At 74.3% G+C, this 114,267-nt stretch carries 94 protein-coding genes and 1 pseudogene (2 of these 95 only partly in view); 50 read left to right on the forward strand and 45 right to left on the reverse strand.

All coding sequences use genetic code 11. The features are described 5' to 3' along the window. Both ACIQUQ_RS16010 and ACIQUQ_RS16015 read left to right on the forward strand, forming a co-directional pair. Positions 1-776 carry the 3' portion of an acyl-CoA thioesterase gene (locus ACIQUQ_RS16010; protein WP_399948093.1) on the forward strand. The gene continues 103 nt to the left of window position 1, outside the view, so the window shows 776 of its 879 coding nt (coding positions 104-879); its start codon lies off the left edge, out of view; its stop codon occupies positions 774-776. A 5-nt stretch (positions 777-781) separates the two neighbouring features. Next, positions 782-1,189, forward strand: coding sequence for a YchJ family protein (locus ACIQUQ_RS16015; protein WP_403975946.1), 408 nt, complete (start codon positions 782-784; stop codon positions 1,187-1,189). Here ACIQUQ_RS16015 and ACIQUQ_RS16020 read toward each other — a convergent pair. The 7 genes from ACIQUQ_RS16020 to ACIQUQ_RS16050 all read right to left on the reverse strand — a co-directional run bounded on the left by ACIQUQ_RS16020 (position 1,106) and on the right by ACIQUQ_RS16050 (position 7,920). Further along, positions 1,106-2,020, reverse strand: a complete 915-nt coding sequence (locus ACIQUQ_RS16020) for a DUF6397 family protein (protein ID WP_403975949.1) — start codon at positions 2,018-2,020, stop codon at positions 1,106-1,108. The genes ACIQUQ_RS16015 and ACIQUQ_RS16020 overlap by 84 nt on opposite strands. A 173-nt stretch (positions 2,021-2,193) precedes the next feature. Continuing rightward, positions 2,194-2,589 (reverse strand): roadblock/LC7 domain-containing protein, encoded by a 396-nt coding sequence (locus ACIQUQ_RS16025; RefSeq protein WP_399948087.1) that lies wholly within the window; start codon positions 2,587-2,589, stop codon positions 2,194-2,196. Positions 2,590-2,863: 274 nt separating this feature from the next. Continuing rightward, positions 2,864-3,481 (reverse strand): GTP-binding protein, encoded by a 618-nt coding sequence (locus tag ACIQUQ_RS16030; RefSeq protein ID WP_403975951.1) that lies wholly within the window; start codon positions 3,479-3,481, stop codon positions 2,864-2,866. Beyond that, positions 3,481-3,864: a DUF742 domain-containing protein gene (locus ACIQUQ_RS16035; RefSeq protein WP_403975953.1), complete on the reverse strand. Its 384-nt coding sequence runs from the start codon at positions 3,862-3,864 to the stop codon at positions 3,481-3,483. Before ACIQUQ_RS16035 ends, ACIQUQ_RS16030 begins: the two co-directional genes overlap by 1 nt. Before the next feature lie 17 nt (positions 3,865-3,881). Continuing rightward, positions 3,882-4,301 (reverse strand): roadblock/LC7 domain-containing protein, encoded by a 420-nt coding sequence (locus ACIQUQ_RS16040; RefSeq protein WP_403976286.1) that lies wholly within the window; start codon positions 4,299-4,301, stop codon positions 3,882-3,884. Between the two features lie 20 nt (positions 4,302-4,321). Continuing rightward, positions 4,322-7,039 (reverse strand): nitrate- and nitrite sensing domain-containing protein, encoded by a 2,718-nt coding sequence (locus tag ACIQUQ_RS16045; RefSeq protein WP_403975956.1) that lies wholly within the window; start codon positions 7,037-7,039, stop codon positions 4,322-4,324. A 104-nt stretch (positions 7,040-7,143) separates the two neighbouring features. Then, entirely contained in the window at positions 7,144-7,920 is a 777-nt protein-coding gene (locus ACIQUQ_RS16050; RefSeq protein ID WP_403975958.1) for an MHYT domain-containing protein, read from the reverse strand. Positions 7,921-8,079: 159 nt separating this feature from the next. Here ACIQUQ_RS16050 and ACIQUQ_RS16055 point away from each other — a divergent pair, with 159 nt between their 5' ends. After that, positions 8,080-8,679 carry a class I SAM-dependent methyltransferase gene (locus tag ACIQUQ_RS16055; RefSeq protein ID WP_403975960.1) on the forward strand — a complete coding sequence of 200 codons (600 nt, stop codon included), beginning with the start codon at positions 8,080-8,082 and terminating at the stop codon, positions 8,677-8,679. On the opposite strand, the gene ACIQUQ_RS16060 is transcribed toward ACIQUQ_RS16055, so the two are convergent. After that, positions 8,670-9,587, reverse strand: a complete 918-nt coding sequence (locus ACIQUQ_RS16060) for an oxygenase MpaB family protein (protein WP_403975962.1) — start codon at positions 9,585-9,587, stop codon at positions 8,670-8,672. The genes ACIQUQ_RS16055 and ACIQUQ_RS16060 overlap by 10 nt on opposite strands. Before the next feature lie 305 nt (positions 9,588-9,892). On the opposite strand from ACIQUQ_RS16060, the gene ACIQUQ_RS16065 reads away from it, so the two are divergent. Then, on the forward strand, positions 9,893-10,825 hold the full coding sequence (locus ACIQUQ_RS16065) for a hypothetical protein (RefSeq protein WP_403975965.1): 933 nt from the start codon (positions 9,893-9,895) through the stop codon (positions 10,823-10,825). Between the two features lie 71 nt (positions 10,826-10,896). Next, positions 10,897-11,385: an SAM-dependent methyltransferase gene (locus ACIQUQ_RS16070; protein WP_403975967.1), complete on the forward strand. Its 489-nt coding sequence runs from the start codon at positions 10,897-10,899 to the stop codon at positions 11,383-11,385. 73 nt (positions 11,386-11,458) lie between these two features. On the opposite strand, the gene ACIQUQ_RS16075 is transcribed toward ACIQUQ_RS16070, so the two are convergent. Both ACIQUQ_RS16075 and ACIQUQ_RS16080 read right to left on the reverse strand, forming a co-directional pair. Then, positions 11,459-12,001 carry an MOSC domain-containing protein gene (locus ACIQUQ_RS16075; protein WP_403975970.1) on the reverse strand — a complete coding sequence of 181 codons (543 nt, stop codon included), beginning with the start codon at positions 11,999-12,001 and terminating at the stop codon, positions 11,459-11,461. A 55-nt stretch (positions 12,002-12,056) separates the two neighbouring features. Then, complete coding sequence (locus ACIQUQ_RS16080; RefSeq protein WP_403975972.1) at positions 12,057-12,239, reverse strand: hypothetical protein; 183 nt, start codon at positions 12,237-12,239, stop codon at positions 12,057-12,059. Between the two features lie 164 nt (positions 12,240-12,403). Between ACIQUQ_RS16080 and ACIQUQ_RS16085 the strand changes: the two genes are divergently transcribed. Further along, positions 12,404-15,529, forward strand: coding sequence for a DEAD/DEAH box helicase (locus ACIQUQ_RS16085; RefSeq protein ID WP_403975974.1), 3,126 nt, complete (start codon positions 12,404-12,406; stop codon positions 15,527-15,529). Between the two features lie 5 nt (positions 15,530-15,534). Continuing rightward, positions 15,535-16,998, forward strand: a complete 1,464-nt coding sequence (locus ACIQUQ_RS16090) for an SWF or SNF family helicase (RefSeq protein ID WP_403976288.1) — start codon at positions 15,535-15,537, stop codon at positions 16,996-16,998. 112 nt (positions 16,999-17,110) lie between these two features. On the opposite strand, the gene ACIQUQ_RS16095 is transcribed toward ACIQUQ_RS16090, so the two are convergent. Together ACIQUQ_RS16095 and ACIQUQ_RS16100 are read right to left on the reverse strand one after the other, a co-directional pair. Next, entirely contained in the window at positions 17,111-17,809 is a 699-nt protein-coding gene (locus ACIQUQ_RS16095) for an alpha/beta fold hydrolase (RefSeq protein ID WP_403975976.1), read from the reverse strand. Between the two features lie 90 nt (positions 17,810-17,899). Further along, positions 17,900-18,406 (reverse strand): MarR family winged helix-turn-helix transcriptional regulator, encoded by a 507-nt coding sequence (locus ACIQUQ_RS16100; RefSeq protein ID WP_403975979.1) that lies wholly within the window; start codon positions 18,404-18,406, stop codon positions 17,900-17,902. Between the two features lie 246 nt (positions 18,407-18,652). Between ACIQUQ_RS16100 and ACIQUQ_RS16105 the strand changes: the two genes are divergently transcribed. Together ACIQUQ_RS16105 and ACIQUQ_RS16110 are read left to right on the forward strand one after the other, a co-directional pair. Then, positions 18,653-19,912: a GAF domain-containing protein gene (locus ACIQUQ_RS16105; protein ID WP_403975981.1), complete on the forward strand. Its 1,260-nt coding sequence runs from the start codon at positions 18,653-18,655 to the stop codon at positions 19,910-19,912. Between the two features lie 210 nt (positions 19,913-20,122). Beyond that, entirely contained in the window at positions 20,123-21,646 is a 1,524-nt protein-coding gene (locus ACIQUQ_RS16110) for an aldehyde dehydrogenase family protein (protein ID WP_403975984.1), read from the forward strand. A 78-nt stretch (positions 21,647-21,724) separates the two neighbouring features. Here ACIQUQ_RS16110 and ACIQUQ_RS16115 read toward each other — a convergent pair whose 3' ends face one another. Next, positions 21,725-23,122 (reverse strand): DUF5685 family protein, encoded by a 1,398-nt coding sequence (locus ACIQUQ_RS16115; protein ID WP_403975987.1) that lies wholly within the window; start codon positions 23,120-23,122, stop codon positions 21,725-21,727. Positions 23,123-23,305: 183 nt separating this feature from the next. Here ACIQUQ_RS16115 and ACIQUQ_RS16120 point away from each other — a divergent pair, with 183 nt between their 5' ends. The 3 genes from ACIQUQ_RS16120 to ACIQUQ_RS16130 are packed head-to-tail and all read left to right on the forward strand — an operon-like array spanning position 23,306 to position 26,780. Further along, complete coding sequence (locus ACIQUQ_RS16120; protein ID WP_403975989.1) at positions 23,306-24,634, forward strand: AAA family ATPase; 1,329 nt, start codon at positions 23,306-23,308, stop codon at positions 24,632-24,634. After that, entirely contained in the window at positions 24,631-25,692 is a 1,062-nt protein-coding gene (locus ACIQUQ_RS16125; protein ID WP_403975992.1) for a tetratricopeptide repeat protein, read from the forward strand. The genes ACIQUQ_RS16120 and ACIQUQ_RS16125 overlap by 4 nt, the downstream gene beginning before the upstream one ends. Further along, entirely contained in the window at positions 25,692-26,780 is a 1,089-nt protein-coding gene (locus ACIQUQ_RS16130) for a tetratricopeptide repeat protein (protein ID WP_403975995.1), read from the forward strand. Before ACIQUQ_RS16125 ends, ACIQUQ_RS16130 begins: the two co-directional genes overlap by 1 nt. A 13-nt stretch (positions 26,781-26,793) precedes the next feature. Here ACIQUQ_RS16130 and ACIQUQ_RS16135 read toward each other — a convergent pair whose 3' ends face one another. Beyond that, positions 26,794-29,775 (reverse strand): SpoIIE family protein phosphatase, encoded by a 2,982-nt coding sequence (locus ACIQUQ_RS16135; RefSeq protein WP_403975997.1) that lies wholly within the window; start codon positions 29,773-29,775, stop codon positions 26,794-26,796. A 367-nt stretch (positions 29,776-30,142) separates the two neighbouring features. Between ACIQUQ_RS16135 and ACIQUQ_RS16140 the strand changes: the two genes are divergently transcribed. The 3 genes from ACIQUQ_RS16140 (at position 30,143) to ACIQUQ_RS16150 (ending at position 32,395) form a co-directional block, all read left to right on the forward strand. Then, positions 30,143-30,829, forward strand: a complete 687-nt coding sequence (locus tag ACIQUQ_RS16140) for a hypothetical protein (protein ID WP_403975999.1) — start codon at positions 30,143-30,145, stop codon at positions 30,827-30,829. Positions 30,830-30,956: 127 nt separating this feature from the next. Then, positions 30,957-31,892: a 5'-nucleotidase gene (locus tag ACIQUQ_RS16145; protein WP_403976001.1), complete on the forward strand. Its 936-nt coding sequence runs from the start codon at positions 30,957-30,959 to the stop codon at positions 31,890-31,892. A gap of 95 nt (positions 31,893-31,987) precedes the next feature. After that, positions 31,988-32,395 carry an FKBP-type peptidyl-prolyl cis-trans isomerase gene (locus ACIQUQ_RS16150; RefSeq protein WP_403976003.1) on the forward strand — a complete coding sequence of 136 codons (408 nt, stop codon included), beginning with the start codon at positions 31,988-31,990 and terminating at the stop codon, positions 32,393-32,395. A gap of 27 nt (positions 32,396-32,422) precedes the next feature. Here the strand turns inward: ACIQUQ_RS16150 and ACIQUQ_RS16155 are convergent, their stop codons facing one another. The 4 genes from ACIQUQ_RS16155 to ACIQUQ_RS16170 all read right to left on the reverse strand — a co-directional run bounded on the left by ACIQUQ_RS16155 (position 32,423) and on the right by ACIQUQ_RS16170 (position 37,661). Further along, complete coding sequence (locus ACIQUQ_RS16155; protein WP_403976006.1) at positions 32,423-33,499, reverse strand: NAD-dependent epimerase/dehydratase family protein; 1,077 nt, start codon at positions 33,497-33,499, stop codon at positions 32,423-32,425. Between the two features lie 139 nt (positions 33,500-33,638). Next, positions 33,639-35,027, reverse strand: coding sequence for an acyltransferase (locus ACIQUQ_RS16160; protein WP_403976008.1), 1,389 nt, complete (start codon positions 35,025-35,027; stop codon positions 33,639-33,641). Between the two features lie 2 nt (positions 35,028-35,029). Then, entirely contained in the window at positions 35,030-37,180 is a 2,151-nt protein-coding gene (locus ACIQUQ_RS16165) for a bifunctional polysaccharide deacetylase/glycosyltransferase family 2 protein (protein ID WP_403976010.1), read from the reverse strand. 112 nt (positions 37,181-37,292) lie between these two features. Beyond that, positions 37,293-37,661, reverse strand: coding sequence for a hypothetical protein (locus ACIQUQ_RS16170; RefSeq protein ID WP_403976012.1), 369 nt, complete (start codon positions 37,659-37,661; stop codon positions 37,293-37,295). A gap of 321 nt (positions 37,662-37,982) precedes the next feature. Here ACIQUQ_RS16170 and ACIQUQ_RS16175 point away from each other — a divergent pair, with 321 nt between their 5' ends. Beyond that, on the forward strand, positions 37,983-38,921 hold the full coding sequence (locus ACIQUQ_RS16175) for a glycoside hydrolase family 16 protein (RefSeq protein ID WP_403976015.1): 939 nt from the start codon (positions 37,983-37,985) through the stop codon (positions 38,919-38,921). A 130-nt stretch (positions 38,922-39,051) separates the two neighbouring features. Here ACIQUQ_RS16175 and ACIQUQ_RS16180 read toward each other — a convergent pair whose 3' ends face one another. The 3 genes from ACIQUQ_RS16180 to ACIQUQ_RS16190 all read right to left on the reverse strand — a co-directional run bounded on the left by ACIQUQ_RS16180 (position 39,052) and on the right by ACIQUQ_RS16190 (position 42,069). Beyond that, a complete protein-coding gene (locus tag ACIQUQ_RS16180; RefSeq protein WP_403976291.1) occupies positions 39,052-40,140 on the reverse strand; it encodes a M20 family metallopeptidase in 1,089 nt (362 codons plus the stop codon). A gap of 148 nt (positions 40,141-40,288) precedes the next feature. After that, positions 40,289-40,804 carry a universal stress protein gene (locus ACIQUQ_RS16185; RefSeq protein WP_403976017.1) on the reverse strand — a complete coding sequence of 172 codons (516 nt, stop codon included), beginning with the start codon at positions 40,802-40,804 and terminating at the stop codon, positions 40,289-40,291. A 5-nt stretch (positions 40,805-40,809) separates the two neighbouring features. Beyond that, positions 40,810-42,069: an SLC13 family permease gene (locus ACIQUQ_RS16190; protein ID WP_403976293.1), complete on the reverse strand. Its 1,260-nt coding sequence runs from the start codon at positions 42,067-42,069 to the stop codon at positions 40,810-40,812. Between the two features lie 195 nt (positions 42,070-42,264). Here ACIQUQ_RS16190 and ACIQUQ_RS16195 point away from each other — a divergent pair, with 195 nt between their 5' ends. After that, on the forward strand, positions 42,265-44,988 hold the full coding sequence (locus ACIQUQ_RS16195) for a cation-translocating P-type ATPase (RefSeq protein WP_403976020.1): 2,724 nt from the start codon (positions 42,265-42,267) through the stop codon (positions 44,986-44,988). Then, on the forward strand, positions 44,985-46,742 hold the full coding sequence (locus ACIQUQ_RS16200) for an alpha/beta hydrolase (RefSeq protein WP_403976023.1): 1,758 nt from the start codon (positions 44,985-44,987) through the stop codon (positions 46,740-46,742). Before ACIQUQ_RS16195 ends, ACIQUQ_RS16200 begins: the two co-directional genes overlap by 4 nt. Positions 46,743-46,771: 29 nt before the next feature. Here ACIQUQ_RS16200 and ACIQUQ_RS16205 read toward each other — a convergent pair whose 3' ends face one another. After that, positions 46,772-47,527 carry a lysostaphin resistance A-like protein gene (locus tag ACIQUQ_RS16205; RefSeq protein WP_403976025.1) on the reverse strand — a complete coding sequence of 252 codons (756 nt, stop codon included), beginning with the start codon at positions 47,525-47,527 and terminating at the stop codon, positions 46,772-46,774. 461 nt (positions 47,528-47,988) lie between these two features. On the opposite strand from ACIQUQ_RS16205, the gene ACIQUQ_RS16210 reads away from it, so the two are divergent. From ACIQUQ_RS16210 to ACIQUQ_RS16230, 5 genes are all read left to right on the forward strand, one after another. Continuing rightward, positions 47,989-49,506, forward strand: a complete 1,518-nt coding sequence (locus ACIQUQ_RS16210; RefSeq protein ID WP_403976027.1) for a xanthine dehydrogenase small subunit — start codon at positions 47,989-47,991, stop codon at positions 49,504-49,506. Next, complete coding sequence (xdhB, locus tag ACIQUQ_RS16215) at positions 49,503-51,914, forward strand: xanthine dehydrogenase molybdopterin binding subunit (protein ID WP_403976029.1); 2,412 nt, start codon at positions 49,503-49,505, stop codon at positions 51,912-51,914. Before ACIQUQ_RS16210 ends, xdhB begins: the two co-directional genes overlap by 4 nt. Continuing rightward, entirely contained in the window at positions 51,907-52,725 is an 819-nt protein-coding gene (gene xdhC / locus ACIQUQ_RS16220; RefSeq protein WP_403976032.1) for a xanthine dehydrogenase accessory protein XdhC, read from the forward strand. The genes xdhB and xdhC overlap by 8 nt, the downstream gene beginning before the upstream one ends. Positions 52,726-52,860: 135 nt before the next feature. After that, positions 52,861-53,310 carry a hypothetical protein gene (locus ACIQUQ_RS16225; RefSeq protein WP_403976035.1) on the forward strand — a complete coding sequence of 150 codons (450 nt, stop codon included), beginning with the start codon at positions 52,861-52,863 and terminating at the stop codon, positions 53,308-53,310. Positions 53,311-53,391: 81 nt separating this feature from the next. Further along, positions 53,392-54,096, forward strand: coding sequence for a DUF6766 family protein (locus ACIQUQ_RS16230; protein WP_403976038.1), 705 nt, complete (start codon positions 53,392-53,394; stop codon positions 54,094-54,096). A 133-nt stretch (positions 54,097-54,229) separates the two neighbouring features. Here the strand turns inward: ACIQUQ_RS16230 and ACIQUQ_RS16235 are convergent, their stop codons facing one another. Next, entirely contained in the window at positions 54,230-54,766 is a 537-nt protein-coding gene (locus ACIQUQ_RS16235; protein ID WP_403976040.1) for a hemerythrin domain-containing protein, read from the reverse strand. Positions 54,767-54,999: 233 nt separating this feature from the next. Between ACIQUQ_RS16235 and ACIQUQ_RS16240 the strand changes: the two genes are divergently transcribed. Then, positions 55,000-56,364: a hypothetical protein gene (locus tag ACIQUQ_RS16240; protein ID WP_403976042.1), complete on the forward strand. Its 1,365-nt coding sequence runs from the start codon at positions 55,000-55,002 to the stop codon at positions 56,362-56,364. A 93-nt stretch (positions 56,365-56,457) separates the two neighbouring features. On the opposite strand, the gene ACIQUQ_RS16245 is transcribed toward ACIQUQ_RS16240, so the two are convergent. Next, positions 56,458-58,089: an MFS transporter gene (locus tag ACIQUQ_RS16245; RefSeq protein ID WP_403976045.1), complete on the reverse strand. Its 1,632-nt coding sequence runs from the start codon at positions 58,087-58,089 to the stop codon at positions 56,458-56,460. Positions 58,090-58,250: 161 nt separating this feature from the next. Between ACIQUQ_RS16245 and ACIQUQ_RS16250 the strand changes: the two genes are divergently transcribed. Continuing rightward, positions 58,251-58,724 carry a DUF6325 family protein gene (locus ACIQUQ_RS16250; RefSeq protein ID WP_403976047.1) on the forward strand — a complete coding sequence of 158 codons (474 nt, stop codon included), beginning with the start codon at positions 58,251-58,253 and terminating at the stop codon, positions 58,722-58,724. Between the two features lie 28 nt (positions 58,725-58,752). Next, positions 58,753-59,073 (forward strand): SHOCT domain-containing protein, encoded by a 321-nt coding sequence (locus ACIQUQ_RS16255; protein WP_403976050.1) that lies wholly within the window; start codon positions 58,753-58,755, stop codon positions 59,071-59,073. Positions 59,074-59,161: 88 nt separating this feature from the next. Here the strand turns inward: ACIQUQ_RS16255 and ACIQUQ_RS16260 are convergent, their stop codons facing one another. Beyond that, positions 59,162-60,001, reverse strand: coding sequence for a class II glutamine amidotransferase (locus tag ACIQUQ_RS16260; protein WP_403976052.1), 840 nt, complete (start codon positions 59,999-60,001; stop codon positions 59,162-59,164). A gap of 169 nt (positions 60,002-60,170) precedes the next feature. On the opposite strand from ACIQUQ_RS16260, the gene ACIQUQ_RS16265 reads away from it, so the two are divergent. Continuing rightward, complete coding sequence (locus ACIQUQ_RS16265) at positions 60,171-61,649, forward strand: glutamate--cysteine ligase (protein ID WP_403976055.1); 1,479 nt, start codon at positions 60,171-60,173, stop codon at positions 61,647-61,649. A 33-nt stretch (positions 61,650-61,682) separates the two neighbouring features. On the opposite strand, the gene ACIQUQ_RS16270 is transcribed toward ACIQUQ_RS16265, so the two are convergent. Next, entirely contained in the window at positions 61,683-63,116 is a 1,434-nt protein-coding gene (locus ACIQUQ_RS16270; RefSeq protein WP_403976058.1) for an amidase, read from the reverse strand. Positions 63,117-63,310: 194 nt separating this feature from the next. Between ACIQUQ_RS16270 and ACIQUQ_RS16275 the strand changes: the two genes are divergently transcribed. Further along, entirely contained in the window at positions 63,311-63,865 is a 555-nt protein-coding gene (locus ACIQUQ_RS16275; protein WP_403976061.1) for a GNAT family N-acetyltransferase, read from the forward strand. Positions 63,866-64,079: 214 nt separating this feature from the next. Beyond that, entirely contained in the window at positions 64,080-64,532 is a 453-nt protein-coding gene (locus tag ACIQUQ_RS16280; protein WP_403976064.1) for a hypothetical protein, read from the forward strand. Between the two features lie 81 nt (positions 64,533-64,613). Here the strand turns inward: ACIQUQ_RS16280 and ACIQUQ_RS16285 are convergent, their stop codons facing one another. Further along, positions 64,614-65,675: a hypothetical protein gene (locus ACIQUQ_RS16285; protein ID WP_403976066.1), complete on the reverse strand. Its 1,062-nt coding sequence runs from the start codon at positions 65,673-65,675 to the stop codon at positions 64,614-64,616. A 235-nt stretch (positions 65,676-65,910) separates the two neighbouring features. On the opposite strand from ACIQUQ_RS16285, the gene ACIQUQ_RS16290 reads away from it, so the two are divergent. Both ACIQUQ_RS16290 and ACIQUQ_RS16295 read left to right on the forward strand, forming a co-directional pair. Further along, on the forward strand, positions 65,911-66,645 hold the full coding sequence (locus ACIQUQ_RS16290) for a MarR family transcriptional regulator (RefSeq protein WP_403976069.1): 735 nt from the start codon (positions 65,911-65,913) through the stop codon (positions 66,643-66,645). 58 nt (positions 66,646-66,703) lie between these two features. Next, complete coding sequence (locus tag ACIQUQ_RS16295) at positions 66,704-67,918, forward strand: alpha/beta hydrolase family protein (protein ID WP_403976071.1); 1,215 nt, start codon at positions 66,704-66,706, stop codon at positions 67,916-67,918. An 86-nt stretch (positions 67,919-68,004) separates the two neighbouring features. Here ACIQUQ_RS16295 and ACIQUQ_RS16300 read toward each other — a convergent pair whose 3' ends face one another. The 4 genes from ACIQUQ_RS16300 to ACIQUQ_RS16315 form a co-directional block, all read right to left on the reverse strand. Then, the gene (locus ACIQUQ_RS16300; protein WP_403976073.1) at positions 68,005-69,435 is read right to left on the reverse strand and encodes an AI-2E family transporter; all 1,431 of its coding nucleotides are present in this window, start codon (positions 69,433-69,435) and stop codon (positions 68,005-68,007) included. A gap of 21 nt (positions 69,436-69,456) precedes the next feature. After that, positions 69,457-69,612 carry a DUF6131 family protein gene (locus ACIQUQ_RS16305; protein WP_403976076.1) on the reverse strand — a complete coding sequence of 52 codons (156 nt, stop codon included), beginning with the start codon at positions 69,610-69,612 and terminating at the stop codon, positions 69,457-69,459. A gap of 174 nt (positions 69,613-69,786) precedes the next feature. Next, a complete protein-coding gene (locus tag ACIQUQ_RS16310) occupies positions 69,787-69,951 on the reverse strand; it encodes a hypothetical protein (protein WP_403976079.1) in 165 nt (54 codons plus the stop codon). Positions 69,952-70,080: 129 nt separating this feature from the next. After that, positions 70,081-70,962, reverse strand: a complete 882-nt coding sequence (locus tag ACIQUQ_RS16315) for an N-formylglutamate amidohydrolase (RefSeq protein ID WP_403976081.1) — start codon at positions 70,960-70,962, stop codon at positions 70,081-70,083. A 129-nt stretch (positions 70,963-71,091) separates the two neighbouring features. On the opposite strand from ACIQUQ_RS16315, the gene ACIQUQ_RS16320 reads away from it, so the two are divergent. From ACIQUQ_RS16320 to argG, 6 genes are all read left to right on the forward strand, one after another. Further along, a complete protein-coding gene (locus ACIQUQ_RS16320; protein ID WP_403976084.1) occupies positions 71,092-71,535 on the forward strand; it encodes a GntR family transcriptional regulator in 444 nt (147 codons plus the stop codon). Beyond that, positions 71,532-72,479 (forward strand): ATP-binding cassette domain-containing protein, encoded by a 948-nt coding sequence (locus tag ACIQUQ_RS16325; RefSeq protein WP_403976087.1) that lies wholly within the window; start codon positions 71,532-71,534, stop codon positions 72,477-72,479. The genes ACIQUQ_RS16320 and ACIQUQ_RS16325 overlap by 4 nt, the downstream gene beginning before the upstream one ends. Then, complete coding sequence (locus tag ACIQUQ_RS16330) at positions 72,476-73,429, forward strand: transporter (RefSeq protein WP_403976090.1); 954 nt, start codon at positions 72,476-72,478, stop codon at positions 73,427-73,429. Before ACIQUQ_RS16325 ends, ACIQUQ_RS16330 begins: the two co-directional genes overlap by 4 nt. Before the next feature lie 84 nt (positions 73,430-73,513). Then, a complete protein-coding gene (locus ACIQUQ_RS16335; protein WP_403976093.1) occupies positions 73,514-74,323 on the forward strand; it encodes a class I SAM-dependent methyltransferase in 810 nt (269 codons plus the stop codon). Positions 74,324-74,343: 20 nt separating this feature from the next. Then, complete coding sequence (locus ACIQUQ_RS16340) at positions 74,344-76,077, forward strand: glycosyltransferase family 39 protein (RefSeq protein ID WP_403976096.1); 1,734 nt, start codon at positions 74,344-74,346, stop codon at positions 76,075-76,077. Positions 76,078-76,134: 57 nt separating this feature from the next. Beyond that, entirely contained in the window at positions 76,135-77,589 is a 1,455-nt protein-coding gene (argG, locus tag ACIQUQ_RS16345; protein ID WP_399948005.1) for an argininosuccinate synthase, read from the forward strand. 98 nt (positions 77,590-77,687) lie between these two features. Here argG and ACIQUQ_RS16350 read toward each other — a convergent pair whose 3' ends face one another. The 6 genes from ACIQUQ_RS16350 to ACIQUQ_RS16375 all read right to left on the reverse strand — a co-directional run bounded on the left by ACIQUQ_RS16350 (position 77,688) and on the right by ACIQUQ_RS16375 (position 87,388). After that, positions 77,688-78,701, reverse strand: a complete 1,014-nt coding sequence (locus ACIQUQ_RS16350; protein WP_403976101.1) for an FAD binding domain-containing protein — start codon at positions 78,699-78,701, stop codon at positions 77,688-77,690. After that, the gene (locus ACIQUQ_RS16355; protein ID WP_403976105.1) at positions 78,698-81,265 is read right to left on the reverse strand and encodes a molybdopterin-dependent oxidoreductase; all 2,568 of its coding nucleotides are present in this window, start codon (positions 81,263-81,265) and stop codon (positions 78,698-78,700) included. The genes ACIQUQ_RS16350 and ACIQUQ_RS16355 overlap by 4 nt, the downstream gene beginning before the upstream one ends. Positions 81,266-81,350: 85 nt before the next feature. Beyond that, a complete protein-coding gene (gene recQ / locus ACIQUQ_RS16360) occupies positions 81,351-83,411 on the reverse strand; it encodes a DNA helicase RecQ (protein WP_403976108.1) in 2,061 nt (686 codons plus the stop codon). 86 nt (positions 83,412-83,497) lie between these two features. Then, the gene (locus ACIQUQ_RS16365; protein WP_403976111.1) at positions 83,498-84,901 is read right to left on the reverse strand and encodes an aminobutyraldehyde dehydrogenase; all 1,404 of its coding nucleotides are present in this window, start codon (positions 84,899-84,901) and stop codon (positions 83,498-83,500) included. Next, on the reverse strand, positions 84,894-86,210 hold the full coding sequence (locus tag ACIQUQ_RS16370; protein ID WP_403976114.1) for a flavin monoamine oxidase family protein: 1,317 nt from the start codon (positions 86,208-86,210) through the stop codon (positions 84,894-84,896). Before ACIQUQ_RS16370 ends, ACIQUQ_RS16365 begins: the two co-directional genes overlap by 8 nt. 77 nt (positions 86,211-86,287) lie before the next feature. Continuing rightward, positions 86,288-87,388: an ABC transporter ATP-binding protein gene (locus tag ACIQUQ_RS16375; RefSeq protein WP_403976117.1), complete on the reverse strand. Its 1,101-nt coding sequence runs from the start codon at positions 87,386-87,388 to the stop codon at positions 86,288-86,290. Between the two features lie 314 nt (positions 87,389-87,702). On the opposite strand from ACIQUQ_RS16375, the pseudogene ACIQUQ_RS16380 reads away from it, so the two are divergent. Next, positions 87,703-88,191: pseudogene (locus ACIQUQ_RS16380) on the forward strand (zinc ribbon domain-containing protein); the annotation flags it as partial. 53 nt (positions 88,192-88,244) lie between these two features. Here ACIQUQ_RS16380 and ACIQUQ_RS16385 read toward each other — a convergent pair. From ACIQUQ_RS16385 to ACIQUQ_RS16400, 4 genes are all read right to left on the reverse strand, one after another. Next, positions 88,245-89,129, reverse strand: coding sequence for an ABC transporter permease (locus tag ACIQUQ_RS16385; RefSeq protein ID WP_403976119.1), 885 nt, complete (start codon positions 89,127-89,129; stop codon positions 88,245-88,247). Beyond that, positions 89,126-90,007, reverse strand: coding sequence for an ABC transporter permease (locus ACIQUQ_RS16390; protein ID WP_403976122.1), 882 nt, complete (start codon positions 90,005-90,007; stop codon positions 89,126-89,128). The genes ACIQUQ_RS16385 and ACIQUQ_RS16390 overlap by 4 nt, the downstream gene beginning before the upstream one ends. Position 90,008: 1 nt before the next feature. Next, positions 90,009-91,148, reverse strand: a complete 1,140-nt coding sequence (locus tag ACIQUQ_RS16395) for a spermidine/putrescine ABC transporter substrate-binding protein (RefSeq protein WP_403976124.1) — start codon at positions 91,146-91,148, stop codon at positions 90,009-90,011. Between the two features lie 82 nt (positions 91,149-91,230). Further along, the gene (locus tag ACIQUQ_RS16400; RefSeq protein ID WP_403976126.1) at positions 91,231-92,619 is read right to left on the reverse strand and encodes an SRPBCC family protein; all 1,389 of its coding nucleotides are present in this window, start codon (positions 92,617-92,619) and stop codon (positions 91,231-91,233) included. A gap of 358 nt (positions 92,620-92,977) precedes the next feature. On the opposite strand from ACIQUQ_RS16400, the gene ACIQUQ_RS16405 reads away from it, so the two are divergent. From ACIQUQ_RS16405 to ACIQUQ_RS16445, 9 genes are all read left to right on the forward strand, one after another. Beyond that, complete coding sequence (locus ACIQUQ_RS16405; protein ID WP_403976129.1) at positions 92,978-93,784, forward strand: hypothetical protein; 807 nt, start codon at positions 92,978-92,980, stop codon at positions 93,782-93,784. Then, on the forward strand, positions 93,781-95,421 hold the full coding sequence (locus ACIQUQ_RS16410) for an NADH-ubiquinone oxidoreductase-F iron-sulfur binding region domain-containing protein (protein WP_403976131.1): 1,641 nt from the start codon (positions 93,781-93,783) through the stop codon (positions 95,419-95,421). Before ACIQUQ_RS16405 ends, ACIQUQ_RS16410 begins: the two co-directional genes overlap by 4 nt. Before the next feature lie 1,015 nt (positions 95,422-96,436). Continuing rightward, on the forward strand, positions 96,437-96,628 hold the full coding sequence (locus ACIQUQ_RS16415) for a ferredoxin (protein ID WP_403976133.1): 192 nt from the start codon (positions 96,437-96,439) through the stop codon (positions 96,626-96,628). Position 96,629: 1 nt separating this feature from the next. Continuing rightward, positions 96,630-98,729: an acetate--CoA ligase family protein gene (locus ACIQUQ_RS16420; protein WP_403976135.1), complete on the forward strand. Its 2,100-nt coding sequence runs from the start codon at positions 96,630-96,632 to the stop codon at positions 98,727-98,729. A gap of 108 nt (positions 98,730-98,837) precedes the next feature. Beyond that, positions 98,838-100,031, forward strand: coding sequence for an acyl-CoA dehydrogenase family protein (locus ACIQUQ_RS16425; RefSeq protein WP_403976137.1), 1,194 nt, complete (start codon positions 98,838-98,840; stop codon positions 100,029-100,031). Positions 100,032-100,098: 67 nt separating this feature from the next. Continuing rightward, a complete protein-coding gene (locus ACIQUQ_RS16430; RefSeq protein ID WP_403976139.1) occupies positions 100,099-101,271 on the forward strand; it encodes an acyl-CoA dehydrogenase family protein in 1,173 nt (390 codons plus the stop codon). A gap of 84 nt (positions 101,272-101,355) precedes the next feature. Beyond that, entirely contained in the window at positions 101,356-102,216 is an 861-nt protein-coding gene (locus ACIQUQ_RS16435) for a 3-hydroxybutyryl-CoA dehydrogenase (protein WP_403976141.1), read from the forward strand. Positions 102,217-102,335: 119 nt separating this feature from the next. Beyond that, a complete protein-coding gene (locus tag ACIQUQ_RS16440; protein WP_403976143.1) occupies positions 102,336-102,950 on the forward strand; it encodes a TetR/AcrR family transcriptional regulator in 615 nt (204 codons plus the stop codon). Positions 102,951-103,005: 55 nt separating this feature from the next. Then, on the forward strand, positions 103,006-103,404 hold the full coding sequence (locus ACIQUQ_RS16445; protein ID WP_403976145.1) for a DUF4440 domain-containing protein: 399 nt from the start codon (positions 103,006-103,008) through the stop codon (positions 103,402-103,404). Positions 103,405-103,452: 48 nt separating this feature from the next. Here the strand turns inward: ACIQUQ_RS16445 and ACIQUQ_RS16450 are convergent, their stop codons facing one another. Further along, positions 103,453-104,646 carry an MFS transporter gene (locus tag ACIQUQ_RS16450; RefSeq protein ID WP_403976147.1) on the reverse strand — a complete coding sequence of 398 codons (1,194 nt, stop codon included), beginning with the start codon at positions 104,644-104,646 and terminating at the stop codon, positions 103,453-103,455. 176 nt (positions 104,647-104,822) lie between these two features. Between ACIQUQ_RS16450 and ACIQUQ_RS16455 the strand changes: the two genes are divergently transcribed. Further along, positions 104,823-106,472 carry an FAD-dependent monooxygenase gene (locus ACIQUQ_RS16455; protein ID WP_403976150.1) on the forward strand — a complete coding sequence of 550 codons (1,650 nt, stop codon included), beginning with the start codon at positions 104,823-104,825 and terminating at the stop codon, positions 106,470-106,472. Between the two features lie 122 nt (positions 106,473-106,594). On the opposite strand, the gene ACIQUQ_RS16460 is transcribed toward ACIQUQ_RS16455, so the two are convergent. Both ACIQUQ_RS16460 and ACIQUQ_RS16465 read right to left on the reverse strand, forming a co-directional pair. Beyond that, positions 106,595-108,040, reverse strand: a complete 1,446-nt coding sequence (locus ACIQUQ_RS16460) for a glyceraldehyde-3-phosphate dehydrogenase (protein ID WP_403976152.1) — start codon at positions 108,038-108,040, stop codon at positions 106,595-106,597. A gap of 208 nt (positions 108,041-108,248) precedes the next feature. Next, on the reverse strand, positions 108,249-110,549 hold the full coding sequence (locus tag ACIQUQ_RS16465) for an MMPL family transporter (protein ID WP_403976155.1): 2,301 nt from the start codon (positions 110,547-110,549) through the stop codon (positions 108,249-108,251). A gap of 180 nt (positions 110,550-110,729) precedes the next feature. Here ACIQUQ_RS16465 and ACIQUQ_RS16470 point away from each other — a divergent pair, with 180 nt between their 5' ends. Further along, complete coding sequence (locus ACIQUQ_RS16470; protein ID WP_403976157.1) at positions 110,730-112,592, forward strand: glycoside hydrolase family 15 protein; 1,863 nt, start codon at positions 110,730-110,732, stop codon at positions 112,590-112,592. Between the two features lie 66 nt (positions 112,593-112,658). Here the strand turns inward: ACIQUQ_RS16470 and ACIQUQ_RS16475 are convergent, their stop codons facing one another. Further along, complete coding sequence (locus tag ACIQUQ_RS16475) at positions 112,659-113,153, reverse strand: hypothetical protein (protein WP_403976159.1); 495 nt, start codon at positions 113,151-113,153, stop codon at positions 112,659-112,661. A gap of 345 nt (positions 113,154-113,498) precedes the next feature. On the opposite strand from ACIQUQ_RS16475, the gene ACIQUQ_RS16480 reads away from it, so the two are divergent. After that, on the forward strand, positions 113,499-114,267 hold the start of the coding sequence (locus ACIQUQ_RS16480; RefSeq protein ID WP_403976161.1) for a carbohydrate binding domain-containing protein. It continues 905 nt past the right edge of the window; 769 of the gene's 1,674 nt are visible here — the first part of the coding sequence; its start codon is at positions 113,499-113,501; its stop codon lies beyond the right edge, outside the window.

The raw sequence follows: 114,267 nt of genomic DNA on the forward strand, positions 1-114,267 counted from the left end.
TCGGCGGGCAGGTCGCGGGCCAGGCCCTGGTGGCGGCCGGCCGCACCACCGAGGGGGACCGCCCGGTCCACTCGCTGCACGCGTACTTCCTGCGCCCGGGCATCCCGGGCGTGCCCATCGTGTACCAGGTGGAGCGGGTGCGCGACGGCCGCTCCTTCACAACCCGCCGGGTCACCGCCGTGCAGCAGGGCCGCACCATCTTCAACCTCACCGCCTCCTTCCACCAGCCGGAGGAGGGCAGCATCGAGCACCAGCTGCCCCCGCGGCACCTCGTCCCGCCGGACACGCTCCCGAACCTCGCGGACGAGATCCGCGAGCACCTCGGCACGCTGCCCGAGGCCCTGGAGCGGATGGCCCGCCGCCAGCCCTTCGACATCCGCTACGTGGACCGGCTCCGCTGGACCTCCGAGGAGGTCAAGGACGCCGACCCGCGCAGCGCCGTCTGGATGCGCGCCGTCGGACCACTGGGCGACGACCCGCTCGTGCACACCTGCGCGCTGACCTACGCCAGCGACATGACCCTCCTCGACGCCGTGCGCATCCCCGTGGAACCCCTCTGGGGCCCCCGCGGCTTCGACATGGCCTCCCTGGACCACGCCATGTGGTTCCACCGTCCCTTCCGGGCCGACGAGTGGTTCCTGTACGACCAGGAGTCCCCCATCGCCCACGGCGGCCGGGGCCTGGCCCGCGGCCGGATCTACGACGTCGAGGGACGCCTCCTGGTCTCCGTGGTCCAAGAGGGACTCTTCCGCCCCTACGCCTCCCTGAAGGGCTGACCCGCGTGCCCACCCCGCCCCCGACCGCCCCCTGCCCCTGCGGGCTGCCCGCCGACTACGCGAACTGCTGCGGCCGGTACCACTCCGGCGCCCAGCAGGCGCCCACCGCCGAGCTGCTGATGCGCTCGCGCTTCAGCGCCTTCGCCGTCGGCGACGTGCCGTACCTGCTGCGGTCCTGGCACGCCTCGACCCGCCCGCCCCGGCTCGACCTCGACCCGGACCAGCAGTGGGTGCGGCTGGAGATCCTGGGCGCGGAGCGCGGCGCCCTCTTCGACACGGAGGGCTCGGTCGAGTTCCGGGCGCACTATCGCGAGGGCGGCCACACCGGCTCACTCCACGAGAACAGCTCCTTCGCCCGCGAGCGCGGCGCCTGGGTCTACGTGGGCCCGCTCTCGCCCGTCGTCTTCGACTGACCCGCGGGGCGACCCGCACCCCGCCCCGGGCCCCGCTCCGGACCGCGCCTCGGTCAGGGCCAGTCCCAGGCTGGCCCGGTACCAGAGCACCTCGTCCGGCTGCTGCGCCCGGAGCAGCGGAGCCGCCACCGCGGCCGCGGCCGGTGCGTACGGGTGCCCGTACGGCGGCGGGGGTGCGAGGCCGGCCAGCAGGGTCCGCTCCCCCGCGTCCGGCACCACCCCGGCCAGCTCCCCTTCCGTCAGCACCGAGGCGATGACGGCGGCCCGCTCCCAGGGATCCGCGGTACGTCTCAGCCGGAGCCCGGTGTACCGCCCGCGCCAGTTGCGGGCCCGTACGTCCGCCCCGGCACCGAGCCGCTCGCGGTCCTCCGGCGGCAGCGGACCGGCCAGCAGCTCCGGCCGCCGCTCCCCGAACTCCCGCAGCTCCCCGGCGAGGTAGAGCCAGACCAGGGCGCGGTACCGGTTCACGCGGTAGCCGGCCGGGGTGACGTACCCGCACCGGGCGAGGGAGCGCAGCCGCTCCGTACCCGTGCCCAGGAGTTCGGCGCCGGTGACGGTGCCCACGGTGCGTACCCGCTCGCGGAGCGCCTCGGGGAAGCCCTCCCGGCACCTGATCCGGTCGAGCCCGGTGCGGCTGAACCGCTCCGGGCCGGCGTCCGGCCGTAACAGCCCCATCTCCAGGGCCGTTTCGAACTCGGCGCGCCGCAGGCCCAGTTCCTCCGCCGCCCGGGCGAACCCCACGGTCCGCAGCGGACCCCGGCGCGGGCCCGGGACGATCGCGTCCGGTCCGGATCCCGCGGTCCGCGTGACGGCATGCTGCATCGTGCTCATGTCGGTCTCCTCCACGAGTCGTTGACCACTCTGTGTGAAGACCGTAACTCAGCGCGACGAAATCCGCTCAGGCCTGTGGAAAACTCCGCAGGGCCCCGTCAGCCCTGCCCGTCCTGTCCGTCCTGTCAGCCATTTCAGCCCCGCCCGAGTCGCCCGCCCCGGCCGGCCCGCCCTCAGTCGACGCGGCTGCGCTCCTCCACGCCGAGGTGCTCACCGACCCGGTTGACCAGCAGCGTCATCTCGTACGCCACCTGACCGATGTCGGCCTCCGCCGCGCTCAGCACGCACAGGCTGCTGCCCGGCCCCGCGGCCATCACGAAGAGCGTCCCCTCGTCGTACTCGACCATCGTCTGCCGCACCTGTCCGGCCCTGAAGTGCATGCCGGACCCCTTGGCCAGGCTCTGCAGCCCGGCCGACACCGCGGCCAGGTGCTCCGCGTCGGCCCGCTCCAACCCGCTGCTCGCCCCGGTGACCAGTCCGTCGTTGGACAGCACGATCGCGTGCCGCACCTGGTCCACCCTGCGCATCAGATCGTCAAGCAACCAGTCGAGCTGCCTGTCCAGCGCCATGTCGTCGCCCTCCCCGTTCGCGCGGTCGCCCCCGTCCCCGCGTACCTGTCCCGCCAGCCAACCCCACCAGCGGCTTTCGGGCAAGGCGCAGGCCCGGTTGGTGGTGAGAATGACCAAAGAGGAGTGGCGGGCGGGAAGGCCCCGGTCACGGGCATGATCCGGTCCGCCGGGCGTTCTCCCAGACGGGAGGGGCTCGCACCGCCCCGATCCGGTGCCTCCCCGGCGCCTCGGGACCTGGCCCCCGGCACCCCCGCAGCGCTGTCAAGAGCGCCGTTCAGGCCTGCCCCGGCGGCGACCCGACCGACTCCAGCAGCCGCGCGGTGTGCACCCGCCCCGCGTACTCGACCAGCCTGATGAGCACTTCCTTCCCCGAGTCCTTGTCCCGCGCGTCACACAGCACCACCGGTGTCCCCTGGTCCAGGTCCAGCGCGCGGGCCACGTCGTGCGCCCCGTAACGCCGCGCCCCCACGAAACAGTTGACCGCCACCACGAAGGGGATGTGCCGGTGCTCGAAGTAGTCCACGGCGGGGAAGCAGTCCTCCAGCCGCCGGGTGTCCGCCAGCACCACCGCGCCCAGCGCCCCCTGCGACAGCTCGTCCCACAGGAACCAGAAGCGGTCCTGCCCCGGCGTCCCGAACAGGTACAGCGACAGCCCTGAACGGATCGTGATCCGTCCGAAGTCCATGGCCACGGTCGTGGTCCGCTTCTGGTCGACGCCCCCGGTGTCGTCGACCAGCTCGCCGGCCTCGCTGAGGAGCTCCTCGGTGCGCAGCGGGCGTATCTCGCTCACCGCGCCGACCAGGGTGGTCTTGCCCACCCCGAAGCCCCCCGCCACCAGAATCTTCAGCGCGAGGGCGGCCGGATCCCCGGCCGAGCCGTCGACATGTCCCATCACAGCGCTCGCAATCCCTCGATGACTTCACGCAGAATCCGCTCGTCCGGCAGCTGCGCCGGCGGTACGGGGCGGCTCACCCGGACGTGGCCCGCCTCCAGAAGGTCCCCGAGCAGTACGCGCACCACGCCGACCGGCAGGTCCGCCTCCGCCGCGAGTTCCGCGACCGACTGGGTCTCGTCGCGGCAGAGGCCCAGCAGGGCCCGGTGTTCGGGGCCGAGGAGCGACTCGGCCGCCGCGTCCAGCCCTTCGGGGTCGACGACCACCAGCGCGATCAGGTCGAAGCGCACCCCGCTGGGCCCCGGCTTCGTGCGCCCGCCGGTCATCGCGTACGGACGTACAAGCGGGCCCGCGTCGGCGTCGTACCAGCGTCCACCCGTCATCTGCCCGGCCCGTCCCGTCAGCCCGCGGCCGGCGGCCGCGCCGCGGACCGCGGCGGTGTGTAGAGGTGTTCGCCGACCCGCTTGACCAGGCGGGCCATCTCGTAGGCGATGAGGCCGATGTCGGCGGAGGCGGCGCTGAGCACGGCGAGGCACGAGCCGTCCCCGGCCGCGGCGACGAAGAGGAAGCCGTCGTCCATCTCGACCATGGTCTGGCGCACTCCGCCGGTGCGGAAGTGCCGGCCCGTGCCCTTGGCGAGGCTGTGGAACCCGGAGGCCACGGCCGCCAGGTGCTCGGCGTCCTCGCGGGTGAGCGCGCTGGAGGCGCCCACGGCCAGGCCGTCGTTGGACAGCACCACGGCGTGCCGGACCTCGCGGACCCGCGCCACCATGTCGTCCAGCAGCCAGTCGAGTTCGCCGGACCGGCGGGCCGTGTCCATGTCGGGTCTGTGGTGTTCGATCACGACTGGTCTCCTTCGGTGGCTGCGTTCTTGGCGTCGTCGGTGCCCCGGGCCCAGCCGGCGCGGTAGGCGGCCATCCGGTCGCGGGCCTCCTCGGGGGTGCGGCCCGGGGGGTCCTCGGGGGCGCGGGAACCGGCGGCGGGAGCGGGTGCCGGGGCCTCGCGCAGCTGCGGGACGAGGCTGGCCTGGCGTACCCGGCGGGGCAGTTCGGTGACCCCGGCCGGAAGGGGGCCAGCCGGGGACGGCGGGGCGGGCGGGACCTGCGGGGAGGTCCCGGGAGCCGAGTTGCGTACGCCCGCCCCCGCGGCACCCCGCGGGCGCAGCGCCGCCACCGGGGCCGGGGGGTGCTCGCCCTCGGGCGGACCGGCCGGACCGGGGCGGCTCCGCTCGGCGGGTGCGGGGCCTGGCCGGTCCGAAGGGGCTGGGGCGGGACGGCCGGCGGGGTCGGGTCCCGAACGGTCGGCGGGGCGGATGCCGTTGCCCGCGCCGGGGAGCGCTCCGTCGAGTGGGAAGGCACCGTCGGCGGGAGCGGGCCGGCCGGCCGGGGCGTGGCGGGCTTCGACCTGACGGGCGCCGCGCACGGAGATCAGCGGCTCGGGCTCCTCGTCGCGGGGCCGGCCGCCGGGGCGCTCGTCCTCGCCGATGGTCAGGGCCCCCTGCAGCAGCGCGGTCGGGAGCAGGACCACCGCCGTGGTGCCACCGTACGGTGACATGCGCAAGTGCACTTTCACATGGTGCCGGGCGGCCAGTCGGCTCACCACGAACAGGCCGAGCCGGTCGCTGTCGAAGAGGTCCAGGGCCTCGGACTGCTCGATCCGCCGGTTGGCCTCGGCGAGCGTCTCGGGGCCCATGCCCAGGCCGCGGTCCTCGACCTCCAGGACGTAGCCGTTGCCGACGGGCTCCCCGCTCACCCGGACCTTGGTGTGCGGCGGAGAGAAGGTGGCGGCGTTCTCGATGAGTTCGGCCAGCAGGTGGGTGAGGTCGGCGACGGCCGCGCCGATGACGGAGGCCTCCGCCAGCTGCCGGACCTCGATCCGAGGGTAGTCCTCGATCTCGGAGACGGCGGCGCGGACGACGTTGGTGAGCGCCACCGGCATCCGCCAGGCCCGGCCGGGCGCGGCTCCCGAGAGGATGATCAGGCTCTCGGCGTGCCGGCGCATGCGGGTGGTGAGGTGGTCGAGGCGGAAGAGGTCGCCGAGTTCGCTGGGGTCGTCGGCGCGGCGTTCCATGGAGTCGAGCAGGCTGAGCTGGCGGTGGACGAGGACCTGGCTGCGGCGCGCGAGGTTGACGAAGACCCCGGAGACGCCGCTGGCCAGTTCGGCGCGTTCGACGGCGGCGCTGAGCGCGGCCCGGTGGACGGTGGAGAGCGCCTCGCCGACCTGTGCGATCTCGTCCTCGGCCGGGTGTCCGGGCGGCGCCTCGGCGGTGGCGTCGACGTCCTGTCCGGCGCGCAGCCGGTCCATGGCCCAGGGGAGTTTGTGGTGGGCGATCTCCAGGGCGCCGTTGCGCAGGGAGACCAGCTCGACGACCAGGCCCCGGCCGATCCGCACCGAGATCACGAGGGAGGCGGCGACGGCGACGAGGCCGAACAGGACTGCGGCGCCGGCCACGCTGACGAGTCCGCCGTAGAGGGGGTCGGTCCGGTGGGCGCTGCCGGTGTGCCCGGCGGCTTCGGCCTCGCGCATGGCGTCGGCCACGGCGCCGTGGGCGGCTTCCCAGTCGGCGGGCACGGTGCGGACGGGCTGCTTGCCGGGGGCGGCGAGGGCTCCGGTGAGCTTGTTCTCCGCCAGGGTCAGCACGGTGTGTGCGGCACCCCTGGTGGTGGCCCGCCAGTCCGCGCGGACCGCGGCGGGGAGGTCGGGGGCGACCGCGGCGACGAGGGTGCGGCGGCTCGCGACGGCACCGGTGAACCGGCGGAGCGTCTCGGTCGTGAGCGTGCCCTTGGCGTCGCGCTGGGCGAGCAGGGCGTCCTCGCGGGAGAGGAGTTCGGCGGCCCGGGCGAAGTCGAGCAGGACCCGGGCGTCGGTGCCGCGGTCGCCGTCCTGGCTGCCGGCGAGCGCGCCGCCGACGGCGAAGGCGCTGTCGATCACACGGGTGTACGTGTCGAAGACCGCGGACGGTGTGGCCTTGGGGGCGCCGGTGTCGGAGCGGGCGGCCGTCAGGGCGCCCGCGTCGCGGACGAAGGTGCGGAGGCGGGCGGCGACGCTCGGGGGGTAGTCGCCGGCGTCTGCGACGGTGTGCCGGTCGCCGAGCCGGAGTGCGGCCAGGGCGGTGTCGGTGCGCCGGCCCTGGGTTTCGAGGGCGGCGGCGCGGTCCGGGGCGGGGGCGGCGGCGTTGCGTACGGCGGCGATACGTTCCGCCTGGAGTTCGGTGACCGCCTTGGCCAGGGGGATGCGGATCTCGGTGTCCACCTGCTGGAGGCGGCTCAGGCGGGCCACGTCCTGGGCGGTGCTGACGGTGGCGAAGGCCCAGAGGGCGAGCAGGGACACCACGGGCACCATGAGGAGCGAGACGATCTTGGCGCGGACGGTGCGGGGGCGCAGGCCGGGGCGGCGGCGTTGGGGGGCGGCGGCCGGGGCGGGGTGGGGGTCCGGGAGCGGGTGGCGGTCCGCGGGGTGTTCCTCGGCCGGGGGGCCCGCGTGCGCGCGGCGGCCGCGCGCCGGGGGCGCGGGCAGGGCGGGCGCTGCTGCGTCCGGGGTCCTGCGGGGTGTGCGCATGAGCTCCTCGTTCCGGATGACGGTGCGGCGGGTCGCGGGCGGGCGGACGGGGGCGGGCCCGGCGGGGCGGGCGCGCGGGGCGGGCGCGAGGTGGTTGGGATGTGTCAGTGGGCGGGGGCCCCGGCACCGAGCCGCTGGGCCGAGGCGGAGGCGGCGCGTTCGTCCGCGGTCGGGGAGAGCGCGACGAAGGCGGAGGTGAGGAAGAGGTACGAGCCGAGGCCCACGGCCAGGGGGAAGACGAACTGCATCGCGGTGGCGCCGGGGAGGGCCGCGTCGGAGGGGGCCACGGTGACCGAGACGGCCATCATCCCGGTGTAGTGCATGCTGCTGACGGCGGCGCCCATGACCAGGGAGGCGACGGCGACGGCCACCGGCGACTTGATGTTGAGGGCGGCCCAGAGCGCGGCGGTCGCGGCGACGACGGCGATGGCGACGGAGATGCCGACGGTGAGGGGGTCGTATGACATGTCACCGTGCAATCGCAGTGCGGCCATGCCGAGGTAGTGCATGCTCGCCACGCCGAGGCCGGTGGTGAGGCCGCCGAGGACGAGGGCACGGCCGCGGTCCTTGCCGTAGCCGACGGCGAACACCCCGGCGCCGACCACGGCCATGGCGACGAGCAGGCTCAGGATGGTCAGCGGCACGTTGTAGTGGATCTCGGTGCCGGTGACGCTGAAGCCGAGCATCGCGACGAAGTGCATGGTCCAGATGCCGGTGCCGATGGCGGAGGCGGCGGTCAGCAGCCAGTTGCGCCGGGAGCGTCCGGTCGCGCCGAGCGCGCGGACGGTGCAGCGCAGCCCGAGGGCGGCGCCGATGGAGGCCATCACGTATGACAGCACGGGGGTCAGCCAGCCGAAGGCCGCGTGGTCCAGGTGTCCCATGGCCCCGGGACGCTAGTCCGGGTGAGGGCGCGAACAAGGGGCGCATTTCGAAAGCTGCTGGAATATGACAGAGATACGTTCTCGTACGATCACACCGGGTGGCATGGTGCACACGGAATGTATGACGGGCACCGCACTCCCGTGGGGGATCATGGGCGCATGAGCGACGACCACACACACGTCCAGGAGTTCTTCGGCGCCCGGGCGGCCGCCTGGGACACCAAGTTCCCCGACGACGCCCCCGCCTTCGAGGCCGCGGTGGCGGAGTTCGGCCTGCACCCGGGCGACCGCGTCCTGGACGCCGGCTGCGGCACCGGGCGCGCCCTGACCCCGCTGCGCCGGGCCGTGGGCCCGTCCGGCACCGTCGTCGGCGCCGACCTCACGCCCGAGATGCTGGCCCGGGCCGTCGCGGCCGGGCGCGACCGCGCCGGCGCTCTGCTGTGCGCGGACGTGGCCCGCCTGCCGCTGCGGGACGGCTGCCTCGACGCGGTCTTCGCCGCGGGGCTCATCGCCCACCTGCCCGAACCCGCCGAGAACCTAAGGGAGTTGGCACGCGTCGTGCGTCCCGGCGGCCGGCTGGCGCTGTTCCACCCGATCGGCCGCGCCGCACTGGCGGCTCGCCACGGCCGCCGGCTGACCCCGGACGACCTGCGCGCCGAGGCCAACCTCGGCCCGCTGCTGGCCGGTTCGGGCTGGCGGATGGTGTCGTACGCCGACGAGGACGCCCGTTTCCTGGCCCTGGCGGTACGTCAGGACTGACGGCCGGCGTCCTCGGCCATGGCCTCCCGCAGCTCGTGCGGCACCGGGCAGCCGCGGACGCCGGGCACCGGGAAGGTGCCGAGGGCGGACACCTCGTACCCGTCCGGGTAGCCCTTGATCTCGGGGTTCTGGCGGGCGTAGTGCGGGGCCCTGCGCGGCGGCATCAGGCGGACGGCCCGGCCCCGCAGCCGCAGGGCGCCGCGGACCAGGGCGCGGACCGCCGGGCGCGGGGGCTCGTACCGGAAGGCCGCCAGCAGCGGCTCGTCGAGCAGGGCGAGGCTGGCCGCCTTCAGCGCGGGCGCGAGCGGGGCCGGGTACCAGGAGGCCATCAGCCCGAGGGTGGCGTCGGAGACCTTGCGGCCGCCCTCGTCCCAGCCGAAGTGCTCCTTCTCGTAGGCGTCGAGGAAGGCCTCGAACTCCTCGAAGGTGGCGGGGATGTCCTGGATGCCCATGTGACGCCCCAGTGTGGCGTAGTACCGCGCCGCGGCGCGGGTCTCGTGCCCCGTCATGGGGCGCCAGCCGTAGACGTCCATCCAGCGCTTGGGGATCACGACGAAGGTGCACAGGACGTAGCGCATGTCGTCGTTGGAGATGTCGTAGCTGCGGTGCATCCGGTTGATGCGGCGGATCGCCGTGCGGCCCTGCTCGCTGTCGAAGCCGTGCTCGACGACCGCGTCGAGGAGGAGCGCGGTGTCGTCGTACCGCTTCTGCGGGCGCTCGGTGAACTCGGCGGTCTCGGCGAGCAGCCGTCCGATGCTGGGGACGGCGTACGTGCGGTACAGGGCGAGCTCCAGGGCCCGGGTGAAGTCCCACGGGAACTCGTAGGTGGCGGTCAGCCGGTAGATCGTGAGGAAGTCCTTCTCGGGGTCGAGCCGGAGGATCTCCTTGAGCCGGTCGTAACGCTTCACCTGGTTCCCCTTCAGTCGCGGAACCCCAACTCTACGTGCGGGAACATGCTTTGGCAGACGGATATCCGGCCCGTGCGCAGCGGTCGGCCCGGGCTCCCGGGCGGGGTGACGCGGGGGTGCCGCCGGGGGTGGCGGGGGCGTGCGGTACGGCGTGGCCGGAAGGCCCCGGGGGTGGGCGGCCCGGTCTGGCGGCGGGGTCCGCGGCAGGGCGGGCGACGGGCGGCGGAAATCATCGAGGCGGGCTCTCGACGTGTGGGTTACTCACTGGTTAGGGTGCGCCGACGAACATCCGATGGGGAGGGCACGTGGCCGGTACGGACGAGGACGAGGGCGCTGTGACGGCGGGGGACGCCGCCGGGCAGGACGCCGGCGGCTCGCTCTTCGTGCTGTCCGCGGTGCTGCTCACGCCGGCACGGTTCCCCAGCGTCCTCGGCGACGACTACCCCGAGGCGTGCGCGCTGCTCGGCCTGACCCCGTACGCGGAGGGGTACGGGATGGTGCTCGGCCAGGACGAGGAGGGCGCCCGCTGGACCGTGATCGTCGACGACGTGTCGCTGGTCGCGGTGGCCATCGCGTCCTGGGACTGCGGCATGGAGTACGACCTGTCGCCCGACGAGCGGACCATCGTGGCCTCTCTCGGGGGCTGGCCGATCGACCTCGCCGTGGCCGCGCCCGGCCTGCCGGAGCCGCACGATCCCGAGCAGGGCGCCGACGGGACCCTCCGGGTGCCGCTCGCGCCGCCGGCCGGGGGCGTGTGGGGGCCCGCGCAGCGCCGGATGGGAGCCGACGAGATCGGGGCCCGGTGGGGTGAGTGGCGCGAGCAGTTCGACGTGCCGGAGGCGGAAGGCGCCGACGGTGACGATGACGGTGATGCCGCGGGTGCGGGGGACGCCGCCGGGGCGGACCCTGCCGCTGAGGACGGTGCCGCCGGGGCGGAAGGTGGCGACGGTGCCGCCGGTGGCCGGTACGGGCACGAGGGGGTGCGGCGGGTGCTGGACGAGGCCCGTGCGTACGTCGACGCGCCCCCGCCGCCGGGACGGATCCGGTCGTCGTTCGTGTCGGACGAGGCGCGGATGCTGCGGGTGGACGGTCCCGGCTGGTCGATGGTGGCCCGTACCGACGACATCGCGTTCGTGCTGCTCGACGACGAGCCCGGTGGCGTGATCCCGATCGGGCGCGGGGCCGAACTCCCGGGGCTGCTCGCCTCGTTGGACGAGATCGCGGTCCGGCCCTCCTGACGGGGCACGGCCCGTTCCGGGCCCGGTCGGGCGCTTACGATCACGTGTGACATGTCAGCGTGACATGTGAAATGGCGCGATCGGGAGGTACGGGCGTGACCCAGGTGCACTGCGAGCCCATCGGTACGGTGACCGGCGGACGGACCGAGGTCGTGGACGACGACTGGGGCCGCGAGACGGCGGTGATCCGCCTGGACCCGGTCCGGTTCGGGCCCGAGGCGCTGTTCGGCCTGGCGGACTTCTCCCACATCGAGGTCGTCTACCACTTCGACCGGGTCGCCGAGGAGCGGATCGAGACCGGCGCCCGCCACCCACGCGGCAACCAGGACTGGCCGCTGGTCGGCATCTTCGCCCAGCGCGGCAAGAACCGCCCCAACCGGCTGGCCGTCTCGCGCTGCAGCGTGCTGAAGGTCGATGGCCTGGACGTGCACGTGGCGGGCCTCGACGCGGTCGACGGCACCCCCGTCCTGGACATCAAGCCCTGGATGGCCGAGTTCGGCCCCCGCGGCGAGGTACGTCAGGCCGAGTGGTCCGCCGAGCTGATGCGCGACTACTACTGAGATCGCCGCCGGGCAGCCGGGGCCGTGTGCGCAGCCCCGGCCCGGCTCCGACGGGTGTCGTCCCGGCACCGCGTCAGACGCGTTCCAGCGGGACGTGTTCGCCCTCCGGCGCCTCGACGGTGATGGCGTCGCCCGGCCGGACCACGCCGCCCCGGCGCACCACGCCCATCACGCCCGCCTTGCGCACGACCGCCCCCGACTCGTCCCGCCCGACGACCTGCTTGAGCAGCCCGTCCTGGAAGTTGTCGATCTGGAGGCACGGGTTCCGCAGGCCGGTGACCTCCACGACCGCATCCTCCCCGAGGTGCAGCAGCGTTCCGCGCGAAAGTGCGAGCAGGTCGATGCCCTCGGTGGTGACGTTCTCGCCGAGCTGTCCGGAGGCCACGTCGAAGCCCGCCCCGGCGACCTCCTCGAAGAGCTCCCGGTGGATCAGGTGCACCTGCCGGAGGTTCGGCTGCGTGGGGTCCTGCGCCACGCGCGAGCGGTGCTTGACCGTCACCCCGCAGTGGACGTCCCCCTCGACGCCCAGTCCGGTGAGCAGCGTGATGCTGTCCCGGTTCGGCTTGGTGAACGAGTACGCGCCGTTGCTGCTGACCGCCGTGATGGTTGCGCCCATCCTCAGTCCTTCCCCCTCGTGTCGGGCCGGATCCCCGGCCCCAGGATCCCCGGCCTCAGCGTCCGAGCCGCTTGCGGCCCACGCCCCGCACCCTGCGCCGCTGCGAGTCGTCGAGCAGCAGGTACGCGGCGGCCGGCACGCCGATCAGGACGAGCAGACCCGCCCAGAAGCCGACGGCCCAGAACAGTACGATCGCCGCCACCACTCCGGCGGCGGCCACCTTCCCGCGGTTCGACATCCCGAACGCCTCCTTCCGGCCTCGTGCTCTCTCAACGCTCCGGCTCCCGGCGCCGTTCCCGCGGTGCGGAAGTGACCCGGGTCACGGCGCGGCCGCTCCCGTCGGGGCGTCCAGCGGAGTACCCTCGGCCGCCCCGGCCCCCAGTAGTCAAATTTGAGGAATGCGTGCTCCCAGAGATCTCCGACCTCGCCCGCTGCCACGCCGTCTTCCTGCCCGGATCGCCCGCCCGCACCGGCAGGTTCGCCCTCTGGCACCCCGGTCCCGACCTCGACGCACCGGATGCGGCGCCCCCGGCCGCGTTCCCCACCACGCTCCCGTCGACGCTGCCGTCCGGCACCGACGAAGTACTCGCCACCGTGGCCCCCGGCCCGGCCGGTGACCCCGCAGCACCCCGCCTCGTCCGCACGACCGCGCGCCTGGTCTCCGTACGGGACGCCCTGCCCCTCCTGACCAGGGCCCGCGCCGCCGCGCGCGACGAACCCGCCCTGGCCGGGACGCCCGCCGCCTTCTGGGGCGCGGCGGCACTCCAGGCCCTGCACCTCACCGCACGCGGGCTGCTGCTGCCCGGCCTGACCGAGGACGGCCACGACGCGTGGCGGGCGGGGCCGCTGGGCACCGAGGACCACCGCAGGGTCCGTGAGCTGGCGGCCGCCATGCCGCCCTCCGCGCACTGCGTCCCGCTGCCGGGACCCGGCCCGCTGCGGCTGCCCGATCCCGAGGCACTGGTACGGGCCTTTCTCGACGCGGTGGCCGACACGCTGCCGCGGTCCCCCGCCGCCGGGACCGCCGCGGGCGCACCGGCCTTCGCCGCCGTCCCGCCGCTGCGGCCGGCCCGGCCGGAACTGCGCGCCTGGGCCGCCGACGTGGCCGCGGGCCACGACGCCGGAGTGCGGATCTCGCTGCGCGTGGAGCTGCCCGGGCTGCCGGACTCCGCCGGGGCCGGGGAGCCGGGCGGGCCGGGCGGGCCGGGCGGGCCGGGCGGGCCGGACCTGTCGGGTGCCGTGTTCCGTGTCGTACTGCAATTGCACAGCCTCGGCGACGCTTCCGTGGTCGCCGATGCCGCCGACGTGTGGCGCGGCACCGGCGCCGCCGCCCGGTCCTTCTCGCCGCGGGCCCGGCTGGACGCGCTGCTCGCGCTGCGCCGGGCCGCACTCCTGTGGTCGCCGCTCACGCCGATGCTGACCGCCGCCGTACCGGACGCGGTCGAACTGGCCGACGAGGAGGTCACAGAGCTGCTGGGCGAGGCGTCCCGTGCGCTGGCCGCCGACGGCGTGGACGTGCACTGGCCCCGGCAGCTGGCGCGCCGGCTGACCGCGCGGGCGGTGGTCGGCCCGCCGGAGGAGCCCGGCGCACCCGAGCCCTCCGCCCGGCCCGGAGCGTACGGACCCGAGCACGCGCCGGGCGGCGCCTCCCTGCTCTCTCCCGATGCGCTGCTCGCCTTCGACTGGTCGTTCGCCCTGGGCGACCGGCCGCTGTCCCGCGCCGAACTGGACCGGCTGGCCGAGGCGGGCCGGCCGCTGGTGCGGCTGCGCGACCAGTGGGTGCTGATCGACCCCGCGGAGGCCCGGCGCGCCCAGCGGCGCCAGGACCGCAAGGTGCCCGTGGTGGACGCGCTGGCCGCCGTACTGACCGGCACGGCGGAGGTGGACGGCGAGCGGTTCGACGTCACCGCGACCGGTCCCCTGGAGCGCCTCCGGCAGCGACTGGCCGACCCCGAGCGCGGCGACGAGCCGCACGGCACGGGCGATCCCGTCCCGCCCGTGCCCCAACCGCCGGGACTCAACGCGGTGTTGCGCGACTACCAGCTCCGCGGACTCGACTGGCTGGCCCGGATGACCGCGCTCGGCCTCGGCGGCTGTCTGGCGGACGACATGGGCCTCGGCAAGACCGTGACCCTGATCGCGCTGCACCTGCACCGCCAGGCCGATCCCACGACCGCGGGGCCCACCCTGGTCGTCTGCCCGGCCTCGCTGCTGGGCAACTGGGAGCGGGAGGTGGGGAAGTTCGCGCCGGGCACCCCGGTACGGCGTTTCCACGGCGGCGCCCGGAGCCTGGGAGGAGCGGCCGCGGCCACCGGCCCGGCCGCGGACACCGGCACCGGCACCGGCACCGGCACCGGCACCGGCGGGGGGACCGGCATCGGCCAGGGGGCCGGGCCGGTCGCCGGCGAGATCGTGCTCACCACGTACGGGACGATGCGCCTGGACGCACCCGCGCTCGCCGCCGTCCCCTGGGGCCTGGTCGTCGCGGACGAGGCGCAGCACGTGAAGAACCCGCGCTCGGGGACGGCCCGGGCGCTGCGGACGATCGGCGGGAAGGCGCGGGTGGCGCTCACCGGAACTCCGGTCGAGAACAACCTGTCGGAGCTGTGGGCCGTACTGGACTGGACGACGCCCGGGCTGCTGGGGCGGCTGGGCACGTTCCGTTCGCGGTACGCGGCGGCTGTCGAGGGCGGGGCCGATCCCCTCGCGGCGCAGCGGCTGGCCGCGCTGGTGCGGCCGTTCCTGCTGCGGCGCCGCAAGTCCGATCCGGGCATCGCGCCCGAGCTGCCGCCGAAGACGGAGACCGACCACGCGGTGTCCCTGACGGCCGAACAGGCGGGCCTGTACGAGGCGGTGGTGCGGGAGACGCTGGCGGAGATCGCGGCCGCGGACGGACTGGCCCGGCGCGGTCTGGTCGTGAAACTGCTGACCTCGCTGAAGCAGATCTGCAACCACCCGGCGCAGTACCTCAAGGAGGAGCGGCCGCGGGTGGCGGGCCGCTCGGGGAAGCTGGAGCTGCTGGACGAACTGCTGGACACGGTCCTCGCGGAGGGCGGTTCGGTGCTGGTCTTCACGCAGTACGTGGCGATGGCCCGGATCGTCGAGCGGCACCTGGCGGCGCGCGGTGTGGCGGCGCAGCTGCTGCACGGGGGGACGCCGGTGCGGCGGCGCGAGGAGCTGGTGGACCGGTTCCAGTCGGGTGGGGTGCCGGTGTTCCTGCTGTCGTTGCGGGCCGCGGGCACGGGGCTGAACCTCACCCGGGCCGGCCATGTGGTGCACTACGACCGCTGGTGGAACCCGGCGGTGGAGGCGCAGGCGACGGACCGCGCGTACCGCATCGGGCAGACGCAGCCGGTGCAGGTGCACCGGCTGGTGGCGGAGGGCACGGTCGAGGACCGGATCGCCGCGCTGCTGGAGCGGAAGAGGGCGCTGGCCGACGCGGTGCTCGCGGGAGGCGAGACCGCGCTGACCGAACTGACCGACGCGGAACTGGCGGAGCTCGTGGAGCTGCGGGGAGGCATGCGGTGACGGGGATGGGTGCGGGTATGGGTGCGGGTACGGGCCCGGGGACGGCGGGTTACGGCGATGCGCGCGGCGGTCACGGGGAGGAGGGGCGGGAGCTGACGTTCGCGGCGCTGCCGCCGGCCGCTCACGGGCGGGGTTTCGCGGACACCTGGTGGGGCCGGGCGTGGCTGCGGGCGCTGGAGCACAGCGCGCTCGACGGCTCGCAGGTCAAGCTCGGGCGGCGGCTGGCGCGGGCCGGCGGGGTCGGGGCGGTTTCGGTGCGTCCCGGGAGGCTGACGGCCGTGGTCACGGACGGGGACGGGGAGGCGTACCGCGCCGATGTGCTGGTGCGGTGTTTCGACGCGGGCGACTGGGACCGGCTGCTGGCGGTCGCGGCCGGCGAGGCGGGGCACATCGCGGCGCTGCTGGACCGGGTGGTGCCGCCCGAGCTGGTGCAGGACGCGGATGCGGCCGGGGTGGAACTCCTGCCGGGCATCGGCGACTTGGAGCCCGAGTGTGAGTGCGGGGAGTGGGACCACTGTGCGCACAGCGCGGCCCTGTGCCACGAGGTGGCGCGGCTGCTGGACCGCGATCCGTTCGTGCTGATGCTGTTGCGGGGGCGCGGGGAGCGTGAGGTGCTGGACGCGCTGCAGGTGCGGGCGGCCGGGCTGGCCGGGGCGGGCGTGGGGTCCGGTGCGGGGGCCGGTGCCGGGTCTGGTGCCGGGTCCGGTGCCGGGTCCGGTGACCGGGGTGGTGCCGGGGGTGGTGCGGATGGGGCGGGTGCCGTCGGCTCCGAGGGGGCCGTGGAGGGGGTGGATGCGGCCGAGGCGTTCGCGACCGCCGCGATCCTGTTGGCGCCGTTGCCGGAGCTGCCCGGTGTGCCGGAGGTGCCGGGGCAGCCGCCGTCGCTGGACACGGAGCGGGAGCCGGGGGGCGGGGTCGATGTGGACGCGCTGGAGTTCCTGGCCGAGTCCGCGGCCCGGGTGGCCCACCGGTTGCTGGCCGAGGCGGTGGCGCCAGGGCACGAACTCCGGCCGTGCGAGATCTCGCTGACGCCGGATCAGGATGCGGTGCGGCTTGCCGCGGACGCCGCCGATCTGCGGGTGCTGGGGCGCCTGGCGGCCGGGACGGGGCGCGACCGGCGCGGGCTGGCGCTGGCGGTGCGGGCCTGGCGGTACGGGGGCGCCGCGGCGCTGGAGGTGCTGGAGGAGGAGTGGGAGCCGGGGCGGGAGGAGCGGGTCCGGATGCGGGCGGCGCTGGCGGCCGCCTGGGAGGAGGGCGAGGGCCCGGTGCTCCGCGGGGTGCGGAACCGGTGGACCGTACGCGACTCCGGCGCGCAGCTGCGCTACGGGCGCGACGGGCGCTGGTGGCCCTTCCGTGAGGAGGCCGGCCGGTGGGTGCCCGCGGGTGCGGGCGAGCCCGACCCGGCCGCGGCCCTGTCCGTACTGGACCCCGGCGACTCGGAGCCGGGCGACGCGGAGCCGGACGGCTGATCGGGGGCTGGGCGGCCCGCCCCGTCCCGGGCCGGCCCCGCCCCCGTACCGGGCCGCCCCGCCCCCCGTCTGCGGGGCGGCCCGGGATCCGTGGTTCCGCGCGGTGGCGGTGTCAGTGCGTCGCGGCCTCCAGGAGGAGGCGGGAGAGTTCGTGCGGCTGGGAGAACATGGGCCAGTGGCCGGTGTCGAGTTCGGCCAGGCGCCAGGTGTCGTGTTTGAGCAGCGCGGCGGCGTCGGGGCCCGGTTCGGCGCCGTCCAGCAGGCATTTGACGTACAGGGCGGGCAAGTCGCCGAGCGGGCGGCCGAGTACGGCAGGTTCGGTGAGGGTCGCGCCGGGGTGCGGGGTGGCGCCGTCGACGAGGTGCGCGATCTGCTCGTCGGTGAGGCCCTGGCCGGCGTAGTCGGCGGCGGCCGGCGGCGGCCAGAAGCCGTCGTGGGCCGCGATGGCGGCCTCCACCATGGCGCGGCCGGCGGGCCAGGCGGAGACGAACGACTCGCCGTGCGCGGGGACGTTGGAGTCGACGAAGACGACCCGGGTGAGGCGGTCGCCGATGCGCTCGGCGGCCTGGCCGACGGGGATGCCCGAGTAGCTGTGTCCGACCAGCACCACGTCGCGCAGGTCGGCGCCGACGACGGCGTCGACGACGTCCTGGACGTGGGTGGCCTGTCCGGCGGGGGTGCCGCGGCGCTCCGCCAGGCCGGTCAGGGTCAGCGGGTGTGCGCCGTGGCCGGCCGCGCGGAGGTCGCGTACGACGGTGTCCCAGGCCCATGCGCCCAGCCAGGCCCCCGGCACGAGTACGAATTCGCTCATGGCCGCCACGCTAGCCGGTGGCACTGACAGCCGGCCGTTCCCGGCGGGCGGCCGCGCCCGGCTCCGGTCACGGCAGCGCCGCGCGCCGGGTCACAGCCGGTCGGCGGCGGTGGTCCTGCGGCGCGGGCCGGCCGCCTCGCGGATCTCGTCGGTGGCCGCGTGGAAGGCGGGGGCGGCGCGGCTGAAGTAGTCGAAGAGCAGGTCGAGTTCGTCGGCCGAGTAGGTGTCGAGGAGCTCGGCGATGCGGCGCCTGGCCGGGGAGACGACGTCGTCCACGTCGGCGAGCGCGTACGGGACGGGTTCGACGAGCACCTTGCGGCGGTCGCCGGGATCGGTGGTGCGGCGTACGTAGCCGGCCCGCTGGAGGCGGTCGATGAGGCGGGTGGTGGCGCCGGTGGTGAGTCCGGTGCGGGCGGAGAGTTCGCCGGAGGTGAGCGGTCCCTCGCGGGTGAGGTGGCTGAGGGCGAACCACTCGGAGGGCTGGAGTCCCGCGGCCTCGGCGCCGGCCATTCCGTGCAGGCCGACGGCGTCGACGTACTGGCGGAAGACGGCGCGCCGGTCGTCCGGGCGCCGGTCTTCTGGCGCGGTGCCGGGCATGGTTCCCCCTGGGTGCCTCGCGGTGTCTGCGGGGTGGCGTCGTGGTGGCGCGGCCCCCGGCAACCCTAGCCAAGGCGGCCGTGGGGCGCCTCTCCGGCGTGCGGCGCGAATCGGCCGTATCGGCGCGGCGGGTCGGGGAGGGCGTGGCCGACGCGCTCCTTGCCGGGGTCCGGGGCCGGTACGACGATGGGGGCGCCGGAGGGCTCGCGGCGGCGCGGGCCCGGCACGCGAGGGCGGGAGGGCGCGTTGAGCGATCCGTGGGTGGCGTTGCCGGCCGGTGCCGATGCGGTGCGGCGGTCGCGTGAACTGCGGCGTGCCCACGCCGTGTTCACCACGGAGGGGCGGGTGGGGCCGCCGGTGCGGTCGGTGGTGGCCGAATCGTGGCGGCGGTGCGCGCGGGCCCGGGTGAGCCCGGAGTGCGCGGCGCGGGTGGAGCTGCCGGACGCGGAGCTGGCCGAGTACCGGGAGCAGCATCCGCTGGCGCGGGTGATGCCGGTGGTGCGGGAGTTGGTGGGGGCGTTCGCGTCGGACGGGGAGCACCTCCTCGCGGTGTGCGACGCGGGCGGGCGGCTGATGTGGGTGGAGGGGCACGCGGCGACGCGCCGGCGGGCGGACGGGCTGGGGTTCGTGCCGGGGTCGCGGTGGGCGGAGTCGGCGATGGGGACGAACGCGCCGGGGACGGCGATGGCGCTGGACCGTCCCGTGCAGGTGTTCGGTGCGGAGCACTTCAGCAGGCGGGTGCATCCGTGGACGTGTGCGGCGGCGCCGTTGCACGATCCGCGGAGCGGGCGGCTGCTGGGGGCGGTGGACATCACGGGTGGGGACGGGCTGGCGCACCCGCATTCGCTGGCGTTCGTACAGGCGGTGGCGCGGGCCGCGGAGTCGCAGCTGGCGCTGCTGGCGCCGGAGCCGGCGGCGGTGGACGGGTTGCGGGTGCTGGGGCGGGACGAGGCGGTGTTCGCGCGGGGCGGGCGACGGGTGCGGCTGGGGCGGCGGCACAGCGAGATCCTGCTGTTGCTGGCGTGCCGTCCGGAGGGGATGACGGGGGACGAACTGCTGGTGGGACTGTACGAGGATGAAACGGTGTCACCTGTGACATTGCGCGCTGAAATGTCACGGCTGCGCGCCCTCCTGGGCCCGGGCGTCCTGCTGTCCCGGCCCTACCGGCTGGCGTCCCCGGTGACGACGGACCACGCGTACGTGGCGGAGCAGCTGGCGCTGGGCGCGGTGTCCACGGCCCTGTCGGCGTACGCCGGTCCGCTGCTGCCGTCCTCGACGGCCCCGGAGGTCGTCCGGCTGCGGCGCCGGCTCGCGGACCGGCTGCGGGCGGCGCTGGTGGCGCGCGGCGACGCGGGGCTGCTCGGCGACTGGGCGTACAGCCCGTGGGGCGAGGGGGACCCGGAGGTCTGGCGGGCCCTCGCGCACGCCCTGCCGGCCGACCGCCGGGGCCCGGCCCTGGCCCGGGCGCGGGCGCTGGACGCGGAACTGGGTACGCCGGCCGGCTGACCGGCAGGGCCCCGGCCGCAGCCAACCCGCCCTCCCCCGCCCTGCCCTGCCCCCACCCGCCCCGCCCGGCCCATCCCGGGCCGGGCCGCGGCCGCGGCCGCGGCCCGCGGTGCGACGTCCGCGCGGCAACGTCCGCGCAACGTACCTGCTCCTAGCCTCGCGGCGAGCGCCCGTCACCACGGACGGGCGCGTCTTCGGGAGGAGTCAGGGATGACCCGATACGCAGCGCCCGGCACCGAGGGCTCGCTCGTCGAGTACGCGCCCCGCTACGACCACTGGATCGGCGGCGCGTACGTACCGCCCGCGCGCGGCGGGTACTTCGAGAACCCCTCCCCCGTCAACGGCCGGCCGTTCACGGAGGTCGCCCGCGGCACGGCCGAGGACGTGGAGCGGGCGCTGGACGCCGCGCACGCCGCGGCCCCCGCCTGGGGCCGCACCCCGGCGGCCGAGCGCTCCGCAGTCCTGCTGCGCATCGCCGACCGCATGGAGCAGAACCTCGAACGCCTCGCCGTCGCCGAGACGTGGGAGAACGGCAAGCCGGTGCGCGAGACCCTGGCCGCCGACGTCCCCCTCGCGATCGACCACTTCCGCTACTTCGCGGGCGCGCTGCGCGCGCAGGAGGGCGCACTGAGCGAGGTGGACGACGACACGGTCGCGTACCACTTCCACGAGCCGCTGGGCGTGGTCGCCCAGATCATCCCCTGGAACTTCCCGATCCTGATGGCGGTGTGGAAGCTGGCTCCGGCGCTGGCGGCCGGGAACACGGTGGTCCTCAAGCCGGCCGAACAGACCCCGGCGTCCGTGCACTACTGGATGGGGCTGGTCGCCGACCTGCTGCCGCCGGGCGTCGTCAACATCGTCAACGGCTTCGGCGAGGAGGCGGGCAAGCCGCTCGCCACCAGCCCGCGGGTCGCGAAGATCGCGTTCACCGGCGAGACGTCCACAGGCCGCCTGATCATGCAGTACGCCGCGGAGCACCTGAAGCCCGTCACGCTGGAGCTGGGCGGCAAGAGCCCGAACATCTTCTTCGACGACGTCTGGGCGGTGGACGACGACCTGCGCGACAAGGCCCTGGAGGGCTTCACGATGTTCGCGCTGAACCAGGGCGAGGTGTGCACGTGCCCCTCGCGCGCCCTGATCGAGCGCGGCCGGTACGGGGACTTCCTGGACGCCGCCGTGGCCCGTACCGAACTCATCACGCCCGGGCACCCGTTGGACACGGACACGATGATCGGCGCCCAGGCCTCGGACGACCAGCTGAAGAAGATCCTCTCGTACCTGGAGATCGGCCGGAAGGAGGGCGCGAAGATCCTGACGGGCGGTCAGCGCATCGAGTACGACGGCGAGCTCGCGGGCGGCTACTACGTGCAGCCGACCATCTTCGAGGGCGACAACCGCATGCGGATCTTCCAGGAGGAGATCTTCGGCCCGGTCGTCTCGGTCACGTCGTTCCGGGACTTCGAGGACGCGATCCGCATCGCGAACGACACGTCGTACGGCCTGGGCGCGGGCGTCTGGACCCGTGACATCAACACCGCGTACCGCGCGGGCCGCGCGATCCAGGCAGGCCGCGTCTGGACGAACTGCTACCACGCCTACCCGGCCCACGCCGCCTTCGGCGGCTACAAGCAGTCCGGCATCGGCCGCGAGACGCACAAGATGATGCTGGACCACTACCAGCAGACGAAGAACATCCTCGTTTCGTACTCGCCGAAGCGGCTCGGCTTCTTCTAGGAGCGGTACCGGGGCCTGCCGGGTCCGGGGCTCCGCACCCGGTTCCCCTTCGGGGGAACCGGGTGCGGACGTGCTCGGTCAGTCGCAGCAGTCGCAGCAGCACTTGCACGGGTTGCAGCAGCCGCCGCCACCGCCGCCGCAGCCGTCACCCGAGCCGCCGCCGGAGCCACCGGAGCCACCGGAGCCGTGGCCTCCCCCTGAACCGCCCGAGAAGCCGCCCGAGTTGCCTCCGCCGTGGCCGCCGTGGCCGCCGAACCAGCCGTCGCCCCCGGAATCGCTCCCGCGGGAGCCGTTCGAGCTCGAACCGCCGTTGCCGCCGCCGAAGTCCCAGGGTTCCGCGTCGTCGGTGGTGCAGCGGCAGCAGCCGGGGCACAGCCTGCAGTGGGCGCACAGCCGGCGCCACTGGCCGCACCGTTGGCACTGCCCCTCCGGCGGCCGGCGCGACGTCATCGACGCGCCCGCGGGGGCCGCGCCCGCGAGCGCCCCGACACCACAGGCCGCGCCGGTGCCCGTACCGATGCCCGTACCGGTCGCCGAGGGCGTTTCCGTCGCCGTACGGCGTCCCAGCCAGGGCAGCATGCGCAGGCCCGCTGCCCGGGGGCGGTGCTCGTGGTGACGGTGCCGGGGGTCGAAGACGCGGTCGACGGCGCGCTCCAGCTCGCCGCCCAGAAGTGCCCCCACCAGCCGTCCGTCGACGAACACGGCGTCGGACAGGGCGAGTCGGATGCCGTGGACGGCGTCGTCACAGAGCCTGCGCACCTCGGCGAGGTCCGCGCCGGTCACCGCGATCGGGTTCCACGCACCTGATGCCTCGTCCGCGGCCAGGTCCTCCACCGCGTCCAGCAGGTGGGCCAGCCGGCCGAACAGCCGGCCCGCCTCCGCCAGCGGTCCGGCGTTGCCCGGGCGGTCCGTGAGCACCGCGGTGTACGCGAAGGCGGCTGCGGTCGCCGTCTCCGTGGGCTCCGTGACCGTCAGCAGCGAGCCTCCGGGGCCGGTCGACCGCTCGACCTCCGGCTGGCGCTCGACCGCCCCGATCAGCACGGCGGTGTCGAAGCCGAGCCGTTCGCCGCCCGCGGCGCCCGCACGGTCCCAGCCGTGGGCGATCCGGCGGGCCGCCAGCGCCACCGGGCGGCGCCCCACCAGGCCGTCGCCGTCGGCCACGTGGTCACGTATCTTCGCCGCGGCCAGCACCAGCGACACCGTCGCCGCCAGCCGTGCGCCCTCACCCTGCGCCACGTCCGCCGACCGCATCCCGCGCAGCGGGCACGGACCGGCACCCCGCCGCCAGTCCCCGGTACGCTCCGACTGCGCCTCGGTCAGCACCGAGACGATCAGGCCGTCGTAGTTCGTGGCCACCCGCGCGAACTGCCCGTACTCGCTGCGCAGGGCGAGGCACAGCCCGCACAGGTGCGCCATCCACTCGGTACGCAAGCCCTCGCCCAGGCGATGACGGCAGGGCCTGATGATTCCGAACACCGAAGTTCTCCCCCGTAGGAACAGCGAGCCACGGCGGCGTGACGTCAACCGCACGTGACAGCAACACGCGGCCGACATCCTAGATGGTTCCTTCCTGACGCCTGCGATGCAGGTGTTGCGGGTCCGCCGATTCCGACCGCACCCGGTGCACGAGGGTCGCGGAGCGGTTTCTAGGCTGACCCCATGTCCGACGAGTCACCTCTCATCCGTAGCCTGCGGGCCGCTGTCGCAGCCGCTCCCGAGGACGTTCCCCTCCGGCTGCACTTCGCCGAACTGCTGCTCGCGGAGGGGAGGCACGACGAGGCCGTCGTGGAGGCCGCGGTCGCGCTGCAGCACGCGCCGGGCGACGAGGCGGTACGGGGCCTGATGGCCCGCGCCATGCAACTGCCCACGGTCGGCACGCCCCGCGTCGGCACGCCCTCCGCCGGCACGCCCGCGACCGCCGCGCCCGCGCCCGGCCCGCACTCCGCCCGGCCCGCCGCCTTCGACTGGGCCGCTGCCGAGCAGGAGGTCGCCGGCGTCGTCGGCCCCCGCTTCGCCGCCGACCCCACCGGCCCCGCCGACGCGGGCGACGCCACCGAGGCCCCCCTCACCGCGGACGGCAGCGGCGACCCTGGCGACGCGTCCGCCTGGGACGTCGACGCCCCGGGCGACGTACGCCTCGCCGACGTCGGCGGCATGCAGCAGGTCAAGGACCGGCTGGAAGCCGCCTTCCTCGCCCCGATGCGCAATCCCGAACTCCGCAGGCTGTACGGCAAGTCGCTGCGCGGCGGGCTGCTCCTGTACGGTCCGCCCGGCTGCGGCAAGACGTTCATCGCGCGGGCCGTCGCCGGCGAACTCGGTGCCGGCTTCATGTCGGTGTCGCTCTCCGACATCCTCGACATGTACATCGGCACCTCGGAGAAGAACGTCCACGACATCTTCGAGGCCGCCCGCCGGCAGGCGCCCTGCGTGGTCTTCCTCGACGAGCTGGACGCGCTCGGCGCCAAGCGCTCGCGTTCCCACCACAGCGGTCTGCGCAACGTCGTCAACCAGCTCCTCACCGAGCTCGACGGCATCGACTCCGCACAGAACGAGGGCGTCTTCGTGCTCGCCGCGACCAACGTCCCCTGGGACGTCGACCTCGCCCTGCGCCGCCCCGGCCGCCTGGACCGCACCCTGCTCGTGCTGCCGCCCGACGCCCCGGCCCGGGAGGCGATCCTCCGCTACCACCTGCGCGAGCGTCCCATCGAGTCCGTCGACCTCGGGAAGCTCGTCAAGGTCACCGAGGACTTCTCGGGCGCCGATCTCGCCCATGTCTGCGAGAGCGCGGCCGAGTACGCCCTCCTGGACTCCGCCCGGTCCGGCTCCGTCCGCATGATCGGCACGAAGGACCTCCTGGCCGCGGCCAGGCAGATCAAGCCCTCCAGCGAATCCTGGTTCGCCTCCGCCCGCAACGTCGCCATGTTCGCCAACGACGGCGGCATCTACGACGACCTCGTCGCCTACCTGAAGAAGAAGCGCAAGCTGTGAGTGGAACTTCCCTGCACCCCCGGGTCGAACAGGCCCTCGAGCTCTACGGCATGGAGCGGCGCGAGGAGGCCCTGGCCCTCGTCGACCGGCGTCTCGCCGAGGCTCCCGACGACCACGAGGCCTGGACCACGCGCGCCCGCTGTCTCACCGCTCTCGGCCGCCAGGAGGAGGGGCTCGACGCCGCCGACCAGGCGCTGAAGCTCGAACCCGAGCTCGCCGACGGCCACTTCATGCGCGGATTCGCCCTGCGCAGACTGAGCCGGCTGCCCGAGGCCGAGCAGTCGCAGCGCGAGGCCATCCGCCTCGCGCCGGAGCTCTGGGGCCCGCGCGCGCAGCGCGCCGAGATGCTGATCTTCGTGGGGACGAAGGAGGAGGCGCTCCAGGAGGCGCTGGAGGCCGTCCGGCTCGGCCCGGACGTCGTCGACACGTGGCACACCATGTACAAGGTCGCCGCGTTCAACAGCCGCTCCGCCCTGGTGGAGGAGTCCGTGCGGCAGATGCTGCGCATCGACCCGGCCGACCAGCTCGCCGTCTCGCACGTCACCGACCGCGAGGTCCGCAAGCCGGGCACGTCCGCCGCCCGGGCCGCCGACCTCTACGCCGGCGCGCTCGCCACCGCCCCCGGCTCCCAGTCGCTCCGCGCCGACCTCGACAGGGCCGTGTACCGGATGCTGCGCGGCACCCGGTGGCTCGCGCTGCTCTGTCTGGTGATGGCCGCCGTCACCGTCGGCGTCTTCCCCACCGGGGGCGGGGCGAAGGAGCTGCCCGTCCATCCCGGCACCCGGCTGTGGGCGCTCGCCCTGATGGCCCTGGTGTGGGGCTTCGGCGCGTGGCGCCGCTACCGGCGGCTGCGGACCGGGGCACGGCTCACCGTGCGCTCGCTCGTACGCCGTTCGTTCTGGGCCAGGGTCGTGCTCGGCCAGGCCACCTGGGCCACCCTGTGCGCGCTGCTGCTCGTGGCCCTCCCGTGGAGCGGGCGCACCGTGCCCCAGGTGCTGTTCTGGCTGGCACTCGTACCGAACCTGCTCAGCATGACCCACGACCGGGACAAGGTCTGATGGGCCGGGCCCTGCAGCAGGCCGACGCCCTCTACGACCTGGGGCGCTACGAGCAGGCCGCGGCCCTCGCCGCCCGGCACCTCGCCGACGATCCCGACGACGCCGCCGCACTCGTGCTGCTCGCCCGCTGCCGCCACCGTCTCGGCGACGAGCGGCAGGCGCTCACCGCCGTCGAACGGGCCCTGCACGTCGCACCCGAGTCGGTGGGCGCCTGGCTGGTGCACGCGCACGTCCTGCTCGCCCTGACGGAGCACGAGCAGGCCGAGCTCTCCGCCCGGCGCGCGGTCGAACTCGCCCCGCACCACTGGGGGAGCCACCACACCCTCGGCACCGTGCTCGACCGCACCGGCCGCGCCCGCCGAGTCGGCGGCGGGAAGCGCATGCGGGCCGCACACGAGGCGGCGCGCACGGCCGCCGCCCTCGCACCCGAGGAGAGCGAAGCGCACTTCCTCGTCGGCCTGACCGCCCACCACACCCGCCGGTACCGCGTCGCCCAGGAGGCGTACGAGACGGCGCTGCGCCTCGACCCGGACAACAGCCAGGCCCTCAACAACCTCTCGCTGCTCCATCTGCGCCGCAGCCGGCTCCGTCCCGGCTCGTGGACGCGGGCCGCCGAAGGCTTCGTCCGGTCCGCCGCCCTCGACGTGAACGACCGCCACGCCCGCCACAACCTGGAGAGGATGGCCTGGGGAGCGCTCGTGGAATCCCGCTGGGTCGCCCTCGCCGGCATCGTCGCGGTGTCGTTGGGCTCCGCCCGCCTGCGGGCCGGCGCCACCGGCACCGATGCCGTCGCCACCGTCCTGGTGTGCGCCGCCGTGCTCGTCGGCAGCTGGGGAGGCTGGCTGCTGTGGCAGGCCCGGCGGATCCCGCCCCACCTGCGCCGTCCCCTCCTGCTGGTGTCGCGCCGCTCCCGGCCGGTCCTCGGGATGGCGTTCTCCGTCGTACTGCTCGTCGTCCACCCGGTCCTGGCCCTGGTGCTGTGGCACAGCGCCCTGTTCAGCGGGCTCGCGATTCTGCTGTTCGTCTTCGCGCTCGTCATGTCCGTGGCCGGCCACACCGCCCTCCAGCAGAAGGCGCCGAAGCCCTAGCTCCGGTTGTGGGTCAGGCGGCCGGGCGGTGCCAGGGGATCTCGGCCCACACCTGTTTGCCGCCGCTGAGCGGCACCGAGCCCCAGGCCGCCGTCATCGCCTCGACGATGAGCAGCCCCCGGCCGCCGGTCGCCTCCCAGCTCACCGACACCGGTTTGACGGGGCTGCGCGGCGACGCGTCGCTCACGGCGATCCGCAGCCGGTCCGCCGAGAGGGTCAGGTCCATGCCCACCTCGCCCTGCGTGTGCGCGATGGCGTTGGTGACCAGCTCGGACACGACCAGCAGGGCCGCGTCGAGTTCGTCCGCCGCTCCCCAGGTCCGCAGGGTACGGGCGGCGAAGCGGCGCGCGTGCAGGACCGCGTCGGGCAGCCGCCACACCTTCCAGTGGCTGCGCAACGGCCGGTCCCGTGTGCCGTCGTAGCGCAGCACCAGCAGCGCGACGTCGTCGTCGCGACGGCCCACGGCGACGAGCAGCTCGTCGGCGACCGCTCCCGCGTCGACCGGGCCGGCCACGGCGAGCACGTCGCGCACCCGCCGCATGCCCTCGTCCAGGGGCAGCCTGGCGGACTCGACCAGGCCGTCCGTCAGCAGCACCAGCAGGGTTCCGGGGAGCAGCCCCGCCTCGGTCATGGGGAATTCGGCTTCCGCGAGCACGCCCAGTGGGGGCCCGCCCTCGACGACCATCTCCTCGGTGACGCCGTCGGGGTGGCGCAGCAGCGGCGGGAGGTGGCCCGCCCGTACGACCTTGGCGATGCCCTCCTCCATGTCCAGGTCGACGTACCCGCAGGTGGCGAAGAGGTCGGTCTCCATGCCGACGAGCAGCCGGTTGGCCCGTGCGACCACCACGTCGGCGGGGTGGCCCTCCACCGCGTACGCCCTGACCGCGGTCCGCATCTGGCCCATGATGGTGGCCGCCGCGGCGCTGTGGCCCTGGACGTCCCCGATGACGAACGCGACGTGGCCGCCGCCGAGCGGGATGACGTCGTACCAGTCCCCGCCGACCTCCAGTCCCGCCGTCGCGGGGAGGTAGCGGGCGACGGCCACCCCGCCCGGCAGCTCCGGGAGTTTGCGGGGGAGCAGGCTGCGCTGGAGCATGGTGGCGAGTTCGTGGCCGGCGTCCAGTGCGTGGGCGCGGACCAGCGCCTGCCCCACCAGCCCCGCGGTCGCGGTCAGCAGGGACCTCTCCTCCGGTCCGAACCGGTGTTCCGCGTCCCAGCCCACCAGGCACGCGCCCACCGTCCTGCCCTCGGCGGACAGCGGGAGGACCGCGAGACCGCCCGGCCCGACGCCCAGGAGTCCGCGCTCGAGCGCCGCGCCGGGCGGCCACAGGCTCAGGTGTCCCCCGCGCACCGCGCTCTGCAGGGTGGGCAGGTCGCCGAGCGGCACGTCGGGCCACTCCGACCGCCATTCCGAGCGCCAGGCCTCGGGCCAGGCATCGGGCTCCGGCGGGTCGAGGGAGGTGACGATGAGCCGCTCGGGCTCCAGTTCGCCGATTGCGACCCGGTCGGCTCCGAGTGGCTCGCGCAGGGCGGCGACCGCAAGCCGGCTGACCTCCCGGATGGTCGCCGCACCCGCCAGGGTGGCCGACAGCCGCTGGACGAGGGAGACCTCGTCGGCGCTGGGTCGCAGGTAGGTGGCGTCGGCCACCACGCCCAGGACGCGGCGCGGCGTGCCGTCGGGGTCCGTCTCGAGGCGGCAGCGCAGCCCCAGCCAGCGCAGCTCGCCGTTCGGGCGGTGGACGCGGAAGGCCAGCTGCTGTCCGTCGGCGGCCCGCCGGTCCGGCTCCACGATCGCCATCAGTGCGGGGATGTCGTCGGGGACCGCGCGGGCGAGCAGGGTCTCCACCTTCCCGTCGAACTCCTCGGGAGGCAGGCCGAGGAGTTCCAGCACGTGCGCGTGTGCCTCCATGCGGCCGGTGCTCAGTTCGACGATGAACGCGCCGCCCTGGTGGGGCACCAGGGACTGGGCCAGGTGCGTCTGAGGGGCCTTGCGTCCGGCGGAGCGGGCGGCGACCGATTCGAGTCCGGCGGCCACCTGGTCGGCGTAGAGCTCCAGGAGGCTGCGGCGGTCGGCGCTGAAGCCGCCGCCGACCTCCCCGGCCACCACCAGGCAGCCGAGCTCCTGGTCGCCGTGTCCGAGGGGCAGCGCGCCGAGCGAGATCCCGGCGGGTGGGCCGGGATCGCCGCCGCGGCTCCGGGTGGGGGCGTGGTGGGGGGCGTGGTGGGCGGCGTCCGCGGTGAACGTGGTGAGTTCCCCGGGGGCCAGCCAGAGGGCGCGGCCGGCGCGGAAGGCATGCGCGGCGGGCGAACGGCCGGCCACGGCGAGGACGGCGGGCAGACCGTGGAGGAGGCCCCGGTTTCCGGTCAGCTCGGCCAGATGGAGTTCCCTGCCCTGGTCGGCGACCACGTAGACAGCGGCGAGCTCGGCGCCGCAGAACGCAAAGCCACGACTGGTCACCGTCCGCGTCGCCTCCTCTCGGGGATCCGCCGGGCGCCTTCTCTCCATGCTGTCGCGCCCGGGACCGTGCGGGCGAGTCGGAACGCGTGGGGCGGGGCCGTCACGGGCCGGGAATCCCCCGGCGGGGGCCGGCGCGGAGGGGGCGCAGGGGGCTGCGTCGGCCCGGCCGGAAGTGCCGGCGAGCGCGCCGAGGAAGACCGGCGCCAGTACGTCGCGCAGGCGGTCCAGATCGTTTCCGAACCCCGCCCTGCGCAGCATCAGGCAGGCGCGGACGGGAGCCAGGGTGTTGCCCGCGGTGATGGCGAGGACGGGGATCGCGGACGGGCCGAGGAACACGTTGACGAGGAACGCGCCCAGCGCGACACCCGGCCAGGCGCGCAGCCCGACGAGGAGCAGCCCGGCCTGCGCGACGCCGGTCGGTGGCCACAGGGGGGTGACCTGGTCACGTACCAGCTGGAGGAGGCAGTGCGACCACTTCGGCCGGTCCGGACTCCATGGGGTAGCGCGGCCCTCCACCACGCCGTCGGTGAGCAGCACGGGCACTCCGGGCTCGACCGCGGCGGCCCGCCCCTCGGCACGAGTGCGAGCAGGAGTTCCTGGGCGCTGTCGGACGGCTCACGACGGTGTCCGGACATGGGGGCTCCCGGCTCTCCCACGGCCTCCTCGCCTCACGGTGGCCGCCGCTGTCGGAGGCCTCCGCAGGGTGCGTGCGGACGCGGCGTGCCGGCCACCGGGGCCGTGCGCCGCTGCGGCGCGGGCACCCGGCCTCACCGGCGTGGCCTGCTTGACCGGCCCGGCGGCCGCCTCCAGAGTCGGAATCCGGTCCTGGGCGACCAGCACCCCCCGCAACCGCACCCCGCACCCCGCACCCCGCACCCCGCACCCGACCGTAAGGGCCGCCATCGTGACCGGACCCACCCCCGAGCCGACCCTGAGCCCGGGACCGGACGAGCCCCTGGGCGAGCCCCGCTGGCCGATGGCGGCGGCCGTCGTCACCGCCATGGTGCTGACCGTCCTGCTCCCCGACGACCTCCGTCTGGCGCCCCGCTGGGTGCTCCCTTCCGTCGAGGGACTGCTCCTGCTGGCGCTCATCGCCGGCGACCCGGGCCGGATCGACCGGCGCTCGGCGGCCCTGCGCACCCTGTCGATCGCCCTGGTGGGCGTTCTGGCCCTCAGCGCCGTCTGGTCGACCGTCCAACTGGTCGACGACATCCTCCACGCCGGCAAGGAGACCAGCTCCGCCGTCAGCCTGCTGCAGACCGGCGGCACGGTGTGGGCCGGTACCGTCCTCGCCTTCGCCCTGCTGTACTTCGAACTCGACGGCGGTGGGCCGGCCGCCCGCGCCCACCACATGTCCTCGGCGTCCGCACTCGCCTTCCCCCAGCAGCTCGACCCCCGGCTGAGCAGCGCGGCCTGGCGGCCCTACTTCATCGACTACCTCTACCTCGGGCTCACCAATGCCACCGCGTTCAGCCCCACCGACGTCATGCCACTCGCCCCCTGGGCAAAGATCGCCATGGGCATCCAGTCCCTCGTCTCCCTGCTGATCCTCGGACTCGTGGTCGCCCGTGCCGTCAACGTCCTCGCCTGACGGCTGGGGGGGGGACGGCCGGTCCACCATGCGGACGTGCGGGGTCCCGGGGGCGGGCGCGCGTTTTCGGCATGTTCGAACGGGTGATAACCCACTCGGTGTTGCAGGTGTGCCGGCGGGGGGCGCGATGAAGTACGACCTGTCCGGGCGCCTCGTCGTGGGGATCGCCTCCAGTGCCCTGTTCGACCTCACCGAGTGCGACGCGGTGTTCCGGGAGCGGGGTGAGGCCGCGTACCGGACCTGCCAGGAGGACCATGTGGACGACGTCCTGGAGAAGGGCGTGGCGTTCCCCTTCGTCCGGCGCCTGCTGTCGCTGAACGACCTCGCGGATCCCTCCGATCCGCTGGTCGAGGTCATCATTCTGTCGCGCAACGACCCGGACACCGGGCTGCGCGTGATGCGTTCCATCGCGGCGCACGGGCTGCACATCAGCCGGGCGGTCTTCCGGCAGGGCCGGCCGTCACACCGGTTCATGCCCGCTCTGAACATGTCCCTGTTCCTGTCGGCCAACGGTTCCGACGTGCGTGAGGCGATGGCGGACGGGATGCCGGCGGGGCACGTGCTCAACACGGACCGGGTCGACGACGACACCGACCGGGAGCTGCGCATCGCCTTCGACTTCGACGGCGTCCTGGCGGACGACTCCTCGGAGCGGATCTACCAGACCGGCGGCATCGACGAGTTCCGCGCGCACGAGGTCCTCAACGCGACGACCCCGCACGACCCCGGTCCCCTGAGGGAGTTCCTCGCGGGCGTCAACCGCATCCAGCGCCGCGAGGAGGAGGAGCGCCGCAAGGTCCCGTCGTACCGGCCCCGGCTGCGGGTGTCCCTGGTCACCGCGCGGGACGCGCCCGCACACGAACGGGCGGTGCGGAGCCTGAAGCAGTGGGGGCTGCGCGTCAACGACGCCTTCTTCCTCGGCGGCGTCGACAAGGCCGCCGTGATGCGCGCCCTCGACCCGCACATCTTCTTCGACGACCAGGTCGCCCACCTGAACGGCACGGCGCCGGCCACCCCGAGCGTCCACGTGCCGTTCGGAATCGTCAACGCGCGGGTAGCGTGACGTCTGCTGCACGGGGTGCCGGGTGCCGGGTGCCGGGGTGGCCGGGTGTCCGGCCGGTTCGTGCAGGGCTGTCGACGGCGAGTGATGGGGCTGCAATGGGTGCACTGGAGAAGCCGGAGGTCGAGGTTCCGGAGGGTGAGGCTCCTGTCGAGCTGACCGTCCGGGACCTGGTCGTCGGGGACGGGCCGGAGGTGAAGCCGGGCATGGTGGTCAAGGTCCACTACGTCGGGGTGACCTTCGAGACGGGGCAGGAGTTCGACGCCTCCTGGGACCGGGGCGAGCCGTTCAAGTTCGCGCTGGGCAGCGGCCGGGTGATCAAGGGCTGGGACCGGGGAGTGAAGGGGATGCGGGTCGGCGGCCGGCGCGAGATCGTCGTTCCGCCGCGGCTCGGCTACGGGAACCAGTCGCCCACACCGCTGATCCCGCCGGGTTCGACGCTGGTCTTCGTGGTGGACCTGGTCGACTCGTATTCGAGCAAGGGCGGGTGGAGCAGCGCCTCGTGAGGCCGTCTCCCCCGGTCGGCTCGGCGGTCACGCTGCGCGGCGGGTGGTCCAGGCGTGGTGGTGGTCGAGGAGGGTTTCCTGCCAGGGGCGGTAGGTGATGCCGAGTTCCTCGGTGCTCCTGCGGTTGTCGACGGCGAACCTGATGCCGAGGTGCTTGCGGATGTAGTCCTGCGTCAGGCCGAAGGCCGGTCCCAGGAGCCGTACCGGCCAGTGGGGCAGGCCCCACCTGGGCAGGCGGGGGTCCCTGGGGCGTACGGCCAGCAGGGCCCGGGCCATCTCGCGGAACGAGACCATCTCCGGCCGGGCGAGGATGTACCGGCCGTGCGCGCCGGGCTTCTCGGCCGCGGCGATGTGGGCCGCGGCCACGTCGCGGACGTCCACGACCGTGAAGGAGAAGTCGGGTGCGCCGTAGCAGAAGAAGCCCTTGAACAGCTCGTCCACGAGGAAGAGGCTGCCGGATGCCGAGGCGGGGGTCAGCGAGGGCCCGAGCACGAGGCCGGGGTTGACCGACACCATGCGCCAGCGGTCCTGGGCGCGTTCCGCCTCCCACGCGGTCTGCTCGGCGGCGGTCTTGGCGTAGTGGTACGGGTTGTTCTCGACGGTGCTGGTGGTGTTGACGTAGCGCTCGGAGAGGGTGCGGCCGTCCATGTCCAGGACGTCTGCGTAGTCCCCGAAGATCGCGCCGACGGTGGAGGTGAAGACGAGGCGCTCGACCGTGAGGGTCCGCTCGATGCCGGCCAGGACGTTGCGGGTGCCGGTCAGCGCCGGCTCCACCACGTCCTTGAGGCCGTCCTTGATCTGCTCGGGCATGAGGAAGGGCGAGGCGACGTGGAAGACGACCCGGCACCCGTCCATCGCCGCGTCGAAGGAACCCGCCACGAGCAGGTCGGCCTCGAACAGCTCCAGCCGGCCGGGGAAGCCGTCGGCCATCTCGCGCAGGGGGCGCACCTTCGCCGCGTCCCGCAGCGACCGGACCGTGGCGTGGACGCGGTAGCCGCGCTCCAGCAACGCCCGGACCAGGTGGCTGCCGACGAACCCGGTGCCGCCGGTCACGAGCACCGGGTCCCCGTCCGCGCCCTGTGTGCTGTCCGCGTCCACGTCCACGCCCCCACCGTCCCTCGGCCGCCTCGGCCGCACTCGCCGCGCGACGGCCGCGCGGGTCGCCGGAGCCTATGCCGGAGGCCCGCCCGGCACCAGGGGTTCACGGTGCCGGGCGTCGGGTGCGGGGGTGCCTGCCGCCCCGTCAGCCGGCCGAGCGGCGTCTGCCGCGTTGGCGGCGCGGGTACGGGAGGAGGCGGGGCGGGCGCTTGGCCGCCACGTCCTCGACCCAGCCGAAGGTCAGGACGAGCAGCGCGACCAGCGGGATCGCCACCAGGAGCGTGAACCACTGGCTGGCCAGCAGCCACTGGAAGTGCTCGTAGACGAAGGGAACGCTCCAGAGGGGGTCGATCAGCGGGATCGCGGCCACGAGCGCCACCTGGTGCCAGAGGTAGACGCTGACGGCACGTGCGTTGAGGAAGCTGATCAGGCCGTTCCAGCGCTCCAGCCACCGGGGCCACCGGTCCCAGGACGGGCTGATGTGGAGCAGGATGGCGACGAAGCCGAGCGACCACAGGGCCTGGGCGATGGGCCAGGCCTCGATGTCGGTCGGCACGGTCGGGTCGACCGGCCGGGTCTGGAGGTACCAGAAGCCCGCCACCATGACGAGCGGCGCGACGGACGGCAGCACGTACTGGGGGATCCTCTTGAGGAGCCCCTCCTGGTGGGCCATGCCGAGGATCCAGCAGGAGCCGAACATGGCGAAGTCGCTCGCGGTCTCCCAGACCCGGTAGTAGACGAACTCCTGGTCGGCGAAGAACGTGTGCATCACGATCGTCAGCGCCAGCGGGGTGAACAGCGTCACCCACGGGAGTCGTCGCAGCGCCCGGAGTATCAGCGGGGAGAACAGGACGTACCAGAGGTAGGCGCGGAGGTACCAGAGCGGTACGACGATCTGGGCGGCCCAGGACTGTTCCACGAGACCGAAGCCGGTCAGCTCGTCCGCGTACGGCGGGGTGCTCAGCGGCAGGATCCAGAACGCCATCTTGGACCACCACCAGTTGGGGTGGCCCTCGGAGTCGGGACCCCAGCCGTCGATGATCTGGAGGGTGATCAGGACGGCGCCGAACAGCCACATCGGGGGCAGCAGGCGGCGCAGGCGGCCGCGGATCACGCCGAGGGCGGGGCGGCTGAGCGAGCGGGCCATCAGGGAGCCGGCGAGGGCGAACATCACGCCCATCGACGGGAAGACGAGGGGCAGCCAGCCCCAGACGAAGTTGTGGTAGAGCAGCACGCGGCCGAGTGCCAGCGCGCGGAGGAGGTCGAGGTAGCGGTCGCGGCCGCGGGCGGGCCGGGGCTGGTCGTCGGGAGTCCCGGGCGTCTCGGGGGCCTCGGGTGCCCCGGGTTCCCAGGGTGCTTCCGGTCCCGGCTCGGGCCACGGCTCGGGCCACGCCTCGGGCCGGCGCTGGTACGCGCCCGCCGGCGGGGCGGGTGCCGCCTGCTCGGGCGGTGCCGTCTGCTGCGGTCGCGGCATGGGCGGAACCCTCAGCTTGAGGGTGTCCTGGTTGCGTCCGAAGTGCATGGGTGCGGTCACGGTCAGGCCTCCACCGGTGCGGCGACCTCGCCGGTGCGCCGGAGCTTCTGCCAGCGCAGGCGGCCACCGGTCATCGCCGTGATCGCGGACTGCAGCAGGACGACGTACATCAGCTGCCGGTAGACCAGTTGCTGGATCGGCAGGCTGATCAGGTGCCAGGGCTTCTCCCGGTCGAGCCGGAAGGCGTACCAGGACAGCGCGGCCTGGACGAGGACGAAGCCGCCCCAGCTGGTGAGGGTGAGCGCCGCGTCCCCGAAGAACACGCCGTACAGCAGGAACAGGTCGACCAGCGGGGCCAGCAGCGGGGCGACCACGCCGAACAGCACGATGAGCGGCAGCCCGAGCCGTCCGAAGCGGCGGGCCGGCCCGTCGGAGGTCACCGCGCCGCGGTGCTTCCACATGGCCTGCATGCTGCCGTAGCTCCAGCGGTAGCGCTGGGACCAGAGCTGCTGGAGGCTGGCGGGGGCCTCGGTCCAGGCGCGGGCGTGCTCGGCGTAGACGATCCGCCAGCCCTCGCAGAGCACCGCGATGGTGATGTCGGTGTCCTCGGCGAGGGTGTCGTCGCTCATGCCGCCGGCCTGCCGGAGGGCCTCCTTGCGGAAGGCGCCGACCGCGCCGGGGATGGTGGGGATGACGCCCAGCATGTCGTACATCCGGCGGTCCAGGTTGTGGCCGAGGACGTACTCGATGTGCTGCCAGGCGCCGATGAGGCTGTCGCGGTTGCCGACCTTGGCGTTGCCCGCGACGGCGCCGATCGCCGGGTCGCCGAAGGGCTGGACCAGTTCGCGGACGGTGGACGGCTCGAAGACGGTGTCGCCGTCCATCATCACGATGATGTCGTACGAGGCGGCGGCGATGCCGGCGTTGAGTGCGCTGGACTTGCCGCCGTTGGCCTTGCGGATCAGCCGGACGAACGGCAGGTCCATCGCCTCGACGATGTCGGCGGTGCCGTCCGTGGAGCCGTCGTCGATGACGATCACCTCGATCGGGTGGTCGCCGGCGGCGAGGGAGTTGAGGGTGTTCGCTATGCACTCGCGCTCGTTGTACGCGGGTACGAGCACGGTCACCGGCTGGGTGACGGGCGGGCCCCAGGCGTCGCGGCGCTTGGCGCGGCGGGCGTGGACGGGGGCGAGGACCAGCATCAGCGCGAAGCGGCCGAAGTTGAGGAAGCCGACCACGGCGAGCAGCCCGACCAGTACGGGCAGGGTGAGCACGGCGAACTGGGTGGCCCAGAGGTACCCCTTGCCCGCCCACAGCTGGTAGCCCTGCACCGGCACGGTGGCACTGGAGGCGCCGAGCGCGTCGGAGATGGTGGTGAAGCGGTAGCCCTGGGCCTGCAGCCGGTCGATGATCTGGCCGAGCGCGGCGAGGGTCTGCGTGCGGTCGCCGCCGGCGTCGTGGAGCAGGATGACGGCGCCCGCGCCGGGCCTGGTCGGCATCGCAGCCTTGACGATCTTCTCGACACCGGGGCGCTTCCAGTCGTCGGTGTCGCGGTCGACGAACGCGGTGAGGTAGCCGCGCGCGCCGACGTACTTGATCACCGGGTAGTTCCAGTCGTCCATCGCCGTGGCGTCGGAGGAGTACGGCGGGCGGAACAGGGCGCTGTGGACGCCGGCCACGCCGGCCAGGGCCAGCTGCGTCTGGGCCAGCTCCCAGCTGATCCGGGCGTGGGACTGGTACACGAGGTCGGGGTGGGTGAAGGTGTGCACGCCGAGTTCGTGGCCGCCGGCGACGATCTGCCTGATCAGCTCCGGCTCGCGGGTGGTCATGGCGCCGGTGACGAAGAAGTCCGCGCGTACGCCGCGGTCCGCGAGGATCTTGAGGATCTTCGGGGTCCACTTCGGCGAGGGGCCGTCGTCGAAGCTCAGTACGGCGGTGCGGTCGGGGATGCGGTAGCTCACGGGCTGCTCGTTGCGGCTGCCGCGCGCGTCGATGACCGGTCCGCCCTTGAGCAGGTGGCGCGGGACGCTGAACTTGTCGACCGAGATCGCGATCCGGGAGTCGTGGAACGCCTCGTTGGTGGCGAGGCCGCGCAGGACGAGCAGCGCGAGCAGGCAGGCCAGCAGGGACAGCGGCATGAAGAAGCGCAGCGGTGGCGCGGCCAGTCGGCGCGGCCTCAGCAGGGACTGCCGGCGGCGCTGGTGGCGGGACAATGACGCTCCTGGAGATGGGTGGTGCGGGCGATCGGTGGTGCGGGGCCGGCCTGGCGGGCCGGGGGGGGTCGTCGTCCCGGGCGTCGCCGGACCGTCCTCGGGCCTTCGTGGGTCAGGAGGAGGCGGACGAGTACGAGGACGTCGACGGCGACGGCGACGGAGATGCGGACGGCGCTGACGGGCGGGTGCGCGCCGGCGACGGCAGGGGGGTGGGCGGGGCGGGGGCCCAGGTGGGCTGCTCCGGCACGCCCATCGCCGGGGCGTCGGCCTGTACGCCGATCAGACTGCTGCCCATGGCGACCGCCAGGACCGCGCCGATCACCGAGACGGGCCAGCCGAAGCCCCGTAGCAGGCGGCCGCGCGTGCCCGACTGGTCGACGAACACGGGTGCGGGAGCGGGTTCCTCGGGGCTCGGCCCTGGGGTGTCGGGCTGCGCCTGGTACGCCGATCCGCGTTCGAAGAAATTGAAATCTTGGCGCACCTTGCGAGGGCCTTTCAGTGCAGGGTACGTAGACCGCGGGATCGCAGGGCGAACGCTAGTGCACCGGCCCGATTCGACTTGGACCCGTTGTCTGGATTTGGCGTGATCTGCTCGGCCGTCGTAATCGGATCGAAATGCCAAATTCTCGTACCGGAGGGTAGTTCCGCCCGCGCACGGGGCCGTGGCGGCGAATGCCTCCGGGGCCTTTAGGATGACGCCTCACGTGACCGCGATCTTCGGATCTGCGATCAGCAGACCAGTAATCGATCTTTACGAATCCGGGCGTGTTCCGAAACCGCCTCTGCGCCCCAAGGAGCCCGTGTGAGCCTGCCCCGCCGCACCTCTCGTCGCCGCGCGTGGAGCGCGCTCACGCTGCCCGCCCTGCTGTGCGTGCTCGCCGCGTGCTCCGGCGCCCCGGGTGGCGACGATGCCGCCGCGCCGGCCCCGAGCACTCCGCCGACCCCGACTGGACCGCCCGGAACCCTGTTCGACGACTTCCAGTACGGCGGCGCCGACGACCCCGCCTTCGCCGCCAACGGCTGGGAGGTGCGTACGGGCGGGGGCGGCCCGGGCATCAAGGACACCTGGTCCGGCGGCGCCGGGTTCCCCGCCGACCCGACGGCCCAGGGCGGCCGCGTCCTGCAGCTCCGCGCCTCCACCGACGGCACCGCGCAGGGCACGAGCCAGGTCGAGGTGCAGAGCACCGGCCGGAACCTCTTCACCGGGACCTTCGCCGCCCGCGTCCACTTCAGCGACGAACCGACCAGCGGCCGCGACGGCGACCACGTCGTCCAGACCTTCTTCCCGATCTCACCCGCGGACTCGTCGGAGAACTACAGCGAACTGGACTGCGAGTACCTGCCGAACGGCGGCTGGGGCTCGGTCGGGCCGCAGCTCGACAACGTCAGCTGGTACAAGGCCGACCCGCCGGACCGCGTCAGCCACACCCTGAAGAAGCGCCTCCGGGGCTGGCACATCCTGATGATCACCGCCATGGACGGCAAGGTCACCTACTCGCTGGACGGCAAGGACCTCTTCACCAGCTCCGGCAAGTACGTCCCGCGCGAGAAGATGGACGTCCATTTCAGCAGCTGGTTCATCGACCTCCCCTTCACCGGCGGCCCGCGCACCTGGGACATGAAGGTCAACTGGTTCTACTACAAGGCCGACGAGGCCGTCTCCCACACGGAAATCAAAAACACGGTGAACGGCTTCTACACCGCCGGCACCCACCACATCAACACGATCCCGAAGTCCTGACCCGCCCCCCCGGAATTCCGAAACCCGCCACCAAGATCCATTTCTACACCCGCTCAACTTCCGCCCCGAAAAAGACAAAAGACGAACCGTCAATTCTTCTTCGGATCATTTACGCACCGTCAGGTGCGGTTCACTGCAGGGCTCCCACGAGGTGGGCCAGGAGGCGGGATCTGGGGGGCATCGTGGGGGTGAGGACGTGTTCGTGGTCGGCGTGGGCGCCGTCGCCGACGGCGCCCAGGCCGTCGAGGGTGGGGCAGCCGACGCCGGCGGTGTAGTTGCCGTCCGAGCCGCCGCCGACGGCGGCGGCCCGGCCCAGGGGGGCCATGCCCAGGCGGGCGGCGATGTCCTCGGCCAGGGCGAAGAGCTTTTCGGAGGCGGTGGTTTCCAGCGGCGGGCGGTTCGGGCCGCCGGAGATGCGCAGGCTCGCTTCCGGGTCGTGCGGGCGCAGGGCGCGGATCAGGCGGTCGGTGGTGTCCTGGGCGGCGGCGCCGGGGACGCGTACGTCCACGCTGAGGTCGGCGCGGGCGGGGACGGTGTTGGCCGTGCTGCCGGCCGAGGCCAGGGTCGGGGTGACCGTCGTCCCGGGTCCGGTGCGCTCGTTCACCGTGTCGGCGATCTGCCGCAACGCCAGGATCTGGTGGGCGAGTTCGGTGGCCGCGTTGATGCCCTTCTCGGGTTCCAGGCCCGCGTGTGCGGCGCGGCCGAGGACCGTGATCCCGTAGAACGAGACGCCCTTGCGGCCGGTCTTGAGAGCGCCGCCCGGGCCGGACGGCTCCAGGACGAAGGTGGCCGCGCACTGCCGCGCCAGGTCCTCGACGAGGTGGCGGGAGGTGCCGGAACCGACCTCCTCGTCGCCCGTGACCAGGACGCACACCCCGTCGAGCGAAGGCAGGGAGGCCAGGGCGTGGAACATCTGGACCAGGCCGGCCTTCATGTCGAAGACGCCGGGGCCCCGGGCGACGCCGTCCTCGACCGACCAGGGGTGGGTGGTGAGCGAGCCGATCGGCCAGACGGTGTCGTGGTGGCCCACCAGCAGCACCCGAGGGGTGGTGCCGAACATCCACCGGACGTGGGTGACGCCGTCGACGACGAGCGTGTGGGGCTGCCCGCCGAGGAGCCGGGTGCCCTGCTCGGCGACGACGTGCGCGCTGCGGGCCACCGCGGTGTGGTCGGCGGAGTACGACTCGCAGGTCACCAGCTCTTCGAGGTCGGCGAGCATGGCGTCGAGCCGGGGCAGGGCGGGGACGGACACGTGGTCCGCCCACGGGTGGTGGGGTCCTCGGTCAGTCGGCACGGTGCGTCCTCCGGGTCGGGATGGCCTCCACGCTAGGCACGCCGGGCGCCGCCGGGGTGGTGGCGCGCCCGTGTCACGTCTCCGGCGGGCCGGGCCGCGGGGCGTGGCCGGGCGGTACGGGGTCCGGCCAGACCAGGAGGACCGGGCACGGGGCGTGGTCGACGACGTGCCGGGCGGCCGGGCCGATGCCGTGCGGGCCGGGGTGGGCGCGGTCCCCGTCGCGGGCCAGGACCAGCAGGTCGGCCGCCCCGGCTTCGGCGAGCACCTCGCGTTCGACGCGCCCGGTGCGTTCGCGCCGCGTGCAGGGGCGGCCCAGGCGGTCGGCGGCGTCGCGGAGGAGCCGTTCCGCCGAGGCGGTGGCAAGGTGTTCCATGCGGGTGCCCGGGTCGCTCCCCCAGCCCCCGGCCGGGCGGTCCTCCGGCGGGTGGCCCCGGCCCAGCAGGCCGGCGAACGCGCCGTGCGCGGCGCCCGGTACGCCGGCCGGGGTGACGTGCAACAGGACGATCGCGGCGTCCGCCGGGGCGTGGGCGCGGGCGGCGTCCACACAGGCGGGCCAGGTGCCCTCGACGATCCAGACGACCACGCGCACGGGCGTCAGCCTCCTCCGATGACGGTCAGTGAGACCCACAGTGCCGGTACCGCCGCGGCCAGGGCGGCGGGCACCGCGTACAGGCCGAGCCGGGTGAACTCCTTCAGTTCCACCTCACTGTCGTGCGCGTGGACGATGCGCCGCCACAGGAGGGTCGCCAGGGAGCCCGCATAGGTGAGGTTGGGGCCGATGTTGACGCCCAGCAGGACGGCGAGGACGGCCCCCGGCCCCAGCGGGGCGGTCAGCGGCAGCAGGACGAGGACCGCCGGCAGGTTGTTGATCACGTTGGCGAGTACGGCGGCCAGCGCGGCCAGCACGAAGAGTTCCGGCAGCCCCGTGCCGTCCGGGACCACCCGCCCCAGTACGTCGTCGAGCCCGTTGTCGACCACGGCTCGCACCACGACCCCCAGCGCCAGTACGAAGGCCAGGAACGGCACGGAGGCGGCACCCAGCAGGGCCCGCGGGGTGGTGCGCCGCCGCGCCAGGGCGCGTACGGCGAGGGCCAGCGCCCCGGCGAGGGCGGCCCACGCCGGGTCGACGCCGACCGCCGAGGTCACCACGAAGCCGGCCAGCGTGCACCCCACGGTGACGAGGGCGAAGACGGGCAGCGGCGGCGCTTCGACGGCGGCGGGCGCCTCCGCCCCGGCGTCGAGGTCGGTGGCGAAGAAGCGGCGGAAGACCAGGTACTCGACCCCGATGGCCGCCGCCCACGGCAGGGCCATCAGCGCGGCGAACCGGGTGAAGCTGAGGCCGCTGGCCGCGAACGCCAGCAGGTTGGTGAGGTTGGAGACCGGCAGCAGCAGGGACGCCGTGTTCGACAGGTGGGTGCAGGCGTACACGTGTGGTTTGGGACGGGCGCCGATCCGGGCGGCGGTGGCGAACACCACCGGGGTGAGCAGCACCACCGTGGCGTCGAGGCTCAGCACCGCCGTGATCGCGGAGGCGGCCAGGAACACCTGGGCCAGCAGCCGGCGCGGCCGGGCCGCCGCCGTACGCGCCATCCACGCCCCGCACGCCTGGAACAGCCCCTCGTCGTCGCAGAGCTTGGCGAGGACCAGCACGGCGGCGAGGAAGCCGGTCACCGGTCCGAGGCGCTCGGCCTCGGCCAGCGCGTCGTCGGGGGAGATGGCGCCGGTGACGACGAGCAGCGCGGCGGCCGGGACTGCGGTCACCGCCTCGGGCCGGCCGAAGGGGCGGACGACGGCGCAGACCAGGACGAGGACGAGCAGGGCCGCGGACAGCGCCTCCGCGAGCTGGGCGTTCAGGGTGGGGTCCTTCCGCGTCTCGGCGGCCGGCCCGCCTGTGCTCCATCACCCCGCACGGTACCCGTCGCCACGCCGCGCCCCCGCGCTGACCTGCTGCGGTCCCGCCGTCGGCACGGCGCGGGCCGCCCCGGCTCCGGCAGGCGAAGTCGGGCGGGCGCGCCGACAATGAACAGGCCACGGATCGGAGGCGGGACCATGACGGAACGGCCGGTTGCCCTGGGAGGGGCGCACGGGGCGGCGGGGTACGACTGGTACGCGCGCACGCCCGCCGAGGTCCTCGGCGCGTTCGGCGTCGATCCCGGGGCCGGCCTGTCGGCCGACCGGGCGGCGGAGCTGCTGAGGGCGCACGGTCCGAACGCGCTCCCCGAGGAGCGGCGGGTCCCGGCCTGGCGCCGCTTCCTCGCCCAGTACCGCAGCTACATGCAGCTCGTGCTCGTGGCGGCCGCGATCGTCTCCCTGCTCATCCAGGAGTGGACGACGGCGGTCCTGCTCGTCGTCCTGACGCTGCTGAACGCGGTCGTGGGCCTGCGTCAGGAGGGCAAGGCGGAGAGCGCGATGAACGCGCTGCAGTCGATGCTCAAGGCCACGGCCCGGGTGCGCAGGCAGGGGGTGGAGGCCGAGATCCCGGCCGAGCAGCTGGTCGTCGGCGACATCGTGCTCATCTCGGCCGGGGACCAGGTGGGGGCGGACGGGCGGATCGTCGAGGCCAGTGCCCTGCAGATCGACGAGTCGGCGCTCACCGGCGAGAGCGTGCCCGCGGCCAAGGACACCGGGGCGCTGGCCGGGCCGCTGCCGACGCCCGGGGACCGGACCAACATGGCGTTCATGAACACGCCGGTGACGCACGGCAACGGCGTGCTGGTCGTCACCGCGACCGGTGCCGACACCGAACTCGGCAAGATCTCCGGGATGCTGTCGGCCACCGAGAAGGAGGTGCCGCCGCTCACCCGGGAGCTCAACACCCTGACGCTGTGGATCACCGCGGCGGCCGGCCTGACCATGATCGTGATGTTCGCGCTGGGGCGCCAGCGGGACCAGGCGTGGGACGCCCTGTTCGTCAGCGCGGTGTCGCTGGCGATCGCGGCGATCCCGGAGGCGCTGCCGACCGTGACGCAGGCGATCCTGTCCGTCGGCAGCCTCAACCTGGCCGAGCGGAACGCGATCGTCAAGGAGCTGCCGTCGGTCGAGACGCTGGCCTTCACCTCGGCGATCAACTCCGACAAGACCGGCACCCTGACGATGAACCAGGTGACGGTCGTCGAGGTGGTGACGCCCACCGACCGGTACACGGTCTCCGGTACGGGCTACGGGCTCGAAGGGCAGGTCCACCACGCGGCGGGGGCCGCGGCCGGCGTGGAGGAGGCGGTCCTGCCGTACCTCGTCACCAACGACGCCAAGCTGGTGGACGGCGTGCCGGTGGGCGACCCCACCGAGGCGGCGCTCCTGGTCCTCGGGCACAAGGCCGGGCTGGACGCCGACGCCACCAGGGAGCGCCTCCCCCGGCTCGCCACGCTGCCGTTCGACCCGGGCTACAAGCTGATGGCCACCTTCCACTCCGCGACCGGCGCCGACGGCAGGGAGGTCGTCCGGTGCTTCGTGAAGGGCGCGGTCCCGGCGGTGACGGCACGAGCGGCGACCGCCCTGGCGGCCGGCGGGACGATCCCCTGGGACGCCGCCCTGGCCAAACGGGCCGACGCGCAGACGGAGCGGATGGGCGGCGAGGGGCGCCGGGTGATGGCCGCCGCCACCCGGGACCTCGACCCGGCCGGGTTCGACCCGGCGGGCGACCTGCTCGGGTACGTCACCGACCTGCGGGTGACCAGCCTCGTCGGCATGGTCGACCCGCCCCGCGAGGAGGCGAAGGACGCCGTGGCGGGCGCCCAGGCGGCGCACATCAGGGTCCGCATGGTCACCGGGGACGACGTCACCACCGGCGCCGCCATCGCCCGTCAGCTCGGGATCCCCGGCGAGGCGGTCCTGGGCGCCGAGTTCGCCGCCATGAGCGAGGAGGAGCAGCTCGCCCGGATCGACGGGATCGGCGTGGTCGGGCGCGTCGCGCCGGAGCACAAGGTGATGCTCGCCGAGACGCTCAAGAAGAAGGGCGAGGTCGTGGCAATGACCGGGGACGGCGTCAACGACGCCCCGGCCATCAAGGCCGCCGACATCGGGATCGCCATGGGCAGCGGCACGGACGTCGCGAAGAACGCCGGCCGCATGATCCTGTCCGACGACAACTTCGCCACCATCGTCTACGCCGTGCGGCAGGGCCGCAGGATCTACGACAACCTCACCAAGTACATCCGGTTCGTCCTGCTCCTGCTGGTGACGTTCGTGCTCACCTTCCTCGGCGCCACCGTGTTCGACATCGCGGCCGGCGAGCCCTTCACCCCGCCGCAGGTGCTGTGGATCCACTTCGTGGTGAACGCGTCCTTCGGCTTCGCGCTCGGCTTCGACCGGGAGAGCCCCGGGCTGATGAGCCGCAGACCGCGCCCCCGCGGGGAGTCGGTGCTCACCCGTCCCGTCCTGGTCACGGTCGGCCTCGCCGGGCTCGCGGTCACCGTCCTGCTGCTGGGGCTCGTCACGCTCGGCGAGGAGCTGTTCGACGGCGTGGAGACCGGCCAGTCCATCGCGTTCACGGCGTTCTCCCTCTGCCTGATCGTGGCGGCGTTCGAGTGCCGCAGCGAGACGGAGTCGGTGCTGACCCCCGCCACCTTCGACAGCCGGCAGATGAACTGGGTGGCGCTGGCCCAGCTGGTGCTCGCCGTGATGGTGACGCAGCTGGACGGCTTCCGGAACCTGCTCGGGACGACCCGGATCGACGCCCGCCAGTTCGGCTGGGCCGTGCTGGCCGCGCTGGTGCTGCTGGTCCTGTGGGAGCTGGGCAAGTGGGTGGCCAGGCGCTCCGGGGGCGCGCGATGATCACCGACCGGCCGAGGCCTCCCGACGAACCGGAGCCCCCGGAGGAGCCGGCGCGGCCCGAGGGAACGGAGCGCCACGAAGGAGCGGCGCCCGCCGCGGAATCCCCGCCCCCGCTCTCCCGCAGGCGCCGCCGGTGGATCAGCCTCACGCTGCCCGGCTGCTGGGGTGCCCTGCTCCTCGCCTGCCTGTCGTTCACCCCCTCGCTCCTCCCCCGCGGCGGCGTCCTCCAGGGCCTCATCTGCGGCATCAGCGGGGCCATCGGGTACGGGCTCGGCGTCGTCGCGGCGTACGTGTGGCGCGCGTTCGCCGACCGGGAGGCGCGGCCCGCCACGCACCGGTCGTGGCAGGTCCTGATCATCACCGCCGTCGTGCTCTTCGGCCTCGCCTTCGGGTTCGGCCAGTACTGGCAGCGGGAGATCCGCAAGCTCATGGGCGTCACCGAGTTCAGCGTCCTCGCCACCGTCGCCTGCCCGTTCATCGCCCTGCTCGTCTTCTGGCTGCTCCTCTACGCGGGACGCGGGCTCCGGCGCGCGTACCACTGGGTCGTCCGCCTCCTCGGGCGCTGGATCGGCGCGAAGGCCACGAAGGTGGTCGGCTGGCTCGTGGTGGCGGGCCTGGCCTGGTCCGTGTTCAGCGGCGTGCTGCTGGGCGGCTTCGTCAACGCCGCCAACGAGGCGTTCTCCCTGCGCGACACGGAGACGCCGGAGGGCGTGCACCAGCCGACCTCCACCCTGCGCTCCGGCGGCCCCGGCTCGCTCATCCCGTGGGACACGCTGGGCCGCCAGGGCCGGGCCTTCACCGGCAGCGGTCCGACCGCCGCGGACATCAGCGCGTTCACGCACCGCACGGCCCGGGAGCCCGTACGCGCCTACGCCGGCCTGGACACGGCCGGCAGCGCGGAGGACCGGGCGGAGCGGGCCGTCGCCGACCTGCAGCGGGCGGGCGGCTTCGACCGGACGAACCTGCTGGTCATGACCACCACCGGCAGCGGCTGGGTCGACCCGGCGGCCGTGGACACGTTCGAGTACCTGGGCGGCGGCGACGCGGCCACGGTCGCGATGCAGTACTCGTACCTGCCGTCCTGGCTGTCGTACCTGGTCGACCAGTCCAAGGCGCGCGAGGCCGGCCGCGAGCTCTTCGACGCGGTGTACGACGTCTGGTCCGGGCTGCCCCAGGACCGGCGGCCGCGGCTGTTCGTGGCGGGCGAGAGCCTGGGCTCGTTCGGCGGCGAGACGGCCTTCAGCGGCGAGTACGACCTGCGCAACCGCACCGCCGGCACCCTCTTCGCCGGGCCGCCCAACTTCAACGTCCTGTTCCGGGAGTTCAGCGACCAGCGCGAGCCCGGCAGCCCGGAGATCGAGCCCGTCTACAAGGAGGGGCGGACCGTACGCTTCACCGACGGGCCGGCCTCCGGGATCCCGCCGGCGGACCGGCCGTGGGACGGCACGCGGGTGCTGTACCTGATGCACCCGTCCGACCCGATCGTCTGGTGGAGCCCGGAGCTGCTGCTCTCCGAACCCGACTGGATCGGCGAAGCGCCGGGCGGCGACGTGCTCGAAGCGATGGTGTGGATCCCGTTCGTGACGTTCTGGCAGGTCACCGCCGACCTGCCGTTCTCCACCGGGGTGCCGGACGGCCACGGGCACACGTACAAGGCCGAGTACGTCGACGGCTGGAACGCCGTGATGCGGCCCACCGGATTCACGCCGCAGGACCTGGACCGGCTGAAGGAACTCGTCAGGCCCCAGGACTGAGCGGGCGGGCGCCGGGCCCCGCGGGGCGGTCAGCGCAGCACGAAGCCGAAGAGGTAGCCGAGCGCGTTGACCGCCCAGTGCAGCCCCATCGGGGCCAGGAGACTGCCGCTGCGGCGCCGCAGTTCGCAGAACAGGACGCCGGCGGCCGCCGTGAACAGCACGGCGCCCGCGACCGCCAGCCCGGCCCCGAACGCCGAGTCGCCGAACACCGGGTCGAGCGCGGGCTTCGCCGTCGACAGGCGCAGCGAGGGCAGTACGTGCCACAGGCCGAACAGCACGCTCGACACGGCCGTCGCCCACCCGGTGCCCCGGGCCCGGGCGACCAGCCCGTACAGCACCCCGCGGAACGCGGTCTCCTCCAGCAGGACGGTGCCGAGGGGGACCAGCACCAGTACGCGGAGCGCCAGTTGGCCGGCGTCCAGGTCCGCGTACCGCCGGTCCTCGAACAGCGGCCTGGTGGCCGGCAGCAGCGCCCCGATCAGGTAGACGGCGCCGACCAGGCCGACCAGCGCCAGCGCCCAGCGGGCGCCGCGGCCCAGTGTGCCGGGCGCCAGTCCCGCGTCGGCCAGGGTGCCGCCGGCCAGGAAGAGCACGCCGAGCAGCAGGCCGGCCCCGACGACGGACGTCAGCAGGGCGGCCGCACCGGACCACTGGTGGATGAGGACGTTGGCGGCGGCGAGCACGGCCACGGTGAGCGCGACCGCGGGCCAGGTGCCGAGGGAACCGCGCCACCGGCCGCGCGGGCGGGCGTCCGGGGTGCCGTGGTCCTGGTCGCGGGAAGGCACTGCGGAGTCCGTCCTTCCGTTGCCGACGGGTCGTCTCGGCCCTCCCCCGCCCCCACGCTACCCGTCGGCCCTCCGTCCCGCCCGGCGCCGGGTCCCGGCGGGGCTTGACCTGCGGACCTGCGGCGACGTAGCTTCGGGCGCACTGGTTCGTGAGTTGACGGAAGGGGGCGGCGTCGGATGCCGGTCATCTTCCCTGCGCCCCGCCCGGCTCACGAGACCGCCTGGACTCCGGGCCGTGTAGCGCACGGCTGCTGAGCAGTCCCCCTCTCCCGGTGTGCCCGACAACGGGCCCGGGCCCTTTCGTGTTCTCTGATCCTCTCTGATTTCCCCCACCCGGCTGCGGCACGTCGTTGCGTGCTGAGCGCGCGCCGGGTCCTCGAGCTGCGCCACCCGAAACAGAAGGCTGCTGCCATGGCGACCAGAACCCACCGTACGAACGCTCACCGAGACGAGGCCGTGCGATGACCGCGGCGCGGATCACGGTCAACGGGGCGGAGGCCCCCCTCGCCCCCGCCGCTCCCCACACCACGCTGCTGGACTTCCTGCGCGAGCGCGGCCTGACCGGCACCAAGGAGGGCTGCGCCGAGGGCGAGTGCGGCGCCTGCTCGGTGCTGGTGGCCCGGCCCGGTGTGGACAAGCCCACGGACTGGGTGGCGGTCAACGCCTGCCTGGTGCCGGCCGCGGCGCTCGACGGCCAGGAGGTCGTCACCTCGGAGGGCCTGGCCACGGGCGGTGAGGGCGGTACGCCGCCCACGCTGCACCCCGTACAGGAGGAGCTGGCCGTGCGCGGCGGCTCCCAGTGCGGCTACTGCACGCCGGGGTTCGTCTGCAGCATGGCCGCCGAGTTCTACCGGCCCGGCCGCTGCGGCCACGCGGCGCCCGCCGCCGGCACGGACCCGGCGGGCGGCACGGACCCGGCCGGCTCCCCGGACCCGGCCGGCGGTACGGACCCCGAGCACGGCCCGAACGGCTTCGACCTGCACGCGCTGAGCGGCAACCTCTGCCGCTGCACCGGCTACCGGCCCATCCGCGACGCCGCGTTCGCCGTCGGCGAGCCGGCCGAGGACGACCCGCTGGCGCGGCGCCGCGAGCAGGCGCCGCCCGCCCCGGCCGCCACCGCGTACGCCGGGGGCGGCAGCGCGTTCCTGCGTCCCGCAACCCTCGCGGAGGCGCTGCGCCTGCTGGGCGAGCGTCCCGAGGCCGTGGTGGTGGCGGGCAGCACCGACTGGGGAGTGGAGGTGAACATCCGCTCCCGGCGCGCGAGTTGTGTGGTGGCCGTCGACCGGCTGGCCGAACTCCGGGAGCTGCGCTTCGCGTCCGGCCACGTGGAGATCGGCGCGGCCCTGACCCTCACCGAACTGGAACGGCGCCTCGACGGACGCATCCCGCTGCTGGCGCAGGTGTTCCCGCAGTTCGCGTCCCGGCTGATCCGCAACAGCGCGACCCTGGGCGGCAACCTGGGCACCGGCTCCCCCATCGGCGACACCCCGCCGGCGCTGCTCGCGCTGGACGCGTCGCTGGTGCTGGCCGGCGCCGACGGCGAGCGCGAGGTGCCGCTCCGCGACTACTTCACCGGCTACCGGCAGAGCGTACGCCGGCCCGGGGAGCTGATCCGCGCCGTGCGGATCCCGCTGCCGCTCGCTCCGGTGACCGCGTTCCACAAGATCGCGAAGCGGCGTTTCGACGACATCTCCAGCGTGGCCGTCGCGTTCGCGCTGGACATCGAGGACGGCACCGTCCGCAGGGCCCGCATCGGCCTGGGCGGTGTCGCCGCCACCCCCCTCCGCGCCCTGGCCGCCGAGGCGGCCCTGGAGGGCCGGCCCTGGTCGGCGGAGACCGTCGGCGCCGCGGCCGGGGTGCTGCGCACCGAGGGCACCCCGATGGACGACCACCGGGCCAGCGCGGGCTACCGCTCCGCGATGCTCGGCCAGAGCCTGTTGAAGCTGTACGCGCAGACCACCGAGGCGGTGACGTCATGAGCCGACTGTCCGAGCGTCCCGAGAAGCCCGTCGTGGGCGTGTCGATGCCGCACGAGAGCGCGCACCTGCACGTGACCGGCGCCGCGCTGTACACGGACGACCTGGTCCACCGCACGAAGGACGTGCTGCACGCCTACCCGGTACAGGTCATGAAGGCCCACGGCCGGATCACCGCGCTGCGCACCGCGCCCGCGCTCGCCGTGCCCGGCGTGGTCCGCGTGCTGACCGGCGCCGACGTGCCGGGCGTCAACGACGCGGGCATGAAGCACGACGAGCCGCTCTTCCCCGACGAGGTCATGTTCCACGGCCACGCGGTCGCCTGGGTGCTGGGCGAGACGCTGGAGGCGGCGCGGCTCGGGGCGGAGGCCGTGGAGGTGGAGCTCGACGAACGGCCCTCCGTCCTCACGCTGCCGGACGCCATCGCCGCGGGCAGCTTCCACGGCGCCCGGCCCGTGATGGAGTCCGGCGACGTGACGGCCGGTTTCGCCGACTCCGCGCACGTGTTCACCGGCGAGTTCCTGTTCTCCGACCAGGAGCACTTCTACCTGGAGACGCACGCGGCACTCGCCCTGATCGACGAGAACGGGCAGGTGTTCGTCCAGAGCAGCACCCAGCACCCGTCGGAGACCCAGGAGATCGTGGCGCACGTACTGGGCCTGCACAGCCACGAGGTGACCGTGCAGTGCCTGCGCATGGGCGGCGGCTTCGGCGGCAAGGAGATGCAGCCGCACGGGTTCGCGGCCGTCGCCGCGCTCGGCGCCCGGCTGACCGGCCGGCCGGTCCGGGTACGGCTCAACCGCACCCAGGACCTGACCATGTCCGGCAAGCGCCACGGCTTCCACGCCGAGTGGCGGATCGGCTTCGACGCCGAGGGCCGCATCCAGGCCCTGGACGCCACGCTGACCGCGGACGGCGGCTGGAGCCTGGACCTGTCGGAGCCGGTGGTGGCCCGCGCGCTGTGCCACATCGACAACACGTACTGGATCCCGAACGCCCGCGTCGCCGGGCGCATCGCCCGGACCAACAAGGTCTCCAACACCGCCTTCCGCGGGTTCGGCGGGCCCCAGGGCATGCTGGTGATCGAGGACATCCTGGGCCGGTGCGCGCCGCTGCTCGGCCTGGACCCGATGGAGCTGCGGGAGCGGAACTTCTACCGGCCGGGGCAGGGCCAGACCACCCCGTACGGGCAGCCGGTCACCCAGGCCGAGCGGATCTCCGTCGTCTGGGAGCAGGTACGGCAGGACGCCGGCCTCGCCGACCGGCAGCGGGAGATCGCGGCCTTCAACGCCGCGCACCCGCACACCAAGCGGGCGCTCGCGGTCACCGGCATCAAGTTCGGCATCTCGTTCAACCTGACCGCCTTCAACCAGGGCGGCGCGCTGGTGCTCATCTACAAGGACGGCTCGGTCCTGATCAACCACGGCGGCACGGAGATGGGCCAGGGCCTGCACACGAAGATGCTGCAGGTGGCCGCGACCACGCTGGGCATCCCCCTGCGCAAGGTGCGGCTGGCCCCGACCCGGACCGACAAGGTGCCCAACACCTCCGCCACCGCGGCCAGCGCGGGCACCGACCTGAACGGCGCGGCGGTGAAGAACGCCTGCGAGCAGCTGCTGGAAAGGCTGCTGCGGGTGGCCGGCACCCAGCTCGGCGCCAACGCGTCCGACGTACGCATCACCGAGGGCGTCGCGCGCGTCCTGGGCGGCGACCGGGAGCTGGCCTGGGACGACCTGGTGCGCACCGCGTACTTCCAGCGGGTCCAGCTGTCGGCGGCCGGCTTCTACCGGACCGAGGGCCTGCACTGGGACGCCAAGGCCTTCCGCGGCTCGCCGTTCAAGTACTTCGCGTACGGCGCCGCCGCCGCCGAGGTGGAGGTGGACGGGTTCACCGGCGCGTACCGCATCCGGCGGGTGGACATCGTGCACGACGTCGGCGACAGCCTGTCCCCGATGATCGACGTCGGGCAGGTCGAGGGCGGCTTCGTGCAGGGCGCCGGCTGGCTGACGCTGGAGGACCTGCGCTGGGACACGGGGGACGGCCCGAACCGCGGCCGGCTGCTGACCCAGGCGGCCAGCACGTACAAGCTGCCGAGCTTCTCCGAGATGCCCGAGGAGTTCCGCGTACGGCTGCTGCAGAACGCCACCGAGGAGGGCGCGGTCTACGGCTCCAAGGCGGTGGGCGAGCCCCCGCTGATGCTGGCGTTCTCGGTGCGCGAGGCGCTGCGGCAGGCCGCCGCCGCCTTCGGGCCCGAGGGTGTCTGCGTCGAGCTCGCCTCCCCCGCGACGCCCGAGGCGGTGTACTGGGCGGTCGAGGCGGCCCGCGCCGGCGGTGCGCGGGCCGACGGCGGCGGTGCCCCGGGCGACGGCTCGGTGGCCCGGACGGACACCGGCGCCCTGAGCCATGCCTGACACCACCTGGGTGGCCGCGGTCGCGCGGTTGCGGGCGCGCCGGGAACCCGGCGTGCTCGCGACCGTCGCGACCGTGCGCGGCCACGCGCCCCGCAAGGCGGGGGCCAAGCTCGTCGTGGGCCGGACCGGGACCTGGGGTTCGATCGGCGGCGGCAACATCGAGGCCGTCGTGATCGACCGGGCCCGGGACCTGATCGGCACGCCCGGCCCGGAGCCGGAGCTGCTGGACTTCGCCCTGAACGACAAGGTCACCGGCCCGCACGGCGTGCAGTGCTGCGGCGGCGCCGTCGGTGTGCTGCTCGAACCACTGCCGACGGTCCCGGCGGTGGCGGTCTTCGGCGTCGGGCACGTGGGACTGGAGCTGGCCCGCATCCTGGCCCGCCACGACCTCGACCTGCACCTGGTCGACTCCCGCGCGGACATGCTCGCCGAGGAGCGGCTCGGCGTCCTCGCGGACGCGGTGGCGCAGGTCAGGGTGCACCACACCCCGCTGCTCCCGGAGGAGGTGCTGGAGGAACTGCCGGCCGGCACCCACGTCCTGATCATGACGCACGACCACGCGGAGGACGCCGCGCTCTGCGACGCCGCCCTGCGCACGGAGGGTCTCGGCTCGGTCGGGCTGATCGGCTCGGCCGCCAAGTGGGCGCGGTTCCGGCAGCGGCTGGCCACCGAGGGCGGCCACGACGCCGAGGCGATCGACCGGATCAGGACACCGATCGGGATCGCGGGAATCACCGGCAAGGAACCCGCGACGATCGCGGTGAGCGTCGCGGCGGACCTGCTCCGCCGCTTCGAGGAGGACCGCCCCTGAGGCCTGTCCTCCGGACCGGGCCGGGTGCGGCCGGCGGGTGGATTTCCGGTCCGGCACGGCTGGACCGGGCGGTCGCCGGGAACACTCCGGCGAACGCCGGCGGCCCGTCGCCGGTGCCCGGCCGAGGAGCAGCCGATGGACACCACCCCAGGGGCGCCGCCGCCCCGGGCCGCGCGTCACGCACGCCCCGCGGGGCCCGTGCTCGTCTGCGCCGCGGCGGCCGTGCTGCTGTCCGGGTGCGGGGCGCCCGCCTCCCGGCAGGACGCGGCCCGGGAGGTCGGGGCCGCCTTCGAGCGCGCGCTGGCCTCCGGTGACCACGCCACCGCCTGCGCGCTGCTCGCCCCGGTCACGCGCGAGCGGCTGGAGGAGCAGGAGGAGCGGCCTTGCGCCGCCGCCCTGGGCGACCAGGACCTGCCGCGCGGCGGCGCGGTGCACGGCACGGAGGTGTACGGGCGCCAGGCGCTGCTGCGGCTGACGGCCGACACGCTGTTCCTCTCGCAGTTCCGCGGCGGCTGGAAGGTGGTGGCCGCGGGGTGCGAGCCGCGCCGGGACCTCCCGTACCGGTGCACGGTGGAAGGGGCCTGAGGTGCGCGCACTGTTCGTCGCCTGCCTGGTCGTCATCGTCGGCGGGCTCGGCTACTTCATGGCCATCGGGGTGATGCACCGGTGAGCCCCGCGGACGGCGGGCGCGGCCGGCGCCGGGGCTTCTGGCACGACAACAGCCTGACCCTGGTGTTCGGTTCCGCGTTCCTCGTGGTCCTGGCCGGCCAGGCGCTCGCCGGGCACGCCGAGTTCAACGAGGCGCTCGCCGTGGACGGTCTCCAGCAGCTCGGCCTCGGCGAGTACCTGATGTCCTCGGACTTCGCCGTGGACGTGACCGAGAACTGGCAGTCGGAGTTCCTCCAGTTCTTCCTCTACATCTTCGGCACGGTCTGGCTGCTCCAGCGGGGCTCGCCCGAGTCGAAGGAGCTGCACAAGGCCGGGCCGGAGAGCGAGCGCGAGCAGCGCATGGGTGAGCACGCCCGGCCGGAGTCGCCGCGCTGGGCGGGCCGCGGCGGCTGGCGCCAGGCTCTGTACGCCCACTCGCTCGGCTCCGTCATGGCCTGTTTGTTCCTGCTCTCGTGGCTGGCGCAGTCCATCACGGGCGTCGCTGCGTACGACGAGCAGCAGCTGCGGCAGCTGGAGGAGCCGGTGGGCTGGGGTGCGTACCTGGCCTCGGCCGACTTCTGGAACCGCTCGCTGCAGAACTGGCAGTCCGAACTGCTCGCGGTCGCGGCGATGGCGGTCCTCTCCGTCTACCTCCGGCAGCGCGGCTCCCCGGAGTCCAAGCCCGTGGGCGCGGCGCACTCGGCCACGGGCGTCGAGGGCTGAACCGCCGGGGGGATGCGGCGGCGCGCGCGTCCGGACGGGGAGGACCGGCCCGGTGGGGGCCGCCGGGCCGCGGACGGGCGGGCAGCCCTTTCCGCCCGTTCCGGTGGTCCGGCGGCCCCCACCGGGCCGGGGCTCATGCCGCGGACAGCGCGTCGGCGACCTTCCGCAGCAGCGTCCGGCGGGGCCGCTGCGGGGCCAGCTCGCGCAGCTCGGCCATGCGGGCGCCGATGGCCTGGAGTTCCTTGCGGCCCACGGCGGCGCGGACCTGGGGGAACCAGCCCTCCTCCTCGGCCTTCATGTGCCGTTCCACGGCGTCCATCAGGACGGCGGCCTTCGCCGCGTATCCCTCGTCCCGGCTGTCCATGGCCTCCAGCTCGCCGGCCAGGACGTCCGCGACGTGGTGCTCCTCGTGGAACCGGAGCACGGTCCCGCCGGTCTCCGGTACCAGCCGGCGCGTCCGCGGGTACATGACCTCGTCCTCCAGGTAGGTGTGGACGGTCAGCAGGTGGAGGAGTTCCCGGACGGCCTCGGCCGGGGGACCGCCGTCGGTCTGCGCGGTGTCCGTGCCGGCGGGTGCGTCCTGGCCGCCCGCCGGGGCACGGCAGGCGCGGATGAGCTTCCTGATCTGCTTGTGGTCGTCCCTCAGCATCACGATGGCGTCGGTGGACATGGCTGGCTCCTGTGCCCCCTGGATGGTCCTGATGGCCTGCGGCTGCCCGCCGTGGCGCCCGCCATGCCCGTGGCCGGCCGGTGACCGGCGGCGGCCCGGGTGCGCGGCCCGGGCGGCCCGCCGTCATCCGGTCGGCCGCGCACCGCGTGCCGCCGGCGTGGGCCGGCGGCAGGCTGTGGGGCACGTGGGCCGCCCCTGCGGCTCCCGTGCCCCGACGCCGTAGGAGGTCAGCCGTGCAGGGTCAGGGTGACGAAAGCGCGGGTGAGATCGCCGCACTCCGGGCCAGGATCGCGGCCCTGGAGGCCGAGCAGGCGACCGCGCAGCGGCCACCGCGCGAGCACCACCGGATGCGGGCGCTGCTGTCCACGCTGCTGATCGTCATCGGGTGCGTACTGGCCCCGCTGGGCATCGTCGCCGCGTGGACCTCCCAGATCGTGGGGAACACCGACCGGTACGTCTCCACGGTCGCGCCGCTCGCCTCCGACCCGGACGTCCAGGAGGCCGTGGCGAACCGGGTCACCAACGCCGTGAAGGAACGGCTCGACCTCGCCACGCTGCTCACGGACGCGGCCCCCGAGGACCGGCCGCTGCTGGAGAAGGCGCTGGGCAAGCTGGGCGGCTCGCTGGAGGACGCGGTCGCCAGTTTCGTGAAGGAGAAGGCACGGGACGTCGTCGCGTCGGACGCCTTCGAGAACATCTGGACCAACGCCAACCGCAGGATCCACACCTCCGTGGTCCGCGCGCTGACCGGCAGCGGCGACGGCGCCGTGGAGATCAAGAACGACACGGTGACGGTGGACCTGGCGCCGGTCGTCGAAGAGGTCAAACAACGCCTGGTGGACTCCGGGATGAACGTCGCGGCGAAGATCCCCGAGATCCACACCGACTTCACCGTCGTGCAGTCCGAGGACATCGGCCGGGTCAAGACCGGCTTCCGGCTGCTGGAGCTCGCCGGCGTCTGGCTGCCGATCGTGGCCGTGCTGCTGGTCGTCGCCGGCATCCTCACCTCCGTCCACCGCCGCCGCACCCTGGTGGCGGGGGCGCTGGGCCTCGCGTTCGCCGCCCTGGTCCTGGGCGTCATCCTGACCGTCTTCCGCACCGTCTACCTGAACGCGCTGCCGGACACGGTGTCCCAGCCGGCCGCCGGCTCGGTGTACGACGCGATGATCCGCCTGCTGCGCACGACGATCCGCATGGTCGTGGTCCTCGGCGTGGTGGTGGCCCTCGCGGCCTGGCTCTCCGGCCCCGGCCGGTACGCGACGGCGGCCCGCTCGCTGTGGCACTCCGGCATCACCTCCACCCGGGCCGCAGCCGACCGCCTGGGCCTGCGCACCGGCCCCGTGGGCCCCTTCGTCCGTCGGCACCGCACCTGGATCACCTGGGGCCTGGTGGCGGTGGCCGCCCTGGTCTACGTCCTGTGGTCCTACCCGACGGGCTGGGTGGTCGTGGGGCTGGCGCTGGCCCTGCTCTTCGCGCTCGCGGTGGCGGAGTTCCTCGCCGCGGACACCCACCCCGAGCGGGCGGACGAGCCGGCCGACCGGCTGACGCCGGGGCCGCCCGGCCCGTCCGGCCAGTCCGGCCCGTCCGGCCCGGTCTGACCTCAGGGCCCGGCCCGACCGCACGGACTCCGACGCCCCGTCCCGGACCCGGCGCGCACGGCGCCGCCGTCCGGGCGGGGCGTCGGGCGTGCGTCAGGCCGGGGCGTCCGCGGCCGCCCGCGCCGGGCCGGGCTGGGCCCCGGGGATCCGCTGGGTGAAGAAGAGGGAGAGCAGCGCGGCGAAGGCGAGGATGCCGAGCGCCGCCTTGAGCCCTTCGATCCGGGCGCTGTCGTTCGCCTCCAGCGCGGCCTCCGTCACGGCCGGGTCGGTGCCGGCCGCGTCGAGCGCGTCCTGCAGCTGCGCGTCCGACAGGAAGGGGGCGCTGCCCGCGAGGCTGGTGTGCGCCTGGGTCTTCACCGCGGCCGGGACCGCCGGGTTCTGGTCGATGGCGGCGAGGAACGAGGCCGCCAGCACGGCGACCATGATCGAGCCGGCGAGGGCGGTGCCGATCGAGGCGCCGAGGTTGGTGACGGTGTTCTGGACGCCGCCGACCTCGGCGCTCTGCTCGTCCGGCACGGCGGACACGGTGACGGCGCCGAGCTGGGAGGCGAGGGCCCCGATCCCGAGGCCGATCAGGAGCATCGGGACGGTGACGACCTCCGGGCCGGAGTCCGGGTCGAGCAGCGCCATCAGGACCACGGCGCCGATGAACATCACCAGGATGCCGAACCGCACCACGCGCCGCGGCGACGCCCGCGGCAGGAACCGCGGGATCCCGACCGCCGCGGCGAGCAGCGTGAGGGAGAGCGGCAGGATCAGCGCGCCCGTGTGGAGGGCGGAGAGGCCGAGCGCCACGGAGAGGTAGAGGGGGACGACGAAGAACACGCCCATCTGGACGAGGTACTGGAAGAGGAAGATGGTGAGGCCGCCGGTGAGCTGGCGGTTCTCCAGCAGCTCGGGGTCGACCAGCGGCTCCGCCCCGCGCTTCACCAGCCGCGCCTCCCAGCGGAAGAACAGCCAGACCAGCAGCACGCCGCCGAGCATCAGCCAGACGACGGGCGAGAGGGTGAACCAGGAGGGGCCCCCGGGCTTGGGCCGGAACCAGCCCCATTCGCTGGTGCGCAGCAGGGCGAAGACGAAGAGGCCGATGCCGGCGGCGGACAGGATCGCGCCCGGTACGTCGATGTGCGGGCGGCGGTCCACGGGGGCGTCGGCGAACCGGCGGGCCAGGAACAGGATGGCGACGACCAGGACGGACTCGCCCGCGAACACCCAGCGCCAGGAGAAGAAGGTGGTGGCGAGGCCCCCGATGAGCGGGCCCACTGCGATGGCCACCGCAGCCGCGGCGGCGACCAGGCCGTAGGCGCCCGGGCGCTGCTCCTTGTCGAAGTTCGACGCGACGAGCGCCACGATGGCCGGCATGATCAGGGCCGCGCCCACGCCCTCCAGGAACGACCAGCCCACCAGCAGGACGGTCAGGTTGGGGGCGAGCGAGGTCAGCAGGGATCCACACCCGTAGACGACGCAGCCGATCATGAAGGCCCGTCTGCGGCCGATGAGCGCGCCGACCTTGCCGCCGCTGATCATGAGCATCGCCATGACGAGGGTGTACGCGGTGATCGCGCCCTGCATGCCGCTCACGGTCGTACCGACGTCCTCCGCCACCGTCGCGATGGAAACGTTCATCACCGAGCTGTCGAGGGCCATCAGGAACTGGCCCGTCGCCAGTGTCAGCAGGACGACTCTCGCGCCCCCCGCCCTGCCGGCCGCATCCGCCTGTGTCATGGCCGCAGCGTGCCACGGGAGCGGTGGCCCGGCCGGGCGCCTCGCCGGTGGGTTCATCAGACTGGCGACGGCTCTTCGGCGGAGGCATTCCGGACGTGCGGGGGCCCGGGGTGCGTGCTGGAATGAGATGACATTTCACCCAATACCGACAGGAGCTGCGCATGAGCAGCGAGGCCGAGACCGCCCCGGGCTTCGGTGACATCGAGGAACTGGGCCCGGTCGACTACGTGGTGGTCGAGTTCCCGGGCAACCGGATGACGGGTGAGGGACTCCCGATCCTCGTCGATCTGGTGGACCGCGGGATCATCCGCATCTTCGACTTCGTCTTCGTCCGCAAGGACCTGGACGGCACCGTGACCGCGGTGGAGCTCCAGGACCTGGGCGGCGAGATCGACCTGTCCGTCTTCGAGGGCGCCTCGTCCGGCCTCCTGGACCAGGGCGACCTGGACGAGGCCGGCAGCGCACTGGAACCCGGGAACTCGGCCGGGATCATCGTGTACGAGAACACCTGGGCGGCGCCGTTCGCCCGTGCCCTCCGGCGTGGCGGGGCGCAGCTCGTCGCGGCCGGACGGATCCCCGTCCAGGCGCTGCTGGCGTCGCTGGACGCCCTGGAAGAGACGTACGACGGGGAGTGAACCCCGGCCCGGCCTGGAGATGAGGATCATGCCCGGACTTCTTCGCGGCGTCGCCCGCACCGCCGTCGTCGCCGGCACCGCCACCGCGGTGTCCAACCGTGTGAGCCGCCGTCAGGCCGGCCGCTGGGCCCGGCAGGAGGAGGAGCAGCAGGCGCAGATGGCGCCCCAGCAGGCGTACCAGCCCCCGCCGCCCCCGCCCCCGCCCGCGGCCGCGGCCGCGGCCGCGGCCGCCCCGGCCGACGAGATGTCGGCCAAGATCGACCAGCTCAAGGAGCTAGGCGCCCTCAAGGAACAGGGCGTGCTGACCGAGGAGGAGTTCGCCGAGCAGAAGCGGCGCCTCCTGGGCTAGCCGGCCTCCGGCGCGCCCCCCCCCCCCCCCCCCCGCCCCCGGGGGGGGGGGGGGCCCGGGCGCCCGCCTGCGGCCCGGCCGCCCCTCCTCAGGGGTCCTCCGGCCAGAACGGGAAGTAGTCCGCCTCGCCCTCCCCCGTGGGGCAGATGATGTAGCTGCTCTCCGGCAGCTCGTTCCAGGCGCCCGGCAGGTCGCCCAGCGGCTCGGAGACGACCAGCCGGGTGGTGTCGGAGAGGCGCAGGAAGGCCAGGTTCGGGTGGAGCTGCCGGATCTCGTCGGCCCGGCTGCTGTAGAAGAGGGAGCGGGAGCGGCCCTGGGTGGAGTACCGGAAGGCCCACAGCCGCTCGCCGTCCGAGACCGCGATGGTCATCTGGAGCGGCGACTCCACGCCGTGCTCCTTGCCCAGCCGCTCCACGAAGCCCGCCATCCGCGCCACCGCACCGGGCACGTCCTGGTCCAGGCCGAACGTCACGGCGAGGTAGAACATCACCTCGGAGTCGGTGGAGCCCTCGATGGAGGCGAACAGCGCCGGGTCCACGGCCATGCACAGGTCGCGCCGCAGCCGGTGGAAGTCGGTGATCGCGCCGTTGTGCATCCACAGCCAGCGCCCGTGCCGGAACGGGTGGCAGTTGGTCTGCTGCACCGCCGTGCCGGTCGAGGCCCGGACGTGCGCGAAGAACAGTGGCGACCGGACGTGCGCGGCGATCTCCCGCAGGTTGCGGTTGTTCCAGGCCGGACCGATGTCCCGGACCACGCCGGGCTCGGCGTCGCCGTTCGCTCCGTACCAGCCGACTCCGAAGCCGTCGCCGTTGGTGGTCTCCACGCCCAGCTTCGAGTGCAGGCTCTGGTCGATGAGGGAGTGGTCCGGCTTGTACAGGACGTCGTCCAGCAGGACGGGGGCACCGGCGTAGGCGAGCCAGCGGCACATGGCGCGTCCTTTCTCTCGTACGCGCCCGGCGCACGCATCCGGACGCGCGTTCTTCGAGCGTAGTCCAGGACGCCCGGTACGCCACGGGCGGCGCGGCGGGCGACGTGCGACGCTGGAGGGAGAACGCCGACGAGTGCCCGGGCCCGGCCCGGGGGACTCGGGAGGTCCGATGGGACGGGATGTCCCGGCGCTGGTGTTCACGCGGGAGGACCGGCGCCGCTACCGCAACAAGACGCAGTCCTGCCTCGACGCGCTCGCCCGCATGCTGCGGGAGTCCCGCTTCGACAACGAGCGGCCCCAGGTCGGACTGGAGATCGAGCTGAACCTGGTGGACGGCACCGGCGAGCCCGCCATGCGGAACGCGGACGTGCTGGACGCGATCGCCGACCCCGCGTGGGCGACCGAGCTGGGCCGGTTCAACCTGGAGATCAACATTCCGCCGCGGCGGCTGACCGAGGGCGGCCCGGACTCCTGGGAGCGGGAGATCCGGGACGCGCTGAACCACGCCGAGGAGCGGGCCGCCGGGGTCGGCGCACACCTGATGATGATCGGGATCCTGCCGACGCTGCGGCTGTCGGACGTGGGCGAGCACGCGATCTCCGAGAACCCGCGCTACCACCTGCTCAACGAGCAGGTCTTCGCGGCCCGGGGCGAGGACCTGCGGCTCGCGCTGGACGGCATCGAGCGGCTGCGCGCGTACGCCGACACGATCACCCCGGAGGCGGCGTGCACCAGCACGCAGTTCCACCTCCAGGTCGCGCCGGAGGAGTTCGCCGCGTACTGGAACGCCGCGCAGGCCATCGCCGGGGTGCAGGTGGCGCTGGCGGCGAACTCGCCGTTCCTGTTCGGGAAGGAGCTGTGGCGCGAGACCCGGATCCCGCTGTTCGAACAGGCCACCGACACCCGGCCGGAGGAGATCAAGGTCCAGGGTGTACGGCCCCGGGTGTGGTTCGGGGAGCGCTGGATCACCAGCGTGTTCGACCTCTTCGAGGAGAACCAGCGCTACTTCCCCGCCCTGCTGCCGCTGTGCGAGGACGAGGACCCGCACGAGCTGCTGGAGGCGGGTGACGTCCCGGAGCTGGCGGAGCTGACGCTGCACAACGGGACGGTGTACCGGTGGAACCGGCCGGTGTACGCCGTCGCCCACGGCAAGCCGCACCTGCGGGTGGAGAACCGCGTGCTGCCGGCCGGCCCGACGGTCGCCGACACGCTCGCCAACGGCGCCTTCTACTACGGGCTGACCCGGGCCCTGGTCGAGGAGGAGCGCCCGGTGTGGTCCCGCATGTCGTTCGCCGCCGCGGAGGACAACCTGCACGCGGCCGCCCGGCACGGCATGGACGCCTCCCTGTACTGGCCGGGGATGGGCGAGGTGCCGCCCGCCGAACTCGTGCTGCGCCGGCTGCTGCCGCTGGCGCACCGGGGGCTGGCCGCCGCGGGCATGGACGAGGCCTGGCGGGAGCCGCTCCTCGGCGTCATCGAGCAGCGCTGTGTGACGGGGCGCAACGGGGCGACCTGGCAGGCGGAGACGTTCCACCACCTGGACGACTCCCTGCACCGCGACCGCCACGAGACCCTGCGCCGGATGACCTGCCAGTACATGGAGTTCATGCACCTCAACGCCCCGGCGCACACCTGGCCGGTCGACTGACCGCGCGCTCCCGCGGCCGGCCGGCCCGGCCGGTCACACGTCCTGGATGCGCCGGAACGGGCGGTCCGCCTCCAGGGCGAACGCGACCTCCAGCAGCAGGCGTTCACTGCCCGGGCGGCCGGAGAACATGACGCCGACGGGCAGCCCGTCCGCGGTCGCCCGCGCGGCCGGCACCGAGACCGACGGCGTCCCGACGACGTTGTTGAGCGGGGTGAACGCCACGTAGGCGAGGATCCGCTCGACCAGCTCCCGGTACGGGACGGCCGGGCTGAGGCGCCCGATCTCGGGGGTGGTGTGCGCGAGCACCGGCGAGAGCACGAGGTCGAGCCCGCGGAACGCCGCCGCGTACGCCTCCCTGGTGCGCTTCAGCCGGCGCAGCACGCCCGGGGTGCCGCGCCAGTGCCGCAGGTACTCCTCGCGCAGGCCCCGGCTGAGGCCGTCCATGCGGTGCCGGTCGAAGTCCGGGCCGAAGGTGCGGCCGGTGGCGCCGATGAGGAAGGAGAGCAGTCCCCAGTAGGTGAGGAAGTCGTCGGTGAAGCGGGGGTCGACGGCCAGCTCGACGGGCTCGACGCGGTGGCCCAGGCCCTCCAGCGTGGCCGCGGTCTCGGTGACGGCCGCCCTGGTGGTGGCGTCGGCCTTGACCCCGTTCGGCGAGTCGACGAGGAAGCCGATGCGCAGCGGCCGGTCGGAGGGGCCCTCGACCAGGCCCAGCGGCGGCAGCTTCGGGTCGCGCCAGTGGGTCTCGGCGGCGGCCAGCCAGGCCGCGGAGTCCCGTACGGAGCGGCTGACGATCCCGTCGGAGACGATGTCCAGCGGGAGTTGGCGGCTCTGGGCGTTGCGCACCACCCGGCCCCGGGTCGGCTTGAGCCCGACCAGCCCGCAGCAGGCCGCGGGTATCCGTATCGAGCCGCCGCCGTCGTTGGCGTGCGCGATCGGTACGGCGCCGGCGGCGACGAGGGCGGCGCTGCCGCCGGAGGAGCCGCCCGCGGAGTGGCCCGTGTGCCAGGGGTTGCGTACGGGCTCCGCGCCCTCGTACTCCGTGGTCGGGCTGAAGCCGAACTCGGGCAGCCGGGTCTTGCCGAGCACCGTGACGCCGCTGCTGAGGAACTGCCGGGCGAAGGGCGCGTGCCGGCGTGCGGTCCGCGGGGTGAAGGCCGCGCTGCCGTGGCCCGTGGGCAGGCCCTGGTAGTCGGTGTTGTCCTTGACGAACGTCGGTACGCCGGCGAAGGCACCGGCCGTGCCGCCGGCGGGGGCCGCTCCGGCCGCGGGCGCCGCGGCGTCGGCGTACACCTGGACGGCGCGGAGCCGCGCGTCGACGGCCCGTACCCGCTCGGCCGCGTCCCGGGCGGCCTCGGCGGCGCCGACCTCACCGCGCCGGATCGCCGCCGCGAGCCCGACGGCGTCGTACTCCCCCAGCGCGTCGTCCCGGAAGGCGTGCACCGTGGGCCGTTCCTCGAAACTCGTCACCGCTACCTCAGCACCTCGGCCGTGTGGATGGTTGCCGCCATCATTGCCTACCGTCGGGTAACACGCGAGGGTTCTGCGGGATCTTGGAGGGAATCCCCGGCGGGGGTGCGAGCGGGCAAGGGCGCGCGCCGCGGTCGTAGCCGATCATCGGGTGGATCCGCGGTGGACGGCCCGGGCAGGGGTACGGTCGTGCCGTGACGATCACCTACCGAGTGGCGCGCCCCGGGGACGCCGGGCCCATCGAGGCCCTGGACGGCTCCTTCACCACCGACACCGTCCTGGACGTCGTCGTCACGTCCGACGGCTTCGGCATCCGCGAGCGTGCCGTGGACCCGCCGGTGCGCAAGGTCTTCCCGCCCGAGGAGCACGACGAGCAGTCGCTGGGCCCGGACGTCGCCGCCGACGCCCGGACCGTCGTCGCCCTCGACGGCGGAGAGGACGGACGGGTGTGCGGCTTCGTGGCGGTCCGGTACGCGCCCTGGAACCGGCGGCTGACCGTCGAGGACATCGAGGTCGCCCCGGGCCACCGCGGCCTCGGCATCGGCCGGGCACTGATGGAGCACGCGGCGGAGTTCGGCCGCGAGCGGGGTGCCGGGCACCTCTGGCTGGAGGTCTCCAGCGTCAACGTGCCCGCGGTGCGGGCCTACCGGCGCCTCGGCTTCCTGTTCTGCGGGCTCGACACCCACCTGTACGACGGCACCCCGGCGGCGGGCGAGATCGCGCTGTACATGAGCCGCCCCTGCGGCTGACCGCAGGCTGTTCCTGCGCCGGCTCCCGGACGCGGCCGCGGACGGGCTGCCGGATCCGCACGCGATGACGCCGCCGGTTTCCCGGAGCGTTCGGCCACCGCCCGCGCCCGATCCCTGCTCGCGCGCCAGGGTCCGGGTCGCCGGGTTCCGCCCGACCTGAGACGAGCGGGCTCATGCGAGGCAGGAGCATCCATTCGCCTGGGACGGCGCCGTCGTGCCGGCCTCCTGCGCCCGCCACCCCGTGCAGGCCTTCCGGATCGGCGCCAGCGCCTGGAGCGTGCGGTTCCACACGGACGGCGACCAGCCCACGGGTTCGGACCCCTGGTGGGACGGACTGCTGGGCCGGCTCGCGGAGTTGGTCGCCGCCCGCGCCGAGCACACCGCCACCCGTGCGTTCTTCACCCGCCGGGCCGCCGACTGGGAGCGGAGGTTCGCGTACCAGACCCCGGCCTACGAGGCCGCCGTCGCCCGCATGCCCCGGGTGCCCGGCGGCCGCGTGCTGGACCTCGGCTGCGGCACCGGGCGGGCGATGCCCGCGCTGCGGGCCCTCCGGACGACCTGCTCTCCGAGGACAACCTGCGCGGCGCTGGAAGCGACCGGCTGGCGGCTGGCGGAGTACGAGGACACGGCCCGGCACTTCCTGGCCAGGGCGGAACCCGCGGGCTGACACCGGCCGGCGCGTACGGGCTCGGCTTCACCCTGCCCGTCGCCCTGGCCATCGCCGCGCTGGTGATCTGCCGGCTCCGCCTCAGGACCGGGGAGCCGGACCGCTGAGGATCCGCCCGTCCGTCGGGGACGCCCCGGCTCGGTGGGAGGCGTCCGCGGGCACGGGCGCCGGGTCCTCCGTGGCGGCCCGGCGCCGGGCGGTGACGACGGTGCGGACCGTTCCCGCGGCCGTGACCAGCAGGACCGCGGCGAGCGCCGTCAGCGTGGCGGCGTCGGGGTGGGCCGGGGACTGGCCCCGGCCGGCCTGCCAGGTCACGACCGCGACGAGGCCCGCGTACCCGAGGGCAGCGCAGCCGACGAGACGGGCGCGCACCCGCTCGGCCCGCAGCCACGGCCGGGTGGCGGCGAGGGCGGCCAGCACCGCGGCGAGCACGAGCAGCACCTGGATGCCGTGCAGGGCGAAGAAGTGCGGGACCCGGAAGTCTCCGCCGGTCAGGCTCCAGTTGGTGAGGGGCATGCCGTGCCCGTCGGGGTCGCCGATGCCGTGGCCCTGGTACATCGGCACCTCCGTGCCGTTGGCGTCGGTCACCGTGCGGGGGTGCATGCCGGAGGCCATCCAGTACACGGGGATGAGCATGCCGGCGGTGGCGAGGCCGAGGCCCGCGCGGATGGCCCGGTTCAGGGCGGGCCCGCCGGTGCGCTGGACCAGCACCACCACGCCGACGACGAGTTGGGCGACGACGATGACCAGCACGCCGAAGGTGAGGACGGGAACCAGGGCCGTGGTGACCGGGTCGGTCCGGTCGGCGTTGAAGTGGCTGAAGGTGCCGCGGGCCGCCTGGAGGGTGATGGCGCCGACCTCGGCGACCACGGCCAGGGCGAAGACCGTGCCGGTCCACCGGCCGAGGCGCGCGCCGCGGTCGAGCTTGGCGACCAGCCAGGCGAGGGTGCCGGTGTAGAGGGCGAAGGCGAAGCCGAACTTCATCGGCTTGACCCAGACCGACTCGTCGAGCAACTGCCGGCCGTCCACGGCCAGTCCGACGCCGCACCCGAGCGTCAGCAGCGCCATGAGGGCGGCGCAGAGCAGCAGCGGCCGGTGCCAGGCGGCCCAGGCGGTGTGCCAGGCGCGGAGTAGCGACGACATGGGGGGCTCCTCACGGGAGTGGTGGCGGCGAGGCCGATCGATGTTCACCGATGACGAAAAGCTAACTTGCATTCACCTTTTCGGCAACACCACTGGCGCCTGAATTCCCTTCTACGCAGCGGGGAATGGTGATAATTTGCAATGACAGTGACGACGAACGCAAGGTGACTTGCAATGACTTGCGAATGAACGTCAGACTGGCCCCACCGCACCAGAGACGAGGAGGCGAGGCCCCGTGCCCGGAGGCAGGCTCACCCTGGAGGACCGCCGGCAGATCGCCGGCGGCCTGGCGCAAGGTCTCTCCCCCACGGAGATCGCCCTGCGCCTGGACCGGCCGTTGTCCACCGTCACGCGGGAGGTGGCGCGCAACGGCGGCCCAGACGGCTACCGGGCCGAAGCGGCGCACCGCTCCACGCAGGAACGCGCGCGCCGGCGGCCTGCCGCCGCCGGCACCGCGGCCGGAGCTCCGGCCGGCACCACGCCCGGCGGTACGGCGGACGACCTCGCGGAGCGGTTCACGGCGATCCTCGTCGGCACGGGGCTGTCGCGCATGACGGCCCGCGTCCTGACGAGCCTCTACCTCACCGACAGCGGCAGCCTGTCCGCCGCCGAGCTGGTCCGGCGGCTCCAGGTCAGCCCCGCCTCGGTCTCCAAGGCCATCGGCGAACTCGAACAGCAGGAACTGGTACGCCGTGAGCGGGACCCGCGGACCCGCCGCGACCGCTACGTCATCGACGCCGACGCGTGGTTCCGCGGCTGGATGGCGAGCGCCCGCCAGAACACCGCCCTCGCCGAGTTCGCCCGCGGCGGCGCCGAGAGCCTCGGTGCCGACAGCGGCGCGGGGGCCCGCCTCGGGGAGATCGGCGACTTCTTCGACCACGTCGGACGGGCCATGGTCCGCGCCGCCGAGGAGTGGCGGCGGGAACGGGGTGCGACCTCAGGAGGATGCGGGAGCCCTCCGCACGGGTGACACGCGGTAGTTCCCGGAGTTGATGATCCGTCCGTTTCCGCCGCATAGCTTCAAGGTCATGAACCGACGCCACGCGGCTGCCGCTGCCGCGCTCCTCGCCTTAATCCTGCCGCTGCCGATCGCCGCCTCCGCGGTCGCCGCCCCCGTTCCCGTGACGGCGGCCTCCGTGTCCGCCTCGGCGCCGGCCGCCGGAACCGCCGCCGCCACCGGCCCGCAGGCGACGGCCCGGATCGAACTCCCCCGGCCCACCGGCCGGTTCGCCGTGGGCCAGGAGACCCTGCACCTGGTCGACCGGACCCGTACCGACCCGTGGGCCCGCAGCGGGCCGCGCGAGCTGATGGTCACCATGCGGTACCCGGCCGTACGGGGCACCGGCGGGCCCGTGCGGTACCTCACCGTGGAGGAGGCCCGGCTGCTGCTGGCGGCGCGGGAGCTGGACGAGGTGATCCCGGCGGAGACCCTCGCCGGTACGGCCGCCCACGCGCGGGAGGGGGCGCGCGCCCTCCCCGGCCGGCACCCCCTGGTGGTCCTGTCCCCCGGCTTCACCGTGCACCGCGCCACGCTGACCTCGCTGGCCGAGGAACTGGCGTCCCGGGGTTACGTCGTGGCCTCGGTGGACCACGCGTACGAGACCGTCGGCACCGCCTTCCCCGGCGGCCGGGTGCTGGAGTGCCTGGCGTGCACCCGGGTCACGGAGGGCGGGGCGGCCGGCTACCGGGACGTCAGCGACGGCCGGGCCCGCGACGTGTCGTTCCTCCTCGACCGCCTCACCGGCCGGCACCCGGCCTGGCGGAAGTCCCACCTGATCGACCGCGGGCGCATCGCGATGGCCGGGCACTCGATCGGCGGGGCGGGCACCGCCGCGGCCATGGCCGCGGACCCGCGGATCCGCGCCGGCGTCGACATGGACGGCACCCTGTTCACGCCGGTGCCGGAGAAGGGGCTCGGCGGGCGCCCGTTCATGCTGCTCACGGCCGCCGACGGGGCTCCCGGCGGCGACGCCAGCTGGGACCGGGACTGGCCGCGCCTCGACGGCTGGAAGCGCTGGATCAGCTTCAAGGACGCGGACCACTTCACCTTCACCGACGTCCCGTCCATCGGCGACCAGCTCGGCCTTCCGGACCTCGAGTCCCCGCTGTCCGGCGCCCGTTCGGTGCAGCTGACCCGCGCGTTCGTCGGCGCCTTCATGGACCGCCATCTCAAGGGCGTCCCGCAGCCGCTGCTGCGCGGTCCGTCCGCCGAGGCCCCCGAGGCGGTCTTCCACCGCCCGTGACGGGCTGCCGCCGCGGGCCCCTCCGTACGGGCCACGGGATGCGGGTCACTGCCCCCGGGTGAATGCCCCCGGTCACCGCGCCCGGGTCACGGAGGCGACTCCGCCGGCGGCGGGTCCGCCTCCGGCGGCGGCCCTGGGGGCGGTTGCCGGGGCGCCGGGCCTTCGGGATCCGGGGCCCCGTGCCCCGGATCCCCCGGCTTCGGTGGCCCGGGCTCCGGCGGCCCGGACGGTGCCGGCTCGGGCTCCGACGGCTCCGGGGGCGGTGGCCCGTACCCCGGACCGGTCGCGGCGGCCGGGTCCGCGGCCGCCGCCGTGCGGCGGAGCTGGCCGACCACGGTCTTCAGCACCGCGACCAGCGGGACGGCCACCACCGCACCGCCGATCCCCGCGACCGTGCCGCCCGCCGAGACGGCCAGTACGACGCCCAGCGGATGCACCCGGACGGCCCGGCCGAGGATGAACGGCTGCAGGACGTGGCCCTCGATCTGCTGGACGAGGAGCACGACCATCAGCACCATCGCGGCGGCGAACAGCCCTTCCGTGACGAGGGCGACGACCACCGCGAGGGCGCCGGAGACCACGGCTCCCACCAGGGGGATGAACGAGAAGAGGAAGATGAACACGCCGAGCGGCACGGCGAGCGGCACCCCGAGGAAGTACACGCCGAGCCCGATGAACACCGCGTCGACCAGCGCCACGATCACGGTCCCGCGGACGTAGCCGGTCAGCGTCGCCCAGGCGGCCGGACCGCAGTCGGCCACGGCGGGCCGGGCGGCGGCCGGTACGGCGATGAGGCTCCAGCGCCAGATGCGCGGCCCGTCGTACAGCAGGAACAGCGTCGAGAAGATCGCCAGCAGGATGCCGGTGAGGACCTCCACGAGGACCGTGACGCCCTGCAGGCCGCGGGAGGCGATGCCCCCGCCGGAGGCCAGGCCGTCACTCAGGCTGTCGGCGACGGAGTTGATCTGCTTCTCCGTCACGTGCAGCGGGCTGCGCAGCAGCCACTGCTTCAGCTCTTCCACCCCCTCGCGGACCCGTGCGGTGAGCACGTCCGCGTTGTCCATGACCTGCCAGACGACGAACCAGCCGGCCAGGCCGAGGAGTACGAAGCCGCAGAGCGCGGTCAGCGCGGTCGCGGGGCCGCGCGGCAGGCCGTGCCGGTGCAGGCGGGCCACGGTCGGCTGGAGCAGGGCCGTGACGAGGAGCGCGACGGCGAAGGCGAGCACGACGATGCGGAGCGCCGACACCACGCGGAACAGCACCCAAAGGCCGCCCGCGATGACCAGGAGCCGCCAGGCCGCCTCGGCGGCCACCCGCAGCCCCCAGGGGATGGCCTCCGCCGGCGGGGTGCGGGGCGGTGGTCCGCCGGGGGCCGGGCCCCCGGCGGCGCCCCCCGCTTCGGCGGGCCCCCCGTCCGCGGCTCCGGTGTCTTCACCGTCCGCCGCGTGCAGGCGGGCCCGCAGGGCGGCGGCCGTGGGGCCTAGCCGCCCCCGCCACCGGTGGGTTGCGCGGGCCATGTCCGCCGGGCCGGTGCCCGGTCACCAGTAGTGGTTCCGGCCGCCCACGGCGTGGCCCACGGAGCCCATGATCCACAGGACGGCACCGAGGACGAGCAGGATGATGCCGATCGTCCAGAGGATCGAGATGCCCAGCGCCCAGCCGAGCACCAGCAGGATGAGACCGAGGATGATCATTTCTGTTCTCCACTCCGGGGCGGCGGGCGCTGCCGGGCGGACACCCGGACGGGCCCCGGCCCCTCTCGCAGATCCGCTGCTACCCCCTTCCGGCTCCGCCATGCGGGGCGGCCCCGCCTGACCCGGAGGACGCCGCCCGACCCGGAGGACGCCGCCCGACCCGGAGGACGCCGCCTAGTCCGGCGGCTCGGGTACGGGCTCCTCCGCGGGCCCGGGGCCCGGCGGGGGTTCGTCGGGCGGGCCCGACGGGGTCGCGGGCCGCGGGTCGCGCGGCACCGGATCGGGGTCGGAGGGGACGGGTCCCGGCCCCTCGGGTTCGGGCTCGGTCTGCTGCGTCACCGTTCGTTCACTCCTCCGCGGCACACCGCCGGAGCGGCACGCCGGTCGGGCGACCCGCGCGCGTGGGCGGGTCGCCGGTGTTCGTTCCGTCGGCCCGCCCCTGCCCGGGGGCGACGGGGGTATGCCGCGCTACGGGTGGAGGCGGTCGACGAGCGCGGCCAGGGCCTTGGCCAGCGCGTCGGCCCCGGGGCCGGCGGGCCCGCCCGGCCGCGACTGGTAGAGGTCCCGGCGGATCTCGACCATCAGGGCGCCGACCCGGTCGTCCTCGCCGTAGTACCGGAGCGGCACGTACGTGCCGGCGAAGGGGCTGTCCAGGCCGGTGCCGCCGAAGCCGGCGAACGCCTCCCCGGCCGCGGCGAGCAGCCCGGCCGGCGTGTGGAAGGCGTCCGTGCCCAGGCAGACCGGCGGCCGGGGGCCGTCGCCGTGCAGCTCGTACGGGAGGGCCTGCGCGGGGTACGAGTGGACGTCGATGACGAGCGCCCGCCCGGTGGCGGCCAGCCGGTCCTCCACGGCACGGGTCATGGCCTCCGCGTACGGGTGGAAGTACCGGTCGAGCAGCGGCCCGTCGTCGAAGCCCTCGGGGCGCAGCGGCTCGCGGTGGGTGGTCCTGGTGTACACCGCGCCCATGCCCACGGACCGCATCTCCTCGCGGTCGTCGGGGAACCGCTCGGGGTCGACGACCAGCCGGGACAGCCGGTTGACGAACCGCCAGGGCGTGACGGCGCACGCGGCAGCGGCCCGCGCGGCGATCAGGTCGGTGTGGGCGTCGGTGATGTGGTCCAGTTCCCGCTCCAGGGCCCGGTCGTCCAGCACGATGCCGCGGCGCACGGCCGGCGGTACGGCGCGCGAGGAGTGGGGGACGTGGAGGATCACCGGCGACGCGGCCGCGCCGGGCAGCAGGGCGAAGGACTCGTGGTCGGACTCGGACACGGGCTCGGCCTTGGGCTCGGGCTCGGCCTTGGGCTCGGACACGGGCGCGGACTCGGACATCGGCGCGGGCGCACTGCTCATCTGCGGTTCCTCGGGCTTCCTCGGTGGGGCGGACGGGAGTTGCCGGGTCGGCTCCCATCCTCGCGCGCCGGGTCGTTTGACAGGGAGGCCGCCCAAGATCCATGCTTTCACTACTCAATTAGTGAAAGCATGGAAGGTGACGTGGTCGAGTACCAGATCGACCGGTCGAGCGGCGTCCCGGCGTACGTGCAGATCGTCCGGCAGACCGAGCAGGCCCTGCGCATGGGCACGCTCCAGGTCGGCGACAGGCTGCCCACCGCCAGGGAGGTCGTCGAGGCCACCGCGATCAACCCCAACACGGTGCTCAAGGCCTACCGCGAGCTGGAGCGGGAGGGCCTGGTCGAGGCCCGGCGCGGCCTCGGCACCTTCGTGCGGCGCTCGCTCGCGCGCCCGGGCACGGCGGCGGACTCCCCGCTCCGCGCGGAACTCGCCGCCTGGATGGCGCGCGCCCGCGCCGCGGGCCTGGAGCGCGCCGACGTCCTCGCGCTGATCACCGCCGCCGTCGAGGAGATGGACGCCGGCGGACCCGTACCACCCCCGGGAGACCGGGACGACACAGAGGAGAACGCATGACCGGGCCCACCGAGCCCGCCGCCCTGAGCGCCACGGGCCTCGGCCACCGGTACCGGGCACGCGGCGGCTGGGCGCTGGAGGACTGCGCGTTCACGGTCCCCCGGGGCCGCGTCACCGCCCTCGTCGGCCGCAACGGCGCCGGCAAGAGCACCCTGCTGCACCTGGCCGCCGGCCTGCTCCGTCCGACGACGGGCCGGATACGGGTCCTGGGCGCGGCACCGGGCACGCCCGAGGCCCGCGCCCGGGTCTCGCTCCTCACCCAGGAGAAACCGCTCTACCCCCGCTTCACCGTGGCCGACACGCTGCGCATGGGCGCGCGGCTCAACCGTGTCTGGGACCGGGAGGCGGCCGAACGGACCGTCCGCGAGGGGAACATCGCCCCCGACGTGCGGGTGGGGGAGCTCTCCCCCGGCCGGCGTGCCCGGGTGGCCCTCGCCCTGGCCCTCGGCAAGCGGCCCGAACTGCTGCTGCTGGACGAGCCGCTGTCCAACCTCGACCCGCTGGTCCGCGGCGAGATCATGGCCACGCTGATGGCCGAGGCCGCCGAGCACGGCACCACCATCGTGATGTCCTCCCACGTGCTGTCCGAGCTGGAACAGACCTGCGACTGGGTCGTCCTGCTCCGCGAGGGCCGCGTCGCACTCAGCGAGGACGCCGACGAACTGCGCACCGGCCACACCCTGCTGACCGGGCACCGGGACGGCGCCCCGGCCCTGGCGGGGCACACGGTGGTGCACGCGCGCACCAACGGACGGCAGCTCACCGCCCTGGTCCGCCGGAACGGCCGGCTCGGCGGCGACTGGCAGGTACGGCGCCCCAGCCTGGAGGACGTGCTGATCGGACACCTCCGCACCGCACCCGAAGAACCACCCACCACGAGCGAGCCGGACGAAGTGAACCCCCCGACCCACCCCACCCACCGGAACGAAGAGGACGCGGCGTGAACGGCTCCCTCTGGCTGGCCTGGCGCCAGCAGCGCGTGCTGGTGCTGAGCGGCGCGGCCCTGCTGGCCGTGGCCCTGACGGTCGCGGTGGTCTCGCGCGCCGGCATGGTGTCCGACCTGGACAGCGGCCTGTTCGACCACTGCGGGACCGGGCCCCTGCACTGCAGCGGCGCGGACGGCATGCCCCTGGTACTGGACATCGCGCCGCTCCAGATCCTGGGCTTCCTCAACATCGCCCTGCCCACCCTCGTCGGCATGTTCTGGGGCGCCCCGCTGCTCGGCCGCGACCGCGAACTCGGCACCCACCGCATGGTGCTGGCCCAGGGCATCGGCCGCGCCCAGTGGTTCACCGGCCGCTTCGCCCTGGCCGCCCTCGGGAGCGTGGCCGTCTCCGGGCTGCTGGCCCTGCTGTTCTCCTGGTGGTGGGAGCCCGCGGCCGACCGCAGCTACGGGGTGTTCTGGTACGACACGGCCGCCCTCAGCGGTTCCGGCCCGCGTACCGTCGCCGCCGCCCTCTTCGGCCTCTCCGTCGGCACCCTCGCGGGCCTGCTGGTGCGCAGGGTGATGTCCGGCATGGCACTGACCCTGGTGGCCACCGTCGTCGTCACCGGGCTGCTGGAACTGGCCCACAAGGCCCGCGTGTTCGTCCCGCCGCAGAGCTACGTGAGCGCGGGCGCCGCCCCGAAGCCGCTCATCGAGGACAAGTGGTCGACGGGCAACTACGGCCTGATCACCGCGTCGGGACGCCGTGACGACGTGATGAACTGCGCCTTTCCCTCCGGCCCCGAGCTCACCGACTGCATGACGCGGAACGGCTACGTGTCCCGCTTCTACGAGGCCAACCCGCCCGCCGACTACTGGGCCTTCCAGTGGACCGACACGGCCCTCCTCGGCGGCCTGGCCGTGCTCCTCCTCGTCGCCACGGCCGTACTGCTCCGCCGCCGCGTCTGAGCCCCGCCCGCCAGGGCGCCCCTCCCTTCCTTCCCCCTGACCCTTTTCCCTTCGTCACGCACCGAGCAAGGAGGTCGCTTCGGCATGCCCGAAAACGCCAAGTCCCCGAAGAAGCTCAACGACAACCGCGCCGCCCTGACCCACAAGGTGGGCTACGCGCTGCGCAACCCCGGCCGCGTCGGCCCCTACCTGCGCCGCGCCACCCGTGACGCCTGGCTGCGCCGCCAGCACCCCGACCACGTGGCCTACTACCGGGCCGTGATGGCCTCCGACACCCGGCGCAACCCCGAGGCCGCGGTCGGCAGCCAGACCCACGACCGGTGGCTGGCGCTCGGCCGGATGCAGTTCGACTACCTGGTGGAGCACGGTCTGCGGCCCGGGCACCGGATGCTCGACATCGGCTGCGGGAACCTGCGCGGCGGCTGGCGGTTCATCGGCCACCTCGACACCGGCCACTACTACAGCATCGACATCTCGCCGGACATCCTCATAGCCGCCAAGCAGACGCTGCGGGACCGCGGGCTCCAGGCGAAGCTGCCGCACCTGACCATCACCGACGACCTCACGCTGGACTTCCTGCCCGACCGCCACTTCGACGTCGTCCACGCCCACAGCGTGTTCTCGCACTCCCCGCTGCCGGTGATCGACGAGTGCCTCGCGCACGTCGGGCGCATCCTGACCGACACCGGGTTCTTCGACTTCACCTTCGACCGCACGGAGGGCACCGAACACCAGGTGCTGCGGGAGGACTTCTACTACCGCACGGAGACGCTGCTCGCCCTCGCCGGCAAGCACGGGCTGCACGCGCGCTTCATGGACGACTGGGAGACGCGGCCGCACGGCCAGTCCAAGATCCGGGTGAGCCGTGCGCCGCTGGCGCCGGCCGCCGTCTGACGCACCGCCCGGAGCCCGCCATGCCGCCTCCGCCCACGGGACCGCCCGGCACCCTGCCGGCCCCCGCCACCGCGCCTCACCGGCCCCCGGCCGGCCCGCACCGGCCCGATCCGCCGGGTCCACCCGATCCGCCGTCCCCTCCCGGCCCACCCGCCCCACCCGGCAAGCCCGGCAAGCCCGCCCCGCCGCCTGCGCCCCCGCCCGCGGCTCGTCCCGGACCGCCGCCTCCACCCGGAGAACCGGCCGCGGATCCGCCCGCCGCCCGCTCCGCCGGGCACGAGCCCCGCCCCTCCTCCTCGCCCTCCCCCTCCCTCCGCACCGTCCGTGCCCTCCCCGCCGCCCTGGCCCTGGCCCTCGGCCTGTGGGGCATCACCCGGCAGGACTCGCTCTGGCGCGACGAGGCCGCCACCTGGCAGGTCGCCCGGCGCAGCCTGCCCGAACTGTGGCGGATGCTGGACCAGGTGGACCTCGTCCACGGCCTCTACTACGCCTTCGTCCACGCCGTCTTCGCCGTCTTCGGCGAAGGACTGGCCGCCCTCCGCCTGCCCTCCGTCCTCGCGGCAGCCGCCGCGGCCGCGCTCCTCGCCGACCTCGGCGCACGGCTCGCGGGCCCCCGGACGGGACTGGCCGCCGGACTCGCCCTCGCGCTGCTGCCGCAGGTCCAGCGGTACGCGCAGGAGGGCCGCCCGTACGCCCTGGTGACGGCCACCGCCGCGCTCGCCACCTGGCTCCTGGTGGCCGGGATACGGCGGCCGCGCGCGCGCACCTGGTGCGCGTACGCCGGAGCGGTCCTGGCCGGCGCGTTGCTCAACTGGTTCTCGCTGCTGCTCCTGTGCGCGCACGCCTGCACGCTGCTGCTCGTCCGGGCACCCCGCGCCGTACGGCGGGGATGGGCGTCCGCGGCGGGCGCGGCGGTGCTCGGCGCGCTGCCGCTGATCTGGGCCAGCCGCAGCCAGGCGGGGCAGGTGGCGTGGATCCGTCCGGCCGGCGCCGGGGCGGTCGCCCTCGTGGCCGCGTACGTGCTGGTGGCCTGCGCCTGCGCCCTGCTGCGCGGCGCCCGGCACGGCAGTGCGCCCCCGGGCAGGCACGGCGGGCGGGTGGGTGCGGCCGCCGTGGCGGTCCCCCTGTGCGCCGTGCCGCAGGTGGTGCTGCTGGCGGTCTCGCTGACGGTGCAGCCGCTCTACGTCGACCGGTACGTGCTGTTCTCGGCGCTGGGCCTCGCCCTGGCGCTCGGCATGCTCGTCACCGCGCTCGGGGCCCGGTTCGGGGCGCGGCCGGGTGCCTTCACGGCGGGGGTCGCGGCGCTGGTCTTCTTCGCGCTGCTGCCGGTCGAGCACCGGCTGCGGACGGCCGGGGGCCGGGTGGACGACGTGCGCGGGGCCGCCGCCCTGGTGGCCTCGGTGCGGGAGCCGGGCGGCGCCGGGGTGGTGTTCGTGCCGGCTGCGCGCCGGGACACGGCACTGGTCGCACCGGGTGCTTTCCAGGGGCTGCGCGACGTGGCTCTCGTACGGAGCCCCGCCGCGTCGGGCACGCTGCACGGCGTCGAGGCCGGCCCGGAGGCGATCACCCGTGCGCTGCTGCGGGAGCGCCGCGTGGTGCTGGTCGACGACGCCGGGGCCGGCGCGCCCGCCAACGCGCGCGACCGGGCCAAGCGGCGGGTGCTGGCCGGGTCCTTCGTGGCGGTGCGGTCGGAGGTGTCCGGCGGGCGGCGCGTCACCGTGTACGAGCAGAAGGGGCACGGAGGGGTGCGGTGAGGGAGCCCACCCGAAGAGGCTGTTGCATGTTCATGCGATACCTTGCATACTCTTCCTATGTCCAAGGTCCTCACCTCCCTCCCCGCCGGCGAGCGCGTCGGCATCGCCTTCTCCGGCGGCCTCGACACGTCGGTCGCCGTCGCGTGGATGCGCGACAAGGGCGCCGTCCCGTGCACCTACACCGCCGACATCGGCCAGTACGACGAGCCCGACATCGCGTCGGTGCCCGGCCGCGCCAAGACCTACGGCGCCGAGATCGCGCGTCTGGTCGACTGCCGCGCCGCGCTCGTCGAGGAGGGCCTTGCCGCGCTCACCTGCGGCGCGTTCCACATCCGCTCCGGCGGCCGCGCGTACTTCAACACCACGCCGCTGGGCCGCGCCGTCACCGGCACCCTGCTGGTCCGGGCGATGCTCGAGGACGACGTACAGATCTGGGGCGACGGCTCGACGTTCAAGGGCAACGACATCGAGCGGTTCTACCGCTACGGCCTGCTGGCCAACCCGCACCTGCGGATCTACAAGCCGTGGCTCGACGCGGACTTCGTGACCGAGCTCGGCGGCCGCAAGGAGATGTCCGAGTGGCTGCTGGCCCACGGGCTGCCCTACCGGGACAGCACCGAGAAGGCCTACTCCACCGACGCCAACATCTGGGGCGCCACCCACGAGGCGAAGACCCTCGAGCACCTGGACACCGGCATCGAGACCGTCGACCCGATCATGGGCGTGCGGTTCTGGGACCCGTCGGTCGAGATCGCCGCCGAGGACGTAACCATCGGCTTCGACCAGGGCCGGCCGGTGACGATCAACGGCAAGGAGTTCGCCACGCCGGTCGACCTGGTGATGGAGGCCAACGCCATCGGCGGCCGCCACGGCCTGGGCATGTCCGACCAGATCGAGAACCGGATCATCGAGGCCAAGAGCCGCGGCATCTACGAGGCCCCGGGCATGGCCCTGCTGCACGCCGCGTACGAGCGCCTCGTCAACGCGATCCACAACGAGGACACCCTCGCGCAGTACCACAACGAGGGCCGCCGCCTCGGCCGGCTCATGTACGAGGGCCGCTGGCTGGACCCGCAGGCGCTGATGATCCGCGAGTCCCTCCAGCGCTGGGTCGGCGCGGCGGTCACCGGCGAGGTGACCCTGCGGCTGCGGCGCGGCGAGGACTACTCGATCCTCGACACGACGGGCCCGGCCTTCAGCTACCACCCGGACAAGCTGTCCATGGAGCGCACCGAGGACTCGGCCTTCGGCCCGGTGGACCGGATCGGCCAGCTCACCATGCGGAACCTGGACATCGCCGACTCGCGCGCCAAGCTGGAGCAGTACGCCGGCCTGGGCCTGATCGGCACCGGCAGCCCGACCATCGGCGCCTCCCAGGCCGCCGCGACCGGGCTGATCGGCACCATGCCGGAGCTGCCCGAGGGCGGCGCCGAGGCCATCGCCTCGCGCGGCGAGGTCTCGGAGGAGGACCAGATGCTGGACCGTGCCGCCATGGAGTTCGGCACGGACTGACGCTCCCCCTCACCCAGGGCCGTGGAAACGGGCCGGCCCGGCGCCCTCGTGGCGCCGGGCCGGCCCGTTCCGCGTTGCGGGCGCGGCGGGTCCGGAGGTCACGCGAGTCCCACCGCGCGTTCCAGGACCTCCAGGACGGTGTCGCGGAACAGGGTCGCCTTGTAGCCGGTCTGCGGCAGGGGCCGGCAGCGGCCCAGGACGGTGGCGGCCGCTTCCGCGAGGACGGCCGGGGTCGCCTCCCGGCCGGTCAGCGCCGCCTCGACCTCCGGCAGGCGCAGGGGGACGCGCGCCACGCCGCCGGCGGCCACGGCCGCCCGGGTCACGGTCGCGCCGTCGAGCACGAGCCGGGCGGTGACCTCCACCAGGGGCCATTCGGCGCGCGACCTGCTGATGGACCGGTGGCAGGCGGCACGTTCGCCGGGCAGCGGGGCGGGCAGCCGGACGGCGGTGAGGATGCGGTCGGGCGGCAGCAGGTGGTCCGCGGTGTGCAGGCCCCCGCCGTCCCCGTACAGCTCGGCCACCGGGCGCGGGGACTCGCCGTGGACCTCGGCCTCGGCGTCGTACGTGAGCAGGGCGACGGCGAGGGTCGAGGGGTGCGGGGTGACGCACGGGCCGTCGCCGCTGACGACGCCGAAGTGGTGGTCGCCGGTGCGCGCCGGACAGCCGGAGCCGCCCTTCTGGAGGCAGTCGACGTGCGGGTTGCGGTAGTACCAGCACCGGTTGCGCTGGAGCAGGTTGCCGCCCACGGTGCCGGCGGCGCGGACCTGCGGGGTGGCCGGGACCGCGGCCGTGACCGCGAGGGCGGGCCAGCCCTCCCGTACCCGCGGGTCGGCGGCGAGTTCGGCCAGGGTGGTCAGGGCGCCGATCCGCAGCCCGCCGCCCCGCAGCGGGGTGCTGCCGCGCAGGTGTCCGGCGGCCGCCAGGTCGGTGAACGGGCCGGTCGAGAGGCCGGTGCGCTGCCGGGCGGTGGTGTCGGTGCCGCCGGCCCGGAACTCCCCGCCGCGGGCCCGTACGGCGGCGGCGAGGTCGGTGAGGGAGGGCTCGGCGGGCGTGGGGCCGGTGGGGGCGCGGCCGGTGGGCGCGGAGCCGGAGGGGGTGGGGCCGGTGGTCAACTCCGCAGTCCTTCCAGGAGCCGGTCGGGCCGGATGGGCAGGTCGTACGGGCGCCAGCCGGTGGCGTCGTGCACCGCGTTGGCCAGGCACGCGGCCGTGGGCAGGGCGGAGATCTCCCCGAGCCCGACGCCGCCGCCGGGCACGTGGTCGAAGCCCTCCTGGTGGAAGTGGACGGTGATCTCGGGGGTGTCGCCGATCCCGGGGACGCGGTAGTCCTCCAGGTTCTCGGTCAGCACCCGGCCGGTGGCCGGGTCGGTCCGGCGTTCCTCGTACAGCGCGTAGCCGATGCCCTGGACGACGGCGCCCTCGCACTGGCTGCGGGCCAGCCGGTCCTGGTGGATCCGGCCCGCGGCGATGCCGCTCCAGACCCGCAGCACCCGGGTCCGGCCGAGCCGGGTGTCCACCTCGACCTCGGCCACCTGCACCGATCCGGTGAAGCCGCGGCCGACGGCCAGGCCGTTCAGGGCGAACGGCGTCACGAAGCCGCGGCGGTCGCGGGGCCGCCGGCCGGTGACGGTCAGGCCGTGCGCGGAGTCCAGGCGCCCCGCGACGTCCCCGCCCAGCGCCGCGCGCAGCCGCTCGGCCGCGTCCTGCGCGGCGGGCGCCAGGGAGGGGGTGGTGCGGCTGCCGCCCGAGCGGGGGCCGTGGACGTCGGTGCTCAGGCCGATCTCGGCGCGTACCCGGTCCTCCGGCAGCCCGAGTCCCCCGGCCACGGCCCGCAGCAGCACGGTGCGGGCGCCGGTGCCCATGTCCTGGACGGCACAGCGGGCGACGACGGTGCCGTCCCAGACGGTCAGCCGGACCTCGGTGCCGGGGTCGAGGAAGTACATCCAGTTGGCCGCCGCGACGCCGACGCCCCGGCGGTACCGGCCGGTGCCGCCGCGGGGGCCGGACCAGACCGGGAGCGCGGCCGCCCGCTCGTAGAGGGCGTGGCGCTTGGAGTTGCCGTCCCAGCGGCGGCGCAGGGCGACGGGGTCCTCACCGAGCCGGTGCGCCATCTCGTCCACGGCCTGTTCCAGGGCCCAGCACAGCGGGGGTCCGCCGGGACCCCGGAAGGGGGCGCCCGGCGGGCGGTGGGTGACGGTGTCGAAGTCGCGGAGGCGGCGCGGGGCCTTGCCGTAGATGAACCGGGCCAGGGCCGCCACGGAGCTGCCCACCGCGACCCCGCCGTCGCTGTCCGCGTCGATGGCGAGGGCCGCCAGCTCCCCGTCCTCGTCCGCGGCCATGGCCAGCCGGAGCAGGACGCCCGGCCGGTATCCGCCGTCGGTGAGCTCCTCGTCCCGGTCGAGTGCCACGCGTACGGGGGCGTCGTGCAGCCGGGCCAGTTCCGCCGCGGCGACGATGTCGGCGCTCAGTCCGAGCTTGGCGCCGAAGCCGCCGCCGACGTGGACGGCCCGGACGACGACCCGCTCGGGCGGCAGGCCGAAGTGGCGGGCCGCGGCCTCCGCGACCGCCCCGACCGCCTGGGTGGAGACGTCCAGGCGGAGGGTGCCGTCGTGCCAGCTGGCCAGGCAGGCGTGCGGTTCGAGCGGGGTGTGGCTCTGCGCCGCCGTGGTGTAGACGCCCTCGACCAGTCGCTCGGGGGTGCGGGCACGTGCCTCGGCGATCCGGCGCACGGCGGTGGCTGCGCGCTTGTTGAGGCTCACCGGGCCGCGCCGGTTGCCGTGCCATCGGGCGGGCAGCGCGAGGGTCTCCCCCGCGCTGGGCGCGCCCTTGCGGGCGTCCTTGTCCGGGTAGACGAGCGGGCCCGTGCCGGCGCGGGCGTGCCCGGTGTCGAGCGCGGCGGGCAGGACGCGGTAGTCGACGGTGACCCGCCGTGCGGCGGCCCGGGCGGCGGCGCGGTCCCCGGCGGCGACGGCCGCGACGGGCTGGCCGACGTACCGGACCACCCCGCCGGGCGGCACCAGCCGCACCAGGTCCACGCCGCCCGCGTCGATCGCGCGGACGACCGCGTGGGCGTGCGGCGACCGGACGAAGGCCCCTTCCAGCAGTCCTTCGGGGCGGATGTCGGTGGTGTACCGGGCGGAGCCGTCGGTCTTCTCGGGGGCCTCGGCGCGCGGGGGTGCGGGGGCGCCGTCGGCCCGGGAGCCGTCCGGCGGGGCGTCGTGCTCGCCCGCGCAGGCGGCGGCGACCGCGCTGAAGATCCGCTCGTAGGCGCCGCACCGGCACAGATGGCCCGCGAGGGCGTCGGCGATCGCCTCGCGGCCGGGCGCGGTACGGCCGTGGGCGGCCCGCCACCGGTCGTGGAAGGCCGCCGCCCCGACCACGAAGCCGGGCGTGCAGTAGCCGCACTGGAGGGCGTCGTGGGCGGCGAAGGCGCGGGCCACGGGATGCCCGGCCAGGCCCTCGGCGGTCGTCACCCGCCGTCCGGCGAGCAGGACCGCCGGGGTCAGGCAGGACACCCTCGGCTCGCCGTCCACCTGGACGGTGCAGGCCCCGCAGACTCCGCCGCCGCAGACCAGCTTGGTGCCGGTGAGGCCCAGCCGGTCGCGCAGGACGTCGACGGCGGCGGGGTCGTCGTCCACGTCCGCCGTGTGCGGGGCGCCATTGACCTCGAACTCCACGAGCCCTTGATATCCCGGTCCCGGCGCGCGCGCAGCGCGCGGGGACCGGGAGGCGGCCGCCCGGGTGACGCGGGCGGCCGTCGCCCTACTGCCAGTCGTCCCAGGCCGGGTCCGGCTCCTCCAGGTCGAAGGGCGGTTCGTCGTCGAACGGGTCCGGGGGCTCGACGGCGGGCGCGGCCGCAGCGGCGCCGGCGGCTCGGGCGCCCCGGCCGGGCCCGGCGGGGCGCCCGGACGCGGGTGCGGCGGTGCGCCCGGACGCGGGTGCGGCGGCGGAGGCGGCGGCCTCCGGATTCCCCGCGCGGTGCTCGGCCAGGGCGTCGAGCACGCCTTCGCCGTACTTCTCCAGCTTGGCCTCGCCGACGCCGCCGACGCCGCCGAGCTCCTCGACCGTGGCCGGCAGCAGGGTGGCGATCTCCCGCAGCGTGGCGTCGTGGAACACCACGTACGCCGGTACTCCCTGCTCGCGTGCGGTCGCGGCCCGCCAGGCGCGCAGCGCCTCGAAGACCGGCACGGCGGCGGCCGGCAGGTCGACGGGCACCCGGGCGCCCTTCCCGGAGCGGGCGCCGGACTCCTTGCGGGCCGCGGCGACGGCCTTCTCCTTGCGCATCGGCACGGGCCGCCTGCCTCCGAGCACCTCGCCGCTGGCGTCGGTCAGGACGAGCGTGCCGTAGTCGCCCTCCACCGCCAGCAGTCCCTGGGCCAGCAGCTGGCGCACGACGCCCCGCCACTCCGCCGTGCCGAGGTCGGCGCCGACGCCGAACACGGACAGCTGGTCGTGGTCGAACTGGATGACCTTGGCGGTCTTCTTGCCCTGGAGGATGTCGATGATCTGGCCGGCGCCGAACTTCTGGCGCCGCTCGCGCGCCAGCCGCCACACCGTGGACAGCAGCTTCTGGGCGGCGACCGTGCCGTCCCAGGACTCGGCCGGGGTCAGGCAGGTGTCGCAGTTGCCGCAGGGCTCGCCCGCCTGCCCGAAGTAGGCGAGCAGCCGCACCCGCCGGCAGTCGACGGTCTCGCACAGCGCGAGCATGGCCTCCAGGTGCAGGGCCAGGGACCGGCGGTGCTGGTCGTCGCCCTCGGAGGTGTCGATGAGCTTGCGCTGCTGGACCACGTCCTGGAGGCCGTACGCCAGCCAGGCCGTGGCCGGCTCGCCGTCGCGGCCGGCGCGGCCGGTCTCCTGGTAGTAGCCCTCCACCGACTTGGGCAGGTCGAGGTGGGCGACGAAGCGGACGTCCGGCTTGTCGATGCCCATGCCGAAGGCGATCGTGGCGACGACCACCACGCCGTCCTCCCGCAGGAAGCGGGCCTGGTTCGCGGCGCGCGTGCGGGAGTCCATGCCGGCGTGGTACGGGACGGCGTCGATGCCGTGCTCCACCAGCGAGGCCGCGGTCTTCTCGACCGAGGAGCGGGAGAGGCAGTAGACGACTCCGGCGTCGCCCGCGTGCTCGGTCCTGATCAGCTCCAGCAGCTGCTTCAGCGGGTTGTTCTTCGGGACGATGCGGTACTGGATGTTGGGCCGGTCGAAGCTGGCGACGAAGTGCCGGGCGTCCTCCAGACCCAGCCGGGCCGCGATCTCGGCGTGCGTGGCCTCGGTGGCGGTCGCGGTCAGGGCGATCCGCGGCACCTTGGGCCAGCGCTCGTGGAGCATCGACAGGGCGAGGTAGTCCGGGCGGAAGTCGTGGCCCCACTGGGCCACGCAGTGTGCCTCGTCGATGGCGAAGAGCGAGACCGTGCCGCGGTCGAGGAGCCGCTGGGTGCCCTCCGTGCGGAGCCGCTCGGGCGCGAGGTACAGCAGGTCCAGCTCGCCGGCGAGGAAGGCCTGCTCGACGGCCTGCCGCTCGTACGGGTCCTGGGTGGAGTTGAGGAAGCCGGCCCGCACGCCGAGGGCGGTGAGCGCGTCCACCTGGTCCTGCATGAGCGCGATCAGCGGGGAGATCACGATGCCGGTGCCCTCTCTGACCAGCGCCGGGATCTGGTAGCACAGGGACTTGCCGCCGCCGGTCGGCATCAGGACCAGGGCGTCACCGCCGCCGACGACCTGCTCGATGATCTCCTGCTGCTCGCCGCGGAAGGAGCTGTAGCCGAAGACGCGGTGGAGCACGTCGAGCGCTTGGGAGACATCGGGGGAAACGTCGGAGAGGGCCATCCGGAAAGCGTATCGGCAGCGGCCGACACCTTCGGCCCGCGAGCCGGAGCCTGTGGAAAACTCCGGCCCGCCGGGCGTCCGCGGGGTCAGAGCATCACGTGCTTGGGGTGCGTGTAGTCCAGCAGGCCGGCCAGGGAGAGGTCGCTGCCGTAGCCGGACTGGCGGGTGCCGCCGTGGGGCATCTCCGAGACCGTGGTGCCGTGGGTGTTGACCCAGACGATCCCGGTGCGCAGGGCCCTGGTGGCCCGCATGGCCCGGTCGTGGTCCCGGGTCCAGACGCTCGCGGCCAGGCCGAAGCGGACGTCGTCGGCCAGCCGCAGCGCCTCCTCCTCGGTGGCGAAGGGCTGCACGGTCACCACGGGGGCGAAGGTCTCCTCCTGGACCAGCTCGTCGTCCTGGCGGACGCCGGCCACGACGGTGGCCTGGTGGAAGAAGCCCGGGCGCGGGAGGGTCCGGCCGCCGGTGACGATCCGGGCGTGCGCCGGGATCCGGTCCAGCAGCGCCTGGGTGGCGGCCAGTTGGGCGGCGTTGTTCAGTGGTCCGAAGGCCGCGTCCCGGTACCCGGGTGCTGCCGCGGCGGCGGCGAAGGCGGCGAGGAAGTCGTCGTACACCCGCTCGTGGACCAGCAGCCGGGACGGCGCGGTGCAGTCCTGGCCGGCGTTGTAGTAGGCGACCCCGGCCAGGGCCTCGGCGGTGGCGGCGACGTCCACGTCGTCGTGGACGACGACCGGGGCGTTGCCGCCGAGCTCCAGGTGGAGCCGCTTCAGGCCGCCGGCCGCCGCGGCGGCGATCTGCCGGCCCGCCCGTACGCTCCCGGTGACCGCGATCAGGGCCACCGCCGGGTGCCCGACGAGCGCGCGGCCGGTGTCGCGGTCCCCGCACACCACGTTGAGGACGCCCGGCGGGAGGTGCTCCGCGGCCAGGGCGGCGAGCAGCGCGGCGGAGGAGGGGGTGGTGTCCGCGGGCTTGAGCACGGTGGTGTTGCCGGCGGCGAGGGCCGGCGCGATCTTCCAGGCGGCCATCATCAGCGGGTAGTTCCAGGGGGTGATCTGGGCGCACACGCCGACGGGTTCGCGCCGCAGCAGCGAGGTGCGGCCCTCGGTGTACTCGGCCGCGGCGGCGCCCGGCAGGTTGCGGGCCGCGCCGGCGAAGAAGCGGAACGTGTCGGCGATGGCGGGGAGTTCGTCGGCGAGGAAGCGCCCGGGCGGCTTGCCGGTGTCGCGGCTCTCCGCCGCCGTCAGCTCCCCGGCGTGCTCCTCGACCGCGTCGGCGAGGGCGAGGAGGGCGCGCTGCCGGGTGGCCGGCGTGGTCGCCGACCAGTGCGGGAAGGCCGCGGCCGCCGCCGCGCAGGCCGCGTCGGTGTCGGCCCGGCCGGACCGGGGGGCGCGCCCGTGGACCCGGCCGGTGGCGGGGTCGACCAGGTCCGTGGTCTCGCCGGAGGCGGCGGGCCGGCCGGTGCCTCCGATGTGGTTCTCCAGGGTGTCAGCCACGGGCCAGTGCCTCCTTCGCCGCGGCGCGGCCGGTGCGGACCGCGCCCTCCATGTAGCCGGCCACCCACTGGTCCGACCCGCAGACGTAGAAGGGCGGTTCGTGGGTGCCGTGCCGGGGTCCCACGGCCAGGACGTCGCCGGGCGTCCAGTGGGTGACGTACCCCTGGGTCCAGGGATCGGTGCCCCACAGGCGGAGGTACGTGGCCAGCGGCCGGCGGGCCTCGTCTCCGTAGAGGCGGGCCACCTCGGCCAGCAGTTCGGCCGTGCGCAGGGCCGGGGGCGTGCCGAGCAGGACGCCGTACCGCTCGGGCGGGACGAGGGCGGAGAGCACGCCCTCGCTCTGCGGCCAGGTGCTGCCGAGCACGCCCTCGGACTCGGAGAGGCCGCTCAGGCCGCGGCTCCGCCAGAACGGTTCCGCGTAGGCGGCGGCGAACTTGGCCGCGACCGCGTGGCGCTGGCGGTGCAGCGAGGCGAGGCGCTCGTCGGGGACGCCCGTGACGGCGACCGAGCGGAGCGGTCCGACGGGCAGGGCGCTGACGACGGCGCCGGCGGTGAGGGTCTCGCCGTCGGCGAGGCGTACGGTGCAGCCGCCGGGGCAGCGTACGGCGACGGCGGCGACCGGCGCGCCCGTACGGATCCGGCCGGCGAGCCCCTCGGCCATCCGCAGGGCGACGGTGGCGGAGCCCTCGGCCACCCGCAGTCCCTCCCACGCCTCGTACTCGTAGTGGCCGTCGCCGGGCACGGCGGCGTGCTTGCGGAGGGCGGCGAGGAGGGAGGTGCGCTCGTACGAGCCGTCGGCGAGGGCGAGCTGTCCGATCTCCCAGAGGCGTACGACGGCGGGGCCGGCCCCCTCGGAGCGCAGCCAGTCGCCGACGGAGAGCCGGTCGAGGGCGGCGGCGTCGGGGTGGGACCACGGGTCGTCGGGGTCGACGGTCGCGGCGAGGGCCGTGAAGGCGGCGGTGGCCTTGCGGTGGGCGGCGTCGTCCCCGGGGGCGAACCAGTGGGGCGGGTCGCCGGCGGAGACGCCCTCGGGGGTGGCGCGGGCGAGGGCGCCGGGCTCGGCGACGTAGCTCGGGACCAGGGTGAGGCCGAGTTCGGCGACGAGGCCGGTGTACGCGGTGTGGGCGCGGCCGGCCACCTCGCCGCCGAGCTGCACGAGGCGGCCGTCGGGGAGCCGGGTCTGCTCGACGCGGCCGCCGACCCGGTCGCGGGCCTCGACGACGAGGACGTCGGCTCCGCCGGCGGCCAGGTCACGGGCCGCGGCGAGGCCGGCCAGGCCGGCGCCGAGCACGATGACGTCGTGGTTCATGGGGATGTTCCTCCGGTCGGCGCCGGTGCGGCGGCGCTGGGCAGGGGTCCGGGGCGGGGCGGCTGTCCGGGGCGGGGTCAGGGGGCCGGGCGGTCCAGGACCAGGCAGTGCTCCGGCTTCCAGGCGATCTCGACCTGCTCGCCGCCGCTCCAGCGGTCCTCCATGCGCGAGCGCACGGTGTTCTGCTCCAGGACCGAGACCGTGACGCCGGGGGCGAGTTCGATGAGGTACGTGGTGGTCGGGCCCGAGTAGACGGTCTCCCGCACCACCCCGCCGACCTTGGCCATGCCCGGCTCGAAGTCGGAGAGCCAGATCTTCTCGGGGCGGATCGAGAGGCTGACCGGGCTGTCGTCGGGCACGTCGGCGCGGGGACCGACGGGCAGGGCGGGGCCGCCCGCGTCGAGGAACACCTGGCCGGCCCGGTAGGTGCCGGGCACCAGGTTCGACGTACCCATGAAGGAGGCCACGAAGCCGCTGGTGGGGCGCTCGTAGACGTCCTCCGGCGTGCCGCACTGCTCGACCCGGCCCTCGTTCATGACGGCGAGCCGGTCGGACATGGTGAGGGCTTCGTCCTGGTCGTGGGTGACGAAGACGAAGGTGATGCCGACCTCGCGCTGGATCTGCTTGAGCTCGACCTGCATCTGGCGGCGGAGCTTGAGGTCGAGGGCGGCGAGCGGCTCGTCGAGGAGCAGCACCTGCGGGCGGTTGACCAGGGCGCGGGCGAGGGCGACGCGCTGCCGCTGGCCGCCGGAGAGGGTGGGCGGCTTGCGGTCGGCGAGGCCGCCGAGCTGGACGAGGTCGAGCATCTCGGCGACGCGCCGGCGGATCTCGGCGCGGGCGACGCCCTTGCGCTTGAGTCCGAAGGCGACGTTGTCGGCCAGCGAGAGGTGGTCGAAGAGGGCGTAGCTCTGGAAGACGGTGTTGACGTCGCGCTTGTTGGGCGGCAGGCCGGTGACGTCCTCGCCGCCGAGGAGCACGCTGCCCTCGGTGGGGTCGGCGAAGCCGCCGGTCATGCGGAGCAGCGTGGTCTTGCCGCAGCCCGAGGGGCCGAGGAGGGAGAAGAACTCGCCCGGGGCGACGTCGAGGCTGACGCCGCGGACCGCGTAGGCGTCGCCGGCGGCTCCGGCGTACCGCTTGCTGACCTGGTCGAGACGGACTGCGGGGTGCGGGTGCTGCATGGGTGTCACCTGACTTCTCCCGGGATGCCCCGGCCTTCAGGTCCGGGAGGAATGGGTCCTTGGAGTGGTGCCGCTGAGTGGCGGGGTTCTCTGCGCATCGGTTGTGAACTGCGCTCTCTTTCGTTGTCAGTGGGGATTGTCGGGTTCCTGGTCGTGACGGCAGCATCGGCTTGCGAGGGCGTGTCCGGGCATGCCCGGTGCTCGTTCCGGCTGCGTGTGTCGTCCTCCGCACGTACCGCTCTGGACGGCGACTGGGCGCGGTGTCGTTGGGTGTGGATCGAGTGCGTGGCGGTGTTTTTCGCGAAGTCCCGGGGGTGTACCGCGACAGCCTCGGCCACTGGTACGCCTCGTTCGTCGTCGCGGTCGAGACCGAGCCGCTGCCCACCACGGGTGCCGCGATCGGCATCGACTGGGGTGTGAAGGAGACCGCGACGACCACGTCCGACTCCCACGACCTGCCGCAGCCACACCACGGACGCACAGCCGCGGCCAAGCTGGCCGGTCACCACCGGATGACGGCCCGCAAAGCCGCAGACGCCGCGATCAGCGCCACCAGGGCTGGTCTGGTCGAGATGGCCCGTAAGCACGGACGGACCGTGCACCTGATCCACCCCGCGCACACCACCAGGGACTGCGCACAGTGCGGAGCGAGAACCGAGCACGCGCTCCCCCTCTCCGAAAGGACGTACACCTGCACGGCGTGCGGAGCGGTCTCGTCACGAGCCAAGAACTCCGCCCGCGTGATGTGGGTCCGGGCTGGTCTCCACCCGACTAGTGCTGATCTTGTAAGCGCTGCTCCCTGACCGGGGACAGCCGAAGTGAGCTGGGAATCCCCTCCCTTCAGGGAGAGGAGGAGTCAGTTCCCGGAGAGCAGATCGAGGCCGCCGCGGCGGCCGAACAGGCGCGGGATGGCGAGCGCCAGGGCGATGAGCGCGATGGACCCGGCGAGCATGAGGGTGCCGACGGCGTTGATGGTGGGCTGTACGCCGAACCTGATCGCCGAGTAGATGCGGACGGACAGCGGCTGGGGGTCGACGCCGGTGGTGAAGTAGGCCAGCACGAAGTCGTCGAAGACCAGGGCGAAGATCAGCACGGCGGACGCAAGGATGCTGGGGAACAGGGCGGGCAGGGTCACCAGGCGCAGGGCCTGCCGCCGGGTGGCGCCGAGGTCCATGGCGGCCTCTTCGACCTCGGGGTTGAGGGCGGCGATGCGCGAGCGCAGGATCACCGTCACGTACGAGATGGAGAAGGTGATCTCGGCGAGCATGACGGTGGTGGTGGAGAGGGTGATGCCCAGGCCCTTGAAGAGCAGCATGGCGGCCACGCCGGTGACGATCTCCGGGGTGATCAGCGGTACGAGCATCACCAGGCCGGCGAAGGAGCCGAGCCGGCCGCGGCCGCGGACCAGGCCGAGGGCGAGGGCGACGCCGAGGACGATCGAGCCGGCCATGGCGACGAGGGAGACCTCCAGGCTCATGCCGACCGAGTCGATCAGGACGTCGTCGTGGAGGAAGGCGGAGTACCAGCGGAGGCTGAAGTCCTTGAAGACGGTGAGGGACTTCTGCGAGTTGAAGGAGAAGAGGACGACGACGCCGATGGGCAGGTAGAGGAGGGCGAAGAAGAGGACGGTGACGGCGATGGCGAAGCGGGGCCGGCGTTCGGCCCCGCGCCGGCGGCGGGCCGTGGGGGCGGCCGCGCGGGTCCGCGTACCGACCGGCGGGCGGGTGGCGGCGAGGGTCATCGGGCCGCCTCCGCCTCGTCCTTGCGGGTGCGCCGGAGGTAGCCGAGCATCCCGAGGAACAGCACGGCCATCAGCAGCATGGTGAGGGCCGAGCCGAGGGGCCAGTTCTGGCCCTGGAAGAACTTGTCCTGGATCAGGTTGCCGATCATGATCTGGTCGGGGCCTCCCATGAGCTGGGCGCTGACGAAGTCGCCCATGGCGGGCAGGAAGACGAGGACGCAGCCGGCCGCGGCGCCCTGCCGGGTGGCGGGCACGGTGACGAAGAGGAACGTGCGCAGGGGCCCGCCGTAGAGGTCGCGGCCGGCCTCGATGAGCGAGGTGTCCATCCGCTCCAGGGCCGCGTACAGCGGGATGATCATGAACACCACGAAGCCGTAGACGAGTCCGGCGACGACGCCGGGGCCGGTCTGGAGGATCTTCGTGCCGTGGTCGGCGAGGCCGAGGCTCCGCAGGGCCCGCAGCAGCGGTCCGTCGTCGGAGAGGACCACGGACCAGCCGTACATCCGGACCAGGTAGTTGGCGAAGAACGGTACGACGATCGCGGCGATCAGGAGGTTCTTGTACCGGCCGCCGCACATCGCGATGGCGTACGCGACCGGGTAGGCGACGGCGAGGCACACGAGGCAGGTGACCAGCGCGTAGCCGAGGGAGCGGAGCAGGACGGTGCGGTAGGCCGGGTCGGCGAGGGCGGCGATGTTGGACGGGTCCAGGCCGAACTGCGGGTTTCCCAGGGGGTCGGTGGTGCCGAAGGCCAGGGTGGCGACCAGCAGCAGGGAGACCACCAGGAAGCCGGTCATCCAGAGGGTGCCCGGGAGCATGAGCCACGTCCACAGCCGGGTCCCCGCCGCGGCGGGCCCGGGACGGTCGCGTCGTGACATGTCAGCCGGCCTTCACTTCGGTCCAGGCGGCGTCGCGGGCGCGCTCGCCCGCGGCGCCGGCGTTGCGGTAGTAGAGGTCGTCCTTGAGGTCGTCGGCGCTGACCTGGCACTGCGGGAAGGGCTCCACGAGGGCGCTGTAGGTGTCCTCGGTGCCGCGCACCGGCATCGGGTAGCCGATGTACTCGATGTTCTTCTTCACGTTCTCCGGGCGGAGCATGTAGTCGATGAAGAGCATGGCCGTGCCGGGGTGCTGCGCGTTGGCGGGGATGGCGTAGCAGTCGGAGTTGACCGGGGCGCCCTCGCGGGCGACCTCGAAGCCGAAGACGTTCGGGTCCTTGGCCTGGGCGAGCATGGCGGCCATGTCGCCGCTCCACGCCTGCGTCATGTCGGCGTTGCCGTTGAGCAGGTTGTTGTAGCTGTCGCTGGAGAAGCCGCGCAGCCGGGGGCGGAGCCCGCGCAGCGTCTCGGTGATCATCTTGAGGTCGTCGGGGTCCTCGGTGCTGATGTCGAGTCCGTGCTTGAGCGCGCCCATGCCGAGCACCTCGTCACGGTCGTCGAGGACGAAGACCTTGCCCTTGGCGCGGGCGTTCCACAGGTCCTGCCAGGAGCCGGTGAGGTCGCCGAGGCGGTCCTTGCGCCAGCCGATGCCCGTCTTGTACATCGTGAACGGGACGGTGTGGGCGGACTTCGCGTCGTACCAGGGGTCGGCGAAGTACGCGTAACCGCCGAAGACCGCCTCGGCGTTCTTCAGCCGGGAGTGGTCGATGGCGTGGAGCTTGCCGCCGGCGGTGAGGCGCTGCGCCCATTTCGCGGTGGGGAAGATGATGTCGTAGCGGTTGCCGGAGTTGAGCTTGGCGGCCATGCCCTCCATGGAGTCGTAGTTCGACTGGATGACCTTGACGCCGTACTCCTTCGAGAAGCCTTCGAAGACGGCCGGGTCGACGAAGTCGGCCCAGTTGAAGTAGACGAGGTCGCCGTCGACCTTGACGTCGATCGGCTTCTCGCCGGTCGCGCCGGGCTTCGGGTCGGGGCCGGCGGAGAAGCCGCAGCCGGCCGCGCCCAGTCCGAGGGCGGCGGTGGTGCCGGCGACACCGGCGCGGAGGAGGGAGCGGCGGGACAGGGATCGTGCCTCGGGGGACATGGGGGTCCTCTCCGTAGGGCCGCGGGGGGACGGCGGGTGATGAACTGCGCGTCGGCGCACGGTGGTTGTCCGGTACCGCGGGTCAGTGCTCCGCGGCGTCGGGATCGGTGGTGCCGGGTCCGGCGGCGTCGAGGTCGGCGCGGATCCGGGAGGCGAACCAGCCGACCGGAGACTCGCGGCGGGACAGCGGGCCGGGCTCGAACCCGGGGGTGGAGAGCCCTTGCTGGACGCGGGCGACCAGCTCGGCGTCCTCGTCGTTGGTGATCCAGCCGATGTGGATGTTCAGCCGCCGGGCGAGGCGGGTGCGCAGGCTCGTGCCGCGCCGGGTGTAGAAGGCGCCGGGCACGGCCACCCGGTCCACGGCCGTGGGGATCGCGGTCCAGGCCAGCACGTGGTCCGGGTAGAAGTCGATCAGGGTGTTGGGGTAGATCACCGCGTACCGCCAGACCCGGCGGTCCGCCTCGGCGAGGCCCGGCATCGGGGCGGCGATGCGCTGGTAGAGGCGCTCGGCCCAGTTCGAGGACGGCTTCTCCCGCAGCGGGGAGGCGAACAGCGCGTACGCCTCCTCGGTACGGCAGCTGTAACGCTGGTAGTCCAGCAGGCGCATCAGCCCGGGGTGGGCGACCGGCACGTGGTAGCCCTCCAGGTAGTTGTCGACGGCCACCTTCCAGTTGGCCTCCTGTACCTCGGCGCCGGCCAGGTCGTGGATGCGGCTGCGGCCGATCGGCACGAGGTCGGCGCCGGCGTAGTGACCGACCTCCTCGGCGAGGCCGGCGCACTGCTCGGCCAGGGGGACGGCGTCCGGGTCGAGGTTGACGAAGACGAAGCCGAGGAAGGACTCGACGCGGGCCGGGAAGAGGCCGAGCCGGGGTTTGTCGAGGCACGGGATCTGCCGGGCCTCGGGGGCGCCCACCAGGCTCCCGTCGAGCCGGTAGGTCCAGCCGTGGTAGGGGCAGCGGATCGCCTTGCCGGCCGGTTCCGGAGCGGTGACCAGGCGGGTCCCGCGGTGGCGGCAGACGTTGAGGTGGGCGGCGAGGCCGCCGTCCTCGGTGCGGACGACGAGGACCTCACGGTCCGCGACGGTGGCGGCGAGCCGGGCACCCGGTCCCGGCAGGTCGGACTCGTGGCAGACGAGCTGCCAGGACTTGGCGAAGACGTGCCGCGTCTCGGCGGCGGCCGTGGCGGGGTCGGTGTAGTAGCGGGCCGAGAGGGCGGGGGCGGGGTCGTCCTGGCCGCCGGGCGCCGGGCGGGCGGGGCCGGGGTCGTCCTGGCCGCCGGGCGCGGGCACCGGGCGGGCGGGGGCGGGGGACGCCGGGCGGTCCGTGGTGGGGGCGGGGGGCGACGACCGGTCCGCGCGGGGGGCGGGGGCGGGAGCTGCGGAGGCCGTCGGCCGGTCCGCGGTGGGGGAAGCCGCGCCCGGGGTGTCGTCGCCGGGCTCGTGGAGTGGTGTTTCTGGCGCTCTGGACTGCATCGGGTGACTCCTCCATGCCGTCCGTACGGCGATCGGATGTCGAGGCGTGCCAGGGGACGGGGCAGCACGTCGGGCCGGGGCCGCGAGGTTGCTGACCGATTGGACAGTCAGATTGCTGGCTGATTTCCGCCGGGTCAAGACTTGTACGCTGACCGATCGGTCAGCTAGCGTGAATCAGGTCACTGACCGATCGGTCAGCAAGCGTGTTGCGTCTTCGCCGCGTACGGGTTCCTCCGCGTACGCGCTGCTCCAGGGCCGTATACGGCCCGGCTTCGCCCCCACCTCCCTTTCCTCCCGAACCCCTCCGCCGCACGGCCGTCCCGGCCGGGGCGGCGGCCCCACCCTCCCGGAGGCACGCATGAGCGGTCGTCGGCGTCTGGACTGGCTCGGTCTCACCCCCGAGCCGGAGCGGGAACTCCCCGCGGCGGTCGCCGCGCTGCGCGCCTCGCTCCCCCGCCCACCCACGGGCACGGCCGGCAGTGTTGGGGCTGGTGCCGGTGCCGGTGCCGGTGCCGCAACGGGTGCCACCGCCACCGCGGCGGCTGCGACCGGCACGGACCCCGCCGCCACGGCTGGGACCGGCACCGCTGAAACCGCCACCGCGACGACCGGCACGGGCACCGCGGCCACCGGCACACCCGCCACCGCCACGGCCGGGACCGGCACGGCTGACGCCGCCACCGCGACGACCGGCACGGGCACCGCGGCCACCGGCGCCACCGGCACACCCGCCACCAGCCCGGCCGGGACCGGCACGGCTGCCGCCGGCACCGCAACGACCGGCACGGGCTCCGCGGCCACCGCCGCCACCGGCACACCCGCCACCGCGACCGCGACCGGCGCGGGCTCCGCCGCCACGGCGGGCCTGGCCGTCCTGGTCGCCGCCGAGCGGCGGCGCGTGGAGCACCTGGTCCTGCGCGGCGGCCGGCACGACTGGCTCCGCTACCTCGCCGAGGTCACCGGCCTGGTCACGGCCGTGGCCGCCGGCACCCGCCCCGGCGACCGCACCGCCGCCCTGCTCGCCGCCGAGGTGGTCCTCGACCACCACCACATGCTGATCGGCCTCCCCGGCCCGGGGTACGGCCGCACCGCCAGGGACCGCACCGCGCTCGAAGAGGCGGTACGGGTCCTGCGCACCCCCACCCGCACTGGAGACCCCCGATGACCGTGATCCGGCACCTGACGGTCCCGCCGTCCGCCGGCGTGCTCGGCCCCGCGCCCGGCACGGCGGAGAGCGCCGAGGCGTACGCCGCCGCCGGCGGCTACGCCGGCACCACCACCCCGGGCGCACTGCTGGACCACCTCGACGCGTCCGGTCTGCGCGGCCGCGGCGGGGCGGGCTTCCCCGCCTCCGTCAAGCTCCGCGCCGTACGCGACCGGGGCCGCGCGGACGGCGGGGCCACGCCGGTCGTCGTGGCCAACGGCGAGGAGGGCGAGCCCGGTTCGGTCAAGGACCGGTGGCTGCTGCGGGCCCGCCCGCACCTGGTGCTCGACGGTCTCGCCCGGGCCGCGGCGGTCACCGGGGCCGGCCGCGGCTACGTGTACCTCTCCGACCCGGAGGCCGCCGCCCGCGTCCGCGGCGCACTCGCCGAGCGGCCGCCGGCCCTGCCCGTGGAGGTGATCGAGACCGGGCACGCGTACGTGGCCGGCGAGGAGAGCGCGGTGGTCCGCAGGATCGACGGCGGCCCCGCCCTGCCGCGCGCGAAGCCGCCGCGGCCGTTCGAGCAGGGTGTGGGCGGCGCGCCGACGCTGGTGTCCAACGTCGAGACCCTGGCCCGGATCGCCCTCACCGCCGCCCGCCCCGACCTTCGGCTGCACATCGCGCGCAGCACCCTGGTCACGCTGTCCGGCGGCCCCGGCGCACCGCTGCTCACCGAAGTCCCGTACGGCACACCCCTGCGCGACCTGGCGGAAGCCGTCGGGGTCCCGGATCCGGCGGGGGCGCTGATGGGCGGACTGTTCGGCGGGCTCGTCGACGCCCGCGCCCTCGGGCTGCCGCTCGAACCGGACGCGCTGGCGGCCGCGGGCACGGCGCTGGGCTGCGGCGCGGTGCGGTTCCTCGCGAGCGGGGAGTGCCCGGTGTCGGCCGCGGCCGACGCGGCCGGGTACCTCGCCGCCGAGAGCTCGCGGCAGTGCGGGGTGTGCGTGTCCGGCACGGCCGCGATCGCCGGGGCCCTGGCCGGCCTCGCCGCGGGCACGGCCGCCCCGGACACCGCCGCCCACCTGGAACGCTGGTCCACGGGCCTCCGGGGCCGCGGCGCATGCGCCCTCCTGGACGCGGCCGCCTCCCTCGCGGGCAGCCTCCTGCGTGCCTTCCCGACCGCGGTGCGGTCCCACCTCGCCGCGCCGTGCGATGCCTGCACCGCGCCGCCCGCTCCGGGCCGGACCGGCCGCCTCACGGTACCGGTACCGCCGGTCCCGGTGCCGCCGGTCCCGGATGCCCCGATCCCGGACGCCCCGATCCCGGACGCCCCGATCCCGGATGCCCCGGTCCCGGACCGGCCGGCCGCCGCCGGTCCGCTCGGGCGGCCGCTCGCCGACCCGGCACCGGCGGACGCGGCGGCCGACCGGCTCGCCCCGGCGATACGCGCGAACGCGGGCCGGCCCGGCCCGGGCGGCCAGACCGAGCGCCCATCCGGCTCGCCGGCCCCCGCTGTCGCCGAGGGGCGGGCCTCGGGCCGCGAAGCCTCGCCGGCGGCCGGCGGAGGCTCTGTGCACTCGCCCGGCGGCGGGGCCCGCGGGGCCACCCGCCCGCCGGTCGCCGCCGAGGCCATGGGGGCCGGTCGTGCCGACGACGGCTAGGCCGTGTCCGTCGGGTCAGGCCGGCTCGGCCCGCGGCGTTCCCCCAGCTCCGCTGGGTGGTACCCCCAGGTGCCGTGCATCGCGCGGCCGAGGAGGGAGTCGACGCGGTGGGGGCGCCCCCGGCGGTAGCCGGGGGACGTCGGCGACCGACGAGAACGCGGCGAGGCGCGGTGCCTGGGGCTACCACCCAGCGGAGGTATGGGAACGCCGCGGGCCCGACAGCCTGATCCGAAAGACACGGCCCGGTGCCAGGAGTTCTTCGCGGGTGCGGGCGTTGCCGTGGTGGGGAGTTGGAGGTGCCCCGGTCCCGCCCTTCCACCGTTCCTCAACCGGCTACCGCCGGCGGATCCGGCCGAGAGGTGCGCCCGGCCCCTTCCGGGGGCTCCGCCCCCGCACCCCCGCTCCTCGAACGCCGGAGGGGCTGGAACCACGGCCGGGCCGAAGCTCAAGCCCCACCCCCACGTACGGCGCGGGACTCCCCCGCTACCGAGCCTCGAACACCGGCGAGGCTCGGGGCTCAGGTACTGCGCACGACCCGCCCCACCAGCACCGACGCACCGGCACCGCAAGCCCGTGCGGCCCCGGAGCACCCCAGCCCTGCCCATCCAGCCGCAGGAAGGAACCGGCCGGGCGCTCCGCCCGCAGAGAACCACCAAACCGTCACCACGCAACCCGGCCCCCAACCCACCCGGCACGGGACCACCACGAGGTCCCGGACCTGCCGCAACTCCCAGACCGCCCGGCGTTTGAGGGCGACGGGGTCCGGGGCGGAGCTCCGGTGAGCGGGAGAGGGGCGGGTGGGGGAACCGCTCCGCGCAGCGGCCGGCCCACCCGCACCCGACACCGCACCGGCACCCACACCCGCACCCGCACCCGCACCCGCACCCGCACCCGCACCCGCACCCGCAGGGCTCGCACAACACCCCGTCCCCCGCACGCAACCCCGCACCGCCCGAACGGCACCCGTACCGCCCCCGGAGGGCACCGCACCCGTACCACCCGAAAGGACAACCCCGTGAAACTCCTGCTGGACGCCACCCTCTGTCAGGGATACGGGGTGTGCCAGGAGCACGCCCCCGAGATGGTCGAGCTCGACGAGTGGGGCTACGCCAGGGTCGTCGTCGTCGACGTGCCCGCCGGTGGCGAGGCCGCGGCGCGCGCCTGTGCCGAGAGCTGCCCCAACTCCGCACTCCGCGTGGAGGGATGACATGGGACGCGACCTCACCCCCCTCTTCGACCCCGTCTCCGTGGCCGTCGTCGGCGCCAGCGACGACCCGGCGAAGTACGGCCACGCCGTCGCCGCGCAGGCGCTCCGCGCCCCCGGCCGCCGGCCCGTACACCTGGTGAACCGGCGGGGCGGCACCGTGCTGGGCCGCACCGCTGCCACCTCCCTCGCCGAGATCGGCGAGCCCGTCGAGCTGGTGGTCGTCTCCGTGCCCGCCGCCGGCTTCGAGGCCGCCGTCGACGACGCCCTGGCCTGCGGCGCCCGGGCCATCGTCGCCATCACCGCCGGCTTCGCCGAGGCCGGTGCCGCCGGCCTGGCCCGGCAGCGGGCGGTCGCCGAGCGCGTCCGCGCCGCCGGAGCCGTCCTCGTCGGCCCCAACTGCCTCGGGATCGCGGACAACACCACCGAGCTGTACCTCGCCTCGGACCGCTTCGCGCCCGGCGGCGTCGCCCTGCTCAGCCAGAGCGGCAACCTCGCGCTCGAACTCCAGCTCCGCTGCGCCCCGCACGGCCTCGGCTTCTCCCGGTTCGTCTCGCTCGGCAACCAGGCCGACGTCACCCTCGTCGACCTGGTCGAGGACTGCGCGCGCCACGAACCCACCACCGCCATCGCCGTGTACGCCGAGGACTTCGGCGACGGCAGGGCCTTCGCCCGGGCCGCCGCCGCGGCCGGGAAGCCGGTCGTCCTGCTCACCGCGGGCCGCGGCAGTGCCTCCGCCCGCAGCGCCCAGTCGCACACCGGCGCCCTGACCTCGTCCGCCGACGTGGTGGCCGCCGCCTGCCGCGACGCGGGGGTGGAACTGGTCCGCACCCCGCGGGAGATGACCGTCGTACTGGCCGCCCTGGCCCCGGGCGCGGGCGGCACCCGGCACCGGCCCTCCCCCGCCGGCCGGAGGCGGCGGACCGCCGTGTTCACCGACGGCGGCGGGCACGGCGTCATCGCCGCCGACGCCGCCGAGGACGCCGGGCTCGCCGTGCCCGAGCTCTCCGCCCCCACCCAGGACCGGCTCCGCTCGGTGCTCTGGGAGCAGTCCGCGGTCGGCAACCCGGTCGACCTGGCGGGCATGGGCGAGCAGCGCCCCCTGTCGTACGCCGACACGGTCGCCGGACTGCTCGGCGCGGACGAGGTCGACGCCGTGCTGATGACCGGCTACTTCGGGGGGTACGCCGCCTCCGAGGGCGGTCTGGGGGGCGGCGGCCAGACCGGCGGCTCCGTGCTCGCCGAGGGCGAGACGCGGGCCGCGAAGGAGATCGTCGGGCACCTGGCCGCGACCCCGAAGCCCCTGGTCGTGCAGTCGATGTACCCGGCGTCGCCGAGCTGCCGGGTGCTGGCCGAGGCGGGCGTGCCGGTGTTCTCCGCCACCGAGGACGCCGCCCGCGCGCTGGCCGCGCTCACCGGCCGGGGTGCCGCCGGGCCCTCGGGGATCCCGGCGCTGCCGCCCGCCGCGGCGCCGCTGCGCGACCCCGGCTACCACGGGGTGCGGGCGCTGCTGGCCGCCGCCGGGGTGCCGTTCCCGGCCGCCCGGGAGGTCACCGACGAGACCGGGCTGCTCGCCGCGGCCGCGGAGTTCGAAGGCCCGTACGTACTGAAGGCCCTGCACGTGCTGCACAAGTCCGACGCCGGCGGCGTGGCCCTGCGCCTGGACGGCCGGGAGGCGCTGCTGGCCGCGTACCGCGAGATGCACGCACGGCTCGGCGCGCCCGCGTACTCGGTCGAGGCCATGGCCGACCTGTCGGACGGCATCGAACTGATCGTGGGGGTGAACCGGGACCCCCGGTTCGGCCCGGTCGCCCTGGTCGGCCTCGGCGGCGTGCTGACGGAAACGCTGCGGGACGTCGCCTTCGCGCTGGCGCCCGTACCGGCCGGACGGGCCGCCGGCCTGCTGCGGGGCCTGCGGACCGCGCCGCTGCTGGCGGGCGTGCGCGGCCGGCCGGGCGTCGACGTGGCCGCCGCGGCCGACGTGATCGAACGGATCACCACCGTCGCCGCCGAGCACCCGGAGATCGCCGAGCTCGAGGTCAACCCCCTGCTGGTGCGCCCCGACGGCGCCCTGGCCCTGGACGCCCGGGCCGTCCTGGCCTGACCGGCCGGCGAGCCCCCGGATCCGACGGCCACGACAGACCCGCCCGACACCCCAGCCCGCACACCCCAGCCCGCACACCCCCGCCCGCACCCCCTTCCCGGAGGAACCATGGACTTCCGCTACACCCCCGAGCAGGCCGCGCTCAAGGCCCGCGCCGCCGGCTACGCACGCCTCCTGATGCGGTACGAGGACCAGTCCGAGGAGGCGGGCGGTCCGCTCCCCGCCGACACGGTCCGCGAGCTCACCCGCGCCGCGATCGACGCCGGCGTGTACGCGATCAACATGCCGGCCGAGTGGGGCGGCGCCGGACTGTCCCTGCTGGACCAGGTCATCGTCGAGGAGGAGTTCGGCAAGGTCACCAACTGCCTCTGGGACATCCCCTGGCGGCCGGCGAACGTCCTCGCGTACGGCACCGACGCCCAGCGCGAGAAGTACCTCCTCCCCGTGATCCGCGGCGAGCGGTTCGACGCCTTCGCGGTCACCGAGCCGGGCGCAGGCTCCGACCCCGGATCGGGCACCAGCACGGCGGTCCGTACCGAGGGCGGCTGGCTGCTCAGCGGCGAGAAGTGGTTCGTGACCTGCGGGGACATCGCCGACTTCCTGCTGGTGCAGGCGGATGCGGGCCCGGAGCTCGCACCCACCCTGTTCTTCGTGGACAAGGCGGCGCCGGGCGTCGAGATGACCCGGGTCCCGCGCTTCATGCACTCCGCCGTCAACGGGCACCCCGAGTTCACCTTCACCGACGTGTTCGTCCCCGACGAGGACGTGCTCGGCGGCGTCGGCCACGGCTACGAACTGACCAAGGAGTGGTTCACCGACGAGCGGCTGATGATCGCCGCCCGGACGGTGGGCGCCGCCGAGCGGGCCCTGGAGCTCGCCCGCGACTGGGCCGTGGAGCGCCGCCAGTTCGGCTCGCCCATCGCCGACTTCCAGCTGATCCAGGGCATGCTCGCCGACTGCGCCGTCGACATCGCCGTGAACCGCGCCTACACCCACCAGGTCGCCTGGGAGGCCGACCGGCCTGGCACCGACCGCAAGACCCTGCACGCCAAGGCCTCGACGGCGAAGCTCGCCGCGAGCGAGGCCGCGGGACGGGTCGTCGACCGGTGCGTGCAGATCTTCGGCGGGCGCGGGTACGACCGCTCGTACCCGGTCGAGCGCATGTACCGCGAGCTGCGCGTGGACCGCATCTGGGAGGGCACCTCCGAGATCCAGCGCCTGATCATCGCCAACGAAATGATCAAGCGCGGCACCCGCGCCCTGGCCTTCCCCGCCTCCTCGCCCGACGGCCCCGCGGCCTGACCGACGGACCGCCCCTTCCCCGAACCGCCCCCCCGACCACCCCCGCCCAGGAACCAAGAGGAGCGACATGGACTTCCGCCTCACCCCGCGCCAGGAAGAGCTCAAGGCCTCGGCCCGCGCGCTGACCGACTTCATCACGAAGTACGAGCTCGACTGCGAGGAGAACAACGGCCTGCCGCCGGCCGCCCACACCGAGATCCGCGACGCCGTCCTGGAGAGCGGCCTCCAGGCCGTCAACATGCCCGCCGAGTGGGGCGGCGCCGGGCTCACCATCCTGGAGCAGGTGGTCGTCCAGGCCGAACTGGGACGGCTCACCGGCGCACTGTGGGACATGGTCTGGCGGCCCGCCAACGCCCTGTCCTTCTGCACGCCCGAGCAGCGCGAGCGGTACCTCGTCCCGGTGATCCACGGGCGCCGCCGCGACTGCTACGCGGTCAGCGAGCCGGAGGCCGGCTCCGACCCGCAGGCGATCAGGACCACCGCGACCCGGACCGACGGCGGCTGGCTGCTGAACGGCGAGAAGTGGTTCGTGACCGTCGGCGACCACGCGGACTTCATGATCGTGCTGGCCGCGGCCGGCGAGGAGCGGGCCCCGACCCTGTTCCTCGTCGACAAGGACACGCCGGGCGTCGAGATGACCCGGGTGCCCCGCTGGATGCACACCTTCGTCTACGAGCACCCCGAGTTCACGTTCACCGACGTGCGGGTGGGCGACGACGCCGTGCTCGGCGGGATCGGCAACGGCTACGACATCACCCGTTCCTGGTTCACCGAGGAGCGCCTGATGATCGCCGCCCGTACCATCGGCGCCGCCGAGCGCGCCCTGGAGCTCGCCCGCGACTGGGCGGTGGAGCGCCGCCAGTTCGGCTCCCGCATCGCCGACTTCCAGCTGATCCAGGGCATGCTCGCGGACAGTGCCGTCGACATCGCCGTGAACCGCGCCTACACCCACCAGGTCGCGTGGGAGGTCGACGCGGGCGACGCCGACCGCAAGACCCTGCACGCCAAGGCGGCCATGGCCAAGCTCGCGGCGAGCGAGGCCTCCGGCCGCGTGGTCGACCGGTGCCTGCAGATCTTCGGCGGACGCGGGTACGACCGTGCGTACGCCGTCGAGCGGCTCTACCGGGAGCTGCGGGTGGACCGCATCTGGGAGGGCACCTCCGAGATCCAGCGCCTGATCGTCGCCGGCGAACTCGTCAAGCGGGGCACCGGCGTCCTGCACATGCCCGGCTCCGTGTGACGGACGAGGGAGCCGGCTCCGGGTGACGCGCGCGGCCGCAGGTCCGTCCGCACAACGGGTACGTACCGAAGGAGGGGAAGTCCGATGACCGATGTCGAACGCGTCGGGGTCGTGGGGTGCGGGCTGATGGGGTCCGGCATCGCGGAGGTCTGCGCGCGGGCGGGCCTGGAGGTCGTGGTGGTGGAGACGGGCACGGCGGCCGCCGCGGCCGGGCTGGAGCGGATCACCCGCTCGCTGGCCCGCGCCGAGGGCGCCGGGAAGCTCACCGCCGACGGGCGGGCGGCCGCGGCGGCCCGGATCACGGTCACCACCGAGATGGAACGGCTGGCCGACCGGGACCTGGTGGTCGAGGCGGTGGCCGAGGACGAGCGGGCGAAGACCGCGGTGTTCGCCCGGATCGACGCCGTGGTGGAGCGACGGGACGCGGTCCTGGCGACCAACACCTCCTCGCTCCCGGTGATCCGGCTGGCCGCCGCGACCTCGCGGCCCGACCGCGTGATCGGGCTGCACTTCTTCAACCCCGTCCCGGTGCTCCCGCTCGTGGAGCTGGTGCCGTCGCTGCTCACCGGTGACGAAACGGTGCGTCGCACACGGGAGTTCGCCTCCGGGGTGCTGGGCAAGCAGGTGATCCGCGCCCAGGACCGGGCGGGGTTCGTGGTGAACGCCCTGCTCGTGCCGTACCTGCTGGCGGCGGTGCGGATGGCCGAGTCGGGCACCGCCTCGGCCGAGGACATCGACCAGGGCATGACCCTGGGCTGCGCGCATCCGCTCGGGCCGCTGGCCCTGGCCGACCTGATCGGCCTGGACACGGTGCAGGCCATCGCCCGGTCGATGTACGCCGAGTACCGCGAGCCGCTGTACGCGCCGCCCCCGCTGCTCGCGCGGATGGTGGACGCGGGCCTGCTGGGCCGCAAGACGGGGCGCGGGTTCCACACGTACCCCTGAACCGGTGTGCCCGGACGGAGGGAGTCCGGGCACGGGATGCGCAAGGATGATGGACAGGCGGGCCCGGCAGCCGGGCCCGCCCGCCCGCACAGCGGGCGCCGGAACGGGGAGTATCAGACGTGACCAAGGCCGAGCGCGCACTCGAGACGCGGGAGCGGATCCTGAAGGCCGCGTGCGAAGTGATCGCGGAGATCGGGTTCGAGAACATCAGCATGCGCAAGGTCGCCGAGCACGCGGGCGTCTCGAAGGCCCTGCTGCACTACCACTTCGACACCAGGGAGAAGCTGTTCGCCGAGGCGATGACCCACTCCTTCGCCCAGACCGGCACGGACACGGAGGACGGGGCCGCCGCCGGCCTGCCCGCGTCGGTGCTGCTGGCGCGGATCCTGCGCAGCATGCTGCCGACGGACGAGGAGCTGCGCCAGGACTGGAAGCTGTGGCAGGAGCTGTGGGTGCGGGCGCAGCGCGACCGGACGGCCCGCCACCTCGCCGTCGACCTGTACGACCAGCTGCACTCCTGGGTCACGGGCGCGGTCGAACGCGGCATCGCCTCGGGCGAGTTCAAGCAGTGCGACGTGGCCGCGCTGGGCACCCTGGTGCTGGCCCTCTGCGACGGGCTGGGCATCCGCGTGATGCTGGACGACCCCCGGGTGGACCTGGCCACGGCCCGGTCGACCATCTGGGCGACCATCGCCCCCTTCCTCGGCGTGGCCCCGGAGTTCCCGGAGCTCTGAGCGACCGGGGACGCGGCCCAACCGGACCGGTGTTCGCCGGTGTTAGGGTCGCGCCATGTCCAAGGCCGAGATAGACGCAGTGACCGCCGAGTTCTACGGCGCTTTCGACACCCGGGGCGGGAAGCCCGCCGACCTGGCGCGGATCCGGCGGCTGGTCGTCCCGGGCGGGGTGATCGTCAAGACCGGACCCGACCTCACCGTCTACTCGGTGGAGGAGTTCATCGAGCCGCGCGAACGGCTGCTGGCCGGGGACCGGCTGGCCGAGTTCGCGGAGTGGGAGACCGCCGAGCGTACGGAGATCGCGGGCGACATCGCCTCGCGGTTCGGCACGTACGGCAAGTCCGGGGTCCTGGACGGGGAGCCCTTCGAGGGCGGCGGCAGCAAGACCATCCAGTTCGTCCGCACCCCGGACGGCTGGCGGATCGCCGCGTTCTCCTGGTACGACGAGCCGTAGCCGGGACCCGGCCGGCGCCGGGGACGGAGCCGGCCGCGGCCCGGGGCCTCACGTGCGGGCCGCCCCCACCGGGCGGCGCAGCAGGTACACGGCCGCGCCGGTGACCAGCACGGACATGCAGGTGATGAAGACCAGGCCGGCCCCCTCCAGCCCCATCGGGCCGGCCAGCAGACCGACGCCGATCACCGGCACCGAGATGCCGGTGTAGGCCACCACGAACAGCGTGGAGATCACCGCGGCGCGTTCGTGTTCCGGTGACGCCCCGGCCACCGCGACCAGGGCCGCGCGGAAGGACAGCCCCTGCCCGGCCCCGCCGACCAGGGCGCTCGCCACCACCAGCGGCAGCAGGTTCCAGCGCAGCGCACCCGCGAGCAGCACCAGCCCGCCCAGCAGGGCCGCGCAGCCCAGCGGCAGCGCCCGGCGCACCCCGACCCGGTTCACCGCCAGCTGCCCGGCGGTGGAGGCGAAGAAGGCCAGCGCCACGACCAGACCGCTGACGGCGTGGTTGTGCACGTCCAGGGACTGGGCCAGGAAGGCCGGGCTGACCGAGGTGAACACCCCGAACAGTGCGAAGCCGACGAAGGAAGCGGTGGCCGCCGGCGCGAACACCGTGCGCACCTGGGCCGGCAGCCCCGGCTTCTGCGGCCGGACGGTGCCGAGCGGGCGCCGCTCCCGCACGGTCTCGGGCAGCCGCAGCAGGATGCCGGCCGAGGCGGCGACCAGGACGAGGTGCACGACGAAGGGCAGTTGGAGCGGGCGGGCGGCGTACTGGGCCAGCAGCCCGGCCAGCAGCGGGCCGCAGCCCAGGCCGCCCATGTTGCTGGCCGTGGCGACGAAGGTGGCCCGCTCGGACCCGCCCGGGGGCGCGAGTTCCAGCACGTACGCCGTGGCCGCACCGGTGAACAGGCCGGCGGACAGGCCCGACATCAGCCGGCCCGCGTAGAGCCAGCCGAGGCCGGTGGCGGCGAGGAAGCAGAGCGCACTGGCGGCCGCGCAGCCGAGGCCCACCAGCAGCACCGGGCGGCGGCCGACGGCGTCCGAGGCGTTGCCGGCCAGCAGGAGCACGCCGATCACCCCGAAGGCGTACACGGCGTAGACGACGGTCACGATCAGCTCGGAGAACCCGAACTTCTCCTGGTAGAGGCCGTACAGCGGGGTCGGCAGCGTGGTGCCGGCCATGCACACCAGGAACACGGCGCCGGCGAGCAGGCAGTCGCGCCATCCGGTGCGGTCACGGTCCATGGGCCGACGGTAGACGCTCCCGGCGGGGCCCGCAGGACAGGCGGCCTCCCGGCCGGGGGCGACCTGCCGGGAGGCACGGGTGTCCCGCCCGGCCGGCCGGATGGCCGGGGTGCCGCGGCCGGGGGATCCTGGGCGGGCAGTCCGTTCGCCGGGGGGCCTCACGGCAGGAGACGACCGTGCCACGCTCCGACAGCTTCGCCGCACCGGACGTCCTGGTCGTCGGCGCGGGACCGGTGGGCCTGACCGCGGCGGTGGAGCTGCGGCGGCGCGGGGTGCGGTGCCGGCTGGTGGACCGGCTGCCGGCCCGGCTGATGTACGCCAAGGCGGTGGGCGTCCAGCCGCGCACCCTGGAGGTCTGGGACCGGATGGGCTGCGTGCGGGAGGTCCTGGAGGCCGCGGTGCAGCTGCGCGGCCATCTGGTGTACGTCAACGGCGAGGAGCGGGAGCGCGCCGTGCTGCGGCTGCCGCCCGAGGTGCCGTACGGGTTCGCGGCGCTCCCCCAGTACGAGACCGAGCGGCTCCTGGAGGAGTACCTGGAGCGGCTGGGCGGCCGGATCGAGCGGGGCACCGAGCTGGTGTCCCTCCGGCAGGACGCCGACGGGGTGACCAGCGTGCTGGAGGGCGGGCCCGACGGCACCGAGGAGGTGCGCTCGCGGTTCCTGGTGGGCTGCGACGGGGCGCACTCCCTGGTCCGCAAGGGGCTGGGCCTGAGCTTCGAGGGCGGGGCCTTCCCGGAGGGGTTCATGCTCGGCGACGTCCGCGTGGACTGGGACCTGCCGGCCGGGTACGCCCTCCGTGCGCTGCACCGGGACGCGTCGGGGGCGGTGGACGACCTGCTGGTCGGGGTGCCGCTGCCCGGTGGCAGGTACCGGCTGTCGATGATGGTGCCGCCCGCACTCGCCGGGGAGGGGGACGCCAGCGGGGACGGGGTGGCGCACGGACTCCAGGGCGAGAGCGGCCGGCTGCCCGCCCTGGCGGACCTCCAGGCGGTGGTGGACCGGCTGTCGCCGCGCCCGGCGGCCGTCTCGGACCTGCGCTGGTCCTCGGTGTTCCGGATCAGCCACCGGATCGTGGACCGGTACGGGAGCGGCCGGGTGTTCGTGGCGGGCGACGCGGCGCACATCCACCCGCCCACGGGCGGGCAGGGCATGAACACCGGGATCCAGGACGCGTACAACCTGGCCTGGAAGCTCGCCCTGGCCGTGGGGGGCGAGGCGCACCCGGGGCTGACCGCCAGCTACGACGCGGAGCGCCGGCCGGTCGGCGAGGAGGTGGTGGGGCGTACGGTCCGCAACGCACGGCAGCAGGAGCAGGCGGCGCCGGACGATCCCGCGGCGGCACTGCTGCGGGAGGCGCAGCTGCTGGTCGGCTACCGGGACGGGCCGCTCACCGCGCCGGCGGCGGACGGCGGGCCCGGTCCGCGTCCCGGCGACCGGGCCCCCGACTGCACGGGGCTGACCACGGCGCTGGCGGCCTTCCCGCTGCGGCTGTACGACGTGCTGCGCGGCCGGGAGCACGTCCTGCTGCTGTACGCGGACGGCCCGGACGCCGCGGCGGCGCTGGAGCGGTTCGCGGCGGAGACGGCGGCGCTGACGGACGGCCGGCTGGAGCTCTGCGGGGTGCTGGGCGCGGACGCGGGCCCGTACGAGGGCGACCGGCTGCCGGTGTACCGGGACGCGGAGGGCGCCTTCGCCCGGCTGTACGGCGCCGGCGGCCGGCCCACGGCGTTCGCGGTGCGGCCGGACGGCTACCTGGGGGCCCGGATCTCCCCGCCGGTCCCGGAGCCGCTGGCGGAGTACCTGGCGACGGTGTTCGCCGCGCGGTGACCGCGAGCGAGCCGGAGGCATTGTGGCGCCGCAGGCGAGCGAGCGAATGAGAGGGGCTCCCCACCCGGTTTCGTCACCGGGTGGGGAGCCCTCGTCGCAGTGGCGGGTCAGACCGTCGTGGGTCAGACCGCCGGAGCCGGGAAGGTCGGGTACTCGACGCCGGAGACGTGCTGGACGACCCGGATCACCTGGCACGAGTAGCCGAACTCGTTGTCGTACCAGAGGTAGAGGATCGCGTTGTCGCCGTCCACCTTGGTCGCGCCGGCGTCGATGATCGAGGCGTGGCGCGAGCCGACGAAGTCCATGGAGACCGCGTCGGGGGCGGTGGTGAAGTCGATCTGACGCTTGAGCGGCGAGTGCAGCGAGACGTCGCGGAGGTGGTCGAGGACCTCCTCGCGGGTGGTCTCGCGGCCCAGGCGCAGGCTCAGGATGGCGATCGAGACGTCCGGGACGGGGACGCGGATCGAGCTGCCGGTGATCGGGGCCTTGAGGTCCGGCAGGGCCTTGGCCACGGCGGAGGCGGCACCGGTCTCGGTGATGACCATGTTGAGCGGCGCGGAGCGGCCGCGGCGGTCGGCCTTGTGGTAGTTGTCCAGCAGGTTCTGGTCGTTCGTGAACGAGTGGACGGTCTCCACGTGACCGCGCAGCACACCGTACTCGTCGTCCATGGCCTTCAGCGGCGGGACGATCGCGTTGGTGGTGCAGGAGGCGCAGGACAGGATGCGCTCGTCCGGCTTGACGGTGTCGTGGTTGACGCCGTGGACGATGTTCGGGACGTCGCCCTTGCCGGGGGCCGTCAGGACGACCTTGTCGATGCCGGGGCGCAGGTGCTTGGAGAGGCCCTCGCGGTCGCGCCACTTGCCCGTGTTGTCGATGAGGATGGCGTCCTTGATGCCGTGCGCCGTGTAGTCGACCTCGGAGGGGTCGTTGGCGTAGATCACCTTGATCGCGTTGCCGTTGGCGACGATCGTGCTGGTCGCCTCGTCGACGGTGATGGTGCCCTGGAACTGGCCGTGGATCGAGTCGCGGCGCAGCAGCGAGGCGCGCTTGACCAGGTCCGCCTCGCCGCCGCCGCGGACGACGATGGCGCGCAGGCGCAGGCCCTTGCCGGAGCCGGCCTTCTCGATGAGCAGGCGGGCGACCAGGCGGCCGATGCGGCCGAAGCCGTACAGGACGACGTCGCGGCCCTCGTTGCGCTCCAGCTTGTTCTCGCCCGTGGCGCCGGCGACGGCCTGGGCGGTGAACTCCTCGACCGAGAGGCCGCGGTCGTCCGCCTTGTAGTTGGCGGCGAGCATGCCGAGGTCGATCTGGGACGGGCCCAGGTCGAGCGCGGTCAGCGCCTGCAGGAACGGCATGGTCTCGGTGACCGAGAGCTCCTCGCCGTCGATCTGCCGGGCGAACCGGTGGGTCTTCAGGATGCTGACCACCGACTTGTTCACCAAGGAGCGGCTGTGGAGGAGGACGTTGACGTCCCGCTCGCGGTGCAGCTTCCCGATGATCGGGATCATCGATTCCGCGATCTCCTCGCGGTTCATCCAGTTGGTGAACGAGTCATCGTTGACAGTCACAGGCGTATCTTTCGAGCTAGGCAGCGCTCATATGCTAACCCCTCCGATATTTGATCGATCAGGGGGGTGGCGAGGTCTTTCTCACCCGCCCCACGAGCCCTTTCACCACCCACGCCCTTGACCGCGCGTCCGCCGTGTGTGACGGCACCCCCGACGAGAGGACGATCAGGGAACCCACCGCGACGGTCCTGGACGCTGGAGCCGGCGGTCAGCGCCCGGCGGGCGGCGGCCCGCCGGCCGGGACCGACTGCGCCTCGTCCTGTTCCAGGGCGTGCTCGCCCTCGGTGTCGAGGTGCGGCAGGATCCGGTCCAGCCAGGCCGGGGTCCACCAGGCGTGCTTGCCGAGCAGGGTCATCACGGCGGGCACCAGCAGCAGCCGGACCACGGTGGCGTCGATCAGGACGCTGGCCGCCAGGCCGAGGCCGAGCATCTTGATGACGATGTTGTCCGAGACGATGAACGCCGCGAACACGCTCACCATGATCAGCGCGGCGCAGGTGATGACCCGGGCGGTGATCTCCAGGGCGTGGGCCACGCTGGCCTTGGGATCCCCGGTGCGCAGCCAGGCCTCGCGGACCCGGGAGAGCAGGAAGATCTCGTAGTCCATGCTCAGGCCGAAGACGATGGCGAACATCATCATCGGCACGTAGCTCTCGATGGGGACCTTGCCTGAGACCCCGAGGGCGGGTCCGCCCCAGCCCCACTGGAAGACCGCGACGACCACGCCGTACGAGGCCGCGATGGAGAGCACGTTGAGCACGGCCGCCTTGACGGCGACCAGCAGGCCCCGGAAGACGATCAGGATGACCAGGAACGCCAGGCCCACCACGACGGCGATGATCAGCGGCAGCCGGCTGGAGACGATCTCCAGGAAGTCGACCTGGGCGGCCGTGGTTCCGGTCACGTAGGTCTTGGCGTCGGTGCCGGCGACCGCGCCCGGCAGCACGTCGTTCACCAGGTGCTCGGTGAGGTCGGTGGTCTTCTCGTCCTGCGGTGAGGCCACGGAGTAGGCGGTGCCGATGAGCACGTCGCCGTCCGTGGTGGGCCTGAGCGGGGTGATGGAGGCCGCGTCGGGCACGCCGGTCAGCGCCTGCTGGAGCTGGGTGCCCAGGGCGGCCCGGTCGTCGGCGGGCACGTTCGTCTGGTCGACGACCACCGTCAGGGGTCCGTTGGCGCCCGGCCCGAAGGCGGTGGAGATGAGGTCGTAGGCGCGCCGGTCGGTGAAGGACTTGGGGTCCGCGCCGTCGCCGATGTGGCCGAGCTGGATGAAGAGCAGGGGGAAGGCCAGGACCAGCAGCACGACCACACCGCTGACCAGGAACCACCAGGGCCGCCGCTCGACCTTCTGCGCGTAGTTGTGCCAGGTGCCGTGCGCGGGGGCGCCGGGTTCGGCGTCGGTCTCGGCGACCGGCTTGCGCACGTGCCACTTGTCGATCCGCCGGCCGACCAGGCCCAGCATGGCGGGGACCAGGGTGAGGGCGGCGATGACGGCGGTGACCACCGTGAAGGCCGCGGCCAGGCCGAGTTTGCCGATGAAGGTCACTCCGGAGACCCAGAGGCCGGACAGCGCGATGATGACGGTGCAGCCGGAGACCAGGACGGCCCGGCCGCTGGTGGTGGTCGCCAGGCCCGCGGAGTCGGCGGGATCGTGGCCGTTCATCAGGTTCTGGCGGTGCCGGGTGATCAGGAACAGGGCGTAGTCGATGCCGACGCCGAGTCCGATCATCGTGGCCAGGGTGGGTGACACGGTGCCGAAGGTGAACGCCGCGGCCACCAGGCCCAGCAGGGCCAGTCCGCAGATCGCGCCGATCAGGGCGGTCACCAGGGGCATCACGGCGCCGATGACGGACCCGAAGCCGATCAGCAGCACCACGATCGCCACGGCGAAGCCGATCGCCTCGCTGGTCCGGTCGTCGGGCTCGGGCCGGGCCAACTCGCCCAGCGGGCCGCCGTACTCGACGGTGACGCCGGCGTCGCGCAGCGGCTGGACGGCCGTGTCGACCTTGGGCAGGTAGTCGTCGCCGAGGGTCGAAGGCGGCACGCTGAACCGGATGGTGATGTACGCGGTCTTGCCGTCGGTGGACAGCGGGCCGGTGTTGGGCACGCCGGCGGGGGTGGCGGGCGGCGTGGTGCCCGGAGGGGGCAGCGGGTTCTGGGCGGCGAGTACGTCGGGCAGCTTCTGCAGGTCGGCGACCACCGAGTTGACGGTGGCGGCGTCCTGGGTGAGCGGCTTCGAGGGGTCGTTGAGGACGATCTGGGCGCCGTACCCGCCCGCTGCGGGCTCGTGTTCCTGGAGCACGGTGAGGCCCTCCGCGGACTGGACGCCCGGGAGGGAGAAGTTGTCGGAGTACTCGCCGCCGAAGGCACGGTCGAGCGCCTGGAGCCCGCCGACCGCGACGAGCCACGCGACGATGACGATGACGAAGTGCTGGGCACACCAGTGCCCGAGCCGGTAGAGGGCGCTCTTCTTGGGCGGCCGATTCCCCTTGTCGACTGCTGCAGCGTTCATGGTGTCGCCGTCTCCGATGGGGGCGTCCCCGAGCCGCGCGGGCGGAGCCCCCACGGGGGGCGTGACCCACGAGACCATGGTGCTCCGCGGGTCTCCGGTCGGCATCTCGACGGGCGCCCTGTTACCCGTACGTACCCCGTCCGGCCTGCGGGTACGGCGGGTCTCCCCGATAGTGGTGCCATGGAGCGCTACCCGCTCATCGCGGACCACGGTCTGGTGGGGGACCTGCAGACCGCCGCCCTCATCTCGGACGAGGGCGTGGTCGACTGGTTCGCGGCGCCCCGCTTCGACTCCCCCGGCCTCTTCTCCGCGCTGCTGGACCACGACCGCGGCGGCTGGTTCAGCCTTTCCGTGGATTCGCCGGACGTGCGGACGAAGCAGCTGTACTACCCGGACACCGCCATCCTGGTCACCCGTTTCATGTCGCCCGACGGCGTGGGCGAACTGCTCGACTGGATGCCGCCGGACCGCACCGGGCGGCCGACGGACCGGCACAGCATCAAGCGCGTGGTGCGGTGCATGCGGGGGACGGTGCGGTTCACGCTGGAGTGCCGGCCGCGTTTCGACTTCGGGCGGGCGCAGCACGAGCTGGAGCTGGACGGCCGGACGGCGTGCTTCCGGGCGCCGGGCATGTCGGCGTTCCTCCAGTCGAACATCCCGCTGGAACGCGACGGCGCGCACGACGTGCGGGGCAGCCTGACGCTCGGTGAGGGCGAGCAGGCGGGTGCCTCGTTCACGGTGTGCGGCCCGGACGAGGCCGCGCCGCCGCTGCCGGACCTGGAGGCGGTCGAAGGGGAGCTGTGGGACACCGTCGACTTCTGGCAGAACTGGGTGCGCACCACGCGGTACCGGGGGCGCTGGCCGGACATGGTGCACCGGTCGGCCATCACGCTGAAGCTGCTGACCTACCTGCCGACCGGCGCGCCGATCGCCGCGGCCACCCTGGGCCTGCCCGAGCTGGTCGGCGGGGAGCGGAACTGGGACTACCGCTACACCTGGATCCGGGACGGCTCCCTGTCCGTACGGGCCCTGCTGGACCTGGGCTTCGTGGAGGAGGCGGCCGCCTTCACGTCCTGGCTCACCGAGCGGGTCGGCGAGCGGACGGGGCGGCCCACGGCCGGCACGCAGCCGCTCCAGATCATGTACCGGGTGGACGGCGACCCCTGGCTGCCCGAGGAGACGCTGGACCACTTCGAGGGGTACCGGGGCTCGTTCCCCGTACGCGTGGGCAACGCGGCGGTGGACCAGGTGCAGCTCGACATCTACGGCGAGGCGCTGTACGCGCTGGCGCAGGGCCGGGGTCTGGACACCCAGCCGACGTACCGGGGCTGGCAGGCCCTGTCCTCGATGCTGGACTGGCTGGCGGGGGCCTGGGACAACCGCGACGAGGGCATCTGGGAGACGCGGGGCGGCCCTCAGGACTTCACGTACAGCCGGGTGATGTCCTGGGTGGCCTTCGACCGGGGGCTGCGGCTGGCCGAGGAGTTCGGGCGGCCGGCGGCGCGGGACACCTGGCGGGGCGAACGCGACCGGATCTTCGAGCAGATCATGACCCGGGGGTGGAGCGAGCGGCGCGGCGCCCTCGTGCAGCACTTCGGCGGTGACGTGCTGGACGCCTCGCTGCTGCTGATCCCGCGGGTCGGGCTGCTCAACCCCACCGACCCGGTCTGGCTGAGCACCCTGGACGCCATCGACCGGGACCTGGTCAAGGACAACCTGGTGTACCGCTACGACCCGAGCGCCTCGCCGGACGGACTGCGGGGCGCGGAGGGCACGTTCAGCCTCTGCACGTTCCTGTACGTGGACGCGCTGGCGCGGGCCGGGCGGGTGCGGCGGGCGCGCTTCTCCTTCGAGAAGATGCTGACGTACGCCAACCACGTGGGCCTGTTCTCCGAGGAGATCGGGCCGAGCGGCGAGCAACTGGGCAACTTCCCGCAGGCGTTCACCCACCTGTCGCTGATCATGGCGGCGAACACCCTGGACGACGCGCTGGACCGGATCGCGGAGCGCCCGGGCAACCCGGGGCGGCCCGCGACGCGGTGAGCCCGCGGGGCGTGGTGAGCCCGCGGGGCGCGGTGGGCCCGGCCGCCCCGGGCCCGGCTGCCCCGGTCAGGCCCAGCGACGCGGTGGGCCGTGCTCGGCGTGCAGCGGCAGCGGGTGGCGGCCGGCTGCGAGGATCGTGACCCCGGGGCCGGCGTCCAGCAGGTTCTGCAGCCAGACCAGCGCGTCGGGCGTGAGGAACTCGCTGCCGTCCAGGGCCACCAGCACGTCCTGTTCGGCCAGCGGCGGGGTCCGCCAGGAGGTGCGCGGGCCCTGGCCGGCCGCGGCCGGGCGGCTGCCCCGGGCGGCGAGGGTCCTGGCCAGGTCCTCGGCGCCGGTCGGCCGGACCAGGCACACGTGGACCACCCCGTCGAGGTAGTTCGAGCGCAGGCGTTCCGCCGCCTCGCGCACCATCAGACCGGCCGCCGGCCTCGGGTGCCGGGTGACCGACACGACCCGGCCCCGCCGCACCGAGACCAGCAGTCCCGCCAGTTCCGCGGCCTGCCCCGGCGGGCAGTTCCGTTCCCGTCCGCGGCCACAGGCCACGGCCACTCTTCCCCTCATCGGCACGCCCCCGCATACCCGTTCACCCGTGCTGAAGCAGGGCTGATTCCAGCCATGTCCGGATCAGTATGGGCGGCGCGCCGCCGGGGCGGAACACCCCGGACTCCGGCGTGGCGCCCGGCCACCCGGTGTTCACCGCTCCGCAATACGACGGGAATTGGTCCAGACCTATTGACCGCCACGGATGCGGACGGTTAGGTTCCCGGGGACGGGACACGGCCACATCCCCCCTCAACTCCCGCTGCTCAAAAGGCAGTACGGCCCCTTCCGGGCTGCCCCGCAGACGCACCCCGGCACCCCTCCCCCGTCTTCCGCGCACCTCCCTTCCCCTCTGGAGGCCCTCCCTTGCGTACCCGCACCCGCACCCGTCTGGCCTGCGGCATCGGCGCCACCCTCTTCGGCGCGGCCGCCGTGCTGAGCGCCCCCGGCGCCGCCTTCGGTGCCAACGCCCTCGGCAACGGCGACTTCGAGACCGGCTCCCTGGGCCCCTGGTCGTGCAGCGGCGGCCTCGGCTCCGTCGTCACCTCCCCCGTCCACGGCGGCGGCAGGGCCCTGGCCGGCGCCGCGACCGCGTCCGACAACGCCAAGTGCGTCCAGACGGTGGCCGTCCGGCCGAACACCGCCTACACGCTGTCCGGCTGGGTCCGCGGCAACTACGCCTACCTGGGCGTCACCGGCGGCGCCGCCACCTGGACCAGCTCGCCCGGCGCCTACGCGAAGCTGAGCGTCTCCTTCACCACGGGCGCCGCCCAGACCAGCGCCGAGGTGTACGTCAACGGCTGGTACGGACAGGGCACTTACCACGCCGACGACATCGTCCTGGACGGCCCCGGCGGCGGCACCGACACCACCCCGCCCACCGCGCCCGGCGGACTCGCCACCACCGGCCGGACCTCCTCCAGCGTCTCGCTGGCCTGGACCGCCGCCACCGACGACACCGGCGTCACCGGGTACGACGTGTACCGGGGCGGCACCCTGGCCGCGACCACCGCCGGCACCTCCGCCACCGTGACCGGACTGGCCGCGAACACCCCGTACACCTTCACCGTCCGCGCCCGGGACCTGGCGGGCAACACCTCCGCGGCCTCCGGCCCGCTCACGGTGACCACCGACA

This window comes from Streptomyces sp. NPDC101118 (assembly GCF_044759445.1).
GTDB lineage: Bacteria > Actinomycetota > Actinomycetes > Streptomycetales > Streptomycetaceae > Streptomyces.

Excerpts from the sequence above, each read along its gene's own strand:
- ACIQUQ_RS16020 (WP_403975949.1), bottom strand. The coding sequence starts at position 2,020 with ATGAGCACGATGCAGCATGCCGTCACGCGGACCGCGGGATCCGGACCG.
- ACIQUQ_RS16025 (WP_399948087.1), bottom strand. The coding sequence starts at position 2,589 with ATGGCGCTGGACAGGCAGCTCGACTGGTTGCTTGACGATCTGATGCGC.
- ACIQUQ_RS16030 (WP_403975951.1), bottom strand. The coding sequence starts at position 3,481 with ATGGGACATGTCGACGGCTCGGCCGGGGATCCGGCCGCCCTCGCGCTG.
- ACIQUQ_RS16035 (WP_403975953.1), bottom strand. The coding sequence starts at position 3,864 with ATGACGGGTGGACGCTGGTACGACGCCGACGCGGGCCCGCTTGTACGT.
- ACIQUQ_RS16040 (WP_403976286.1), bottom strand. The coding sequence starts at position 4,301 with ATGGACACGGCCCGCCGGTCCGGCGAACTCGACTGGCTGCTGGACGAC.
- ACIQUQ_RS16045 (WP_403975956.1), bottom strand. The coding sequence starts at position 7,039 with ATGCGCACACCCCGCAGGACCCCGGACGCAGCAGCGCCCGCCCTGCCC.
- ACIQUQ_RS16050 (WP_403975958.1), bottom strand. The coding sequence starts at position 7,920 with ATGGGACACCTGGACCACGCGGCCTTCGGCTGGCTGACCCCCGTGCTG.
- ACIQUQ_RS16055 (WP_403975960.1), top strand. The coding sequence starts at position 8,080 with ATGAGCGACGACCACACACACGTCCAGGAGTTCTTCGGCGCCCGGGCG.
- ACIQUQ_RS16070 (WP_403975967.1), top strand. The coding sequence starts at position 10,897 with ATGGCGCGATCGGGAGGTACGGGCGTGACCCAGGTGCACTGCGAGCCC.
- ACIQUQ_RS16075 (WP_403975970.1), bottom strand. The coding sequence starts at position 12,001 with ATGGGCGCAACCATCACGGCGGTCAGCAGCAACGGCGCGTACTCGTTC.
- ACIQUQ_RS16080 (WP_403975972.1), bottom strand. The coding sequence starts at position 12,239 with ATGTCGAACCGCGGGAAGGTGGCCGCCGCCGGAGTGGTGGCGGCGATC.
- ACIQUQ_RS16090 (WP_403976288.1), top strand. The coding sequence starts at position 15,535 with ATGGGTGCGGGTATGGGTGCGGGTACGGGCCCGGGGACGGCGGGTTAC.
- ACIQUQ_RS16095 (WP_403975976.1), bottom strand. The coding sequence starts at position 17,809 with ATGAGCGAATTCGTACTCGTGCCGGGGGCCTGGCTGGGCGCATGGGCC.
- ACIQUQ_RS16100 (WP_403975979.1), bottom strand. The coding sequence starts at position 18,406 with ATGCCCGGCACCGCGCCAGAAGACCGGCGCCCGGACGACCGGCGCGCC.
- ACIQUQ_RS16110 (WP_403975984.1), top strand. The coding sequence starts at position 20,123 with ATGACCCGATACGCAGCGCCCGGCACCGAGGGCTCGCTCGTCGAGTAC.
- ACIQUQ_RS16120 (WP_403975989.1), top strand. The coding sequence starts at position 23,306 with ATGTCCGACGAGTCACCTCTCATCCGTAGCCTGCGGGCCGCTGTCGCA.
- ACIQUQ_RS16130 (WP_403975995.1), top strand. The coding sequence starts at position 25,692 with ATGGGCCGGGCCCTGCAGCAGGCCGACGCCCTCTACGACCTGGGGCGC.
- ACIQUQ_RS16145 (WP_403976001.1), top strand. The coding sequence starts at position 30,957 with ATGAAGTACGACCTGTCCGGGCGCCTCGTCGTGGGGATCGCCTCCAGT.
- ACIQUQ_RS16150 (WP_403976003.1), top strand. The coding sequence starts at position 31,988 with ATGGGTGCACTGGAGAAGCCGGAGGTCGAGGTTCCGGAGGGTGAGGCT.
- ACIQUQ_RS16180 (WP_403976291.1), bottom strand. The coding sequence starts at position 40,140 with ATGCTCGCCGACCTCGAAGAGCTGGTGACCTGCGAGTCGTACTCCGCC.
- ACIQUQ_RS16195 (WP_403976020.1), top strand. The coding sequence starts at position 42,265 with ATGACGGAACGGCCGGTTGCCCTGGGAGGGGCGCACGGGGCGGCGGGG.
- ACIQUQ_RS16200 (WP_403976023.1), top strand. The coding sequence starts at position 44,985 with ATGATCACCGACCGGCCGAGGCCTCCCGACGAACCGGAGCCCCCGGAG.
- ACIQUQ_RS16210 (WP_403976027.1), top strand. The coding sequence starts at position 47,989 with ATGACCGCGGCGCGGATCACGGTCAACGGGGCGGAGGCCCCCCTCGCC.
- xdhB (WP_403976029.1), top strand. The coding sequence starts at position 49,503 with ATGAGCCGACTGTCCGAGCGTCCCGAGAAGCCCGTCGTGGGCGTGTCG.
- xdhC (WP_403976032.1), top strand. The coding sequence starts at position 51,907 with ATGCCTGACACCACCTGGGTGGCCGCGGTCGCGCGGTTGCGGGCGCGC.
- ACIQUQ_RS16225 (WP_403976035.1), top strand. The coding sequence starts at position 52,861 with ATGGACACCACCCCAGGGGCGCCGCCGCCCCGGGCCGCGCGTCACGCA.
- ACIQUQ_RS16235 (WP_403976040.1), bottom strand. The coding sequence starts at position 54,766 with ATGTCCACCGACGCCATCGTGATGCTGAGGGACGACCACAAGCAGATC.
- ACIQUQ_RS16245 (WP_403976045.1), bottom strand. The coding sequence starts at position 58,089 with ATGACACAGGCGGATGCGGCCGGCAGGGCGGGGGGCGCGAGAGTCGTC.
- ACIQUQ_RS16250 (WP_403976047.1), top strand. The coding sequence starts at position 58,251 with ATGAGCAGCGAGGCCGAGACCGCCCCGGGCTTCGGTGACATCGAGGAA.
- ACIQUQ_RS16255 (WP_403976050.1), top strand. The coding sequence starts at position 58,753 with ATGCCCGGACTTCTTCGCGGCGTCGCCCGCACCGCCGTCGTCGCCGGC.
- ACIQUQ_RS16260 (WP_403976052.1), bottom strand. The coding sequence starts at position 60,001 with ATGTGCCGCTGGCTCGCCTACGCCGGTGCCCCCGTCCTGCTGGACGAC.
- ACIQUQ_RS16265 (WP_403976055.1), top strand. The coding sequence starts at position 60,171 with ATGGGACGGGATGTCCCGGCGCTGGTGTTCACGCGGGAGGACCGGCGC.
- ACIQUQ_RS16285 (WP_403976066.1), bottom strand. The coding sequence starts at position 65,675 with ATGTCGTCGCTACTCCGCGCCTGGCACACCGCCTGGGCCGCCTGGCAC.
- ACIQUQ_RS16295 (WP_403976071.1), top strand. The coding sequence starts at position 66,704 with ATGAACCGACGCCACGCGGCTGCCGCTGCCGCGCTCCTCGCCTTAATC.
- ACIQUQ_RS16300 (WP_403976073.1), bottom strand. The coding sequence starts at position 69,435 with ATGGCCCGCGCAACCCACCGGTGGCGGGGGCGGCTAGGCCCCACGGCC.
- ACIQUQ_RS16305 (WP_403976076.1), bottom strand. The coding sequence starts at position 69,612 with ATGATCATCCTCGGTCTCATCCTGCTGGTGCTCGGCTGGGCGCTGGGC.
- ACIQUQ_RS16315 (WP_403976081.1), bottom strand. The coding sequence starts at position 70,962 with ATGAGCAGTGCGCCCGCGCCGATGTCCGAGTCCGCGCCCGTGTCCGAG.
- ACIQUQ_RS16320 (WP_403976084.1), top strand. The coding sequence starts at position 71,092 with ATGGAAGGTGACGTGGTCGAGTACCAGATCGACCGGTCGAGCGGCGTC.
- ACIQUQ_RS16325 (WP_403976087.1), top strand. The coding sequence starts at position 71,532 with ATGACCGGGCCCACCGAGCCCGCCGCCCTGAGCGCCACGGGCCTCGGC.
- ACIQUQ_RS16335 (WP_403976093.1), top strand. The coding sequence starts at position 73,514 with ATGCCCGAAAACGCCAAGTCCCCGAAGAAGCTCAACGACAACCGCGCC.
- ACIQUQ_RS16340 (WP_403976096.1), top strand. The coding sequence starts at position 74,344 with ATGCCGCCTCCGCCCACGGGACCGCCCGGCACCCTGCCGGCCCCCGCC.
- argG (WP_399948005.1), top strand. The coding sequence starts at position 76,135 with ATGTCCAAGGTCCTCACCTCCCTCCCCGCCGGCGAGCGCGTCGGCATC.
- recQ (WP_403976108.1), bottom strand. The coding sequence starts at position 83,411 with ATGGCCCTCTCCGACGTTTCCCCCGATGTCTCCCAAGCGCTCGACGTG.
- ACIQUQ_RS16370 (WP_403976114.1), bottom strand. The coding sequence starts at position 86,210 with ATGAACCACGACGTCATCGTGCTCGGCGCCGGCCTGGCCGGCCTCGCC.
- ACIQUQ_RS16375 (WP_403976117.1), bottom strand. The coding sequence starts at position 87,388 with ATGCAGCACCCGCACCCCGCAGTCCGTCTCGACCAGGTCAGCAAGCGG.
- ACIQUQ_RS16385 (WP_403976119.1), bottom strand. The coding sequence starts at position 89,129 with ATGACCCTCGCCGCCACCCGCCCGCCGGTCGGTACGCGGACCCGCGCG.
- ACIQUQ_RS16390 (WP_403976122.1), bottom strand. The coding sequence starts at position 90,007 with ATGTCACGACGCGACCGTCCCGGGCCCGCCGCGGCGGGGACCCGGCTG.
- ACIQUQ_RS16395 (WP_403976124.1), bottom strand. The coding sequence starts at position 91,148 with ATGTCCCCCGAGGCACGATCCCTGTCCCGCCGCTCCCTCCTCCGCGCC.
- ACIQUQ_RS16400 (WP_403976126.1), bottom strand. The coding sequence starts at position 92,619 with ATGCAGTCCAGAGCGCCAGAAACACCACTCCACGAGCCCGGCGACGAC.
- ACIQUQ_RS16405 (WP_403976129.1), top strand. The coding sequence starts at position 92,978 with ATGAGCGGTCGTCGGCGTCTGGACTGGCTCGGTCTCACCCCCGAGCCG.
- ACIQUQ_RS16410 (WP_403976131.1), top strand. The coding sequence starts at position 93,781 with ATGACCGTGATCCGGCACCTGACGGTCCCGCCGTCCGCCGGCGTGCTC.
- ACIQUQ_RS16420 (WP_403976135.1), top strand. The coding sequence starts at position 96,630 with ATGGGACGCGACCTCACCCCCCTCTTCGACCCCGTCTCCGTGGCCGTC.
- ACIQUQ_RS16425 (WP_403976137.1), top strand. The coding sequence starts at position 98,838 with ATGGACTTCCGCTACACCCCCGAGCAGGCCGCGCTCAAGGCCCGCGCC.
- ACIQUQ_RS16430 (WP_403976139.1), top strand. The coding sequence starts at position 100,099 with ATGGACTTCCGCCTCACCCCGCGCCAGGAAGAGCTCAAGGCCTCGGCC.
- ACIQUQ_RS16435 (WP_403976141.1), top strand. The coding sequence starts at position 101,356 with ATGACCGATGTCGAACGCGTCGGGGTCGTGGGGTGCGGGCTGATGGGG.
- ACIQUQ_RS16445 (WP_403976145.1), top strand. The coding sequence starts at position 103,006 with ATGTCCAAGGCCGAGATAGACGCAGTGACCGCCGAGTTCTACGGCGCT.
- ACIQUQ_RS16450 (WP_403976147.1), bottom strand. The coding sequence starts at position 104,646 with ATGGACCGTGACCGCACCGGATGGCGCGACTGCCTGCTCGCCGGCGCC.
- ACIQUQ_RS16465 (WP_403976155.1), bottom strand. The coding sequence starts at position 110,549 with ATGAACGCTGCAGCAGTCGACAAGGGGAATCGGCCGCCCAAGAAGAGC.
- ACIQUQ_RS16470 (WP_403976157.1), top strand. The coding sequence starts at position 110,730 with ATGGAGCGCTACCCGCTCATCGCGGACCACGGTCTGGTGGGGGACCTG.
- ACIQUQ_RS16475 (WP_403976159.1), bottom strand. The coding sequence starts at position 113,153 with ATGAGGGGAAGAGTGGCCGTGGCCTGTGGCCGCGGACGGGAACGGAAC.